Raw genomic sequence first — 91,083 nt, forward strand, 5'->3', positions numbered from 1 at the left:
CCCTCCGGGCCAATGCGCCATGGCACGCGCCAGCTATATGACAAGCGCGCGCGCAATGGCGCGTGGCGCCCCGCCACTGGCCTGGTTTTGCGCCGCCACGTGGCCGGATTTTACTCCGCCGTTGACAACCTGATCCGCAGCCTGACCGACACCCAAGGGCTGGGCGTCATCGTGATCTCGTCGGAACTGCCGGAGCTGCTTGGTCTCTCGGACCGGGTGCTTGTCATGGCCGAGGGCCGCATCCGCGCGGAATTCGACCGCGGCGCGGCAAATGAGGAAAACATCATGGCCGCGGCCATCCCCCAGGGCCGGAGCGCGGCCGGGGCAGACCTTGAAGGAGCGGCCCAATGACCGATCAAACCATCAACGCCCGAAGCGAGGGGTTCAGCATGCACCGTACCATCGAACGTATCGGCATCCACAACATCAGCCTGCTGGTGGCCCTCGTCGGGCTGCTGGTGATCTTCGGCGTGCTGCGGGGCGATGTCTTCTTCTCGACCCGCAACCTTTTGAACATCGGCATGGGGGTCGCGATCCTCGGCGTTCTGGCGATCTCGCAGACCGGGGTGATCGTCTCTGGCGGGCTCGACATTTCGGTCGGCTCCATCGTCGGGCTGACCACCGTCGCCACCGCAATGACGATCCAGGCCACCGACATGGCAGGGCTGGGGCTGCTGGCGGGCATCGCCGTCGGCGGTCTGGCCGGGCTGGTGAACGGGCTGCTGATCACCTATGGCCGGATCAACGCGGTGATCGTGACCCTGGGCACCATGGCGATCTTTCGCGGCGTCGCCTTCATCCTGTCGAACGGCCAGTCGATCTCGATCTTCAACGACAGCTTCCGTTGGATCGGCACCGGCCGCATCCTCGGCCTGCCGGCGCCGATCTGGATCCTGATCGCGGTGGCGATCGGCTTCTACATCTTCATGCACAAGAGCATCGTCGGCCGGAACTACTATGCCATCGGCGGCAACCCCATCGTGGCGCGGCTGTCGGGCCTGAAGATCCCGACCTACCGGGTGGCGATCTACGTGGTCTCTGGCGTCATGGCCGGCGTGGGCGGCATCCTGCTGGCGGCGCGCACCGGCTCGGGCCAACCGATCTCGGGTTCCGACGGGCTCGAGCTCGAGGCGATCACCGCGGCCTTCCTCGGCGGCTGCGCGATGCAGGGCGGGCGCGGCACTGTGGTCGGCGCACTCTTGGGGGTCGCGATCATCGGCGTGCTCAACAACGGCATGATCCTCACCGCGGTGCCGACCTTTTATCAGATGCTGGCCAAGGGGACCCTTCTTATCCTGGCGGTCTTTCTGGCAGAGTACCGTCTGAACAAGAGCTGAGGCAGTCATGGCAGAGGTCAAACAGAGAGGGCAGGGTGGCCCGCGCGAGATCGTCACCTCCACGCTGGCGCGGATGATCCTGTCGGGTGAGATCGCGCCGGGCGAGCGGCTTCCGACCGAGGATGCGCTGCGCCAGAAGATGGACGTCAGCCGCACCGCCCTGCGCGAGTCGGTGCGGATGCTGGCCGGCAAGGGGCTGATCGAGAGCCGGCCGCGGATCGGCACCGTCGTGCTGCCCGCGACGCGCTGGAACCATCTCGACGGTGACATCCTCGCCTGGCGCGAGACCCTGCCGCCCGACCTCGTCTTCATCCGCTCGCTGACCGAGGCGCGGCAGGTCATCGAGCCTGCCGCCGCCGAAATGGCGGCGCAGCGCGCCGACGGCTCCGACCTCGGCCGGATGCAGGAGGCCTACCAGCGGATGAGCGCGGCGCGCGATGATGACATCGATGCGATCGTCGCCGCCGACGAGGCCTTTCACTTCGCGATCCTGCTGGCCTCGAAGAACGAGATCTTCGCCAATTTCGGCACGGTGATCGGCGCGGCGCTGCGGATGTCTTTCCGGATGACCACGCAGGCCTCCGAGAACTTCGCGGACTCGCTTCACACCCACGGCGACGTGCTCGAGGCGATCCGGATGCGCGAGAGCGAGACCGCCCGCCGGCTGATGGCCGGGTTGATCGGTGTCGCGGCGCGCGACTTGGGCCGCGCGGCGAGCCAGCGGGGCCAGGACACGGCCGGGGCCCTATGACCTTGCTCTGCCGCTGAGCGATGATCACGCTGCAGAACGATCGGTTCCGGCTGTCGGTGGATCCGGCGATGGGCGCTTCGGTCGGCCGCTTCGAGGTCGCAACGGCAGAGGGCTGGGTGCCGGTGCTGGCGCCTAGAGCCGCGCCCGCCAGGACCGCCGGCGACACGGCAATGTTCCTCATGGCGCCCTTCGCCAACCGCGCGCGCGGCAACCGGCTGGCCCTGGGCACGCGGCGCATCGAACTTGCGCCCAACACCGACGAGCCGCTGGCGCTGCATGGCATCGCCTGGCAGCGGTCGTGGGAGGTGATCGAGACCACCGCCGGCCGGATCGCGCTCGGCCTTGATATCCGCGGAAACTATCCGCTCGACCTGCGGATGGGGTTCATGGCGGAGCTGCGCGCCACCGGTGTCAGGTTCGGCCTGAGCCTCCGCAACACCGGGGCGCGGGCGGTGCCCTGTGGGATCGGCTTCCACCCGTATTTCCCACGTCTGGCGGACACGCAGGTGGCCTTTGCCGCCCGCACGCTCTGGCCGGAGGGGCCGGGGCATCTGCCCCTCGGCAAGCGCCCGCTTCCGGCCTCGGAGGCCTATTCGACGCCGCGCGGGCTGCCGGAGGCCTGGCGCAACCAATGCTATTCCGGCTGGGACGGGCGTGCGCGGATCACTCAGCCATCGCTGGGTTACGGGCTCGAGATGCGGGGTCGGGGACTCCCGGCGTTGATGCTCTTTGCCGACCCCGGGATGGCACGGTTTGCGCTGGAACCGCAGAGCCATGTCAGCGGCGAGACCGGGACCGGGCCGCACGGGCTGACTGTGCTTCCGGCGGGCCAGTCGATTTCGGCCGAGCTGACCCTGAAGATCGCCGGGCTCTCGCTCCGTTGATGTTCAGGACAGCGTCGAGACCAAAGGAAACCCGGAGGCTCGCCCGCGGCGATGGTCTGCGTCCGATGGATATCGAGACCGTCTGGACCCCAGCGCAACTCAATGCCGGAAATTCGACGGCCGAGCACCGGGACCGGGGCGCTTCTTGTGTCTTCGTCAGGCTCTCGAAGCAGGCGCACGTGCAGCAGGCCGGTTACTCGACCCGGTGGCGCGCGGTTGCTCTGCTGGGTTGGCTCCAAGACATCCATAACGACCCACGCAACAAACCAAGCAACTACATCTACGCCGGAAATTGCCCGGGGATCCGCTACCAGCTCAATATCGGAACTCGAACTCCGGGTTCGGGGTGACCCAGACGGTGCTGCCCTGGGCGAAGCTGCGGCTGCCGTCGGTGCGCGCGATGACCGGCCCGAGGTCGGGGGCGTCCATGTGGACGATGGTGTCGGCGCCCAGCCGCTCGACGTGGCGCACGGTGCCGGGCCAGCGGCCTTCGGTCTCTGACAGGGCCAGGTGCTCGGGGCGGATGCCGTAGGTGCGGCAGCCCATCTCTTCGGCCACCTTGCCATTGTAGAGGTTCATCTTGGGCGAGCCGATGAAGCCCGCGACGAAGGGCGTGGCGGGGCGCTGGTAGAGCTCCATCGGCGGGCCGACCTGCTCGATCCTGCCGCCGTTGAGCACCACGATCTTGTCGGCCATGGTCATCGCCTCGACCTGGTCGTGGGTGACGTAGATCATCGTCGCGCCGAGCCGCTCGTGCAGCTCGGTCAGTTCGATCCGCATCTGGCTGCGCAGGGCGGCGTCGAGGTTCGACAGCGGCTCGTCGAACAGGAAGACCTGCGGGTCGCGCACGATGGCGCGGCCGATGGCGACGCGTTGGCGCTGGCCGCCAGACAGCGCCTTGGGCTTGCGGTCGAGATAGGCGCCAAGCTGCAGTGTCTCGGCCACCGCAGCGACCTTCTCGGCGATCTCGGACTTGGGACGACGCGCCAGCGACAGGCCGAAGCCGATGTTTTCGCGCACCGTGAGATGGGGGTAGAGCGCGTAGTTCTGGAACACCATGGCGATGCCGCGCTCGGAGGGTTCAGCACGCGAGACGTCGCGGCCGCCGATCTCGATCATTCCGGAGCTCTGTTCCTCGAGCCCGGAAATCATCCGCAGCAGGGTGGACTTGCCACAGCCCGAGGGGCCGACGAAGACGCAGAACTCGCCGTCCTCGATGGTCAGGTCGACGCCCTTGATCACCTCGACGGCGCCGAAGTTCTTGCGCAGGTCCTTGAGTTCGACACGGGCCATGGGGTTATCCTTTCACTGCGCCGGAGGTCATCCCGGCGACGATCTGGCGGTTGAAGAAGATGAAGACGATCAGCGGCGGAATGGTGATCAGCAGGATGTTCATGAACAGCAGGTTCATCTGGCTCGCGAACTGGCTCTGGAAGTTGTAGAGCGTCAGCTGCACGGTCACGTTGTCACGCCCCGGCAGGTAGTAGAGCGGATGGGTGAAGTCGTTGAAGATGCTGATCGACTGCACCACGATCACGGTCAGCGTCACCGGTTTCAGAAGCGGCAGCACGACCTTGAAGAACACCTGCCAGGGCTTGGCGCCGTCGATGATCGCCGCCTCGTCAAGCTCGCGCGGGATGGTGCCGATGAAGCTGCGATAGAGCAGCACGGTGAACCCGAGCCCGTAGGCGACCTGGATCAGGATCATGCCGTTGAGGGTCTTGAACAGGCCCACCGACTGCAGCAGCCAGATCGTCGGCACCACGGCGGGCGGGATCATCAGCCCCGACAGCGCCACCATGTAGACGATGCGGGTCACCGTCGAGGGCCGGCGCTGCACCACATAGCCCACCATCGCGCCGAAGATCACCAGCAGGGTGATCGCGCCCACGGTGATGACGGTGGAATTCCAGTAGGCCAGCAGCAGGGCATAGTCGCGGGTCTGCACCGTGGTGACGAAGTTTTCCCAGAACAGCCAGCGCTCTGGCAGCGCGAAATCCGGCTGGCTCGCCTCTTGCGGTGATTTCATCGCGTTGATCAGCACAAAGAGGAAGGGGATCACGAAGATGACGAGAGAGGCGGAGAGCGCAAGGCCTCCGTTGAGGATCTGACGCGGTTTCATGAGTCGATCGATCTCCGGTTGAGCCACCAGGCAAGCGGCGCGATGATCAGGGCGATCAGCAGGAACAGGATGACGTTGCCGGCGGTCGACAGGCCCCAGAACCCGGCCTGGTATTGCTTGTAGATGACGCTGGCCAGCACGTCGGATGAAAAGCCGGGGCCGCCGCGGGTCATCGCCCAGATCAGGTCGAACAGGCGCAGCCCGCCGATCAGCGACAGGATGATGACGGTGGTGGTGGCCGGCCGGATCAGCGGCACGGTCACCCGCCAGAACTGTTGCAGCCGGGTGGCGCCGTCGATGCGGGCGGCCTCGTAGTACTCGGGGCCAATGGTGGCGAGGCCCGCAATATAGATCAGCGTCGCCAGACCCACGCCGCGCCAGACATCGACCAGCGCCACAGAGAACAGCGCCAGCGACGGGTTGGTCAGCCAGCCGGGGCCGTCGATGCCCACCGCCGCCAGCGCGACGTTGATCGCGCCCTGGGTGGGGTGCATCAGTTCCTGGAACAGCAGGCCGACGCCGATGGTCGAGACCAGCACCGGAAAGAAGACGATCGAGCGCAAGAGCGACTGCCCCATCATCCCTGAGGTCAAGAGCACCGCCAGCAGCAAGCCGATCACCGTCTTCATCCCAGAGGTCAGGACGGCAAAGGCCAGCGTGTTGACCGTGCCGCGCAGCAGGTAGGGCTCGGAGAAGAATTGGACATAGTTGTCCCAGCCGGCAAAGCGCGCCTCGAACGGATCCCAGTAGGTGAGCGAGAAGTAGAAGGAGGCAACCGTGGGCACCAGGAAGAACACCACGAAGATCGCCGCCGCGGGCAGGAAAAACCAGTAGGGGTAGGGGGATATCCGGGATTTGGCGGGCATGTCAGGTCCTTGGATCAAGTAGGGCCCGCGCAGAACCGCGAGCCCCGTTTCGCAACCGGTCGGGAGGTTACCAGTTGGGAAGGCCGAGCTGACGGGCCTGCTTGGCCACGTCACGGTCATAGCGTTCCGCCGCCGACTTTGCATCGCGGATGCCGGACCCGACCTCGACGGTCAGCTGTTCGAGCGCCGGGCCCTTGATCGGCGACAGGAACTCGAGCGCCGGAGCGGTGCGGCCGTCTTGCTCGAAATAAGGCAGCATGTCGGCGATGGCGGTCGGCACGTCGTCCGGCAACTCGCAGCCGGGCACCAGCTGCGGGCCGATCGCGCCGTTGACCTCGACAATGGTCTCGCAGCCCTCGACCGAGGCGACGAAGTCGAGGAAATCCTTGGCGATGTCGATGTGCTCGCTCGACTTGGGAATATAGACCGCCGAGGGCAGCCAGATCGTCAGACCGTTCTTTTCGGCGTCGTCGCCGGGCTGGGCGAAGAAGCCGACATCGTCGATCAGCTCGGGGCTGTTCTGCCGGATCGCACCGATCGAGAAGGTCAGCATCGGGTAATGCACGCCGGTGCCGTTGGCCACCATGTGCAGCCCGTCGTCAAAGCTGGCCGCGCCGTAATCGGCATTCAGGTAGCCTGCCTCATGCACCGCCTGCAGCCGCTCGAAGCCCTTGAGCGCGGCCGGGGTGTCGGCGAACTTGACCGCGTTGGCGGTATAGGCCTCGGCAAAGCCCGGCTCTTCCGATTGGACGTTGTAGTAATCCGCCAGCACGAAGAGCTGGCTGGTCCAAGTGTTGCGATAGGTCTGGATCACCGGGGCCTTGTCGGTCTTTTCGGCGATCACCGCGTTGTTGGCCATGAACGCGTCCCAGGTCCTGGGCACTTCGAGACCGAGCTCCTGGTAGGTCGGCACGTGATAGAGGATGCCACCGCCCATCGCGCCCTCGGCGGGCACGCCGTAGACCCGGCCTTGGGCGTCCTGAACGGTGCGCTTGAACGAGTCGTTGAGCGGCGCCACGTTCTCGAGATCATTGAGCGGCACCAGCGTCCGTTCGGGCCGCAACGCCTGGAACAGCGAGCCGGAGTTGTACATGAAGAGATCGGTCATCTCGCCGGTGGCCAGTCGCGACTTGACGATATTGTCGCCTTCGCCGCCCGCCGGGCGTATCTCGATCGAGAAGGTCACATCGGGGTGCATCTCGGTATAGGCTGCGGTCAGCGCCTCGAAGGCGGCGATGGTCGAGGGGCCGTTGTCGATCAGCAGGCTCAGCTCTTCGGCCGAGGCGGCGCCCGCCGTCAGCGCAAGCGCCATGGCGGTGGTGGTCAGTGTCTTGGTCATGGTGTCCTCCCTTTGGGTGTGTCCGGGGCCTCCCGCGCCCCGGGGTTTCAGGCCTTGAGATCAAAGCTGATGTCATGGGTGCCGGGGCCGTAGCGCCCGCCACCGATCCTGTCGGCCGCGATCGCCTCGCAGCCCTGGGGCAGGGTGACCGTATAGATCACGCGGTGGCCCTCGATCCGCCAGCCTGCCTCGATCCGGCCATGGCGGCAGTCGTGCCACATCGAGACCTGTCCCAGTTCGGGCAGGATCCGTGGATCGAGCCGCACCCGGTCGAAGCCCGGTGCCTCGGCCAGCGGCTGCACCCCGGCGACGTTTTCGAACAGGAACTGGCAGACCGCTCCATAGGCGTAGTGGTTGTAGCTGTTCATTTCGGGGTCATAGATCGCCCCATCCTCGCCGATGGCATCCCAGCGCTCCCAGATCGTGGTGGCACCGCGCTCGACCTGGTAAAGCCAGCCGGGCACCCGCCGGTTGAGGAACACCTTGGCCACCAGATCGTCCATCCCCAGTTTCGACAGCGCCGGCAAGAGCGCCGGGGTGCCGATGAACCCGGTGCCGATCAGGTAGTCGGCGTCCTCGATCACCCGCCGGAAATACGCCTTGGCAGCGGCGTGATGTTCCGCCGGCACGAGGTCATAGAGGAAGGCCAGCGCATAGGAGGTCTGGTCGCCATGCGCCAGCCGCCCAGAGGCGCTGACATATTCACGGGCAAAGGCCGCGCGGATCTCCTCGGCGCGCGCCCTCAGCCGCTGGGCCTCGGCCGTCTCGCCGATGACGCCGGCAATCCTTGCCGCAAGGTCGGTCGAGATGAAATGATAGATCGTGGCGGCGCAATCGTCGCCGATGGTGGGCCGGGGCTTGCGGTTGTCGCCCACCGGCTGCAGCCAGTCGCCGAAGGTAAAGCCTTTCTGCCCCCAGGTGGAATGCGGGTGGATGATCGGACCGTCCGAGATGCTCCAGAGGTAGTCGAGCCATTTCAGCATCGCCGGGAAACACTCGCGCAGCACCGCATCGTCGCCGTAATGCAGGTAGAGCTGCCAGGGCATCACGGTGATCACGTCGCCCCAACCGGTGGAGCCTGCCCAGTCGCCGTCAAACTGGCTGTTCGGGCACAGCGTCGAGTCCGGCGAGAAATGCGGGATCGCGCCGTCCTCGCGCTGGTCATGCATCACGTCGCGCAGATACTTGCGCAGGAACCGCTCGCTGTCGGCCAGCCAGCAGGCGGTGCCGGCAAAGACCTGCGCGTCGCCGGTCCAGCCCAGACGCTCGTCGCGCTGCGGGCAGTCGGTGGGCACCTCGACGAAATTGCCGCGCTGCGACCAGATGGTGTTCCAGACCAGCCGGTTGACCGCCTCGACACCGCAGTCAAAACCGCCAGCGAGGTCCGGCACCGAGGTGATCGGGACCGAGGCGATCTCGGTCAGCCGCGCCGCGCCCTCGATCCGCACCCGGGCGTAGCGGAAGCCGGTGAAGGTGAACATCGGCGCCCACTGCTCGACCCCGTCGCCAGACAGCACGTAGCTCAGCGCGGCGCGGGCAGAACGGTAGTTGCGCTTGTCAAAAGCCCCGTCAGGCCCCAGCACCTCGGCGAAGTCGATATAGACCTCTGCCCCGGCCGCGCCCTCGACGGCGATGCGCGCGTATCCGGCAACGTTCTGGCCGAAATCGTGGATCGTGGTGTCCTGCGCCTCCCAGCTCTTTTGCGGCGCGATCTCGGGCAGTTCGCGCACCGTGCCGGCCTCTTGCGGGACAAAGAGCGCCCTGTCGGTCGGCAGCACCTCGACCCCGCCGGTCTCTTGCGGGGTGATCCGCGCATCGTGATCCTCGCCCCAGTAGATGCCCGACTTGGTGATCGGCAGCAGGCCGCTGTCCCAGCTGTCATCGGTGCGGCAGACGATCGTGCCGGCGCTTTCCACCTCGGCCAGCGCGGCGATGCGTTCGCCCCAGCCGTTGACCCCGCTCTTCATCAGCGGCGAGCGATACCAGCCGTCGCCCAGCCAGATCTCGATCCGGTTGTCGCCCTCGGTCAGCAGGCCGGTGATGTCATAGCTCTGAAAGGCGATGCGATCATCGTAGCAGGTCCAGCCCGGGGTCAGGCTATCGGACCCGACGCGCCGGCCGTTGACGAAGGCACGATACAGTCCGAAGGCCGAGACATGCAGCAGGTGCGGCTCGGTCCCGGTGCGGCGAAAGCGGGTGGCGACAAAGCTTGCCGCGGTGCCGACGCCCTGGTCGACACTGGGTGCGATCACCTCGGCCACCCAGTCGCGGGATGCAGGTCGTCGGGCCGTGCGCGCTGCGCCGGCAATATCCAGGCTCATGTAATTCCTCCACAATTCGGCCTCTGCGGCCTCCTCGCCACATTGTGTAGACCGTTCTACGTAAAACGATATACAACTTTCCTTCGCTTGCAAGTACTGTTTGAAAAATCATCGCATGGCGCGGCAACGGACCCGGGGGGATCAGCAGCATGACAGAGCCGAAGACAAGGCGCGGAAAGGTCACCATCCGGGACGTCGCGGCGGATGCCGGCGTCTCGACCGCCGCGGTATCGAAAGTGCTGCGCAACGCCTATGGCGTCAGCGACACGTTGCGTGGCAAGGTACTGAAATCCATCGAGAAACTGGGGTATCGTCCGAGCACCGCGGCACGCGGGATGCGCGGCCGGACCTACAGCGTCGGGATGCTGCTGGTCGAGATGCACAACCCCTTCGTGCCCTACATCGTGGGCGGCGCCAAGGAGGCGCTGCACAAGGCCGGCTACAAGGCGTTGATCGGGGTGGGCGAGGCCGAGGAAGCCATCGAGGGGTCACTGATCGATTCGATGATCGACCTGCAGATGGACGGTCTGCTGCTGGTCACGCCGCGACTGCCCAGCGAAGTGCTGAGCCGTTATGCGGCGCAGAGCCCCACCGTGGTGATCGGTCACCATGAGGATCGGATGGACGCCTTCGACACGGTCAATTCCGACGACAGGCTCGGCGCGCGCATGGCGGTCGAGGCACTGCTGGCGCGCGGCTGCCGAGATGTGCAGATGATCAGCCAGCCGACCGCAGGCTCCAGCCGCGAGGTCTTTGACGTGCGCGAGCGCGGCTATCTCGAGGTCATGGCCGAGGCCGGTCTGTCAGACCGCACCCGGATCTGGCGGGTGGGCGAGCGCCGCTATCGGCCCGGCCAGTCGGTCAATGCCTTCCTCGATCAGGCGCAGTTGCCGGACGGGCTGTTCTGCTGGAGCGACATCCACGCCATCGAGATCATGAACGCGGCGTTCGAGCGCGGCATTCCGATCCCCGAGCGCCTGCTCGTGGTGGGCTACGACAACAGCCCGGTGGCGGCGATGCCGATGATCGGCCTGTCGAGCATCGAGCAGCGTGGCACGACCCTCGGCGAACTGGCCGCCAAGGCGCTGCTGTCGCGCATTGGCGGGCGCACCGCGCCGGAGCACCTGCTGGTGAGACCGGAACTGGTCGTTCGCAGAAGCCTGGGCTGACCGCCAGACCGCGACGCGTCAGAGCGGCACCAAGGGCCGGTGAAGTCTGAGACAGACCTATCGCTGCGGCGCGCCCGACCGGATGCTCAAACAGGATTTGATCGAAAGTGTTGCGACAACCGGTTGATTCCGCCTTGGCTGCCGCGGTCGGTGTGGTGGATGCAGTCCCTGGTCGGCAGCCGCAGCGCGTCGGCCATCTGCAGCGTCCGGATGGCCAGGTCGCGTTTCATCCGGTTGCTGACCGCCCATCTATCACCCGGCAGTGGTTTGCTTTTGCAACATGAGGGGGTGTCTATCCCAAGACTGCCCGGCGCGAGCGCCCGCCGGACAGTGCTGAGACCCGCAAGGAGATGCACGGAATACCCAAACCCGACCTGCAGACTCTCGTTACGAGGGACCCGCTGGGGGCAGGTCAGTTTGGCCTGCTGCGGGCTGCAAGGTTGCCTTCGAATGAATACAGGACATCGCCGCGACAGGGCGGAACCGCACCGATACAGCAGCCGCGCCCTCGGCGTCAGCCTTTGCGGAAGACGTAATCGGCGAGGACGGGTTCGTTGCAACTGCCGCCGTCGGTGAACGTGATGCGCACCGTGACCCCGTCATAGCTGCCGCTTGGGCCAAGTTGCGCCGCGACATTCGCCGTTTTGCCCGTGGCCCCGCCGACGCTGGCTTGCTCAAACCCACGGAAATTCGTCACGCCGCCGTCAGGCAGGTGATAGGCACGCTGCGCCCAGATCCGCGGGATCCGCCCTGACCCGCGCAGGACGCTTCCCGTCATTTCGAAATAGATCACGCCGGCCTCAGCGATGTAGCGTGGCTTGGTCCAGTCGAGAATTGCCACGAACGACGAATCCCGGGTCTGGTACTTCACGACCCCGTCTTGACTGCCGCTGCGCGGTTGCCAGTCAAGAAACAACCCTCCGGCGGGCCAACAGTTAAGCGGACCCGCATTGTAATTCACGTCGCTGAGATACCAGCTTTGCGAGAGGGCGGCTGAGGCACCGGCGCACCAAAGCGCAACTGCCAATATTGCTTTTTTAAACATGTTCATGGCTCCCTTTTTTTCTTCAAGACCGGGCGTTCTGGAAATTTAACATACAATTGCACAAAACTGGTTCGTTCCTTGCAGCTGTCATTCTGTCCAGCGGGTGCCGATGCTTCCATCAAGAAGCCAAATCCCGATAAGCATGACCAATAGAAACAGACAGTAGCGACGGAACCAGCGCCTGCCGAAGCGAGCGCGGGTCAGCAGTCGCTGACCTTTTTCGTCGAAGGCTGATCTGCGTAGGGCTGCGGAATCTTGCCGGAATGATGGATGCGTGGAGACCGCCAGGCAACACTACGGATCGTCGCGTAGTGGTCGGACTGACTCACATGCGGGTCCACGAAACCCCGCTGTCGATCGGCGGACTGTCCCAAGTGAGCTGGAGTTATGCCCGGCTGGGCTGGACCTCTAAGGGTTGGGCAGCGGTCCGAAGTTCGAGGTTCTGGCGGGCAGCCTTTCGGGGCCATATGGCGTCGGTTCGGCCGCAAGCGGCTGAAGCGGGAAAAGCCGGACGAACTGGCCGGGCCGCCTTCGCTACATTCGATCCCCCGGTTCGATTGCTTTACGCTTCGGCCCTCGAATGAGGTTCTTCAAAGCATCGAAGAGGTCCAGCAGATTGCCACCGAGTGGCTCTGGTCCTACAGCCATGAACGCCCGAACATGGGCAGCGGCAGGATGACACCTGCACAGAAACAGAAGATGGCCGCGTAAATTCTACGACCAAGCCCCCGCAGAAACGGGGGATCATCGGACCATGTTTCGAAATCTGGCCCCCGCACGGGGTGTAATCTCGGCTTGGGCAAGAGACTTCAACACCGAACGCCCGCCACCGGCTTTGGGCTAGCAGACCCCCGCCGACGACGCTCTGACCTCGGCCACCGTGATCGCACGACCCGCTGCGCGGGTTGAAAGCTCCGTGCGTCGTGCGATTGCTCAACCCGCGCCAATCGGCGTACACAACTCTCGGCCTCCGGTCGCAGATGGATGAAAATGCAGTGGCTGGTCACGACGACTGGAATGAAAAACGCACTCGGGGCTGAAGATGCGCTCACCACGCGCGTTCATCGCAGCCCAAACCGCAACCGCCTGAGTGTCCAGTGTAACGGGGGCAAGATCGATCGGCCATCAAGCAGCCACCGTACCGGACTGGCGCCGTTCCACCATCCAGCCCTGCAACCCCGCGATCTCCGTCTCGCTCAGCCGCAGACCCAGCTTGTTGCGCCGCCAGACCACGTCTTCGGCGGTGCGGGCGTATTCTCGGTCCATCAGCCAGATCACCTCGGCCTCGGTCAGCGTGGCGCCGAAGTCGCGGCCGAGGTCGCGGGCCTCGGTGGCGCCGTCGAGGATGATCTCGGCTTCGGTGCCATAGGCGCGCACCAGCCGCCGGGCCCAGAACGGCGTCAGAAAGCCGTAACGCGCTTGCAGATCCGCGATCAGATGCGACACGCCGTCGACCGGAAAATCGCCGCCGGGCAGGGGCACGCCGGCGGTCCAGGGGCCCTTGCCGATGCCGAGGTGGCTGTCGATCTGCTCCAGCGCGCTTTCGGCCAGCCGGCGATAGGTGGTGATCTTGCCGCCAAAGACGTTGAGCACCGGCGCGCCGCCCGCGGCATCGACCTTCAGCGTGTAGTCCCGCGTCGCCGCTGTCGCGCTCGAGGCGCCGTCGTCATAGAGCGGGCGGACGCCGGAATAGGTCCAGACGATATCGTCGCGGCTTAGGTCCTGCGCGAAGTACTGGTTCGCGAAGTCGATCAGGTAACGCTGTTCTTCCTCGGTGCAGACCGGCTTTTGCGAGGGATCGGGATGGTCGGCGTCGGTGGTGCCGATCAGGGTGAAATCCCCCTCGTAGGGGATCGCAAAGATGATCCGCCCGTCGGTGCCCTGGAAGAAGTAGCACTTGTCGTGGTCATAGAGCTTGCGGGTCACGATATGGCTGCCGCGCACCAGGCGCACGCCGTCGCTGGAGGGGATCGAGACCTTGTTCCGGATGATGTCGCCAACCCAGGGGCCGCCGGCATTGACCAGCATGCGGGCGGAATGGGTGCGGGTCTTGCCGTTTTCGGTATCTTGCGTTTCGACGCGCCAGAGGTCGCCGTCACGGGTCGCCGAAAGCACCTTGGTGCGGGTCAGAATGCTGGCGCCGCGGGCCTCGGCATCGCGGGCGTTGAGCACCACCAGCCGCGAGTCCTCGACCCAGCAGTCGGAGTATTCATAGGCGGTCTCGAACCGGTCCTGCAGCGGTGCCCCCTCGGGGGTGTTCGGCAACGACAGGGTCTTGGTGGCGGGCAGGATCTTGCGGCCGCCCAGGTGGTCGTACATGAACAGCCCGAGCCGGATCAGCCAGGCGGGCCTGCGACCCTTCATCCAGGGCATGACGAGGCTCAGCAGTTTCGACGTCGGGGTTTCGGATTCGAAGCGCATATCCTTATGATACGGCAGGACAAAACGCATCGGCCAGCTGATGTGCGGCATCGCGCGGAGCAGGGTTTCCCGCTCGATCAGCGCCTCGCGCACCAAGCGGAATTCAAAGTACTCGAGATAGCGCAACCCGCCATGGAACAGCTTGGTCGAAGAGGAGGAGGTCGCCGAGGCGAGATCGTTCATCTCGGCCAGGGTGACGCTCAGCCCGCGGCCGGCAGCGTCGCGGGCAATGCCGCAGCCATTGATGCCGCCACCAATGACGAAAAGATCCACCGGGCTGTTGGGGTCGTGATGCGTCAAGGCGCGTCTCCTGAAATCTATACGGTCCTGCAGCATATCTGGCACAGGTGCGCGCGTTTTTCAATGGTTCAGTTTTCGTTAGTGTTCGTTTTGTCCCGGTCCGTTGACGTTACCGACGATTTCCGCAAATTGATAAAGCTGCAGGTGGTCGTGCTGGCTTTCGTGTTGTGGCCCTGCGGGCTCTGGCGCTAAGTTGGCCCGGATCGCACCGAAATGCAGCCGCGCCAAGGATCGAAAGGAAACGAAAAGACATGTCGCAGACCTTTCGGCATCCGGAGATCCTCGAAATTGCCCGCCGCGAGGGCAAGGTCACCGTCGAGGGGCTGGCCGAGCATTTCGGCGTCACCCTGCAGACCATCCGCCGCGACCTTTCGGATCTCGCCGATGCCGGCCGGCTCGAGCGGGTGCATGGCGGCGCGGTGCTGCCGTCGAGCACCACCAATATCCTCTACGAGGAGCGCCGCTCGCTCAACCCGGCGGCGAAACAGGCGATCGCGCGCAGCTGCGCGGCGCGGATCCCGAACGACATCTCGCTGTTTCTCAACATCGGCACCTCGACCGAGGCGGTGGCGCAGGAACTTCTGCATCACAGCAAGCTGATGGTGGTGACCAACAACATGAACGTCGCAAACATCCTCGCCGCCAACCCGGAGTGCGAGATCATCGTCACCGGCGGCCACCTGCGCCGCACCGATGGCGGGCTGGTCGGCAACCTGGCGGTCGATACCATCAGCCAGTTCAAGTTCGACCTTGCGGTCGTCGGCTGTTCGGCGCTGGACGGCGATGGCGACATGATGGATTTCGACATCCAGGAGGTCAACGTCAGCCGCACCATCCTGCGCCAGTCGCGCAAGACCTTTCTGGTGGCCGATCACACCAAGTTCGCCCGCACCGCCCCGGCGCGGATCGCCTCGCTCGGCGATGTCGACAGCGTCTTTACCGACAAGCCGTTGCCGCCGGACCTCGCCCACGCCTGCCGGGGGTGGGGCACAGAGGTGGTGGTCTCCGAGGTCTGAGCCGGCTCAGCCTGCGAACATGTCCTTGTAGTCCGCGCGCAACACGTTCTTCTGCACCTTGCCCATGGTGTTGCGCGGCAGCTCGGCCAGCGAGATCAACGCGCGGGGGTGCTTGAACCGCGCCAGCGACTGCTGCACCGCCTGCATGATCGCATCGGTATCGGGGGTGGCGCCCGGCGCGGGAACGATCACGCCCACCACCGTCTCGCCGAAATCGGGGTGCGGCACGCCGATCACCGCGCTTTCCAGTACGCCGGGCTGCTCGTCGAGCACCAGTTCGATTTCCTTGGGATAGATATTGTAGCCGCCCGAGATGATCAGGTCCTTGTTGCGACCGACGATATGGACATAGCCGTCCGCGTCGATCCGGCCGAGATCGCCGGTGATGAAGAAGCCGTCGGCGCGCAGCTCGGCCGCGGTCTTTTCGGGCATCTGCCAATAGCCCTTGAAGACATTCGGCCCGCGCACCTCGATCTGGCCGACCTCGCCGTCGGGCAGGGTGTCGCCGGTCACCGGGTCGGTGATCTTGAGCGCGACGCCGGGCAGGGGGAAGCCCACGGTGCCGGCGCGGCGCTCGCCGTCATAGGGGTTTGAGGTGTTCATGTTTGTCTCGGTCATGCCGTATCGCTCAAGGATGCGGTGGCCGGTGCGGTCCTCGAACTGCACATGGGTTTCCGCCAGGAGCGGCGCCGAGCCGGAGATGAAGAGCCGCATGTGGGAGGTGAGCTCGCGGGTGAACCGGTCGTCGCCCAGCAGCCGGGTATAGAAGGTCGGCACGCCCATCATCGTTGTCGCCTCGGGCATTCGCGCGATCATCTGGTCCAGATCGAGTTTCGGCAGGAAGATCATGCTGCCGCCCGAGGCCAGTATCACGTTGGTGGCGACGAAAAGACCGTGGGTGTGAAAGATCGGCAGCGCATGCAGCAGCACGTCGTCCGCAGTGAAACGCCATTCCTCGACCAGCGTCCGGGCGTTCGACAGCAGGTTGGTCTGGGTCAGCATCGCCCCCTTGGAACGGCCGGTGGTGCCGGAGGTATAGAGAAAGGCCGCGAGGTCCTCGCCGCTGCGGTCGACGGTGGCAAACTCCGCCTCGGCCTTGCGCGCCTGCGCCATCAGCGACCCGCTGCCATCGGCGTTCAGCGTTTCCACCTGCGCGCCGAGCGGTCCGGCAATCTGGCGCAGGCTGTCTTCGCTGCCAGCGTCGCAGACGATCAGCGCCGCGCCGGAGTTCTCGATGAAATAGCGCAATTCGTCGGCGGTATAGGCGGTGTTGAGCGGCAGAAAGACCAGCCCGGCCTGGGCGCAGGCGGCATAGAGCGCCAGCGCCTCGGGGGATTTGTCGACCTGCACCGCCACCCGGTCGCCGGGCTTCAGCCCGAGCCGGGCGGTGACGTTGGCAATCCGCGCGCCGATGGCGAGGAACTCGGCGTGGCTGATGACCGCGCCGGTCGCGAGATGCAGGAAGGGGGTGGATTGGCCGGCATGCACTCCGAAGAGGCCATCGTAGAGGGGGTTCGCCATGGGGTCAGCTTTCCTGAATGGGGGTGAGGTCGGCGGTCTCGGCCAGCGCCTTGACCTCCTTCGCAGCCACCACGTCGCGCGAGGTGGCAAAGACTTCGTGGTTCTGTTCGACGCGGGCGAGATCGTAGAGATAGTTCACCATCACGCCGCCCGACTGCGCCCGGCCCTTGTCGGAGGTGTCGGCCTCGGCATGCACCGCATGCACCAGCGCCCCATTGCCGAGGTGGAAGCGGGCCACCGGATCAAAGGGCACCCCGCCGCGCGACTTGGCCTTGAGCAGGTAATGCGCCGCGAGGGCCTTGATCCGTTCGGGGGGCGCGGCCGCGGCGTCGATGCCCTCCTGCGTCAGCCAGCGGGTCAGGCCCGGGATCGGCGACAGGGTGACAAAGGTCTTGAGCCCCGGCAGTTCCGCCGCCAGATCGGCCGCCACCTGCTTGATCAGCGAATTGCCGAACGAGATGCTGGCGAGCCCCTCCTGGCAGTTGGAGATCGAGTAGAACACCGCGGTGTCGGCGCCCTTGGCCGGCATCGGCGCGCGATCCTCGGCCAGAAGCGCCTGCACCGAACCGGGGGTGCCGGTGGTCAGCGCCACCTCGACAAAGATCAGTGGCTCGTCGGGCATCGCCGGGTGAAAGAAGGCGAAACAGCGCCGGTCGCTGGGTTCCAGCCGGCGGCGCAGCTCCGACCAGCTGTCGATCGCGTGCACCGCCTCATGGGCGATGATCTTTTCAAGGATATGCGCCGGGCTTTCCCAGCTGATCGGCCGCAAGACAAGGAAGCCGCGGTTGAACCAGGAGGCAAAGAGGTGGCGGAAATCGAGGTCGAGCGCCGCCAGTTCCGGCTCCGACACCCCGAGCCGCAGCAGGTCGGCGCGCATCTTGACCAGCTCGCCGGTGGCGCCCTGCACCCGGTTCAGCCGGCGGATCAGTTCTTGCCGGCGCGGCTCGGCGGCTTCGGCAAAGGCGCGGTAGCTGGCCTTGGTGGGGGTGCGCTCGTAATCCTCGAGCCGGCTGCGCACCGCTTCGGGATCGATGTTCATCCGCGTGGCGAGGAAGCGGAAGAAGTCGAGCTTCTGGTCGTCGGTCAGCCCGCCGTAGCGCGACAGGATCTCGCGGGCCAGCGCCAGCCCCGAGGTCTCGCTGGCCGATCCGACCAGCGCCATGGCGATCTCGCCCAGCGGCCGGCCGTCGCTGGCAGCCCCCGGCGCCTCGCGGCGGTAGCGGCGTTCAAAGACGGTGGACAGCAGGTCCGCTAGCAGGGTCATGTCGCAACTCTCCTGGAGTTCGGGTGGCGCATCGCGCGCCGAAGGAATCCGGTCCCTGAGGGGCCGGGACTGGGGGCACCCAACCACACGCTGTTTTCTCAGTCAAGCTTCTTGTATACAACAAAGGCAATATTGCATTACCGGAAGGGCCACAGTATCACCGAGGGCATGGAACGCCGCCGCTCAGATGCCATTGCCGAAGCGCTCGAGGAACGGATCTTCGACGGGACCCACGCCGATGGCGACCGTCTCGACGAGGTGCGTCTGGCCGAGCATTTCGGGGTGTCACGCACGCCCCTGCGCGAAGCCCTGCAGCGACTGGCGCGCTCCGGGCTGGTCGAGCTGGTGCCGCGCCGCGGCGCCTTTGTCCGCCAGCCCGGGCCGGTCGAACTGCTCGAGATGTTCGAGGCGATGGCCGAGATCGAGGCGGTCTGCGGCCGGCTGGCGGCGTTGCGGATCACAGATCCGGCGCTGGCAGAGCTGCATGACGCCAATGCGAAATGCCGCGCGGCGATCGAGCGTCAGGACCCGGATGGCTATTACAGTGAGAACGAGCGGTTTCACCGGGTGATCTACCAGCAGTCGGGCAATGGCTACCTCGCCGCCGAAGCGGGCGAATTGCACCGGCGGCTGAAGCCGTTCCGCCGCCAGCAGCTGCGGCTGCGCGGACGGATGGCGCAGTCTATGGCGGAACACGAAGCGATCGTCGCAGCGCTGCAGCAGGGCGACAGCCAGGCGGCGGCGGATGCGCTGCGCGGCCATGTGGCGATCCAGGGCGAGAAGTTCCACAGTCTGATGGCCAGCCTCAGGACCACCCCTGACTGAGCGCCTTTCAGGGGGCATCCGGCGATCATCAAATGCGCTTTGAAGCTCCTGCCGGTCCGATTTTCAACGGCTTGCGTTGCGGCAACCGGGGTTTTGCGCTAGGTCGAAACCATACTCAGGGGGAGGGCCGGGAGAGACATGTATCGCGTCTGGAATTTTCTGACCAACTATTCGCTGCTTCTGATCTTTGGCGCCTTGATCGCGCTGGTCTGGGCCAATCTGGACCTGATCGCCCCGGTGGCGGGCGATCCGCACTACTGGGCCGACGCCTATCACAGCTTCGTCGACTTCGTGATCTGGGATCACGCACCGATCGGCCATTGGCACGCCGCCCATATCGCCGCCACCGACCCGGCTTTTGCCGAGATGGTGGCCGCCGGTGCCGAGGTCCATACCGAGGCTGATGGCACAGAGTTCGTCTATGGTGAAGGCCACCGCACGCTGACGCTGCATTACCTGGTCAATGACCTGCTGATGGCCTTCTTCTTCGGCATCGCCGCCAAGGAGGTCTGGGAGGCGGTGATCCTCGAGAACGGCTCGCTCAGGGGCAAGAAGGCGGCGACGCCGCTGTTTGCCACCGCCGGCGGCATGTTCGGGCCGATCGCGGTCTATCTCGGGCTGGCGGCGGTGATGGGCTCCGAGACCTACTCGGCGGTGGCCAATGGCTGGGCCATCCCCACCGCCACCGACATCGCCTTTTCCTACCTGATCGGCCGGCTGGTCTTTGGGGCCGGCCACCCCGCGGTGCGCTTCCTGCTGCTCTTGGCGATTGCCGACGATGCGGCGGGGCTGATCATCCTCGCGGTCTTCTACCCCTCTGGCGAGCTGGCGCCGGTCTGGCTGCTGCTGTCGCTCGGCGCGGCGGTGGGGGTCTTCGTGCTGGCCAATTGGCTGCCGCGCAAGCTCGACCGCGGCAACCCCGACCGGCCGACCTCGACCTGGGTGCGCAAGTCCCTGTCGTTCTGGCCCTACCTGCTGGCCGGCGCGGCAAGCTGGTACGGCTTCATGATGTCCGGGCTGCACCCGGCGCTGGGGCTCTTGCCGATCGTGCCGACGATCCCCCATGCCGACCGCGCCTTCGGCATCTTCTCGGAGGCCGAGCAGTATCTCACCGACCTGCTGAACATGATCGAACATGCGCTCAAGCACCCGGTCGAGGTGATCTTGTTCTTCTTCGGCCTGCTCAATGCCGGGGTCGAGTTCTCGTCGATCGGGCCGGCGACCTGGCTGGTGCTTGCGGGGCTCCTGATCGGCAAGCCGGTGGGCATTCTGGCGTTCGGCTGGGTGGCGGCCAAGCCGCTCAAGCTGGGAATACCGCAGGGCATGCGAATCATCGACCTTGTGGTGATCGGCTTCGTCGCGGCCATCGGCTTTACCGTTTCGCTCTTTGTCGCGTCGGTGGCGTTTGACGCCGGGCCGGTGCAGGATTCGGCCAAGATGGGCGCGCTGTTCAGCTTTGCCGCGGCACTTGTGGCGATTGCATCGGGCAAGCTCTTTCGGGTGCAAAAGCAGAACTTCTGAGTCTCTGTGACTTCGACAAGCGAAACCGGCGCGGTGCTCCGCGCCGGTTTTTCGTTGTGGGCGGGCTGAGATTGCCCGCATGGCGGTCGTGGTGCGGGGCTGCCCCACGCAGGGCGCGCATTCCGGTCGCAAATGCGGCAAGGACGGGTCATTGCGGTGCTTTCGATTGAAACAATCGGCGCGTCCGGGTCATAATATGACCAGATTCAAGCTCTAAGACTGGTTTAATAAACCTCGAGTAACTTGAGGCGAGCAGACCCCGGGAGGGCCGTATCGCATGCTGGAATTCGACAACGTGAGCAAGTCCTTCTGGACCGGGACGCAGCGCAAGGTGATCCTTGACGGTGCCTCGTTTCGCGTTGACCTGGGCCAGTCGCTGGGCATCCTGGCGCCGAACGGCACCGGCAAGACCACGCTGATCAAGATGATGGCGGGGCTGGAAAAGCCCGACGAGGGCGAGATTCGCCGCGGCTGCCGCATCTCTTTTCCGCTGGGCTTCATGGGCGGTGTGGTGTCGAAACACTCGGCCCATGAAAACGCCCGTTACATTGCCCGTCTCTATGGCCTCGACCCCGATTACGTGGAAGCCTACTGTCGCTGGCTCTGCGGTCTGGGGGAGTATTTCGATCAGCCGCTGGGCACCTTTTCCAGCGGCATGAAGGCGCGGTTTACCTTCTCTTTGATGCTGGCGCTCGATTTCGACATGTATCTGATCGACGAAGGCATGCCCAACTCGACCGATGTGGAGTTCAACAAGAAGGCCGCCGCCATCCTGGCAGAGCGGCTTCGGACCACCACCATCATCATCGTCTCTCACCAGCCACGCGTGCTGGAGAAATTCGCCCGCAAGGCCGGTGTTTTGTTGAATGGCCAGTTGCACATGTTTGAAACCTTGGAGGAAGCGAAGCAACTCTATGACTACGAAACCCAAGGCTAAGAAGTTTCGCGTTCGCCGCAGCAACCCTGGCAATGCGCAGGACGTGGTCGGGCCCGAAGGCCCCGTGGCGCAGGCGCCGGCCAACAGCCGTGCCGCCGCGCCGAAGGCCACCCCCGAGTCTGACAACCTGATCGGCCAGATCCGCGCGTTGCGCCAGGAAACGTCGCAGGAAACCTCGACGCCGCAGGCCACAGCCGCGGCAGGCGCCGCCGCCGATCCCGCCACGGATCGCAAGGCCAAGACCGGCGCCACCATCGCCCGGATCGCCGCTGCGCCCCCGACCGCCGATGCGCCGGCCAAACCGCCGCGCGACGGCGAGGTCTCTTCCGCCGCACAGGTGGCCGGCGAGACCGATATGGAGGCTATTCGTCAGGAAGGCCTGACCGGCCGCCAGCTGCGCATGGCGCGGCGGATGGCGCAGAAGCACGGGCTGGCAGTGACCAGCGATTTCGACGCGGTGCGCCAGTTGCGCCAGCGCGGCATCGATCCGTTCCAGCGCGCCAACATGCTCGAGCTTGTGGTCTCGGCCCAGGAAGACGCGGATCTGCCGGCCAAGAAGGGCAAGGTCCAGCTGCCGCAGACGGTGCCGGCCCCGGGCAAGAACCTGCCCGCCACCGAAACCGCCAACCCGATGGAGCGCCGCATCCGCGAGATCGGCGACATCCAGCGCGACATCGCCAAGCGGCGGCGACGCAAGTCGATGCTGCTGCTCACCCGGCTGGCGTTTTTCGTCGGCCTGCCGACGCTGATCTGCGGCTGGTATTTCTACGCCGTGGCGACCCCGATGTATGCCACCAAGTCCGAGTTCCTGATCATTGCCAATGACGGTGCCGGATCCGCCGGCATGGGCGGTTTGCTTTCGGGCACGCAGTTCGCCACCAATCAGGATGCGATCGCGGTGCAGAGCTATCTGATGTCCAAGGACGCGATGCTGCGGCTTGACCAGGACGTGGGCTTTCGCAGCCATTTTACCCAGGACTGGATCGATCCGATCCAGCGGCTGGATGCGGATGCCTCGAACGAGGCCGCCTACAAGCTCTACAAGAAGAACATCGAGATCGGCTATGACCCGACCGAGGGCGTGATCCGGATGGAGATCGTCGCCGCCAACCCCGAGGTCAGCGCGCAATACACCAAGGCGTTGATAGATTACGCCGAGGACCGCGTCGACAGCCTGTCGCAGCGCAAGCGCGAGGATCAGCTTCAGGGCGCCAAGGAGGCGCTGGAAGAAGCCGAGGCGGCGCGCCGCGACGCCCAGCTGCGGCTGGTCGAGCTGCAACAGGTGTCGCAGGTGCTCGATCCCGAAGGCCGGATCGCCTCGCTGCGGCAGCAGATCAACAACGTCGAGGTGCAGGTTCAGGAGCGCGAGCTGCAACTGCAGGCGCTGCTCGACAACGCCCGCCCCAATCAGGCCAAGGTCGAAGGGGCGCGCGGTGACATCCGCCGGCTCAACGATCTCTTGGCACGGTTGCAGGCCGACATGACGCAGGCCTCTGAAGGCGAGAATTCGCTGGCTCAGCTGTCGTCGGAAATCCAGATGGCGCAGGCCGATCTGGCGACCCGCGACCTGATGCTGCAGGAGGCGCTGACCTCGCTCAGCCAGACCCGGCGCGAGGCCAATGCCCAGGTGCGCTATCTTCAGACCGCGGTGGCCCCGGTGGCCTCGCAGGACCCGAGCTATCCGCGCAGTTTCGAGAACACGATCCTGGCCTTCCTGATCTTTGGCGGGATTTACCTGCTGATCTCGCTGACCGCGTCGATCCTGAGGGAACAGGTGTCGAGCTGAGGCAGGCGCCCGGGGGGGCAGCCCCCCGGACCCCCCGAGGTATTTTCAAACAGAAGAAGCAGGGGCGGGGGCGCGTTGGCCAGCCCGGGGCGCATGAGCGGGCTCAGTAGCCCGCCGCGCGGTCCACCAGATGCAGAAGAGGCTGACCCGCATCGCCGCGCAGGATGTTCTCGGCAATTACCTCGGCCCCTTTGGTGGCCCGGGTCTCCGAGGCCACATGCGGCGTCACCGTCACCCGTGGATGGCCCCAGAAGGGGTGGTCCTGCGGCAAGGGCTCCTGCCGGAACACATCCAGCGTCGCATGGGCCACTTGCCCCGAGTCCAGCGCCGCCAGCAGCGCATCATCATCGATCAGCGGCCCGCGCCCCGGGTTGATCACGAAGGCACCCTCGGCGAGCAGCGCCAGCGCCTCTTTGTTCAGGATATTCCCGGTCGCCGGCGTGTCGGGCAACAGCAGCACGAGGATCTCGGCGCCGCGCAGGGCCTTGTCCAGCCCGTCGGCCCCGTTCAGCGTATGCACCCCGGCGATCTGTTTCGGCCGCCGGCTCCAGCCGGTCACCCGGAACCCCACATCCGCCAGTTTCCGCGCCACCTCGGCCCCCAGCGCGCCCAGCCCCAGCACCGTCACCCGGCGCTCAGAGGCCAGCGGCGGCGGGGCCCAGTGCCAGCGGTGCCCGGGGTTCACGATATGCGCATCCATCCCGAGGTGATGACGCAGCGCATGGCCGAGGACATATTCCACCATTCCTTCGGTCAGCCCGCCGCCGACCATGCGCGCCAGCGGCGGGGTCAGGGTCGGGTTGCCGACGATTGCCTCCACCCCGGCCCAGATGTTCAGCACTGCCTTGCAGCGGGTGAAGGGGGTGAAATCCTGCAACTCGGAATCCGGCGCGTAGACGATGTAATCGACCAGCTCCGGCGCCATCTCCCGCGACAGGGTGTGGTCCAGCCCGGCGCGGTCAAGCGCGGCGCGCAGCGGTGGCGCCCAGCTTTCCCAGCGGGACGGGCCGGCGGCGAACAGGATGTTGGTCATATCGCCCCGCGCGGTCTGTGGACATGCGCCGATTGCACCAGCCCGAAGCCGATCATCAGGATCAGCATCGCCGAGCCGCCGTAGCTCACGAGTGGCAGCGGCACGCCGACCACCGGCGCCAGCCCCATCACCATCGACATGTTGACGGCGAAAAACAGGAAGAAGGTGGTGGCGATGCCCAGCGTCAGCAGCGCCGCGAAGCGGTCGCGGTTCTGCAGCGCCGAGGCGATGCAGAAGGCGATGATCAACGCATAGAGCCCGAGCAGCGAGAACGCCCCGATGAAGCCGAACTCCTCGGCCAGCGTGGTGAAGATGAAATCGGTGTGTTTCTCTGGCAGGAAGTTCAGCCGCGACTGCGTGCCCTGCATGAAGCCGCGCCCGGTCCAGCCGCCAGAGCCCAGCGCGATCTTGGACTGGGTGATGTGATAGCCGGCGCCCAGCGGGTCGGAGGAGGGGTCGAGAAAGGTGTCGATGCGGCGGAACTGGTAGTCCTTGAGCAGCTGCCAGTCAGTGTTCCGGCTTTGGAACACCGCCGTCACCAGCCCACCCGCGGCGGCGATCACCGCGGCGAAATAGGCCCAGTGCACCCCCGCCATGAACATCACCAGCCCGCCGCCGGTCATCAGCAGGATGGCGGTGCCAAGGTCGGGCTGACGCAGTACGAGGAAGGTGGGAAACAGCACCAGAAGCACCGGCAGCAGCACCCAGAACGGCCGCGAGGTCTTCTTGATCGGCAGCCAGTCGTAATAGGCCGCCAGCAGCATCACCAGGGTGATCTTCATCAGTTCGGAGGGCTGCAGCCGCATGAAGCCGACGTCGATCCAGCGCTGCGCGCCCATGCCGGTGACGCCGACGAATTCGACCGCAAGAAGCAGCACCACCGACAGGCCATAGGCCAGCACTGCCATGTTGCGCCAGAACCAGATCGGCACCAGCGCCACCACCAGCATCAGCACGAAGCCCAGCGCAAAGCGTTTCATCTGCGGCTCGGCCCAGGGGTTGAACGAGCCGCCGGCCACTGAATAGAGCATCAGGAAGCCGATCGAGGCGACGGTGATCAGCAGCAGTGCCAGCGGCCAGTTGAGGTAGAGGATCTTGCGCGGCCCCGAGGGCACGTGTTTGACGTTATACTCGAGATAGGACATCAGGCCTCTTCCTGGCCCGGCGCACCCGGTGCGCTGCGCTCGCGGGCCAGCCGCTCCTGTTGCGACTTGATGCGGCCGCGGTCGGCGCTGGGATAGGCCTCGAGCGGTGGGTCATCGCCGTAAAGCGCCTGCAGCGTCACGTCGCGGGCGATCGGGGCGGCCGCGCCAGAGCCGCCGCCATGTTCCACCACCGTCGCCACCGCGATGCGCGGCGCCTCGGCCGGGGCGAAGTTGACAAAGAGACCGTGGTCGCGCCGTTCCCACGGCAGGTCCTCGTTGCGGGTCACCCCGCGGGCGCGTTCGGCGGCGGTGATGTTGCGGACCTGGGAGGTGCCGGTCTTGCCGGCGATCCGCGCCGTTTCGGCGACCGAGCGATAGCGATAGGCGGTGCCGCGGCGGTTGTTCGAGACCTCGAACATCGCCTTGCGGATCTGGCGCAGGTGGTTCTCGTTGAGCCCCAGGCTCTCGCCCCCGCGCGAGGGTTCCTCGACGCCGTCGATCCGCTTGATCAGCCGCGGCTCGACCTGCCGGCCGGTGGCCAGCCGCGCCGTCATCACCGCCAGCTGCAGCGGCGAGGTCAGCACGAACCCCTGGCCGATCGAGGCGTTGACGGTATCGCCAACCACCCAGTCGGCACCGCGGTTGATGAACTTCCAGTTCTTGTCGGGCACCAGCCCCTTGGTCACCGCAGACATCGGCACGTCATGCACCTCGCCCAGGCCCAGCCGGCGGGCCATGGCGGCGATATTCTCGATGCCCACCTTGATCGCGAGATCGTAGTAATAGACGTCGCAGCTCTCGCGCAGGCTCTTTTCAAGGTTCATGTGGCCGTGACCGGCGCGTTTCCAGCAGTGAAACCTGCGGCCCGAGACCTCGAGATGGCCGGGGCACCAGACCGTCTCGGTCGGCGTGATCAGCCCGGCATCCATCGCCGCCAGCGCGGTGACCATCTTGAAGGTCGAGCCCGGCGGATAGGCGTCCTGCACGATCTTCGAGGCCAGCGGCCGGCGGTCGTTCTCGCGCAGCACGCTGTAATCGCCGACCGAGATGCCGCGGACGAACTTGTTGGGATCATAGGAGGGCGAGGAGGCGGCGGCCAGGATGTCGCCATGCTCGAGATCGAGCACCACGACGCTGGCGCTTTCCTGACCCAGCCGGGCTGCGGTGTAGTTCTGCAGCTTGCTGTCGATGGTCAGCTGCACGGTCGCCCCAGAGGTGCCCTCGCGGCGGTCGAGCTCGCGCATCACCCGGCCGACGGCGTTGACCTCGACCCGCTTGGCGCCGGCCTCGCCGCGCAGCACCTCCTCGAGCTTGGTCTCGACGCCGACCTTGCCGATCTGGAACCGCGGAATGCGCAGCAGCGGCGGCGGGTCCTCGTAGCGCGACAGGTCGCGTTCGGACACCGGGCCGACATAGCCCACCACATGCGCCAGGTCGTGGCGCAGGGGATAGTGCCGCGACAGGCCGACCTCGGGGGTGACGCCGGGCAGGGCAGGGCCGTTGACGGCAACGCGGGAGATGTCCTCCCAGCTGACCCGGTCGGCGATGGTGACCGGCAGGAAGGGCGCCGAGCGCTTCATCTCGGCGCGGGCGCGTTCGACCTCTTCTGGATCGAGATCGACCAGCTGGCCCAGGCTTTCGAGCACAGCGTCGATATCGCCGGCATCCTCGCGCACCATGGTGATGCGGTAGGCCGGGGCATTGGCGGCGACGGCGATGCCGTTGCGATCAAAGATCTCGCCGCGCGCCGGCGGGATCAGCCGGATGTTGATGCGGTTTTCCTCGGCGAGAAAGCGGAACTGGTCGGCCTGGTCGACCTGCATGTGCCGCATCCGCCAGCCCAGCAGACCGACGAACCCGGCCTGCAAGCCGCCGACCACGAGGCCGCGGCGGCTGACCTTGCGGGCGCTTTCCAGCGTGTCCCTGGGCGGGCGTCTCATGTCATCCTCCCGGCGGCGAGTTCGGCATTGGTGCGGGCGCGCACCCCGAGCAGCCACTCGGAGGCCAGCGCCACCACAGGGTAGATGGCCACGGTAAAGAGCACCTGCAAGAGCGACATCCCCAGAAGCGGCCGCGGCAGCATGAAGACGGTCAGCGCCACCCGGTAGGCCAGCGCCACGGCCAGGATGGTGAGCGCGACGAGGATCAGCTCGGCCAGAAAGCCCGCATCGCGCAGCCCCGGCCCGCGCTTGCGCACCGCCTCGCAGGCCATCACGACCAGCGCCGCCATCAGCCCCGGCGGGCGCTGAAAGAAGAAATCGGTGAGCAGGATCGCCGCGGCGACGAACGTGACCGGTACGTAATCCGGCCGCCGCAGCGACCAGGCGAGGCAGAGCGCCAGCAGCACGTCGGGCGCCGGCCAGCGCACCGGCCCGGTGTCGAGCGGCAGCAGGCGGAAGAAGACGGTGGTGAGCGCCAGCGCCAGGAAGGTCAGGCGCATCAGCCAGAGCCGCGAGGCGGTGTTGTCAGCCATCGGCGGCCTCCTCTGGCGGCAGCGGCGCCTCTTCGGCCAGGTCGTCGGGGATCGCTGGCGGCACCACCAGATCGCCGGCGCCATCGACCGCCGGGGTGCCGTGATCGCGCAGCACGCGCAGGAACTCGAGCCGCTCGATATCGGCCGAGAGCCGCACCCTGAGCCGCCCTCCGGGATCCTTGGCGACCTGGCCGATCACCAGCCCCGGCGGCAGCACGCCGGCATCGCCGGAGGTGATCACCCGGTCGCCCGGGCGCACCTGGTCGGCATCCTCGAGAAAGTCGATCGGCGGCACCATGGAATTGTCGCCCACCACCAGCGCCTTTTGCCCCGAAGGCTGGATCAGCGCCGGCACCTTGGAGGAGGTGTCGGTGAGCATGATGACCCGGGCCGTGCGCTCGCCCACGCCGGAGATCCGACCGACGAGGCCCAGCCCGTCCATCGCCGCCCAGCCGTCCTGGATGCCGTCGCGGTGGCCGACGTTGAGCAGCAGCGACTGCCGGAAGGGCGAACCCGAGTCGGCCAGCACCACGCCGGTGACATAGGTCAGCTGCGGATCGAGGCGGACGTTGTTGAGATCGAGCAGCCGGGCGTTCTCCTGCTCGAGTTGCAGGGCGGCCTCCTTCCAGCTCTTCATCTGCTGCAGCTCGCGGCGCAGTTCCTGGTTCTGGGCATAGAGCGACTGGTAGGACTGGAAATCGCGCATCAGATTGACCGTGGCGGTGACCGGCGCCATCGCCCAGGAAAAGCCCGGCATAACCCGGTCGATCACCTGGGCGCGAAAACGTTCGACCCGCGGGCTGTCGATCCGCCAGAAGATGAACAGGCCAATCAGGCAGAGCAGCACCACGAAGGTCACCAGCCGCCGGAGCGGGGTCGCATAATCCTCGTGATGCGCGCGATCTCTGGCCAACGCGGCGTCTCCGGTCTCTGGGTCAGTCGGTCATATCACGGTCTGGCCGGCGCAATCCAGACGCCGCCGCATCACGTTTGGCTGTAGGGTGGGGGGTGCCCGCGCCGCCCGCTCAGCTGTCGTAGTCGATGGCGTGGCGCAGCTGTTTCTCGTATTCCAGCGCCTTGCCGGTGCCGAGCGCCACGCAATTCAGGCTCTCGTCGGCGATCGACACCGCCAGCCCGGTCTGCTCGCGCAGCGCCAGGTCGAGATCGCCCAGCAGTGCGCCGCCGCCGGTCAGCATCACGCCGCGGTCGACGATATCGGCGGCGAGATCCGGCGGCGTGGTCTCCAGCGCGGTCATCACCGCCTCGCAGATCGCCTGAACCGGTTCCGACAGCGCCTCGGCCACCTGGGCCTGGGTCACCTCGGTTTCCTTCGGCACGCCGTTCAGCAGATCGCGGCCCCGCACCCGCATGGTCGCGCCGCGGCCGTCGTCGGGCATCCGTGCGGTGCCGATCGAGGTCTTGATACGCTCGGCAGTGCTCTCGCCGACGAGGATGTTCTGCTGGCGGCGCAGGTAGTTCACGATCGCCTCGTCCATCCGGTCGCCACCGACACGGACCGAGCGGGCATAGACGATGTCGCCGAGGCTCAGCACCGCCACCTCGGTGGTGCCACCGCCAATATCGACCACCATGTTGCCGGTGGGATCGGTGATCGGCATGCCGGCACCGATGGCGGCGGCAATCGGCTCGGCGATCAGCCCGGCCTTGCGGGCGCCGGCCGAGAGCACCGACTGGCGAATGGCACGTTTTTCCACCGGGGTCGCGCCATGCGGCACGCAGACGATGATCTTGGGTTTGGAAAAGGTCGAGCGCTTATGCACCTTGCGGATGAAATGCTTGATCATCTCTTCGGCGGTGTCGAAATCGGCAATCACCCCTTCGCGCATCGGCCGGATCGCCTCGATGCTGCCGGGTGTGCGGCCGAGCATCAGCTTGGCGTCCTCGCCGACGGCGAGCACCTTCTTGACCCCGTCCTTGACGTGATAGGCCACCACGGAGGGTTCCGCCAGCACCACGCCCTTGCCCTTGACGTAGACCAGAGTATTGGCCGTGCCGAGGTCGATGGCCATGTCGGCGGAAAACATACCGGTCAAATCTGACAGTGAGAACATTTCGAGGTGCGCCTTTGCCTTGGTGCAGAAGATCGAGGATGTCACAAAACATGACGGCCGCGACTCTGCACCAGATCACGGCCAAATCGCTTATACGCAGGCGCTCTCACCTGCGAAAGGGCAAGCTGGCCCGGATCAGCGCCTTTCTGCCAGAACGCGACGTTTCGCGCGGACACCGGGCGTGGGGCGCTGGCCCAGGGAGCGGCGATAATGTTCGGTATCTGCAGGAAACGCCGGAATCCCTGATCCAAAAGCGGGCAAATTTGCCTGTTTTTGACAATGACGCCGCGGACTGTGACCCATTTTCACCCTGTGGATAAATATGGGGAGCACGGGGCGCAGGGCGGGCTCACGACCCCGGCGATGCGGTCCTTCAGACAAAGTTAACGCGCGGCAAATCAGCCGGGTGGCGCGCCGGTGAGTGTCGGGTGCGGGGGGCTGGTCTCGGCGCGTGGGCCGCAGGGACGGCCGGCGATATTTACAGAGCCGCCGGATTTGCCCGGTATCACCGTCAGGGTTTCAGCCAGTCCGAGCGTTGTCATGCCTGTCCTACCCAAGATGGCGTTTGCCGAGATCGCGCTCGCTGTCTGCCTCGTGTCCCGCAAGACCTGGAGGCGGCAGTTTTGCAGGCGGCCGAGAGCGCCTGGAACCGGTTCCTTGCCCAGCTGGGTTAGGGACAGGACACCGGCGAGGCGTCGCCCGAAGTAAAGGTCCCGCGTGGCGGCAAGGCCAGCCACTGTGCCGGGCTGGCCCGGGGCGGTGGCATGTCGACGCACTTCAGGTTCCAGCAGCGGTTGGGCGCGCCGCCGGGAGAATTGCGCACCGGAAACGCAGCGGACCGAAGGGCAGGGAGACGAATGTCGCTTTCCCGCCTTCACTGGTCGGGCTGGTTTTGCGGCGCGGCGCGCGGGGCGCTATCCACGGGGGCAGAGCCCTGCAGGAGTGAGCCCGCCATGAAGACCCATGTAAAAGCGCTTGTCGTCGGCGGCGGTGCCGTCGGCACCTCGATCGCCTATCACCTGGCCCGCGCCGGCTGGTCCGACGTGATGCTGCTGGAACGCGACGAGCTGACCTCCGGCAGCACCTGGCACGCCGCCGGGCTCTTGCCGCTGTTCAACATGGGCTATGCCACCAGCCACATCCACGACCACTCGGTGAAGTTCTACAAGACGCTGGAGGAGGAGACCGGGCTCAACGCCGGCTTCTACGTGGTGGGCAACCTGCGGATGGCGCAATCGGACGCGCGGATGGACGAATTCGCGCTCTATGCCTCGACGGCCGAGACCGTGGGCATTCCCTACGAGTGGATGACCCCCGACCAGATCCGGGAGCGCTGGCCGCTGGTGCGGACCGAGGACCTGAAGGGCGCGCTCTATCACCCGACCGACGGCTACATCAATCCGGCCGATGTGACACAGGCGATGGCCAAGGGCGCGCGGCAGCGCGGCGTCAGCATCGAGCGGCGCTGGCAGGTGGACGGCTACGCGTGGACCGGCGCGGAGTGGCGTGTCACGGTGACGAAGATGGTCGAGAAGGGCGGCAACCTTGTGACGTCCGACGAACAGCAGGTGATCACCGCCGAGCATGTGGTCACCGCCACCGGCAACCACGCGCAGCGTACCGCGCGGCTCTTGGGGCTGAAGATCCCTGCCATTCCGGTGGAGCACCAGTATATCGTCACCGAGCCCGACCCGGCGCTGGCCGAGTGGCGCGCCGCCAACCCCGAGCACCCGGTGCTGCGCGATGCCGACGCCAAGTGGTACGTCCGCGAGGAGCGCAAGGGCTGGATTCTCGGGCCCTATGAGCGCGGTGCGCCGGCGCGGTTCCTTTATGACGTGCCAGAGAGCTTTCGCGCCGACCTCTTTCCGCTCGATCTCGACCGGATCGAGGAGGAATACATGTCGATGATCCACCGCATTCCGTCCTCCGAGACGGTGGGGCTGAAGGACGATTTCAACGGCCCGATCTGCTACACCCCGGACGGCAACCCGCTGGTCGGCCCGGCGCCCGGCCTGCGCAACATGTGGCTGGCGGAAGGCTTCAGCTTCGGCATCACCGCGGCGGGGGGCACCGGGCACTACCTGGCGCAGATGATGGTGGACGGCGAGGCCGAGATCGACATGGCGAGCCTCGACCCCAAACGCTACGGGTCCTGGATGACCACCGAATATGCCGCGCGCAAGAACGAGGAGTGCTACGAGCACGTCTATATCCTGCACCACCCCGACGAAGAGCGCGAGGCCTGCCGGCCGCTGCGCACCGCGCCCTGCTATGACCGGATGAAGGCGCGGGGCGCGCAGTTCGGCTGTGTCAACGGTTTCGAGCGGCCCAATTACTTCGGGCCGCTGGATGCGCCAGAGAGTTTTGACCACGATGCGCGCAGCTTCCGCCGCGGCGGCTGGTGGCAATATGCGGTGGAGGAGGCGAAGGCGGTGCGCGAGGGCGTCGGGCTGATCGATGCCTCGGCCTTTACCAAGCACGCGGTCACCGGCGCGGGCGCGACCGGGTTCCTCGACTGGTTCACCACCAACAGGCTGCCCAAGGTCGGCCGCATCAACCTGACCTATGCGCTGACCGAGGCCGGTACGACGCGCACTGAATACACCATCGTGCGCCGCGGCGAGGACGACTACTACCTGGTCTCGGCGGGGGCGCTGACCGACTATGACGGCGATTACCTGCGCAAGTCGGCCGAGGCGTTCATGGCGCGGACCGGCCAGTTGGTGCTGGTGCAGGATGTCACCACGCAATGGGGGGTGTTTGCTGTCGCAGGGCCGAAATCACGGGCTCTGCTGCGGGACGTGATCAAGGACGCCGCGCCCGACACCGCGCTCGGCAACGCGCGGTTTCCCTGGCTGTCGATGCGCCGGATCGAGCTGGGGATGTGCCCGGTGATGGCGATCCGGGTGGCCTATACCGGCGAGCTGGGGTGGGAGCTGCACCATCCGATCGAGATGCAGAATTACCTCTTCGACCTGCTCGAGGCGGCAGGCACCAACCACGGGCTGAAACTGGTGGGCGCGCGGGCACAGAACTGGCTGCGGCAGGAAAAGTCATATCGCGCCTTCGGCACCGAGCTGGGCCGGGATGCGACGCCGTTGGAGGCCGATCTGCCGCGGTTCGTCGATCTCAGCAAGGATTTCCGCGGCAAGGCGGCGATGCAGGCGCTGGGCGTGCGGTCGAAATGCTGCACGCTGCTGATCGACGGGCCGGAGGATGCCGATCCCTGGGGCCGCGAGGCGCTCTATCTCGACGGTGAGAAGGTCGGGCGGCTGACCTCGGGGGGGTATTCGGTGGCCTTCGGCCAGTCGATCTGCATGGGCTATGTGCGACCCGAGCTGGCGGAGGAGGGGACCCGTCTGAAGGTGCGGATGCAGGGCCAGCTCTGGGAGGCCGTGGTGACCTGCGATGCGCCCTATGATCCGAAGAACGCGGCAATCCGCAAGGATGGGTGAGCGCCGGGTGTCCTGAGCGTCGTGCGCGCCGGACCTGATCCGGAGCCTCTCGGCCCGAAGTTGGGCGGAGAGGTCCCGGCGCGAGGGCCGGGACGGCGGCGGTGCTGAGTTCAGGACGGTGCCGTCCCGAGGTCTTACGGCTGCTTGGCTTGCGCCGGTCGCCGCGCTGCGGGGGGCCGACCTGGGTTGTTTGCTCCCGCAGGCGCAGGTGCCCTGCGCCGCGGGTGGCGGTGACGCCTGACCCACCGAGAGGCCCCGGGTCAGGCCCGGCGCGCGGTTCAGGACACCGCCCGTTCCGCGCCCTTGGCGATCGCCTCGCGCAGCTTGCGCTCCAGCGCCTTCTGTTTCGAAGGCGCGTGGAACTTCAGACCGAACATGTCCTTGACGTAGAAGCTGTCCACCACCTGCTCGCCATAGGTCGCGATCACCGCCGAGGAGATATAGACGTTGGTGTTGGCCAGCGTCCGCGTGAGGTCATAGAGCAGCCCGGGGCGGTCGCGGGTGTCGACCTCGATGATGGTGTAAATCTCCGAGCCGTCGTTGTCGAAGGTGATATGCGTCGGCACCCGGAAGGCGCGCTCGCGCTTCTTGATCTTGTCGCGCGACTTGATCGCCTCGCCGGTGACCACCTCGCCCATCAGCGTCTTGTGGATCATCGCCCGCATCCGCGGCAATTTGGCAGTCTCGTAGGGCGCACCCTCGGCGTCCTGGATCCAGAAGGCGGCGGTGGCGAAACCGTCCTTGGTGGTGAAGGTCCGCGCGTCCACCACATTGGCGCCAACCAGCGACAGCGCGCCGCACATCCGGCTGAAGATGCCGGGGTGATCGGCCATCGCAAAGCAGACCCGGGTGGCGTCGCGCTCCTCGTCGGGGTGGACGTCGATGGCGATCTCGTCATCGCCGAGCTCGCGCAGCAGGTTGGCAAAGACCACATGCGCGGTGACATGCAGACCCTGCCAATAGGGCGCGTAGTGCCGGCCCTTCTCGGCCTTGAGGTCCTTCGCCGGCCAGGCCTTGAGCGCCGCGTGCAGGGCCTTCTTGGCCTCGGTGCCGCGGTTCTCGCGGTTGAGCGCCTCCATGCCGTCCTCGAGTGCGCGGCGGGTCTGGCGATAAAGCGCGCGCAGGAGCGCCGCCTTCCAGTTGTTCCAGGTGCCGGGGCCGACCCCGCGGATGTCGCAGACCGTCAGCACGCAAAGCAGGTTGAGCCGGTCCACCGTCTTTACCGCCTTGGCAAAGTCGCGCACCGTGCGTGGATCGGCGATATCGCGTTTCTGCGCCATGTCGGACATCAGCAGGTGATAGCGCACCAGCCATTCGACCGTCTCGCTGTCCTTGCGGCTGAGCCCCAGCCGCGGCGCCACGATCCGCGAGATCCGGGCGCCGAGGATCGAATGGTCCTCGTCGCGCCCCTTGCCGATGTCATGCAGCAGCAGCGCCACGTAGAGCACCTTGCGATTGAGCCCGGTCTCGATAATCTCGGTCGAGACCGGCAGCTCCTCGCCCAGCTCGCCGCGCTCGATCTCGGCCAGGTGGTGGATCACCTGGATGGTGTGTTCGTCCACCGTGTAATGATGGTACATGTTGAACTGCATCATCGCCACGATCGGCGCGAATTCCGGGATGAAAGCCGCCAGCACGCCAAGCTCGTTCATCCGCCGCAGCGCCCGCTCGGGGTTGCCGTGCTTCAGCAGCAGGTCGAGAAACAGCTTGTTGGCCGCCGGGTCGCGGCGCATGCCGTCGTCGATCAGCTGCAGGTTGGATTTCACCAGCCGCATGGCGTGCGGGTGGATCAGCAGATCAGAGCGCAGCGCCTCCTCGAACAGCCGCAGCATGTTGAGCTTGTCCGACAGGAACGCCGCCTCGTCGGCGATGGCCAGCCGCCCGTGGGTGACCTTGTAGCCCTCCTTGACCTTGGTCTTGCGGCTGAAGATCCGCTCGAGCAGCGCCGGGCCCTTGGTGTGATCGGCCTCCAGCGCGGTCAGGAAGATGCGGGTCAGGTCGCCGACCTCGGTGGCGTGCAGGAAGAAGTCCTGCATGAAATGCTCGACCGCCCGGCGTCCGCCGGTGTCCTGATAGCCCATGGCGGCGGCGACCTCGACCTGCAGGTCGAAGGTCAGTTGCTCCTGCGGACGGCCGGCCACCAGGTGCAGGTGACAGCGGGTCGCCCAGAGAAAGGTCTCGGCGCGGGCAAAGCTCTGATATTCTTCGGGCTCGAACACGCCGAGGCGGACCAGATCGCTGGAATGGCCGACATGGTGGACGTATTTGGCAATCCAGTAGAGCGATTGCAGGTCGCGCAGCCCGCCCTTGCCCTCCTTGACGTTGGGCTCGACCATGTAGCGCTGGCCGCCCTGCTTTTCGTGCCGGGCGTCGCGTTCCTCGAGCTTGGCTTCGACGAACTCGCGCTCGGAGCCCATGAAGAGGTCCTTCTTCAGCCGCCGCGCCAGGTCGTCGGCCAGCCGCGCGTCGCCGGCCAGCAGCCGGTGTTCCAGAAGCGCGGTGCGGATGGTGAAATCCTCGGCCCCGAGGCGCAGGCAGTCACGGATGGTGCGCGAGGAATGGCCGACCTTGAGCCGCAGGTCCCAGAGGATGTAGAGCATCGATTCGATCACGCTCTCGGCCCAGGAGGTGATCTTGTAGGGGGTCAGGAACAGCAGGTCGACGTCGGAATAAGGCGCCATCTCGCCACGGCCATAGCCGCCGACGGCGATCAGCGCCAGGCGTTCGCCATCGGTCGGATTGGACAGCGGATGCAGCAGATCGGTCGCCGCACGCCAGGCGGTCAGCACCAGCTGGTCGGTCAGCCAGGTATAGCTGCGCTTGGCGGCCTCCGCCTCGAGCGGCCGGGCGCGCAGCGCCTCGGCAATTGTGGTCATGCCGGACTTGCGCATCTGCAGCAGCCGCCCGACCAGCGCCTTGCGGAACTCGGCCGGGGCGCCGTCGTAGCCGGTCATCAGATCCGCAACCGCGGCGGCATCGAAGATGCGCGCCGCGGGGCAGATCAGCATGGTTTCAAGTCGTGTCGTATCGACCGGCTCAGAAGCCGGCTCTGCCAAATCGATTGGGCGCTGGGTCAAGTATCACCACCTTGTTGCCGCGCACGGTGGCCACCGCCAATGCGCGTTCGTTTGTGCCATCGGGCAGCAGGCGGAAGACGCCGCCGGTGCCCTGGAAGCCCGAGGTCTGGGTCAGCGCGCGGGCGGTCAGCGCATCGGACTTGCCGGCACCGACCAGCGCGCCGATGGCGGCAATGCCGTCAAAGCCGAGTCCGGCCAGCGGGTGCGGCGCCGAGCCGTAGGCTGCCTGGTAGCGCGAGGTGAAGCTCGCGGTGCGCGACTGGTCTGGCAGGGCGAACCAGCCGCCCTGAACGCCGGGCAGCGCCAGGGTCTGCGCCGGCACGTCCCAGCGGCCGAGGCCGATGTATTGCGTGGTGTCCGGGCCGATGCCGTTCTCCGGCAGCAGCTGCACCAGCAGCGGCAGCGCGCCGGCGGCGTTCGAGGTCAGGAAGACCGCATCGGATTGCCGCGCCGCGGCGCTGATCCGCGGCATGGCGGCGATGACCCCCTGCTGCGAGAAGTCGAACCCTTCTGAGGCCACCACCTGAATGCCGCTGGTGCCGGCCGCAGCCTCGATCGCCGCCTTGCCGAACTGGCCTTCGACGTTGTTGGGGTAAACCACGGTGACCGTCTGCTTGCCCTGCTCGGCGGCAAAGCCCATCAGCCGGTTGGCGGTATTGCGAAAGGTCGCGCCGAGCACGAAGACATTGCCGCCGGCAATCGACGGGTTGTTGGAAAAGCTCAGCACGTTGACGTTGTCATCGGCCACCTGCACGCCGACCGCATTGGCGGCCTCGCCAAACAGCGGCCCGAGGATGATCTTGGCACCCGCATCCACCGCCTTTTGCGCCTGTGCGGCGGCGGTGGCGGCATTGCCGGCGGTGTCATAGACCCGCAGGTCGATCCGGACCGTGCCGAGATCGGCCACCGCCAGCCTGGCGGCGTTTTCCAGCGCCCGGGCCACGGCACCGGCGCCGGCATCGCTTTTCGGGATCAGCAGCGCCACCGGCACCGGCTGGCTGGTGTCGATGCGCTGGCCACCGCCGCCGCCGAGATCGCCAAGCTGGACCGGCTCACAGGCGGCGAGCGCGATCAGTCCGACACTGGCAGCCAGGCTGCGGGCAAAACGGGGCAGGCGCAGCCGCTTGCGGGCGGCAGACAAAACGGCAAACATGGTCTATCTCACTTCGCGGTTGGGTGGCGCGGCGGGGGCCGTGCGGTTCGCCGCGATAATAAACACAGAGCGAGGCGGGTCCAGTGGCGAATGTGACAGAGGGTCAGAAGTGGCAGAGAGACGCCCGTAAGCTGCCGGGCGGGCTCTATTTCGTGGCGGTGCCGATCGGCAATGCCCGCGACATCACCCTGCGGGCGCTGGATATCCTGGCCGGCGCCGATGTGCTGGCCGCCGAGGACACCCGGGCGCTGCGCCGTCTGCTGGAACTGCACGGTGTGGCGCTGGACGGCCGCCAGATCCGCGCCTACCACGAGCACAACGGCGACAAGGTGCGCCCCGGGCTGCTGGCGGCGCTGGCCGAGGGGCAGTCGGTGGCCTATGCCTCCGAGGCCGGCACGCCGCTGATCTCGGACCCGGGGTTCGACCTGGCCCGCGCCACGGCCGAGGCTGGCGCGCCGGTCTTGGCGGCACCTGGCGCTTCGGCGGTGCTCGCGGCGCTCAACGTGGCCGGGCTGCCGACCGACAGGTTCCTGTTCGCGGGCTTCCTGCCGTCCTCGGGCGCGGCGCGGCGTCGGGCGCTTGAGGAGGTGGCGGATGTGGCGGCGACGCTGGTGTTCTACGAATCGCCCCGCCGGGTGGCGGCGATGCTGGCCGATGCGCGCGACGTGCTGGGGGCCGACCGGCCCGCGGCGGCCTGTCGCGAGCTGACCAAGAAGTTCGAGGAGGTGGTGCGCGCGCCCTTGGGCGCGCTGGCGGAGCGGCTGGCCGAGACCGAGCCGCGCGGCGAATTCGTGGTGGTGATCGGCAAAGGCGTGACGCAGGCCGACAGCGCGGAAGACATCGAGACAGCCCTGCGCACGGCGCTCGAAACCATGTCGGTGCGCGATGCGGCGGATGTGGTGGCCAAGGGATTTGGTCAGAAGAAACGAATTGTTTACCAAATGGCCCTAGGCTTGACCAAAGAGTAAGGACCGGAGGGGCCGGGAATGCCACTTGATTTCGGATATGCCGACGCGGGCGCCACGCGCGCCCGGCGCAGCCAGCGCAACCATCTTGCCGGCACCAGCGCCGAGGCCTCGGTGGCGCGGCGCTATCTTGCGGCGGGCTATGTGCAGATCGCCTGCCGATGGCGCGGCAAGGGCGGCGAGATCGACCTGGTGTTTGCCGACCGCGGCGGCGGCTACGTCTTTGTCGAGGTCAAGACGGCACGCGATTTCGACAGCGCGCTGGCCCGCATCTCGCCCCGGCAGGTGACGCGCATCCATATGGCGGCGCAGGAATTCCTCGGCGATTGCCCTGCCGGGCTCGACAGCGAAACCCGGTTCGATGCCGCGCTGGTCGACGGACAGGGGCGGATCGAGATCCTGGAAGGCGCGCTTCTGGGCTATTGACCGGCGGCACCTGCGGCATTGAACCCGCTCCGGCCATGGGCCATGTAGGGGGCGGACATCAGCAGGGACAGCCCATGAAAATCGCCTTTCAGATGGACCCGATCGGGGCCGTGGATATCAACGCCGACAGCACGTTCCGCCTGGCCGAAGAGGCGCAGGCGCGGGGGCATGAGCTGTTCTACTACCTGCCCGACCAACTGGCCTATCAGGAGGGGCGGATCACCGCCCGCGGTCATGACCTCAAGGTGCGGCGGGTGCAGGGCGACCATGCCGAGCTCGGCCCCCTGCGCGAGGTCGACCTGGCAGACTTCGACGTCATCTGGCTGCGCCAGGACCCTCCGTTTGACATGCATTACATCACCCTGACCCATCTGCTCGATCGGCTGAAGGGCAAGGCGCTTGTGGTCAACGATCCCTTCTGGGTGCGCAATTACCCCGAGAAGCTTCTGGTGCTCGACTTCCCCGACCTGACACCGCCCACCGCCATCGCCCGCGATCTGCAGACCCTGCGCGATTTCCGCGAGCGGCACGGCGACATCATCCTCAAGCCCCTTTACGGCAATGGCGGCGCCGGGGTGTTCAAGCTGGCGCAGGCCGATGGCAACCTGGCCTCGCTGCACGAACTCTTTGCCAGCTTCTCGCGCGAGCCGCTGATCGTGCAGAAATACCTTCCGGATGTCACCAAGGGCGACAAGCGGGTGATCCTGGTCGACGGCGTGCCGGCGGGCGCGATCAACCGGGTGCCGGCCAAGGGCGAGACCCGGTCGAACATGCATGTCGGCGGACGTCCCGAGAAAGTCGGGCTGACCGAGCGCGACCGCGAGATCTGCGACCGGATCGGGCCGCTCTTGCGCGAGAAGGGCCAGGTCTTTGTCGGCATCGACGTGATCGGCGACTACCTGACCGAGATCAACGTCACCTCGCCCACCGGCATCCAGGAGCTCGAGCGTTTCGACGGCATCAACGTTGCCGAGAAAATCTGGCAGGCAATCGAGGCGAAGCTGGGGTGAGCCTGGCGCGCCGGCTCCTCAACCCCTGGCTGCGGGTGACGGAGCGGCGCCGGTTGGCCCGCGCCACCGACCCCGAGACCCTGCGCCGCGCCTTCGCGTGCAATGCGCGGCTGGTCTTCTGGCCGCCGCGCGGCGCGGTATTCGAGGCTTGTGAGGTCGCCGGACGCCCGGCCACCAGGGTCGATCCGGCGCGACCCGGGCCGCTGCTGCTCTACTTCCATGGCGGCGGATATGTCTTTGGCGCGCCGCGCACCCATCGTGCCATGCTGGCGCATCTGGCGCGGCTGGCCGAGTGCCCGGCGCTGCTGCCGGACTACCGGCTGGCCCCGGAGCACGCCTTTCCCGCGGCCTTCGACGATGCCCTCGCCAGCTACTGCGCGGTGATCGACCATCCTGGCGGCGTGGTGCTGGGCGGTGACAGTGCGGGTGGTGGTCTGGCACTGGCGGTGCTGGCGGAAATCCTTGCACAGGGCCTGCCCAAGCCTCTGGGGGCGTTTGCCTTTTCGCCGCTGACCGACATGACCTGCTCCGGTGCCAGCATCCGCACCAATGCACGCAGCGACGTGATCCTGCCGGCCGCGCGCTGCCACGAAGTTGCCGGGATGTACCTTCAGGGGGCCGACCCGCGCGACCGGCGGGCCTCGCCGCTGGCGGCCGATTTTACCGGCGCGCCGCCGGTCTGGCTGACCGCTTCCGAGGACGAGATTCTGCGCGATGACACCCTCAGGATGTCGGCCCGGCTGCGCGCCAAGGGGGGAGCGGTCACCGAGACCATCGCCACCGGCCTGCCGCATGTTTGGCCGCTCATGCACACCCTGCTGCCCGAAGGCCGCGCCAGCCTGCGCGCCCTGGCGCTGTGGATCAGGCGTCTTTCGCCCCGAGCAGCCGGTAGCTGAGCGCCTCGGCGACATGCGGGCGGTGGATGCCGTCCGAGCCGGCGAGATCGGCGATCGTCCGCGCCACCCGCAACACCCGGTGATAGCCGCGCGCCGAAAGGCCGAAGCGGTTGGCCGCGGTGAGCAGCAGCGCGCGGCCCTCGGAATCGGGCGTGGCAAAGGCCTCGAGCGCCTCGCCTTGGATGTCGGCATTGACGCGGGTGTCGTCGAGCGTGGCGTAGCGCGCCGTCTGCAGATCGCGCGCGGTGGCGACGCGGGCGGCGACCTCGGCCGAGCTGCAGCCGCTTTCTGGCAGGTCGAGGTCGGCGAACGACACTGGCGGCACGTCGACGCGCAGATCGAACCGGTCCATCAGCGGCCCCGAGATGCGGCCCATGTAGTCCTCGCCGCATTGCGGCACCCGGGCGCAGGCGCGCGCGGGGTCGGGCAGGTAGCCGCATTTGCAGGGGTTGGCGGCGGCCACCAGCATGAAGCGGCAGGGGTATTTCACATGCGCATTGGCGCGCGCCACCATGACCTCGCCGGTCTCGATCGGCTGGCGCAGGGTTTCCAGAACGGTGCGGGGAAATTCGGGGAATTCGTCCATGAAGAGCACGCCGTTGTGGGCCAGGCTGATCTCGCCCGGCCGGGCGCCGCGGCCGCCGCCGACGATGGCGGCCATCGAGGCGGTGTGATGCGGCTCGCGGAAGGGCCGCGCGCGCGAGATGCCGCCCTCGTCCAGCAGCCCGGCGAGGGAGTGGATCATCGAGGTCTCGAGCGCCTCGGCGGCGGAGAGGTCGGGCAGGATCGAGGGCAGGCGGGCGGCCAGCATCGACTTGCCGGACCCGGGCGTGCCGACCATCAGCAGGTGATGCCGCCCGGCGGCTGCGATCTCGAGGGCGCGCTTGGCGCGTTCCTGGCCGCGCACGTCACGCAGGTCGCGACCCTCGGGGCTGGCGTGCACCTCGCCGGGCTCGGCCGGCGGCAGCGGCGACTGACCGGTGAGATGGCGCACCACGCAGGCCAGGGTCGCGGCGCCGATCACCTCGGTGGCCCCGACCCAGGCGGCCTCGGGGCCGGAGGCGCGGGGGCAGAGCAGGGTGCGGCCCTCCTCGGCGGCGGCCATGGCGGCGGGCAGGGCGCCGATCACCGGCACCAACCCGCCGTCAAGCGACAGCTCGCCCAGGGCGACGATGCGGCCGACCTCTTCCTCGGGGATGATCTCGAGCGCGGCGAGCAGGCCGAGTGCAATCGGCAGGTCGAAATGCGAGCCTTCCTTGGGCAGGTCGGCGGGCGAGAGATTGACGGTGATCCGCTTGGAGGGCAGCGCAATCGACATCGACGACAGCGCCGTGCGCACCCGGTCGCGCGCCTCGGACACCGCCTTGTCGGGCAGGCCGACGATGGAGAAGGCGGGCAGCCCGGCGGTGATGGCGCATTGCACCTCGACCGGGCGGGCCGTGACCCCCTCGAAGGCCACCGTGTAGGCGCGCGCGACCATGTCCCCTCCTTGAGCTTGAACTCCGGGGGCCACGGTGCAGTGGCAAGGGTTGAGGAAGGGTTAACGCAGTCCGCAAATGGTTACTGCGCGGCCTCGACCATGGCGATGAACCGCGGCCAGGCAGTGGGATCGGCGACGGTCTTGTCGCGGCAAAAGGCATTGCAGACACCCCAGGTGCGACCGCGGAAGCGCAGGTAGTGGCGCACCGCTTGGCCGGAATAGGGGCAGCGGTCATTGACCGAGGGGCCGGCGGCGACGGGCTCTGCCGGTTCGGGCGGCGGGCCCGGCCAAGGCCGCGTCGCGTGGTCCTGAGCGTAGCGGTCGAGCGTGGCGCCGTGCACCAGCCCCATGGCGCGGAACCGGCGGAAGGCCGGGTCGGCGAGGTGGCGGGCAACATAGGCCGCTGAGGTCTCGCCCACCGGCAAATTGTAGCCGGCGATGCGGGCGGCGACCGGAGCATAGAAGGCGTCGGCGACGGAGTAGGCGCCGCAGAGCCAGGGGCCGCCGGAGCGGGCGAGGGCAAAGGCCCAGAGCTCCTCGATCCGGGCGAGATCGGCCGCCAGGGCCTCGGGCACCGGGACGCCGGAATAGGCCAGCCGCAGGTTCATCGGGCAGAGGCCGCGCAGGGTGGAAAAGCCGGAGTGCATCTCGGCAGCCAGGGACCGCGCGATGGCGCGCACATCTGGCTCCTGTGGCAAGAGACCGGCGTCGGGGTGGCGGCTGGCGAGTTCCTCGGCCAGCGCCAGCGAGTCCCACGCCAGGCCACCGGTTGCGAACGCGGCGCAGGGCACGGTCCGGGCCGGCGGCAAGGCCAGCTGCGCGGCGACGCTGTCGGTCTGGTTGAAGTCCACCACCGCGACCCGGCAGGGGATATCGAAACGGTGATACAGCAGCCAGCCGCGCAGCGACCAGCTGGAATAGGCGTAATCGCCGATATGGAGCTTGTCTGTCATGCAAGCGAGGCTACGGCGCGGGTTTTGCCTTGTCCAACAACCATTTGTGGGCTTTGGCATCACGGTCCGTGACATCCCGCACCTAGGGCGGCGCTGTGGAAAATCTAACTTTTTCGCAGGAATTTTGATCGCGAGCGGAACCGCATCCGTACCTGAGGTGTTCGAAACCAGACAACGACGGAAACGTGGGGATAGAAAATGGCACTCGACGCACTAGATGACAGAACACTGTCCCGCGCGGCCATGAAAGCCGAATTGCTGGACGCCGAGACCGAACTCAAGCTGGCCTACGCCTGGCGGGACGAGCGCGACGAGGTCGCCCTGCACCGGCTGATCACCGCCTATATGCGCCTCGCGATCTCGATGGCGTCTAAGTTCCGCCGCTATGGCGCGCCGATGAACGACCTGATCCAGGAAGCGGGCCTTGGCCTGATGAAGGCGGCCGACAAGTTCGACCCCGATCGCGGCGTGCGGTTTTCGACCTACGCGGTCTGGTGGATCAAGGCCTCGATCCAGGACTACGTGATGCGCAACTGGTCGATGGTGCGCACCGGCTCCACCTCGTCGCAGAAATCGCTGTTTTTCAACCTGCGTCGGGTGCAGGCGCGGATCGAGCGCGAGGCCGCGGCCGAGGGTGGCGATCTGGACCGCAATCAGATGCGCCACAAGATCGCCACCGAAATCGGCGTGCCGCTGGCAGATGTCGAGATGATGGAAGGCCGTCTGTCGGGCTCGGATTTCTCGCTCAACGCCACGCAATCGACCGAGGACGAGGGCCGCGAATGGATCGACACGCTTGAGGATGACTGCCCGCAGGCCGCCGAACGGGTCGAGCTGGAGCATGATCTCGAGCAGCTTCGGCAATGGCTGGTGGCGGCGATGGGCGATCTGAACGAGCGCGAACGCTTTATCGTCCGCGAGCGCAAGCTGCGCGAGAAGCCGCGGACGCTGGAGAGCCTCGGCACCGAGCTGAGCCTGTCGAAGGAGCGGGTGCGCCAGCTTGAGGCGGCGGCGTTTCAGAAGATGCGCAAGTCGCTGGAAGGCCAGAGCAAGGAAGTTCACGAATTCTTTGCATGAGGCGTCTTATCCTTGTCTTGTTGACGAGTTTGACCCCGGTTGCCTTGGCAGCCGGGGTTTTTGACGTCTTCGTGCTGGGCGAGGTACATGACAACCCGGCGCATCACGCGGAACAGGCCCGGCGGGTGGCCGAGATTGACCCGGCGGCGCTGGTGTTCGAGATGCTGACCGAGGCCCAGGCTGCTCGTGCCCTGCCGGCGCTGCGCGGCGATGCGGCGGCGCTGGGCGCGGCGCTGGACTGGGCGGCGAGCGGCTGGCCCGCATTTGCGATGTACGCGCCGATCTTTGCCGCGGCGCCCGAAGCACGGGTCTATGGCGCGGCGGTGCCTCGCACGGCGGCCCGGGCGGCCATGGAGAGGGGCGTGGCGGCGGTCTTTGGCAAAGACGCGGCGCGCTACGGCCTGACGTCTGACCTGCCGGAGGCGGAACAGGCGGCGCGAGAGGCGCTGCAGCAGGCGGCGCATTGCGGCACGTTGCCCCAGGAGATGTTGCCGGCGATGGTCAGGGTGCAGCGGCTGCGCGACGCCAGTCTGGCGCGCGCGGTGGTGCTGGCCTTGCAGGAGACCGGCGGGCCGGTGGCGGTGATCACCGGCAATGGCCACGCGCGGCGCGACTGGGGCCTGCCGCGGTTCCTGACGCGGGTGGCGCCCGACGCGCGGGTCTTCGTGCTCCTGCAGGGCGAGGACGGCGTGGTGCCGGAGGGCGGCCATGACGCGGTGGTCTTTGCCCCGTCGGTGCCGCGCGATGACCCCTGTGCGGCCTTCCGGTAGGGTGGCTCTTCCGCCCTTGCGGGCGTCCTCGCTCTCGCCGTAGGGTCGGGCGCGATGCAAGGGCGGGGGCCGGAGATGTTGGCTGGCAAGCGGATACTGATGATCATCGGCGGCGGGATCGCGGCCTACAAGGGGCTCGACCTGATCCGCCGGCTGCGCGAGCGCGGCGCTGCGGTGACCCCGGTGATGACCCGCGCGGCCGAGGAATTCGTCACCCCCCTGAGCGTCTCGGCGCTGGCTGGCGAGGCGGTGCACCGCGATCTCTTCGACCTGACGAAAGAGGCGGAGATGGGCCATATCCAGCTCTCCCGCGTGGCCGACCTGGTGCTGGTGGTGCCGGCCACCGCCGACCTGATGGCCAAGATGGCGGCGGGGCTGGCCGGTGACCTGGCGACGACCCTGCTGATGGCCACCGACACGCCGGTGATGATCGTGCCGGCGATGAACGTGCGGATGTGGCAGCACCCGGCAACGCAGCGCAACCTTGCCGTGCTGAAGGGCGATGGCGTGACCGTGGTCGGGCCGGACGCGGGCGACATGGCCTGTGGCGAGTTCGGACCGGGGCGGCTCTCTGAGGTGCCGGAGATCGTGGCGGCGGTGGAGCGGCATTTCGCGGCGGGTCCGCTGGCAGGCCGGCGGGTGCTGGTGACCTCGGGGCCGACCCATGAGCCGATCGACCCGGTGCGTTATATCGCCAACCGCTCGTCCGGCGCACAGGGCACGGCGATTGCCGCGGCCCTGATGCGGCTCGGCGCCGAGGTGGTCTTTGTCACCGGGCCGGCAGAGGTGGCGCCGCCAGAGGGCGTCGAGCTGCACCGGGTCGAGACCGCGCGCGAGATGCTGGCGGCGGTGCAGGCAGCACTGCCGGTGGAGGCGGCGGTGTTTGCCGCGGCGGTGGCGGATTGGCGGGTGCAGGGGGCCTCTGAGAGCAAGATCAAGAAGCAGGCGGGCCAGCTGCCCAGCCTGCAGTTCGACGAGAACCCCGATATCCTGGCCACTGTGGCGCAGATGCAGGCCGGGCGGCCCAAGCTGGTGGTGGGGTTCGCCGCCGAGACCGATGACGTGCTGGCCAATGCCACCGCGAAGCGGGCGCGCAAGGGCTGCGACTGGATCGTCGCCAATGATGTGCGGCCCGAGACCGGCATCATGGGCGGGGCGGAGAATGCCGTGACGCTGATCACCGCGGCAGGGGCCGAGGACTGGCCGCGGATGGGCAAGCGGGCGGTGGCCGACCGGCTCGCCGAAGAGCTGGCGGCGGCGCTGGGCTGAGGGGGCGGGCGCCTCCGGCGGGAGTTTGGCGGGCAAGATGAAGGAGCGGATGTGGTTTCTCTGAAGATCATGTGGGAGGCGGGCGCGGATCGGAGCCTCGGGCTGCCGCGCTACGAGACGGCCGGGGCGGCCGGGGCGGACCTGCGGGCGCAGTTGCCAGAGGGGCCGTTGCGACTGGCGCCGGGGGCCCGGGCGCTGGTGCCGACCGGGCTGCGGATCGCGGTGCCGGCGGGGTTTGAGGTGCAGGTGCGGCCGCGCTCGGGGCTGGCGTTTAAACATGGCATCACCCTGGTCAACAGCCCCGGCACCATCGACAGCGACTACCGCGGGCCGCTGGGGGTGATCGTGATGAACGCCGGGGCCGAGAGATTCGAGATCACCCATGGCATGCGGATCGCGCAGATGGTGGTGGCGCCGGTGGTGCAGGCCGGGTTCGATCTGGTCGAGACGCTGGACGAGACCGCGCGCGGGTCGGGGGGCTTTGGCTCCACCGGGGCCGGTTGATGCTCTTGGTGCTGGCTCTTGCGGCGGGGATCTGGTTTGGCGGCAGCGTCCTGGGCCTGCCGCGGGCGGCGCGCGGCCCGCTGGTCGGGCTGCTCTTCGTCGCCGTGCTGGGCATCCAGTTCCTGTTTCCGCCGGGCCACGGGCTGCGCGTGGCGACCGGCGGCGAGCCGGCGCTCTGGCTGCTGCTGGCGGGGTTTGTTGCGGTGATCCTTGCCTATCGCCATCTGCTGGGCCGGCTGAAGCGCCGGGTGCCGGTGCCGGAGGCCGCCGTCGCAACGCCGGTGAGCGACGGACCGATGAGCGAGGCCGAGGTCGAGCGCTATGCCCGCCATATCGTGCTGCGCGAGCTGGGCGGACCCGGGCAGCAACGGCTGCGGCGGGCGCGGGTGCTGGTGATCGGCGCTGGCGGGCTTGGTGCGCCGGCCCTGCAATACCTGGCGGCGGCCGGGGTCGGCACCCTCGGGGTGATTGATGACGATGTGGTCGAGAACGCCAACCTGCAGCGCCAGGTGATCCATCGCGACCAAGACATCGGCACGCCCAAGGTGTTCTCTGCCCAGGCCGCGATGATGGCGCAGAACCCCTACGTGCGGGTCTTGCCCTATCACCGGCGGCTGACCGGAGAGGTTGCTGCGGATCTGTTTGCCGAGTTCGACCTGGTGCTCGACGGCACCGACAATTTTGACACCCGCTACCTGGCCAATCGCACGGCCGTGGCGCTGGGCATCCCGCTGGTCTCCGGCGCGCTGTCGCAATGGGAGGGCCAGATCTCGGTGTTCGACCCGGCCCGTGGCACACCGTGCTATCAGTGCATCTTCCCCGAGGCGCCGGCCGCGGGTCTCGCACCTTCTTGCTCCGAGGCCGGGGTGCTCGGCCCCTTGCCCGGCGTGGTCGGCGCGATGATGGCGGTCGAGGCGATCAAGCTGCTGGCCGATGCCGGGGCGCCGCTTCGGGGCGAGATGCTGATCTATGACGCGCTGTGGTCCGAAACCCGCAAGATCGCGCTGAAACGCCGGGCCGACTGCCCGGTCTGCGGCGCCAGCAAAGGAACGAGATGATGACCAACCCCCTGCTGTCCGACTGGACCGGGCCTTTCGGCCTGCCGCCCTTCGATCTGATCGAGGACGCGCATTTCGGCCCGGCGCTGGACACCGCCCTGGCCGAGGATCTGGCCGAAGTCGCGGCGGTGGCCGAAAACCCCGAGCCTCCGACGTTCGCCAACACCATCGAGGGGCTGATGCGTTGTGGCGCGCGGCTCGACCGGGTCAGCGGCGTGTTCTTCAACCTTGCCGGCAGCGACAGCACGCCCGCGCGAGAGGCCCTGATGCGGGAGTTCTCGCCGAAACTGGCGGCGCATGCGGCGGCGATCTATGGCAACCAACCGCTGTTCGATCGCATCCGCGCGGTCTGGCAGGCGCGCGAGGCGCTGGAGCTGACCGCCGAGCAGGCGCGCGTGTTGATGCTGGTGCACCGCAATTTCATCCGCGCCGGTGCCGCGCTTGAGGGCGAGGCGGCCGAACGGATGAAGGAGATCAAGCAGCGGCTGGCGGTGCTGGGCACCAGCTTCACCCAGAACCTGCTGGCCGATGAGCGTGACTGGTCGATGCCGCTGGCTGAGGCGGATCTCGAGGGGCTGCCGGGCTTTGTGGTGGCCTCGGCCCGCGCGGCCGGAGAAGAGCGCGGCGCCGAGGGCCCGGTACTGACCCTGTCGCGCTCGCTGATCGTGCCCTTCCTGCAGTTCTCGCCGCGCCGCGACCTGCGCGAGATCGCCTATAAGGCCTGGGTCGCGCGCGGCGCCAATGGCGGCGAGACCGACAACCGCGAGATCGCCGCCGAGGTGCTGGCCCTGCGGCAGGAGCGCGCGCAGCTGCTGGGCTATGCGGATTTCGCCAGCTACAAGCTCGAGACCGAGATGGCCGGCAGCCCCGACAAGGTCCGCGAGCTGCTGGCGGCGGTCTGGGCGCCGGCCAAGGCACAGGCCGAGGCCGATGCACAGCTGCTGGAGGAGAGGATGCGCGCCGATGGGGTCAACGAGGCGCTGGCGCCCTGGGACTGGCGCTACTACGCCCAGAAGCGCCGCAAGGCCGAGCATGATCTCGACGAGGCGGCTCTGAAGCACTATCTGCAGCTCGACCGGATGATCGAGGCCGCGTTCGACTGCGCCCATCGGCTCTTCGGGCTGGAATTCCAGGCACTCGACGTGCCGCTCTATCACCCCGACGCGCGGGCCTGGGAGGTGACGCGGAACGGGCAGCACCTGGCGGTCTTCATCGGCGATTACTTCGCCCGCGGCTCGAAACGCTCCGGCGCCTGGTGTTCGGCGATGCGGATGCAGGCCAGGTTTCCCGAGGAGCAGCGGCCGATTGTGGTCAACGTCTGCAACTTCGCCAAGGCCGATCCGGCGCTGCTGTCCTACGACGACGCCCGCACGCTGTTTCACGAGTTCGGCCATGCGCTGCACCAGATGCTCTCGGATGTGACCTATGACATGGTCGCCGGCACCTCGGTGGCGCGGGATTTCGTCGAACTACCCAGCCAGCTCTTCGAACACTGGCTCGAGGTGCCAGAGGTGCTGCGCGTCTTTGCCACCCATGTCGAGACCGGCGCGGCGATGCCGCAGGAGATGCTCGACAAGGTGCTGAAAGCCGCCAATTTCGATCAGGGCTTCGCGACGGTGGAATATGTCGCCTCGGCGATGGTCGACCTGGCCTTTCACGAGGGGGCCGCGCCGGCCGATCCGATGGCGAAACAGGCCGAGGTGCTTGCAGGCCTCGGCATGCCCGCCGCCATCGGCATGCGCCACGCCACGCCGCATTTCGCCCATGTCTTTGCCGGCGACGGCTATTCCAGCGGCTATTACAGCTACATGTGGTCAGAGGTGATGGACGCCGATGCCTTCGCCGCCTTCGAGGAGGCCGGCGGCGCCTTTGATCCCGAGATGGCCAAAAAGCTCGAAACCCACATCCTCTCGGCCGGCGGCTCGCAGGAGGCCGAGGCGCTCTATCTCGCCTTCCGCGGCCGGATGCCGGGTGTCGAGGCGCTGCTCAAGGGGCGCGGCCTTGCCGCCTGATCCCCTGCTTCTTCTGTTCAAAAATACCCTCGGGGGAGTCCTGCAAGGACGGGGGCAGAGCCCCCAAACTCCCCCGGGGTCTCAGAATTCCAGCCGCTCGAGATCATAGCCACGCGCCTGCAGCTGGTTGAGCAATCCGCTCTCGCCCATCAGATGCGCCGCCCCCACCGCGACCATCAGCCGGTCTTCCGGCGCCGCCTCGATCACCTCGATCCAGGCCAGGTTGCGATCGGTCAGCAGCTTGGCTTCCATCTCGTCAAGCATCGCCTCGGTCTGCGCCTGAGGCAGGTCGAGATGGGCAAAGGTCATCTGCCGCGACAGCCGCCAGTTGTCGGAATGCGCCTCGTCGAAGTAGCTGTTGACCGTGGTCACCAGCAGATCGGCGCCGGTCGCCTCGGGAAAGACGCCGAGCCGCAGCATGTCGAGCTGGTCTTCCAGCGGTTCCTCGTTGAACACCCGGAACACCGTGTCATAGGCCTCGATCGAGCTGCGCGGCACCTCGGCCTCCGCGGCCACGGCCTCGATCCGCGCGTCAAGCCCGCCGCCGTCCTGCATCAGGTCCATGGCGCAGCCGGGCAACGCCAGCACCAGCGACAGGTACCAGGGCTGCATCTTGGCCGCCATCACCGCCGGGATGCCGCGGCTGCGGGCGGCCTCGGCCAGGGCCTGCCAGTCGCCTTCCTCCAGCAGTTCGGGCAGCGAGGTGTCCTGCAGCAGGAGCAGCGAGGTATCGGCGGCGAGGTTGCGCTGCAGCGCCTGGCGGTCTTCCTCGTTGGCCTCGAGAAACAGCCGCTCGGCGCGTTCGATGTCGGGCGTCAGCCGTGCCATCACCGGGTCGAGCCGCGGGTCGGGGATATGGATCGTGCCGACGACATCAATCACCCTGTCGCCGCGGACCGCGCGCCAGCGGTTCCCCTCCGGGAACGGCGTCGCCTCGGCCGCCGCCGTCAGGGCCGCCTGCTCGGCCGGGCTCAACCCGGCGCGCAGATCGGTGCCCTCGCAGCTGGCCGCAAGCGCCTGCGGCAGAAGGAGCGCGAACAGCGCGGACATCAGGTAACGCACGGCGGGCCTCCGGGGGCGGGGTCAGTGAACAGCGATGATCTCGTGGCGCGCGCCGTTGAAGTCGAAGCTGTCGCCGGCGCCCAGCCCCTCCATGGCACGAAAGATCGGCGCGGCGGGCGAGATGCCCATCACCGTCTGGCCGTCGACCTCGAATTCCGGCGTCGCCACGCAGACCACCAGCACCCGACCGTCCAGCTCGACGGCGGCGCCGGGGGTGATCTCGTCCTTGGCGCCGAAGTCGATCTCGTTGATCCGGCGCAGCCGGGCCTCGTCATCATGCATCGCCTCGTCCCAGGCGGCGGCCAGCTCGCCGTTCGACTCGGCGCGGCTCTGCTGGTCGTGTTCCAGCGGCTCGTTGCCGGGCACGCGGGCCTCGGCCACCAGGGTCTCGTATTTCTCGCGGGCCGCGTCATAGTCGTCGCGGGTCAGCTCGAGAAGGCGGGTCTTGATCGCGGATTTGTCCATGTCTGCTCCGTTTGCGTTGGGGGTGTCAGGTGCCGCAGAAGGTCTTGTAGGGGCCAAAGCTGCCGGGGGCCGGGCGGGCGTAGTCCTCGAGCCCGTCGCGCTCCTCGTAGGGCGCGCCCAGCACCTCGAGCAGCCGGGTGATCGGCCCCATGTCGCCCTCTGCCTCAGCAGCCCTCAGCGCCTCTTCGACCTTGTGGTTGCGCGGGATGTAGAGCGGGTTGACCGCATCCATTGCGGCTCTGAGAGTGGCCGGGTCGCGCCCCTCCGCCGCCAGACGGCTTCGCCAATGCGGCAGCCATTCGCGGATCGCCGTGGCGTCGTCGAAGAGTTCGATCACCGGGGCATCCTCGCCTTCGGCGGCCTGCGGCAGGGCGCGGAAGAACAGGGTGTGATCGACAGTCTGCCCCGCCATGGCGGCGTAGAGCGCGTTGACGAAGCCGATGTCGCTGTCGTCGCCCTCGGTCAGCCCGATCTTGGCGCGGGCGCCGGCGAGCCAGTGCGCGGAATAGACCTCGGGGAACTCCTCGAGCTCTTCGGTGGCCAGCCGGATCGCCTCCTTTTCATCGTCATGCAGCAGCGGCACAAGGGTTTCGGCCAGCCGGGCGAGGTTCCATTGCGCGATCACCGGCTGGTTGCCATAGGCATAGCGGCCGCCGTGGTCGATCGAGGAGAACACCGCCTTGGCGTCGAAGGTGTCGATGAAGGCGCAGGGGCCGTAGTCGATGGTCTCGCCCGAGATCGTCATGTTGTCGGTGTTCATAACCCCGTGGACAAAGCCCACGTGCATCCATTGGGCGATCAGCGCCGCCTGCCGGCGGATCACCGCGCGCAGAAAGGCGAGGTAGCGGTCGTCTCTGCCGGCAAGCTCGGGGTCGTGGCGGGCGATGGCGTATTCGGCCAGCTGGCGGACGCGGTCGCGCTCGCCGCGGGCGGCAAAATACTGGAAGGTGCCGACCCGCAGATGGCTGGCCGCGACCCGGGCCAGCACCGCGCCGGGCTTGGCGGTCTCGCGCCAGATGGTCTCGCCGGTGGTCACGGCCGAAAGCGCCCGGGTGGTCGGGATGCCCAGCGCATGCATCGCCTCGCCGATGACGAACTCGCGCAGCACCGGGCCAAGTACTGCCTTGCCGTCGCCCCCGCGCGAGAAGGGCGTGCGGCCCGAGCCCTTCAGATGCAGGTCGCGGCGGCGGCCCTGGCTGTCGATCAGCTCGCCCATCAGGATCGCGCGGCCATCGCCCAGTTGCGGGCTGAAGCCGCCGAACTGGTGGCCGGCATAGGCCTGCGCCAGGGTCTCGGCGCCCTCTGGCGCGCGGGCGCCGGCAAGGATCGCGGCGCCTTCGTCGCTGTCGAGCGCCTCGGGATCGAGGGCCAGCTCTTCGGCCAGCTCCGTATTGAGCAGCAGGATGCGCGGCTCCGGCACCTTGTCGCCCTCCCAAGGGACGTAGAAGCCGTCGAGCTCGCGGGCATAGCTGTTGTCAAAGGTGAAGCGCGGCGTGTGATGTGTCATGGAGTACAAGGTGTGTCGGTTGCGGGGGATTTCCAAGGGGTGATCGCGCTTTCGGGCGCGCGGGCTGTGCCACAACAGGACGGCCCTGGGCTTGGAGGAGTGCGCTGGCTGGTCAATTGTGGGCGATTATCCTGGCGAAGGGAGAGGCCCCGGATCAAGTCCGGGGCGCCGTTGGAGGGGGGCCGGTGCCACGGAAACCGCCGCCGTCCCGGGCCTGACCCGGGACCTCCCGGCCAACGACACTCTGCAACGTCGCAGTGCCGGGTGACGGGAGAGGCCCCGGATCAAGTCCGGGGCGCGGCTGGTTTGTGTGCCGGTACCACGAAGGCCACCGCTGTCCCGGGTTCGATCCGGGACCTCACTGTCAGAGCTACTCCGCCGCGTCGCGCCGGGGCAGCACCCAGTGCTTGCGCGGGAAGTGGCAGGTGTAGCCGCCGGGAAAGCGCTCGAGGTAGTCCTGATGCTCGGGCTCGGCTTCCCAGAAATCGCTCACCGGCTCGACCTCGGTCACCACCTTGCCGGGCCAGAGGCCCGAGGCATCGACATCGGCGATGGTGTCGAGCGCCACCGCCTTCTGATCCTCGTCGACGTAGTAGATCGCCGAGCGATAGCTCATCCCGCGGTCGTTGCCCTGCTGGTTGAGCGTGCTGGGATCGTGGATCTGGAAGAAGACCTCCAGCAGCCGGCGATAGGAGATCTGCTCGGGATCATAGGTGATCTCGATCGCCTCGGCATGGGTGCCGTGATTGCGATAGGTGGCATGCTCGACGTCGCCGCCGGTATAGCCCACCCGGGTTGCCTTCACCCCCGGCAGCTTGCGGATCAGGTCCTGCATGCCCCAGAAACATCCGCCGGCAAGGACGGCGCGCTGTGTGGTGTCGCTCATTGGGTCACCTCTTCGACCTGGTCGATGTACTCTCCATAGCCCTCGGCCTCCATATCATCGCGGTGGATGAAGCGCAGCGAGGCGGAGTTGATGCAATAGCGCAGCCCGCCGCGATCGCGCGGGCCGTCGGGAAAGACATGGCCGAGGTGGCTGTCGCCATGGGCCGAGCGGACCTCGGTGCGGATCATGCCGTGGCTGCTGTCGCGCAACTCGGTGACATGCGCCGGCGTGATCGGCTTGGTAAAGCTCGGCCAGCCGCAGCCGCTCTCGAACTTGTCGGAGGAGGCAAAGAGCGGCTCGCCGGAGACGACGTCGACGTAAATCCCCGGCTCCTTGGTGTCGTTATACTGGCCGGTGAACGGCCGTTCGGTGCCGTTTTCCTGGGTCACCCGGTATTGCTCGGGGGTGAGCCGGGCGATGGCCTCATCGGATTTCTTGTATGTCACGTGGAACCCCTCCAGATTTCTTGGTTGGTGCGAATGTGGGGGCGCCGTGGCGGTTTGTCCAATATCTGTCAATGCCGTCACGCCAGCGTGAGTTTCAGCGCGTCGTTGCACACCGGCCCGAACTCCGGTGCAGCAGATGGCGAATGCGGGTAAGTCACCGGCGCGCGCTCGTCTCCCCCGAAACGCCAGCCCAGACCCAAAGCAGCGGGCCTCTTCTGAAAGCGCCATATTTCACCCGCGACTGGACCGGTGCGGCCACCTCGCCCATTCTGGGAAGGAAAACAGACGCTAAGAGCTGATTCGCAGCGCAGTTCGGACTTAATAAATAAATTTTATTTATTAAGTCTCGCGTATACAGAGTGGGCAGGAGGAACGATAGATGACTCAGGACACCAGCCGTAGCTTCAGCAGCGGCGTGAACCAGAGCGGCGTGCGCGACTACAACGAGCGTTTGCTGCTATCGATGATTCAGCGTCATGGCCCGATGCCGGGCTCCGACATGGCGCGCCAGTCCAGCCTTTCGGCGCAGACGGTCTCGGTGATCCTGCGCTCGCTCGAGGCCGACGGCCTGCTGGTCAAGGGCGAGCCGCAACGCGGCCGCGTCGGCAAGCCGCGCATCCCGATGGCGCTCAATCCCGCCGGCAGCTTTGCTTTCGGGCTCAAGATCGGACGTCGCTCGGCCGACCTTGCGCTGATGGATCTGACCGGCGAGGTGCGGGCCCAGATGCAGATCCAGTATCACTTTCCCGACCCCGACAAGATGCTGACCTTTCTCGGCGAGGGCATCGAGAGCATGTCGACGGCGCTGGACCCCGAGCAGCGCAAGCTGATCTGCGGCATCGGCATCGCCGCCCCCTTCGAGATGTGGAAACGGCACGATATCATCGGCGCGGACGACCGCTCCTACGACAGCTGGCAGGGCCGCGATCTGGTGCGCGAGGCGACGGAGTTCACCGAACTGCCGATCACACTGGTCAATGATGCCACCTCGGCCTGCTATGCCGAGAACACCTTTGGCCAGGGCCGCAGGTTCCGCGATTACGCCTATTTCTTCATCGGCGCCTTCGCCGGCGGCGGCGTGGTGATGAACGGCGCGGTTTTCGAGGGTCCCCGCGACAATGCCGGCGCGCTGGGCTCGATCATCACCCGAGATGCCGAGGGACGGCCGGCGCAGCTGATGGACCGGGCGTCGATCTTCTGGCTCGAGACGGCGATCCGCGAGGCCGGCGGCGACCCGGCGCAGCTCTGGTCGCGCGGGGCCGACTGGGCCACCTTCGAGGACCAGCTCGGACCCTGGATCGAGATGGCGGCGCAGGAGCTGGCGATGGCGGCGCTGTCGTGCTGCGCGGTGATCGACTTCGAGGCGGTGCTGGTCGACGGCGCCTTTCCCGCCGCGGTCCGGTCGCGACTGGTGAGGCGGATGTCCGAACTGTCGCGCGACATCGAGACCATCGGCCTGTTTCGCCCCGAGTTCGCCGAGGGCAGCGTCGGCGCCAACGCCCGCGTGCTGGGCGCCGCCTACCGGCCGATCGCTTCGCAGTATTTCCTCGGCTCCGGCGGGCTGACCGCGGCGCGCTGACGCCGCTCAGCCGAGGATATGCGCCGCCGTGCGCATCGCCAGCGCCGCGATGGTCAGCGTCGGCGCATTGACCGGCATGGTCACATGCGCCGAGGATCCCATGACATAGAGGTTCGGGTGCTGATGGCTCTGCTGGTGGCTGTTGACCACCGAGGTCCTCGGATCATCGCCCATCCGCGCCGTGCCGCCGATGATGGCGTTCGAGAGGTAGACCGCGTTCGAGCTGACCTCGGTCGCGCCCAGCCGCTCGAGCACCTCGGTGTTGATCTTCCGGGAGATCTCCATTCCGGCGCGGGTATACTCGTCGAGACAGTAGGCGATGCGCGGTTTCGGCAGGCCGGCGCTGTCGGTCTCGGTCGAGAGGGTCAGGCGGTTGTCGGCATCCGGCAGGATCTCGGCGCTGGAATTCAGCCGCAGATGGCGCGAGACGATGCGGTTGAGCTCGCTGACCAGCGCCTGTCCCATCAGACCCTTGGCGATCAGCTGCCGCGCCACATCGGTGCCGTCGGAATTGCCCGAATGGCCCGAGTTCATGAAGCTGGTGCCGATGGCGGCATGTGACGCGCGAAAGGCGCCATCGCGCAGTTCGACCAGTCCCGAGGTCTGTTGCGGACCGCGATAGGGGTAGACCGGGTCGCGCGTCACCCCCTTGGTGTCCTGGTTGGCCTGGGTGATCAGGTAGCGGCCGACCGCGCCAGAGCCATTGGCGACCCCGTTCGGCGCGGCCTCCTGCGCCGACATCAGCAGCAGGCGGGGGTTCTCGATGGCATGACAGCACAGCGCATAGACGTTGGCGGTGACGCGGGTCTGGCTGCCGTCGGGGCGGCGCACGTCGACGCCGGTCACCCGGCCCTCGGCCCCGAGATTTATCCTCGTCACCACCGCCTCGGTGATGATCTGCGCGCCGGCGGCCTCGGCCTTGTCGGCGATCACCGAACCGTCGAGCTTGGCCCCGATGGGGCAGATCGGCACGCAGGTGTTGTTGCCGCAACAGGCCGGGCGGCCATCGAACTGCACCGAGTTGCGGGCATGGCTGAAGATGCCGGAGTGCAGGCCCATCTGTTTCAGCGCGATATCGACCCGGCTGTCGAGATAGGAGGCGGGGACCGGCGGCATCGGAAAGGGCTCTTTGCGCGGCGCGCCCCAGGTGTGCGCCATGCTGCCGGCCACGCCCCAGATGGTTTCGGCGCGGGCGTAGTGGTCTTCCAGCTCGCCATAGCTCACCGGCCAGTCGCGGGCGACGCCATAGCTGCTCTTCATGCGGAAATCGGCCGGCCGCAGCCGGTCGGCAAAACCCATCCAATGCCAGGTAGAGCCGCCGTAGATCCGCAGGTAGGCCCCGACGAACTCCATCGGCCCCGCCTGGTCGTAAAAGCTGGCATAGCCGCCATCCTGCGGATGCGGCGCCCAGGGGTTTGACGGATAGGGCGCCTGCGGGCCCTTGACCGGGTTGTTGGCAAAGACCGACATCCAGTCGTGCCGCGGCTTTCGCGGCCCGGCCTCGAGCACGGTCACCTGCCGCCCGGCCTGCGCCAGCTCCAGCGCCAGATGCGCCCCGGCCATGCCGGCACCCACCACCAGCACATCGACGGTCTGTGGCACCGGCGCCGTCATCGCTGCGGCTCCTGCCAATGCCCGAAGGGGCCGCCGCACAGCCCCGGCGCGGTGGCAAAGGTCAGCGCCTGCCAGCCAAGGCAATAGTCGTAGTATCGGACCTCGCCATCGACCTCACCGGTAAACAGGAAAGTGGCGATCCAACGCATCTGGTCACCGGCGCGGGTGCTGGCGTCCCGGCTCATCGACGCAAGCTCGGGGCGGCGACGGGCCAGCGCTACCAGCGCGAACATCGCCTCGGTGCCAAAGGCGCGGGCAAACTCGGTCTCGCAGGCCTCGAGCAATACCGGCGGAAGATAGGTCGTGCCGCCGATGGCGCGAATGATGTCGCGGAACATCGCCAGGTCATCCTCGACCCCGAGCCGCGCCGCCGCACCGGTGGGCGCCATCGCGATGGCCGCGGAAAGCAGTCGGATCACCTCGCGGCGGTCAAAGCCCGGCATCAGTACGTCCTCACCAGCGCCAGCCCGCGCGACCGGCCCGAGGCGCTGTCGGTATCCAGCATCGCCTCGTAGAGCAGCGCCATCGGGATCCAGGCCGGCGGATACTTGTAGCCCGCCACATCAAGCACCAGCACCGAGTCGCTCGGTGCGTGATAGGCGCCGATGGGCGAGACATGGCCAGAGCCGTCCTGGCCCACGATGCCGCGGTTGTAGTTCACGATCACCCGTGTGGCGGGGTCCGACAGCGCGTTGGTCAGGGCGCTGCGCATCTGGTCGAGATCGCTCTCATCGGCAAAGATCGTTGTCGGCTGCACGTCGAGGTGGGTCAGGAACTGGCCGATCTGGTCGAGGGTCAGCCCGTCGGTCACCACGCCTTCAAAGCTTTTCACCTGCTGGTTGGCCTCGGTAAAGAGGTTCTCTTGGGTGAAATAGGGGTAGGGATAGCGCATGGGGTCGATCGGCCGGGTCAGCCCGTCTTCAAAGGAATTGAGCACCGCAGCCATGCTGGCGATCGAGCAGAAGGTGAGGAATTTCTCGCTCTCGACATAGGGCGACACACGGAAATAATCGCCGTTGAACCGGCTCTCGACCACCCGCGCGCCGCCGTCCTGGCTGGTAAGATAGACGACGCGGGTGTCGGCGCCCTCGGCCGCAGCGGTGACCAGCGGCGCGAACGGGGCGGCCGAGACGACCGAGGCCTCGGTGCCGAAAAAGCCCGCCAGCCGGTCGATCTCGGGATCAGAGAGCTGTTGCGCCACCGCCTGCATCACATCCGCCGTGCCGCCGCTGCGCTGGCCGGACTTATAGGCGTGCAGCGCGTTGTGCAGATAGGTCTGCGACTGGCCATGGATGATCGGGATGTGATCGATATGGGCCACACCGTCGACCGAATGGCACGACAGGCAGGTCTCGGCCTCGACCGGCGGCGCGGCCAGGGCAGGCGAGGCGGCAAGGCAGAAGGCCAGCAGGGCCGGGCGCAGGGGGTTCATGGCAAAATCCTTACGTTCATCATCATGCCGGCGTCCTCATGCGGCAGGATGTGGCAATGGGTGACGAAATCGCCGTCGAAATCCTCGAACCGCGACCGTAGGGTCAGGGTGCCGGCCGCCGGCACCACGAAGGTGTCATGCCAGGGCCGCTCCGCCAGCGGCACGCCGCTCACGGCCACCACCTGAAACGGGTTGATGTGGATGTGCATCGGATGCGGATAGGCGGTGGTGTTGACGAAGGTCCATTCCTCGGCCGTGCCGAGCCTGGGGTCGAGATGCCAGTCGTCGGGGTCATAGGACTGCCCGTCGATGGTGAAGGCAAGGTCGAAGACCGCCCGAGGGTCCTTGCGCTCGCCCAGTACCACGGTGCGTCTGCGCACGATCTCGGCGTCGGTGATGTCTGGCGGCGGCGCGGCGCGGGCGGGCATCAGGCCCGAGGGCGCGCCGCCCGGCGCGATGTGCACCTGGCCCAGGGTCCGCGCCTTCAGATCGACCAGCCCGTGACGATAGGGCTGGCGCACCATGTCGTGCAGACCGGGCGCCAGCCCTTCGACCACCACGTCGACCCGGTTGCCCGGCGACAGGAGCAGGCTGTCAACCGGTTTCGGTTCGCGCAGCGGTGTGCCATCGCGGCCCACCAGGGTGGCCGCCAGTCCCATAGCCTTGAAATCCAGCGGACAAAACTGGAAATCATTGGCCAAAAGCAGTCGCCAGAACTGGCGCTCGCCCTGACGCAGGCGGATCGTCGGCCGGTATTGGCCATTGAGCGTGAAGATCCGCGGCGCGCGCAGCGACATGAACTGCCGCGGGTCGTCGAAATCCGCCGCGTCGCCGCCGATCACCGTCTGGATCACGATTTGCCGCTCCGGCAGGCCCTCTGGCACGTAACCCTCTGGCTCCACGAGAATCATTCCCGCCATGCCGCTGCCGATCTGTGCTGCAACCGAGCCGTGCCAATGCGGGTGGTACCAGAAGCTGCCGACCGGATGATTTTCGGGAATCTGCACGTGATAGTTGAACGCCTCTCCCGGCGCCACGGTCAGAAAGACATTGTCGCTGCGCCCCTTCGGGCTGACGTGCAAGCCGTGGAAATGCAGGTTGGTGGTGTTGAAATCATGCGGCGCCACATGGCTGCTGCCCACCGGCCCGCAAAGATCGGCGGCCTCGAAAAGCGCCGGGTCCGGCATGGGCAACGGGTTCGGCGGCAGGGCATTTTCCAGCCGCAGATCGATCGCATCGCCGGGGCGCAGCCGCAGGGTCGGGCCGGGTAAGCCCCCGTTATAGCGCCGCAAATTGCGCGGTTTGTCATCGACCAGCGCCATCGAAAGCTGCGGTCGCAGGGTGGCCTGCAGGCGGCCATCGCGGCTGCGGATCTCGGACGGATTGGCCAGGTCGCCGGGGCCGCCAAGGCCGAAGCCTGCCAAGCCGTCGGCCTCGGCCCGGCCGGACCAGCCCAGCCCCGCCGCCGCGCCAAGCGCCACGCCGCCGGCCCCAAGTGCCAAGATCTGCCTGCGATTGTGCATGGACTCCCTTCCCGGTTGCCGGCCATTAAGTCTCCGAATACTGAAAAAATTGACATACCTATATACCGTTCCTCAGCGTAACCCGCTATAACTGTGATGAATATCACTATAAAATACTTTGATTATTTCGTTCGCGCGCGGCAGGGGGACCGATTGCAGGTTGAAGATTGGCTTCGCAGCCACGGACTTGAAAAATTTGCCGCGCTTTTCGCGGAGCACGAGATCGGCCTCGATATCCTCGGGACGCTGACCGGGGCTGATCTGCGAGAACTGGGTCTGCCGCTGGGGGCGCGCAAGCGGATGCTGCGGGCCATCGCCGACTTCAACGAAACCGCCATGCCTGCCGCGCCGGTTGCCGCGACCGCGCCGGCGCCCAAGGCCGACGAGGGCGAGCGCCGCCAGATCACCGTGCTGTTCTGCGACCTGGTGGATTTCACCGGCCTGGCCACGGCGATGGACCCTGAGGACCTCGAGGCGCTGATCGCCCGCTTTGTCGAGACCTGCCGCGCCGAGGTGGCGCGCTGGGGCGGTCACGTGGGCAATTACCTGGGCGACGGGCTGCTGGTCTATTTCGGCTGGCCGCAGGCGTTTGAGGACGCGCCGCAGCGCGCTGCCCATGCCTCGCTCGCCCTGGTGCGCGCGGCGGGCCGTCTGCGGGCGCCCTCTGGCCGGCCGTTGCAGGTGCGTGTCGGCATGGCGACCGGACTGGTGCTGGCCGGGCGCAAGCTCGACTCGGGTTCAGGCCAGCTCGACACTGTCTTTGGCAAGACACCGAACCTCGCCGCCCGGCTCGAGGCGCTGGCCCAGCCCGGCGAGGTGCTGATCGACCGGGCGACGGCGGCGCTGCTGCCAGAGCCACGCTTTGCGATGACCGATCTTGGCGCGCATCTGGTCAAAGGGTTCACCACCGCGGTCGATGTGGTGCGGCTCGACGGCGCCTCGGTCCAGTCTTCGCCCAGCCGGGCCCGCAGCGCCCGCCTTGGCGAGGCGCCGATCGAGGGGCGTGACGGGCCGATGGCGCTGCTCGCCGGCTGGTGGCGGGAGGCGCAGAGCGGTCAGGGCCTGCGGATCGTCGCGCTCGAGGGTGAGGCCGGCATCGGCAAGAGCCACGTCAGCGCGCATTTCCTGCGCGCCTGCCGCAACGACGGCGGTCAGGGCCACGAGCTGCAATGCTGGCCCTACAACGACAACGCCACGCTCTACCCGATCGTGGCCTGGCTCTACGAACGCGCCGGGGTGATGCCGGACGCGCCGGTCGAGATGCGGCGCACCGCTTTTGCCGGGCTGGCGGCGCGGCAAGAGCTGCCGCGCGATGTCTACCTGAGCGGTCTGGGCGACCTGCTCGACCTTGATCCGGCGCTACTGGTGCAATCGTCGGAACTGCGCCGGGCGGCCTGGTTCGGGGCGATCGCGCGGATCCTGCGGGCCGATTGCGCCGTGGCACCGATGGCGCTGGTGCTCGAGGACATGCACTGGACCGATCCGCTGACCGATCACCTGCTGGCCGACCTTGCGGTCACGGCCGCCGATCTGCCGCTGATGATCCTCTCCACAGCGCGGCCGCAGGCGTCGCCCCGCTGGGCCGATCTGCCGCCGGTCCGCCGGATCGAGCTGACCCGTGTCGGCCGGCGCGCGGCCGAGCGGATGGTGACCCAGCTCTCGGTCGGGCTGACCGCCGAGGTGCGCGAGCGGATCGTCGAGGCCTCCGACGGGGTGCCGCTCTTCGTCTCGGAGCTGACCCGTGACATCATCAAGCGCGCCCGCGAGGGCAGCGGCGATGCCGCCGCGCTGACCATACCGGCGACGCTGCAGGGGGTTCTGGCTGCACGTCTTGAATCGGCGCGCGACGCGCGGCCGGTGGCGCAGGTGGCCAGCTGCATCGGCCGGGTCTTCGACCCCGGCGTGCTGGGGCGCGTGATGGGCCGCGACATGGCCGATCTGGCGCCGATGCTCGACACGCTCGAGACGCTGGCGCTGATCGAGCCGATCGAGGCCGAGGACCGCCGTTACATCTTTCGTCACGCGCTGATCCAGGAGGCGGCCTATCAGTCGCAGCCGAAATCGCGGCGCCGGGCGATTCACGGTGCGATTGCCGACGCGCTGGCGCTCAGCCCGACCGCCGACGACCGGGTGCTGGCCAACCACCTGACCGCCGCAGAGCGCTATTCCGAGGCGGTCGAGCGCTGGAAGGGCGCCGGGCTGCGCGCCGCCCGCCGCTCGGCCCAAGGCGAGGCGATCGAGCATTTCCGCCGCGGCCTCGGGCTGCTCGAGAAGCTGCCCGCCGGCCACGACCGCGATGCCCGGCGGCTGGCGATGCTGCTGGCGCTGGGGCCGGTGCTGTCCTCGCATGACGGCTATGGCGCCGAGACCGTCGGCGCGCTCTATGTCGAGGCCGCGGCGCTGGCCGACACCGCGGGCCAGCAGGCCGAGCGCTTCGCGGTGCGCCGCGGGCTCTGGATGTACCGCCAGATGAGCGCGCAGTACCCCGCCGCCGAACAGGTGGCGCAGGACATGCTGGCGCTGACCGGCGGTGCGGCGCCCAATGCCGCGCTCTCGCTCGAGGCGCACCGGGCGCTGGGCGCCACCGCCTTCATGCTGGGCAATCTGCGCGAGGCGCGCCGCTCGCTCGAAACCGCCATCGACGGCTATGCCAGGGGCGCCGGCGCCGGCAATATCGCGCTGTTCGGCGATGATCCGGGGCTTGGCTGCATGGCCTATCTCAGCAGCTGCCTGTGGTACCTCGGCGAACCCGAGGCCGCACTGCGCTGCTGCGACGAGATGCTGTCGATCGCGCGGCGGATCGAGCATCCGTTCTCTCTGGCGCGCTCGCTCACCTTTTCGGCCTACACCTATCACCTGATGCAGGATTTCGACCGGCTGCTGCCCACCGCCGAGGAGGCCGCGGTGCACGCCCAACGTTTTGAGTTTCCGTTTCACGAAGGGGTGGGGCGGATCCTCTGGGGCTGGGGGCTGTGCAAGCTTCGCGATCACGACCGCGGGCGTGGCCTGATCGACGCCGGTTTCGACCGCTACGACGCCTCCGGCAGCTTCATGCTGCGGCCGCTCTACCTGACCCTGAGGGCGGAGCTCGCGGCCGAGAGCGGCCGGCCGTCGGAGGCCTGGGCGCTGTCGCAACGCTCGCGCGACGGGCTGGAACGCAGCCAGGAGAACCTGGTGCGGTCAGAGGTGCTGCGGGTGCAGGGCGAGCTTCTGGCGCAGCGCGGCGAGACCGCTGAGGGGCTGCGCCACATCGATCAGGCCATCGCCGTGGCCGAGGCGCAGGCTTCGGTGTTCTGCGCCCTGCGCGCCCATGTCTCGGCCGTGCGCATCGACCCCGACCGCGCCCCCGCCCTGGCCCGGGCGCTGGCCGGCTTTCCCGCGGGCCTGGCCAGCCCCGACATTGCCGCCGCGCAACGGGCGCTGGCGGCCAGCCAGAGGCAGACCACATGACCAACCAGCCCGTCCACGAGATCTGGAACGGCCAGTCCGGCCTCGACTGGGCCCGTCACCAGCGCGACCTCGACCACTACCTGGCGGGATCGATGGACCGGCTCGCCGCGCTCGTGCGGCTGGCGCCGGGGCGCCGGGTGCTCGAGATCGGCAGCGGCGCCGGCAGCTTCAGCCTCGCCCTGTCGCAGGCGGTGGGGCCGGGCGGAGAGGTGCTGGGCCTCGACGTCTCGGAGCCCTTGCTGGCGCTGGCCCGGGCGCGGGCGGCCCATTGTGACAACCTCGCCTTCGAGCGGCTGGACATCCAGACCGAGGACCTTGATCGGCACGGTTTCGACATCTGCACCGCCCATGTGGGCATGATGTTCTTTTCCGACCCGGTGCTGGCACTGTCGCGCATCCGCAGCCGGCTGGCGCCCGGCGCGGTGATCGCCTTCAACGGCTGGTCGGCGCAGGACAACCCGTGGTTTTCGCTGCCGATCTCGGTGGCCGAGCGTCACCTTGGCGCGCTGCCGCCCGGCGCCACCGGCGAAACCCCGCCGCCGGGGCCGCTGGCCTTTGCCGATGTGACCCATGTAACAGGCCTGCTGCGGGCGGCAGGCTATGATCGCATCGAAGGGTGGCAGGAGGCGATCATGATCCGCCATCCCGAAGGACTGGACGCCCTGATGCAAACGCTCTCCTACGTCGGCCCGATCTCGACGCTCTATCGGATGAAACAGCCCGACGCCGCCCTGAAGGCCCGGATCGCCGCCGAGATCCGCGACGCTTATTCGGCCTACATCGACGCCGAGGGCGCAGTGGCGCTGCCGGGCTGCATGACCTTCTACCGCGCGGTCGCGCCGTGAGTGGCGAGGCGCAGTGGCTGCTGCTCCTGCTCCTCGGGTTCCAGGCCAAGCACCTGGCCGCCGACTACCTGCTGCAAACTCCCTTCATGCTGTCCGGCAAGGGCCGTTACGGCCATCCCGGCGGCCTGCTGCATGCCACCATCCACGGCGGGTTCAGCGCGGGGCTGCTGGCGCTGGCCGGGCTCGGCGCCGGGGCGATCACGGCGCTGGCGCTGGCCGAGACGGTGCTGCATTACCACCTCGACTGGGGCAAGGAGCGCTGGCTGCGCCGTCGCGGCCTGACCACCGCCGCGCCGCAGTTCTGGATGGCGCTGGGGGTCGACCAGTTCCTGCACCAGCTCACCTACCTGGCGCTGGCGGCGCTGGCGCTCGGGCTGTCGGCCTGAGGCGAAAAACGGCGCGCGGCGGGGTCTGATCCGAAAATCGGGCTACCAACCGGCGGCGACCAAGGGTAAGCCACCCGGATCACCCAGCAACAACCGAAATAGTCCCATGTCTGATGAATTCTACCGCCTGAGCCTTCTGCCGCCCTATGTCATCGCCGAGGTGAACGCGATGCGCGCGGCGGCGCGGCGCAAGGGCGAGGACGTGATCGATCTCGGCATGGGCAACCCCGACCTGCCGCCGCCGCAGCATGTCATCGACAAGCTGATCGAAGTGGCGCAGAAACCCGACGCCCACGGCTATTCGCAGTCCAAGGGCATCCCCGGTCTGCGCCGGGCGCAGGCCAATTACTATGGCAACCGCTTCGGGGTCACCCTCGACCCCGAGACCGAGGTGGTGGTGACCATGGGCTCGAAAGAGGGCCTTGCGTCGCTCGCCACCGCGATCACCGCGCCGGGCGACGTGGTGCTGGCGCCCGATCCGTCCTACCCGATCCACACCTTCGGCTTCATCATGGCCGGCGCCACGATCCACGCGGTGCCCACCACCCCCGACGCGTTCTATTTCGAGAGCCTCGAGAAGGCCGTCGCCGACTGCCGCCCCAAGCCAAAGGTGCTGGTGGTCAACTACCCGTCCAACCCCACCGCCGAGACCGTCGACCTCGCGTTCTACGAGCGGCTGGTGGCCTTTGCCAAGGAAAACAGCCTCTACGTCGTCTCGGACCTCGCCTATTCCGAGCTCTACTATGACGGCAAGCCGACCCGCTCGATCCTCGAGGTGCCGGGCGGCAAGGACGTGGCGGTGGAGTTCACCTCGCTGTCGAAGAGCTATTCCATGGCCGGCTGGCGGATGGGTTTTGCCGTTGGCAATCCGCGGCTGGTGGCGGCGATGACGCGGGTCAAATCCTACCTCGATTACGGCGCCTTCACGCCCATTCAGGCCGCCGCCTGCGCCGCGCTGAACGGCCCGCAGGACATCGTCGCCGAGAACCGCGCCCGCTATCAGAAACGCCGCGACGTGATGGTCGAGAGCTTTGCCCGCGCCGGCTGGGACATCCCGGCGCCTGCCGCCTCGATGTTCGCCTGGGCCAAGCTGCCGCCGGCGCTGGCGCATATGGGCTCGCTCGAGTTCTCCAAGGAACTGCTGACCAACGCCAATGTCGCCGTCGCGGCCGGTGTCGGCTATGGTCCGCGCGGCGAAGGCTATGTCCGCATCGCCATGGTCGAGAACGAGCAGCGCATCCGGCAGGCGGCGCGCAACATCCGGCGCTATTTCCAGAAGATGGGGATCAATACCCCCGCGCAGGGCGAGTAGGCCGGGCGGTTTCCGGGGGGCCGGCCCCCCGGACCCCCACGCCCGGGGGACCAGCCCCCCGGGACCCCCCGAGGTATTTTTGAACAGAAGAAGGCCCTTGGGGCAGTGCCCGATCAGCCCGGGGCGTGCATCACCAGCGCCGTGCCCAGCCCACCCGCCGCGGCAATGGCGGCGAGCCCGGTGCCGGGCGTGGCGCGCAGTTGGTGGAACAGGTCGACCGCGAGCACCGCGCCGCTGGCGCCGATCGGGTGGCCCCGCGCCAGCGCGCCGCCGTCGCGGTTGACGATCTCGCGCGGCAGCCCGGCGCCCTGCTGGCAGGCGATGGCCTGCACCGCGAAGGCCTCCATGATCTCGGCGCTGACCAGGCGCTTGCGGTCTTTGGCCGAGAGTACTGCCTCGATCGCCGCCACCGGCGCGAGGCCGGGCAACTCGGGCGTGTCGCCGAGGGTCTTGCCGGCCACGATCTCGGCCGTCGCGCGCCCGCGCGCAATCCGCTCTGAGACCACCACCACGCAGGCGGCGGCATCCGCCGCCACCGCCATGTTGGCGGCGGTGATCTCGCCATGAACCCGTGGCGCGCGGGCGCAGAGCCGCGGCGTCAGCGCGCGGGCAAAGGGATCGGTGGCCAGCCCGGCGATCTCGACAATCCCCGCCGGCCGCGCCTGCAGAGCTTTCGCGTGGCTCTCCATCGCCCAGAGGTCCTGCGCCGCGCGGCCGATGCCCAGCCTGCGTCCGAGCCGGTCGGCGGCCTCGGCCATGCCCGGGTCGCGCTCGGGCCAGGGGGTGAAGCGCGCCTGATCGTAGGGCTCCGGCGGCCGGCCGTCGGCAAAGCTGCGCAGCCGCTGGGGGCGGCGCGAATAGCTCTCGATGCCGCCGGCGATCACCACCTCGTGCAGCCCGCCGCGCACCATCGCCATGGCCAGCAAGAGCGCATCCAGCCCGCCGGCGCATTGCCGGTCCACCGTCAGCCCCGCCACCCGCAGGGGCAGCCCCGCGGCCAGCGCCGCCAGCCGCGCCGGATTGCCACCGGCGCCGAGCGCATTCGACAGGACCAGTTCGCCCACGTCTTCCGGCGCCAGCCCGGCATCGGCCAGCACCGCGCGGATCACCGGGGCGGCCAGGTCATGCGGCTCGAGCGCGGCGAACGCGCCGTGACGCGGGACCACGGCGCTGCGGCGGGCGGCGAGGATGTGGCTCATGTCTCCGCCCGCCGTGCCAAGGCCGCAATGTCGGGCTTGCCGGCGGGCAGCAGCGGCAGTTCCGTCAGCCTGACAAAGCGCTGCGGCACCGCCGGCAGGGGCAGGGCGGCGCGGCAGGCGGCGCGCAGGGCGGCCTCCTCGGCCGTGCCCTGGTGGAAGCAGACCATGCGATGCCCGCGGGCCGCATCCGGGCGTGGCACCACCGCGCAGGCGGCCACGCCCGGCAGTTGCGAGACCACCGTCTCGATCTCTTCGGGAAAGACGTTGTGGTCGGCGACGGTGACCATCCGGCTCTTGCGCCCGCGCAGAAAGAGTGACCCGGCCCTGAGATAGCCCATCTCGCCGATGCTCAGCCAAAGGCCGTCGCGCCGGGTGTCGGGCGCGCTGCCACTGGCGTAGCCCTCGAAGAGATAGGGGCTGGCGACCCAGATCTCGCCGGCCGCGCCTTCGGGGGCGTCAATCCGCAGCGTCACGCCGGGATAGGCGCGACCGACCGAGCCGGCGGGGGTGTCGCTGTCGCTCATGGTGATGAAACTGGTCTCGCTGGCGCCGAAAAAGCCGCGCAGATCGGCCTGGGCAAAGCGCGCCTGCACGGCGGCCTGAAGCGCGGCGTCGAGCGGCCCGCCGCCGCAGAAGATGCGGCGCAGCGCCGGGAACGCGGCGATCCCCGCCGCCTCGGCGCCGCGCAGGAGCAGGCGCAGCTGGGTCGGTGTGGCATAGATCACGCTGATCCCGGCGTCAGCAACGAACCGTGCCTGCGCCCGCGGCCCCATTCCGGCCAGCGCCGCCACGTCGGCGCCGATGTGAAACGCTTCGAGCAGGGCATAGAGGGTCAGCGAATGGCCAAGCGCACCGAAGGTCGCGTAGCGGTCGGTCGCGGTGACGCCGAAGACCTTGGCCGTCACCGCGAAGGAGCGCTGCCAGCTTTCGGGCCGTCGTCGGATCACCTTGGGTGCGCCCGAGGAGCCGGAGGTCGCGCAGGTGAGCATCGGCGGTCCGCCCGTCGCCACCGGCCCGGCCGGCGACAGGTGCAGCCCGCCGCCGCGCCGGACCGCGTCCAGCAGGGCGGCGAGGCCCGGAGCGTCGGGGGTCAGCAGGGCGCTCTCGGGGGATATGCAGAAGCTTTCGGCCATTGCCCCGTTCTGGCACATCGCTCAGACTGATGCGACGTCAGTAATCGCGCTCGTAGAAGATGCCGAGGCCGGTGTCGCCATCGCTGCCCAGCCGGCCGCGGACGGTGATGTCGTCGGTCAGGTCGAGGTTGAGGTTGATCTCGCTGGTGCCGTCGCTCGACACCGTGACATCGGTGTAGACCCGCTCGGAGATATACTTGCCGACGCTGGCCTCGGTGTTGCCCTCGGCATCGGTGGCGATATCAAGGTCGTCGACCCCCAGCCCCTCGCGCAGGGTGCCGGTGAGGCCAAGCCCGCCTTGCCCCGACAGCGTGCGGATGGCCGAGGCCAGCTGCACCGCCTGAAAGGCCGAGATCGAGGTCAGGTCGCGGCCGAAGAGCAGGAGCGACAGCGCCTCTTCCTCTGGCAGCTCGGGGTCCGAGGTTACCGTCAGGTCGGGCGCCGAAGCCAGCCCGTCGAGCCGCAGGGTCACATCGACCTCCTCGACCTGGGTGGTGGCGGCGAAGGCCACCACCGGATCGAAGGAGCCGCGGATCTGCACGTCGCCCTGGGTCAGGGTCAGCCGGTTGCCCAGCAGGTCGAGCCGGCCGCGGATCAGGGAGAAGCTGCCGATCGGCACGATGTCGCGCGTCGTGCCGGTAAGCCTCAGGCTGCCGCCCAGCTCGGCGTCGAGACCGCGGCCGCGCACGAAGACCTGGTTCGGCGCGCGCACCAGCAGGTCGAGCGGATAGCTTGGTCCGGTGCTGTCGACCGTGTCCACCGGCTCGAGCCCGGCAAAGCGCAGGGTCTGGCGCACATCGGCCGGCGGGTTGATGTGGCGCAGCCCGTCGAGCGCCGAATAGGACGGGCCGATATCGGGAATGCGCAGCTCGGCGCTGGCAACGTCGATCACGCCGCCGATCTGCGCGCCACCGGCCAGCGGGCCGGTCAGGGTCACGCGTCCGCCCAGCCGTGCCTCGTATAGCGCGTTGTCGGTGAGGACGACATCGACCAGCTCGGCCACCAGATCGGCGGTGAAAGGCGGCTCGAGCGCGATCGGGCCGGTGATCCGCAGTTGCCCGCCGGACGAGATGTCACCGGTGAGCGCCAGTTGCGCCCGTGCGCCGGCCAGGTCGGCCTGTCCAGTGATGCCGGTCAGCGCCAGCCCCTGCGCCGGCAGCGCCAGCCGCGCGTCGGCGACGGCGAGCCGGCCCGAGACCGAGCTCAGCGCCGGCGGACCGTTGACCGCGAGGTTGAAGCTGACGAAGCCGCTCAGCGCCTGACCCTGCAGCCGCCGGTTGGCCAGTGCCAGGGGCACCCGGCCCTCGGTCGAGACATCGAGCCGCGAGAAATCCTGCGCCACCCTGCCGCGCGCCGCCAGCTGGATGCCGCCGGGCCCGGTGCCCGAGGCGTCGATCTGCCAGCTGTCGCCTTGCTGGTCGGCGGTGCCGGCAAGCGTGGCGGGGCCGGGCAGGTCGGGCACCAGCAGGCCGAGGTCGGCGATCGCCACGCGGTAGGTCAGGCTGGAGCTGCCGCCGCCGAAACCGCCGTTCAGACGCAGGTCGAGCGCCGATCCGTCGAACACCAGGTTGCGGAAGGTGATCGCGCCTTGGGCGTCGCGGGCGGCGGAGACGTCGAAGCGCGAGGGGCCGCGCAGCAAGGGCTCGAGCGTCGGTACGCCGAACTCCGGGCTGGTGGTGGTGCCGCTGGCGTCGATGTCGAAACTGCCGGCCAGCGCGTCGACGGACCCCCGCGCCGTCACCGTGATCGCTCCGCCAAGCGGCCGTCCGGCCAGCGGAGAGAAGGCCGCGAGGCGGGAAACCCGCGCCTCGAGACGGCCCTCGGCGCGCAGCTCGGTCTGGCCGTCGCCGGTGATGGTGCCGTCAAAGCTGGCGCCGGTGTCGCCGGGCAGGTTGGCCTCGGCCGTCACCTGCCAGACCGCGGCGCGGCGCTGGGCGGTGCCGGTGACGCTGGCGGGGCCGGGCAGGTCGGGCAGGGCGACGCCGAGATTGACCACCGAGACGCGGTAGCTCAGGTCGCCGCTGTCGGGGCCGAAGGCACCGCTGACCGCGGCCTGCAGCTGGTCGCCATCGACGACGGCGCGGCGGATGGTGATCTCTTCGCCGACCTTGCCCACCGCCGAGAGGTCGAATTCGGTGCTGCCGCGCAGCAGCGCCTCGGCCACCGGCACGCCGAACCGCGGCGATTGCATCTGTCCGCTGGCCACCAGGTCAAAGCTCTGCTGCACGATGTCGGCGCTGCCGTCGAGCGTGACCGAGGCTGACCCGCCCAGATCGCGGCCGGCGATCTCGGAAAAGGCCGAGAGGTCGGCCACGGTGGCCTCGGCATGGCCGGTGATCCGCAGCGAGGTCTCGCCGTCGCCCGACACCGTGCCGGAATAGCTGGCGCCGGTGCCACCGGGCAGCCGCGCCTCGGTGTCGATCTGCCAGACCGCGTCGCGCCGCAGGGCGGTGCCGGTCAGCGTTGCCGGGCCAGACAGGTCGGGCAGGGCGCGGCCGAGGTCGTCGATCTCGAGGTCAAAGGCGAGGTCGCCGCTCTCCGGCCCGAAACCGCCGGTCACGGTGGCCTCGATCGCCTCGCCCTCGATGACGGCGGTGCGAATGGTGATCTCGCCGCCGATCACGCCCTCGGCCGAGAGGTCGAAGCGGGTCAGCCCGGGCAGCAGTGCCTCGGCCTGCGGCAGGCCGAACTGCGGATTGCGCAGCGAGCCTTCGGTGGCGATGTCGAACCGCTTGCCGAGGATGTCGGTCTCGCCCTGCAGCGAGAGATTGGCCGACCCAGAGAGCTCGCGCCCTGCCAGTGCCGAGAAGGCCGAGAGCCGTTGGACCACCGCTGCCGCTTCGCCGGAGACAACCAGCGTGGTCTCGCCATCGCCGGTGACCGCGCCACGATAGCTGGCGGTGGTGCCGCCCGGCAGCGCGGCGTCGGCTTGAATGCTCCAGGTCTCGCCGTCCTGTGCCAGGCTGGCGGTGACCTCGGCGCTGCCGTCAAAGCCGTCGACGACGCGCGACAGGTCCGGGACGCTGGCGGTAATCTCGGCCGAGGAGGTGCCGGTGCGCAGGTTGGCGGTGCCGGTGATGCTGGCGTGATCGGTGCGGATGGTCAGCGGATCGGCGCGCAGCCCGGTCTCGTCACGGGTCACGCCGAGGCGCAGGATGCCGATGCCCTCGAGCAGCGGATCGAGCTGGGCAATGCCGGTGCCGAGATCGGCGGTCTCGCCGTCGAGCACCAGGTCGACCACCCCGGTCAGCGGCTCGATCTGGCCGGTGATCGCCAGATCGGCAGCGCCGGTCAGCGCCACGCCGGCGAGATCGGCAAAGCGGGCAAGGTTTTCCGCCTTAAGTGCGAGGTCGGGGGCGATGGTGATCGGAGCCTCGCCCTGCAGCCCGCTGATTACGGTCGCGCCGGTCAGGCCGTAATCGGCACCGGTCAGCGCGATGTCGCGCAGCCGCAGCGGCGCCTCGGCAGCCCAGGCAAAGTTGAGCGCGCCACGCAGCTGGCTGCCCACCGCGCGGGCAAGGGCGGCGTCGGCGGGCGAGATGCCCTCGGCATTGACCGACAGGCCGCCGCTGACGCTCTGGTCGTCGCGGCTGAGGGTGCCGGTGCCGTCAAAGGCCAGCCGCTCGATGGTCAGGCTGGCCTGCTGGTAGCCGCGGGCCGCGCCGTTGAGCGACCAGACATCGCCGGCGGCCGCATCGAACGAGGCCTTGAGCGAGACACCGGCCACCGAGGTCAGGTCACCGGGCAGCGGCAGGATCACCGTGTCGCCCTGCGGCGGGGTGATCGCGGCGTCGAGGTTGAAGCTCTCGGGCCAGCCATCGGCGGCGATCCGGGCCTCGCCGGCGATGGTCATGGCGGCGGCCTCGATGCGCAGGGCGTCAAGGCTCATGGCGCCGTCCGCCTGGCGCTGGCCGCTGGCCTCGAGCGCCACATCGGGGCCGAGGAATTCGCGGAACTGCGGCGCAAAGACCGGCGCGATGTCGCCCGACAGATCGGCGGCAAAGCCGGCGGCGCCATCCTCGCTGCTCATCAGCCGCACCTGTCCGGTCAGCCGCTTCTCGCCGGCGGTGGCCAGCAGGATATCGGCGGTGAAATTGCTCAGCGGGTCATTGCCGGCGACGCTGAGCGCCACCGAGGGCCGATCGGGCAGACCCAGCAGGTTGGCGGCGATGCCGTTCTCGGGTTCGGTCAGATCGAGGTCGAGCGCCAGTACGCGGCTCTCGTTGTCGAACGCCGCCTCGACGGTGAAGGCGCCCTCGCGGTCGAGCCGCTGCACCTCGAGCCGGGTCTGGCCGGCGCCGTCGGCGAGCTGCGCGGTGCCGGCAAAGGACATTTCAGCCGCCTCGCCGAACAACGCCGCGCCAAGGATCGCGCGGTCGATCCGCATCTCGTCGATCTCGACCGAGACCGGCAGGTCCGGCAGCGCAAAGGCGCTGCCGCTGGCCTCGGGGCTGGGCAGCGCGCCCTCGCTTGGCACCGGGGTCCGGGGCAGGGCGATCTCCTCGACCGAGATCTCCTCGATCTCGACCCTGCCGCGCAGCAGCGCGCTGCGGTTCCATTGCAGGCCGATGCCCCTGGCGGTGAACCAGACGCCCTCGGGGTCGGTGACGGTGATCTCCTCGATCGTCGCGCGTGAGCTCAGCGCGCCGGAAAAGCCGGTGACCCGCACCTCGCGGCCCGGCGCCGAGAGCGCGTCCTCAAGGATCCCCTGGACAAAGCCCCGGTCGCTCTCACTGGTCTGAGCGGCGGCGGCGAAGGGGGAGAGAAGCAAAAGACAAAGCAGGAAAATCCGCATCAGAAGGCCTGACCAATCCCTATGTAAATCTGCACGCCCTCGCCGGTGTCTCCGGCGACAGGTCCGGCCACGTCGAGCCGAATCGGCCCGACCGGCGTGGTATAGCGCAGTCCGAGACCGGCACCGGCGTGCCAGTCCCCGTCTTCGAAGATCTCCGGCGCGACATAGCCGGCGTCGGCAAAGGCCACCACGCCGATCTTGTCGGTGACGCCGTAGCGCAGCTCGCCCGAGGTCGCGGCAAAGGAGCGGCCGCCCAGCGAGCTGCCGTTGTATTCGGCATCGAGCGAGCGGTAGGGCTGGCCGCGCACGGTCCCGCCACCGCCGGAATAGAACAGCATCCCCGGCGGCGCATCCTCGGCCTCGGGGCCGAGCAGCGCGCCCAGTTGCAGCCGGGTGGCGGTGACCAGCCGTTCGTCCTCGCCAAAGGCGCGGTAGGCGCGGCCGTCGAAGGTGAGATGCGCCCCCGGCTGGCCCTCGACGGTCTCGTAGAACGGTGTCGCGGTGCCGCGCAGGTAAAAGCCGCTGGTGGCGTCGAGCGCATCGTCGCGCTTGTCGAAGGTCAGCGCCACGGGCAGCGAGACCACCTGCAGCGTGCGGGTGGTCTCTGGCGTGGCAAAGCGGTCGGTGACCTCTGAATAGCTCAGCCCGAGGCCCAGCTCGCCGGTGAGATGCTCGTTGAACTGCTGCGAGACGCCGACGGTCAGCTCGGCGCGACGCTCGAGGTAATCCGGCTCGTCCTCGTAGGCGAGGCCGGCCTCGGCAAAGAACAGCGTGTCGGGGCCATAGACCGCCGGCCGCTCGAAGCGGAACGACAGCGCGTAGTCGATGCCCTCGGCCTGCAGCCCGATCTCGCTGACCTCACCCTCGATGCGGAACCGCTCGGCCCCGCCAAGGAAGTTGCGATGCAGCCAGAAGCCGGTGAGGTTGAGCCCGTCGAAGGTGGAATATTCGATGCCGGCGCCGATCCGGCGCGGCTTGCGGTCGATGACGGTGATCTCCATGTCGATGGTGCCGTCCTCGGCCACCGGGCCGGCCTGATCGATCTGCACCGACTGGAAGGTGCCGGTCTTGCGCAGGCGCGAGGCGGCGCGCTCAACCTCGCTGATGGCGTAGCGGTCGCCCTTGGGCAGCCCGGCGATCTGGCGCACCCGGCCCTCGCGCACCGCGGTCTTGCCGGCAATTTCGGTGTCGCCGAACAGTGCCCGGCGGCCCGGTGCGATCGCGACCGCGACATCGAGCTGCGCGCTGGGGTGGCGGGCGGCAATCGACTGGTCGGCGATCTCGGCCTTGGGAAACCCGCGCTCGCGCCAGTCGCGCACCGCGGTCTGCGCCGCATCGCGCACCACGGTCGCCAGCGCCGGCGCACCGCTGCGAAATTCCTCGACCGGCGGATTGTCGCCGGCCAGCGGCGCGATCTCGGCCTGGCCCAGCCGGAACCGCTGGCCGGGATCGACAAAGATCACCACCTCGCCGATCGCCGCCGGGGTCTGGAACGGGTCGATCAGCGCCGCCTCGCGGCCATCGATGCTGATGCGGACGACGGCGGAGTAATAGCCCTGGGCATAGAGCGTCTCGACCAGCCGGGTGTAGTCGGCGCGCGCCGCAGCGACCACGTCGCGCGGCAGGGTCTCGTCTGAAGTTTCCAGCGAATTCAGCACGGAAGAGGCCTGCAGGCTCTGACCCAGATTGGTCGTCTCTTCCGGCGTGGCGGCCCGCACGAGCCGCAGCTGCACCCGCTCCAGCGCCATGGCCTCGAGGGGCAGGCTGATCAGAGCCGCACCCACTGCCAAAAACCGGCCGATCTTGAACATGCTCTCTCCCTGCCCCGCCGTTTTGCCACAGCTTATGACAGCAAAGGATAAGTCGCCATGGTCAAAGGCAAGGAAAACGAGAGGTTTTACCGCGCTGTTGCGAGCAGGGCATCGACGTCGAGATGGGACTCGAGGTGATCGGCCAGCGCGTCGAGCGCGGCCTCGACCTGGCTGTCGTAACCGCCCTCGGAAACCGTGCCGAACTGCGCCAGAAAGCCGGCGCGAAAGGCGTCGTCGCAGAACATCCCGTGCAGATAGCTGCCCTGCACCCGGCCATCGGCCGAGACCGCGCCCTCCGGCGTGCCGGCGATGCTGGCAAAGGGACGTGCGCGGTCGGCGCCGTCGCTGGTGCCCATGTGGATCTCGTAGCCGGAAAAGCCTAGCCCGCTGGCAGTATGCACCGCGCGGGTTTCGCTCAGGCGCTTGTGCGGCTGCATCACCGTGTCGACCTGCAGCAGGCCGAGCCCCGGGTCGCGCCCCGGCGGACCCTCGACACCTTGAGGGTCGGCGATGCTCTGCCCCAGCATCTGGTAGCCGCCGCAGATACCCAGCACGTGGCCGTCGCGGCGGTGATGGGCGGCGATGTCGATGTCCCAACCCTGGGCGCGCAGGAAGGCCAGGTCGCCGCGGGTGGATTTCGTGCCGGGCACGATCACCAGGTCGGCATCGCCGGGAACGGGCTGGCCGGGTGCCAGCATCGTCAGCCTGACACCGGGCTCCTGCGCCAGCGGATCGAGATCGTCGAAGTTGGCAATCCGCGACAGCCGCAGGCAGACCACATGCAGGCCCTGCGTACGCCGCGGCGCCGCGACATCGAGCGCATCCTCGGCCGGCAGACGCCAGGCCTCGGGAAACCACGGCAGCACGCCGAACCCGGGCCAGCCGGTGCGCGCGGCGATCAAGCCATAGCCGTCGTCGAACAGGCTTGGGTCGCCGCGGAACTTGTTGATCATGAAGCCCGCCACCAGCGCCGCATCGCCGGGCTCCAGTACTGCTTGGGTGCCGATGATCTGGGCGATGACGCCGCCGCGGTCGATATCGCCGCATAGCACCACCGGCACCCCGGCGGCGCGGGCAAATCCCATGTTGGCAATGTCGCCGGGCCGCAGGTTGACCTCGGCCGGGCTGCCGGCGCCCTCGACGATCACCAGGTCATGGGCGGCGCGCAGCCGGTTGAAGCTCTCGAGCACCGCGCCCATCAGTTTCGGCTTCATCGCGGCATAGTCCCGCGCCCGCGCGGTGGCCCAGCGCTGACCCTGAACGACGACCTGCGCGCCGGTGTCGGTCTCGGGCTTGAGCAGTACCGGGTTCATGTCGACCACCGGCCGCAGCCCCGCGGCCCGCGCCTGCAGCGCCTGCGCCCGGCCGATCTCGCCGCCATCGGCGGTGACGGCGGCGTTGTTCGACATGTTCTGCGGCTTGAACGGGGCCACCGAAAGGCCACGGCGGCGCGCCGCCCGGGCCAGCCCGGCCACCACCATCGACTTGCCGACATTCGAGCCGGTGCCCTGGATCATCAAAGCGGTCATCGCGGGGGCCTTCTGCTGGGACGAACCTGCCCCTGCTAGCTGCGAATGCCGGGCTTTGCCAGTGGCAGGTGGTCAGCGGCGAGCCGGGGCGGCGCGGTCAAGGGCGGCGGCGACGTCGGAGCTGGCGACCTCGTGGCCGGCCTTGGCGAGACAGGCGGCGATCTTGCCGGCATCCGGCGGCGGTGGCCGGGTGCCGGGGGCCGGACGGTCGCCAAGACAACCGGCCAGCCTGTCCTGCGGCACCTTCAGCGCGTCGGCCATGGACGTGAGGTCCGGCGCCGGCGGGCGGGGTTGCTGCGCCACCGAGGCGCCGGCGAGCAGCGAGATGCAGCCGAGGAAACCCAGGGCGATATATCTGGAGGTGGGGGTCATGCGGGTCTTTCTCCTGTCCGGCCCGATCCCGCACCCTGCCGACCCGTGAGTGGTGGCACCCGCCGCTGGGGGGCGGCGGGCAAGGCAGGGCGCGGGGCCCGGGCGGTGTCTTGCCAGAGAACCGCTCTTGGGGGGCGGTTCAGGGCTTCAACGGCACATGCGCAGGGTTCCGTCGCAATTTTCGCCGAGAAGTTTCAGGTTTTGCCGAGCCGGGGCATCCGGGGGCGCGCCTCCGGCCCCTGAAACGCAAAAAACCGGGGCTGAGCCCGGTCTTTTTTGCCATCCGTCCCGAAGGAGGGATTTGGTGGAGCCTAGGGGAGTCGAACCCCTGACCTCTTGCATGCCATGCAAGCGCTCTCCCAACTGAGCTAAGGCCCCTTTCCGATGACGCGTCGTCCTCGTGAAGCGCGTCTTAAGGAAAGGCGCAGGGAGGTTCAAGCGAAAATCTCACCCCCCTGTGCGGTTTTTTCCGATCAGGAGTCGTCATCCTCGGAGGCGACATCGGCGATCTCTTCGAGCGGCACGTTGTCATCGTCATCCTCGTCCTCGAGAATGTCGTCGCCGAGATCGACATCGACCTCTGCATCATCGTCCTCGAGCACAACGTCGTCGTCGGTCTTGGCCTTCTTGGCCGTCGCGGCATCCTCGGCGTCGGCTTCGATCATGCGGTTCTTGGACCGGTCGAATTCCAGCACTTCGCCCGTATAGGGGCTGACGATCGGATTGGCGTTCAGGTCATAGAATCGCTTGCCGGTGGTCGGGCAAAGGCGTTTCGTTCCCCATTCTTCCTTGGGCATCTGGGTCCCTCTTACACTTTCAGTCTTGCGGGCAATTGCGGTCCCCTGCCATAAGACCAGTGCCCGTGTCAAAGCCTTTGGCAAAAGGCACCGGATCGGCAGTTCAAGGACCCCATATGGGCCAACATTCGCTCCCCGGCAACCCCCCGGTGCCGCTACAGTTGCGCACATCCGCACGCGCCCGGCGGATCTCGCTGCGAATCTCCTCTCTCGACGGCACCGTGACCCTGACCCGCCCGCGCGGCGTGTCGGAGCGCGCGGCGCTGGCCTTTGCCCGGGAAAAGGAAGCCTGGCTGCGCGGGCACCTCGCGCAGCAGGACGACGCGGTGGCGGTCGGTCTTGGCGCGGTGCTGCCGATCGAGGGCGTGGCACGGCAGGTGGTGGCCGGTGCGGGGCGCCGGGTGGTGCTGGGTCGGGACGAGGTGCTGGTGCCGGGGCCGGAGGATCGGGTGGCCTCCCGGTTGCTGGGGTTTCTCAAGACCCATGCCCGCAGCCGGCTGGCCGAGGCCTCCGATCGCTACGCGGCGCGGCTCGGGCGCGGTTATGCGCGGCTCACACTGCGCGACACCCGCTCGCGTTGGGGCAGTTGCACCGCCGATGGCGGGCTGATGTATTCCTGGCGGCTGATCCTCGCGCCGCCGGAGGTGCTCGACTATGTCGCCGCCCATGAGGTCGCGCACCTGCAGGAGATGAACCATTCGGCCGATTTCTGGGCGGTGGTGACGCGGCTCCACGGCCCCTACGAGGTGCAGCGCCGCTGGCTGCACCGCGAGGGCGCGGCGCTTCACCGCATCCGGTTTTCCTGAAGCCGGTTGCGGGCAGCGGATTTTGTGATCTCAGTTGGCCCATGTTGATTAATCCCAAGCCCGACAGCGCGGTTTCGACCCATGACAAGGTCTATCGCGGGCTGCGCTCGCAGATCATGTATGGCGAGATCGCCCCCGGCGCGGCGCTGACCCTGCGTGGCATTGGCGCCGAATACGGCGTCTCGATGACCCCCGCGCGAGAGGCGGTGCGGCGGCTGGTGGCCGAGGGCGCGCTGTCGCTGTCGTCGTCGGGGCGGGTGGCCACGCCGGAGCTGTCGAACGACCGGATCGAGGAACTGGCGGCGTTGCGGTCGCTGATCGAGGTGGAGCTTGCCAGCCGGGCGCTGCCGCGGGCGCATATCGCGCTGATCGAGCGGCTGCATTCGATCAACCTGACGATCGCCGACGTGATCTCGAACCGCGATGCGGTGGGCTATATCCGCGCCAACCTGGAGTTTCACCGCACGCTCTACCTGCGCGCCCAGGCGCCGGCGATGCTGGCCATGGCCGAGACGGTCTGGCTGCAACTCGGACCGACGATGCGGGCGCTTTATGGCCGGCTGCGCCGCACCGAGGCGCCGCATTTCCACCGTCTGATCATCGCCGCGCTCAAGGCCGGCGATGAGCCCGGCCTGCGGCTGGCGGTGCGCTCGGACGTGACCCAGGGGCTGCGGATGCTGGCGAACTGACGGGCGGCAGTGACGCCGGGCCGCGTTGCGGCGGGCTTGCAGCCCACTGTCAACGCGCGCGGGCGTCTGATGCGAAAGACAGGCGCAGCGACAGTCGGCGCACCCCAAGTGGTTCGAAAGCCCGTCCCGGATCAGGTCCGGGACGCGGCTGCGATGGACAGACAGGTCAGCATCAGGCCGCCAGCCCCTTGGAGCCGAGGTCGAGGAACTTCTTGCGCCGTTCCTTGCGCAGCGCGTCACCGTCCTTGGCCGAGAGGTCCGCGAGCATCTGTTCGATGGCGCGGCCGACGGTCTTGATCGTGCCGGAGCGGTCACGCTGGGCGCCGCCCATCGGCTCGGGAATGATCCGGTCGCAGACCCCCAGTTTGTAGAGGTCTTCCGCGGTCAGACGCAGCGCCTGTGCCGCCTCGCGCATCTTGTCGGAGTCCTTCCACAGGATCGAGGCGCAGCCCTCGGGCGAGATCACCGAATAGACCGAATGTTCCAGCATCGCCACGCGGTTGGCCGTGGCAAAGGCCACCGCCCCGCCAGAGCCGCCCTCGCCGATGATCACAGAGATCAGCGGCACGCGCACCGCGAGGCAGGCCTCGGTCGAGCGCGCAATCGCCTCGGACTGGCCGCGCTCTTCGGCGCCCTTGCCGGGATAGGCGCCGGCGGTGTCGACCAGCGAAATCACCGGCAGGCCGAACCGGTCAGCCATGTCCAGGAGCCGCGCCGCCTTGCGATAGCCTTCGGGGCGCGCCATGCCGAAGTTGCGGTCGAGCCGCGACTGGGTGTCATGACCCTTCTCGTGGCCGATCACCATCACCGGCGTGTCATCGAGCCGCGCCAGCCCGCCCATCACCGCGAGATCCTCGCCGAACTGGCGGTCGCCGGCCAGCGGCGTGAACTCGGTGAACAGCGCCTCGATGTAATCCTTGCAATGTGGTCGCTGCGGATGCCGCGCCACCTGGCATTTGCGCCAGGGCGTCAGCTCCCTGTAGAGGTCCTTGAGCATGGTCGCGGCCTTGCGGTCGAGCGCATTGGCCTCTTCCTCGACGTCCATCGGGTCGTCGCTCTGGCGGGCGATGGCCCGCAGCTCTTCTGCCTTGCCCTCGATCTCGGCCAGCGGTTTCTCAAAATCGAGATAATGCGCCATGCGACACCTCCTTTTCATCAAGGGGTATATGGCGCGATGCGGCGACGGATGCAATCTTTGGCGCGCCTCAGACCGACAGAAGCGCCGGCACCAGCGAGGCGAGCAGCAAGAGCGCCATCGCCCGGTTGAACAGCCGCAACTGCCGCGGCGACCGCAGGATGCGCCGCAGCTGCTGACCCAGCGTCGTCCAGACCGTGGTGCTGAGCACGCCGGCGGCGACATAGGCGCCCACCACCCAGAGCAGAGAGGCCAGGTCGCGGTCGGCGGCGTAAAGCGTGATCGCGCCAAGCGCCATGGTCCAGGCCTTGGGGTTGATCCACTGGAAGCCGGCCGATTGCAGGAAGGTCAGCGGCCGCGCCCGGGTCGGCGTTTCGGAGGGCGGGGCGGCATTGGCGATCTTCCAGGCGAGCCAAAGCATATAGACCACCGAACCGGCCAGCAGCACGTGATGCTGCACCGGCCAACGCTCAAAGGCGCTCAGCGCGCCGAGGCCGACGAGGAAGATCATGCCCGGAAACCCGAGGATGATCCCCAGCAGGTGCGGCAAGGACCGCTTCAGCCCGAAATTGGCGCCGGAGGCCAGCAGCATCAGGTTGTTGGGGCCGGGGGTGATGGCGCCGACAAGCGCAAAGACCGCCAGCGCGGAAAACAGGTCAAGAGTCATGACCTAAGGGTACCGCTGAATGAGGCCGAGCGATATCACAATCTGCGCGACCGTCGCGCCAGCCGGCACCTTGTCTTGCGTCCGCACGCGCCCCCTCGGACGGAGGTGTCCGATTGTGGCCGGGACCGATGCGGTCACACCGCCCCTCTGCCGCTGCGTCAGGTCGGTGTCGCGGCCCGCCGCGCCACATTTTCGCGCCAGGTCATGGCGCTATGGCCCGGCGGTGGTCCGTTTCCGTCAACCGTCGCATGAGGCCGATACTCCGAACGGTGCCGCAAAATGCTCCGCGCAGCCGGAGACCTTGACCGTACCCGTCATAACGGGCCCCCTAGCGCGCGGCGGGCGGGTGTCATGCCAGGCTCAGCGCGTGCCGCAAGGCCGGTTCCGGCGCGGCCAGAACCCGCGGCCCGACGCCATCGAGCAAGTGCACCGCCTCTGCCATCGAGGCCTGCGCCAGCACCACGGTGCGGAAATCCGGCCGGGCCTGCACCGCCTCGATCACCGCCGCGGCGATGGCGGCGCAGAAATTGGCGGTTTGCCCGGCCTCGAAGAGGGGCCAGAACTCCTCGAGCACCAGAACTGTCACAGGGGAGCCGGTCCCGGCCGTGTCGAGACAGGTCTGGAGCAGCGCCCGGCTGGGCGCGACAGAGGTCTTGAGCGCGCAGACCAGGAGGATGCGGCCGTCGGACTGCGCCGCAGCCGCCATCATCGGTTGATCGATGCGGATCGCGCCGGCCTCTGCCGCGGCCTCGCCCAGGGTGGTGCAGGTGCAAAGCACCGGGCCCGGCGCCGCCGTTACGGCCTTGCGGATCTCGGCCGCCAGTTGCCGCGTCATCCCCTCGTTCCGGGCCCGCGCCAGCCAGTCGCTGCGCACCTGGTGGTCGAGCCGCGCCATGGGCGCAATGGCATCGCGCAGCACATCGAAGGTCCGGCGATGGACCTCGGCAGAATGCAAGAGCGTGAGCGGTTGGGTCATGACAACTCCAGTACAAACCGGCCCCGTGAGGAGGGCTGTACCGTCATAGACCGAAACCGCTAAGGTTCAGTTACCGGCGATCATCTCTGATTGCCGCACGATCACCTCGGCCTGCTTGATCGAGGCGATATCGACCAGCCGGCCCTTGTAGACGGTCGCGCCCTCGCCCTTGGCCTTGGCCTCTTCCATCGCGGCGAGGATCTCGCGCGCCTCGGTCACCGCTTTGTCTGACGGGGTGAAGACCTCGTTGGCCAGCGCCACCTGTTTGGGGTGGATCGCCCATTTGCCGACCATCCCCAGCGTCGCCGAGCGCAGCGCCTGGGCGCGGTAGCCCTCATCATCCGAGAAATCGCCGAACGGCCCGTCGACCGGCAGCACACCGTGGGTGCGGCAGGCGGCGACGATGGCGGCCTGCGCCCAATGCCAGGGATCGGACCAGTGCTTCTGGCCCTCGTGGATCATGTAGTAGGTCTCCTGTGTGCCACCGATACCGGTGGTGGCCATGCCCATGGAGGCGGCGAAATCGGCCGCGCCGAGGCTCATCGCCTCGAGCCGCGGCGAGGCGGCGGCGATCTCCTCGACATGGGCGATGCCGGCGGCGCTTTCGATGATCACCTCGAAGGCGATCTTCGTGTTGCGGCCCTTGGCGGTCTCGACCGCGGTGACCAGCGCATCGACCGCGTAGAGATCGGCGGCGCAGCCGACCTTGGGGATCATGATCTGGTCGAGCCGCTCGCCGGCCTGTTCCAGCAGGTCGACCACGTCGCGGTACCACCACGGCGTGTCGAGCCCGTTGATCCGCACCGAGAGCGTCTTTTTCCCCCAATCGATGTCGCCGATTGCCTGGATGACATTTGCCCGGGCGCTGTCCTTGTCAGAGGGGGCGACCGAATCCTCGAGATCGAGGTTGATGACATCCGCCGCCGAACCGGCCATCTTTTCGAAGATCGCCGGCCGCGAGCCGGGGCCAAACAGCTGGCAGCGATTCGGACGGGCCGGGGCCTGGGGCTGGATGCGGAAGGACATGGGTGCGCCTCTCGGTAAGGAAATTGCTTTCGGATCGGCCCTAGCGATATTAAATTGCGCTGCGTCGCGCAAGTGGATTTTGCAGGTGCAGCATTATATCCTGTGCGGAACACCAGAGGCCGCGGGGCCAGACGGGGATTTTCCGCGCAGGGCGCGGCCGGGTTGCACGTTTCTTCGGCGCATGCGCAGGATGGCAGGAGGATGTTGCGGAATACCCTGAAACCGCGCGCGGATTCGGGAGTTCATCAACCGTGTGCCGCGCTATAGCTTGCGCCCGACACATCTATTCAGGAGGCGGCCTGCCGTGATCAAGACACCCTATCTGCTGTTTCTCGGCGATGCGCCCGATGCTCTGGCCGCCAAGGTGGCGCAGGGGATCAAGGACTGGCGGCCCGACAATGCGGTCGGCCAGTTCCGCATGGTGGGCTGCAAGGCCGACCTGGGCCTGCCCGACATGACGCTGGCCGAGGCCCGCGCGGCGGGCGCTGAGACCCTGGTGATCGGCGTCGCCAATCGCGGCGGGGTGATCAGCCGGGCCTGGAAAGAGGTGCTGGTGGCGGCGCTGGAGGCGGGCTTCGACTTGGCCTCGGGCCTGCACAACCTGCTGCGCGACGCGCCCGACCTGGTGGCGGCGGCCGAAAAACACGGCCGCACCCTGCACGACGTGCGGGTGCCGGCGGTGGAGTACCCGATCGCCAATGGCGTCAAACGCAGCGGCAAGCGGGTGTTGGCGGTGGGCACGGACTGCTCGGTGGGCAAGATGTATACCGGTCTGGCGCTCGACCGGGCGATGAAGGCGGCAGGGCTGAAGAGCACCTTCCGTCCGACCGGCCAGACCGGCATCCTGATCACCGGCGAGGGCATCCCGCTTGACGCCGTGGTGGCGGACTTCATGGCCGGCGCGGTGGAATGGCTGACGCCCGACAATGACGCCGATCACTGGGACATCATCGAGGGGCAGGGCAGCCTGTTCCACGTCTCGTTTTCCGGCGTGACCCTGGCGCTGATCCACGGCGGCCAGCCGGATGCGCTGATCCTCAGCCACGAGCCGACCCGCGGCCACATGCGCGGGCTGCCGGACTACCAGCTGCCCACGCTCGAGGCGCTGCGCGACATGGCGCTGCCACTGGCGCGGGTGGCCAACCCGGCCTGCCAGGTGGTGGGCATCTCGGTCAATACCGCGGCGATGGCGGAGGAGGAGGCCGAGCACTACCTCGCGGAGGTCGAGGCGCGCATGGGACTTCCTACGGTGGATCCGTTCCGGCAGGGGGCCGAACGGCTGGTCGCGGCGCTCGACGCGCTGTGACGGGCGGCGCTCTTCCGGCCCTTGCGGGCCGTCCTCGCGGGGCTCTTGCGCTCTGGTTGTGGGCGGCGGTGCGGGAGGAGGATGCGGGAGCCTCCGGCGGGAGTTTAGCAGGCAAGATGAAGCGGGGAGCGGCATGATCCGGACAGAGCGCGAGACATTCCAGCTGGCGGAGGTGTTCACCATCTCGCGCGGCAGCCGGACCGAGGCACAGGTGCTGACGGTGACGGTGGCGCGCGATGGGGTGCGCGGGCGCGGCGAATGCGTGCCCTATGCGCGCTATGGCGAGACCCTGGCCTCGGTCGAGGCGCAGGTGGCGGGGCTGCCCGAGGCGATCAGCCGGGCAGAGCTGCAGCAGGCGCTGCCGGCGGGGGCGGCGCGCAATGCGGTGGATTGCGCGCTCTGGGACATCGAGGCACGGCAGGCCGGGCGGCGGGTCTGGGAGATGGCCGGGCTGGCGCGGCCGGGGCCGGAGATCACCGCCTTTACCCTGTCTCTGGATACGCCGGAGAAGATGCGGGCGCAGGCGGAGAGGCACCGCCACCGGCCGCTTCTGAAGGTCAAGCTGGGCACGCCGGATGACATGGCGCGGCTCGAGGCGGTGCGCGCCGGCGCACCGGGGGCGCGGATCATCGTCGACGCCAACGAGGGCTGGAGCGCCGAGATCTATGCCGACCTCGCGCCGCATCTGCAGCGGCTGGGCGTGGCGCTGGTGGAGCAGCCGCTGCCCGCCGGTGAGGATGAGGCGCTGTGCGGACTGGCGCGGCCGGTGCCGGTCTGTGCCGACGAGAGCTGCCATGACCGCGCCTCGCTGGCCGGACTGGCGGGGAACTATGACATGGTCAACATCAAGCTCGACAAGACCGGCGGGCTCACCGAGGCACTGGCGCTGCGTGCTGCCGCGCGCGACGCCGGCTTCGACATCATGGTGGGTTGCATGGTCGGCTCGTCGCTGGCGATGGCGCCGGCCGTGCTGGTGGCGCAGGGCGCGGCGGTGACCGATCTTGACGGGCCGCTGCTTCTGGCCGAAGACCGCGCCGCGCCGCTGCAATTCGATGACCTGGGGGTGCACCCCTCTGACCCGGCCCTCTGGGGCTGACCGCTGACAGGAGAGAGCCGATGGCCCGCACCGTCTATCTGAACGGAGAGTATCTGCCCGAGGGCGAGGCGCGGGTCTCGATCTTCGATCGCGGCTTCCTGATGGCCGATGGCGTCTACGAGGTGACCTCGGTGCTGGGCGGCAAGCTGGTGGATTTCCCCGGCCACGCCCGGCGGCTGGAACGGTCGCTCGAGGCGCTGGGCATGGGCGTTCCGCTGGCCGAGGCGGCGCTGCTGGAGATCCACCGCGAGCTGGTGGCGCGCAACGGCATCGACGACGGGCTGGTCTATCTTCAGATCACCCGGGGCGCGCCCGGCGACCGGGACTTCATCTTTCCCGACCCCGAGACCACGCCGCAGACCGTGGTGCTCTTTACCCAGGCCAAGCCGAACCTGGCCGAGAGCACGGAGGCGGACCGCGGCCTCAAGGTGATCTCGATCGATGACATCCGCTGGGGCCGGCGCGACATCAAGACGGTGCAGTTGCTCTACCCGTCGATGGGCAAGATGATGGCCAAGGCCGCCGGCGCCGATGACGCCTGGATGGTCGAGGACGGCGCGGTCACCGAGGGCACCTCGAACAACGCCTATATCGTCAAGGGCGGCCGGATCATCACCCGCGCACTGTCGACCGACATCCTGCATGGCATCACCCGCGCCGCGGTGCTTCGCTTTGCCGAGGAGGCGCAGATGAAGGTCGAGGAGCGCAGCTTTACCATTGCCGAGGCGCAGGCCGCCGACGAGGCCTTCATCACCTCCGCCTCGAGTTTCGTCACCCCGGTGGTGCAGATCGACGGCGTGGCGCTGGGCGCAGGCGTGCCGGGACCTGTGGCAAAAAGGCTACGGCAAATCTACATTGATGAGAGTCGCAAGGTCGCGCTGTGAGCTGACCTGCGGCAGCTCTGCCACAGGTGGCAAGGATCGGCCGAGGCGGGACGCAAAAGCCACGCTTTCGGGCTGATATCTGCCGGCCCTGTGCTTGGGTCTTGAGGCGGCCGCGGCGCCGTGGTGTCTGTGGCTGAGCGAGACCGGTGCGATGCCTCCGGGCTGCATCAGGGGTGCCGCGTCCGGCTTGTGTCGGGGGGCGGGGCGGAATGGGCGGATGCCACCTGCGGGTGGACTCCGCCTCCTGCCGGAGGGTGTGCGACCGCCGCACCGGCAATGCCCCCTGACGATGTGCCCGAGCCGCCTGTTTTGCCGCGCAGCCGGTATATGACGTGAGGGGGGCAATTATGGTGGATGGTATGGTCGTGTTGACCGCGGTGCTCTGTGGAGCATTTGGCGGTATCGGTCTGGGCTGGAAGCTGCGCGCCTCGCGGATGGTGCGGCCGCCGCATATGGCCGAGATCGAGTCGCTGCGGTCGGAATTGCGCACTGCTGTCGGGCTTCAGGCCGACAAGGATGCACGGATCGCCACGCTGGAGGCCGATCTCGAGGCCGAGCGCACCGGCTATGTCCGCTTCGAGCAGGAGCGCCGGGGCAGCCAGCTGGCGCGGCGGCAGTTCGGCTGAAATCACGCCGCGGTGTCGAACGGCACTGAACGCGTCCTCCGGGACGCGTTTTTGTTTTGAAAGGGCGGCGTAGCGCAGGCGCACAACCGCGTGAGGCGATATAGACGACCGGTCTATTATTTCTTAGATCGGTTGGATGACAGAGCACAGCAAATCCGATCTCAAGCGCCTGCACATCCTGGAAACCGGCCGGGCGCTGGTGGTCCGGCACGGCTTTGGCGGCGTCGGGCTTGCCCGGTTGCTCAAGGAGTGCGGCATCCCAAAGGGTTCGTTCTACCACTACTTCTCGTCCAAGGAAGACTTTGGCAAGGCGCTGCTCGAGCACTATGTCGCGACCTACCTTGCGCGGTTCGATGCCTTGATCGCCGGGCCCGGCACGGCACGCGACAGGCTCGACCGGTTCTGGACCGCGTGGCTGGCGCAGGCGGGCGGCGCGGGGATCGCCAGCCAGTGTCTCGTGGTCAAGCTGGGGGCCGAGGTCGCCGACCTGTCAGATCCCATGCGGGCAGTGCTCAATGACGGCATCGCGGAGCTGGTGCAGCGGATTGCCCTGCTTTTGCGGGCCGGTGCCGAGGATGGCTCGCTCAGGCGCTTCGATGACCCCGAGGCCACCGCCCGGATGCTCTATGCCACGTGGCTCGGCGCGGCGATCCTCGCCAAGCTCGACCGATCTCAGGTGCCGCTGCAACAGGCGCTGGCAGAAACCAACAACCAACTCTCATCCACATCCTGAAGGACATTCGCCATGAAAGCTGCCACTCACGACACGTTCGGTGAGCCCGTCGAGGTGCTCGCCACCACCGAGGTCGACACACCCGCCCCCGAAGCCGGCGAGGTGCTGGTCAGGATGACCCTCTCGCCGATCCACAACCATGATCTCTGGACGGTGCATGGCTCCTATGGCTACAAGCCCGACCTGCCGGGCGCCATCGGCGGATCCGAGGCGCTGGGCACCGTGGCCGAGGTCGGCGCAGGTGTCGATGCGGCGCTGTTGGGCCAGCGGGTTGCGGTGGCCGGGGTGCATGGCGCCTGGGCCGAGTACTTCACAGCGCCGGCCGGTGGCCTGCTGCCGCTGCCAGAGGCGATCAGCGACGCCGACGGCGCACAGCTCATCGCCATGCCGTTCAGCGCCATCTCGCTGCTCGAGACGCTGAAGGCCGGTGAAGGCGACTGGATCATCCAGACCGCGGCCAATGGCGCGGTGGGCAAGATCATGGTGGCGCTGGCCCGGGCGCGCGGCATCCATCTGCTGAACCTGGTGCGCCGGCCCGAGGCGGCGGCTGAGCTCGCGGCGCTGGGGGCCGAGCACGTGCTCTCGACGTCCGACGCGGACTGGCAGGAAAGGGCGGCGGCGCTGGTGGGCGACGGTGCGGTTTCGGCCATCGATTCGGTGGGGGGCGACGTCTCGGCGGCGCTGGTCGATCTGCTGGCGTCCGATGGCGAACTGGTGGTCTTCGGCACTGCCACCGGCGCGCCGATGCCGCTGTCTTCCGGCGCGCTGATCATGAAGCAGATCACCGCGCGCGGCTTCTGGGGGTCGCGGGTCAGCGCCGAATTGGCGCCCGAGGACCGCAAGCGGCTGATCACGGAGCTGGTGACCCTGGCGGCGCAGGGCGCGCTGACGCTCGACACCGGCGGCACCTACGGGCTCGATCAGGTGACCGAGGCGGTCACGGCGGCGCGCACACCGGGGCGGGGCGGAAAGATCCTGCTGCGCGGCTGAGCCTCGCCCCCTCTCCCTCGCAGGCACCGGGGGAGGGGGTCAGTCCTTGGCGACGTTCTCGGCGAAGGCGGTCTTGAAGGCCTCTTGCTGGTCGTCGCCGGCCTCGGTCTGGTGCGCGGCCTTCCACTCGGAATAGGGCATGCCGTAGAAGATCTCTCGCGCCTCTTCCTTGTCCATCTCGATGCCGCGTTCGTTGGCGGCCTCCTGGTACCAGCGCGACAGGCAGTTGCGGCAGAACCCGGCCAGGTTCATCAGGTCGATGTTCTGCACGTCGGTGCGCTTTTCCATCAGGTGCTCTCGCAGGGTGCGGAAAGCCGCGGCCTCAAGCTCGATACGGGTCTGGTCGTCCATCGGTCGTCTCCCTCTGTCTCGGGATGAATATGGGGCGGCAGGGCGCGGCGAAAAGGTCAGCGCGCCTGGCGGCAGCGCGACAACTGGATCTGGTAGGTGATCGCCCGGGTGCCGACCTCGTCGGCGACGCGCAGAAGCCAGGCCTTGGAGTTGTAGGACTGGCGCGCAAAGCCGGTGTGGCCCTCGTGATAGGCGAGGTACTGGTTGCGGGCGTCGACCAGCGGGATGCCGTTGCGGGCGCGGGTCTTGTTCATGTACCAGCCCATGAAATCGGTGGCATCGGTGATCTGGTCGCGCTTGGCGCGGCGGTTGCCGGTCTCGTCGCGGTATTCGTCCCAGGTGGCGTCCAGCGCCTGGGCATAGCCGAAGGCCGAGCTCTGTCGGCCCATCGGGATCACCCCCAGGGTGTAGCGCAGCGGCGTGCGGGCATCGCCGATGAACTTGCTTTCCTGATAGATCGTCGCCATCTGGACGTGCACCGGCACGCCCCAGCGGCGCTCGGTGGCGCGGAAGGCGCGGATGTATTTCGGGCGCTGCTTGAGAATCGCACAGGCGTCATCAAGATTGCGCGGCGCGGAGTGGTTGCCACCGCCGCAGGATGCGACGGCCAGGACAATCACCATGGCGCGAAGGACTCTGCTCATTTGCCTCTCGCTCGTATTTTTTGGTCTTTTGTTTTGTCGCAGTGTAGCGAAAAGCGTCCGTCAGGGAAATCACGTTTTCCGGGGCCGGCGGGCAGCGGCGTGCCTCCGCCGGCGGACTGTCTGGTCTGGGCTCACAGTTTGTTTCCTTGATTTCCCGGCGGAAAATTGGACATTCCCCCCTTGATGACGCTAACCTGTGGCGATAGAGGCCCCGGAATGCACACAGCACGCGCAAAATATCATTTGGGACAGGTGGTCCGGCACAAGAAGCATCCGTTCCGCGGTGTTGTCTTTGATGTCGACCCCGAGTTCAACAACACCGAGGAATGGTACAACGCCATTCCCGAGGACAGCCGGCCGCGGCGGGAACAGCCGTTCTATCACCTGCTGGCCGAGAACGATCAGAGTTTCTACGTGGCCTATGTCTCGGAGCAGAACCTGGTGGCGGATTACTCCGGACGGCCGGTGGATCACCCCGATATCCCCGACCTCTTCGGCGAGTTCGAGGACGGATCCTATCCGCTGCACTTCCAGTTGAATTGACCGGACGGTGGGTTGCAAACCCACCCTACGCCCCAAGCACCCGTAGGGTGGGTTTGCAACCCACCCACCGCTGACGCTCGGTTCAATAACCGATCGCGCAACCATCCTTGCGCGGGTCCGATGCTCCTTCGAGCACGCCCTCATCCCGCATCGCGATGGCCTGGGCGCCGCCGATCGGCTCGTCCGGGGTGACCACGTCATGGCCCAGCGCGGCC

At 67.9% G+C, this 91,083-nt stretch carries 75 protein-coding genes, 1 tRNA gene and 4 pseudogenes; 37 read left to right on the top strand and 43 right to left on the bottom strand.

The features are described 5' to 3' along the window. The 4 genes and pseudogenes from VOI27_RS13965 to VOI27_RS13980 form a co-directional block, all read left to right on the top strand. Positions 1 to 351, top strand: a pseudogene (locus tag VOI27_RS13965) (hypothetical protein); the annotation flags it as partial. Continuing rightward, on the top strand, positions 348 to 1,337 hold the full coding sequence (locus tag VOI27_RS13970; RefSeq protein WP_323765974.1) for an ABC transporter permease: 990 nt from the start codon (positions 348 to 350) through the stop codon (positions 1,335 to 1,337). The pseudogene VOI27_RS13965 and the gene VOI27_RS13970, both read left to right, overlap by 4 nt. A gap of 7 nt (positions 1,338 to 1,344) precedes the next feature. Then, positions 1,345 to 2,088: a FadR/GntR family transcriptional regulator gene (locus tag VOI27_RS13975; protein ID WP_323765975.1), complete on the top strand. Its 744-nt coding sequence runs from the start codon at positions 1,345 to 1,347 to the stop codon at positions 2,086 to 2,088. Positions 2,089 to 2,108: 20 nt separating this feature from the next. Next, positions 2,109 to 2,972 carry a hypothetical protein gene (locus VOI27_RS13980; RefSeq protein ID WP_323765976.1) on the top strand — a complete coding sequence of 288 codons (864 nt, stop codon included), beginning with the start codon at positions 2,109 to 2,111 and terminating at the stop codon, positions 2,970 to 2,972. Positions 2,973 to 3,287: 315 nt separating this feature from the next. Here VOI27_RS13980 and VOI27_RS13985 read toward each other — a convergent pair whose 3' ends face one another. The 5 genes from VOI27_RS13985 to VOI27_RS14005 form a co-directional block, all read right to left on the bottom strand. Further along, positions 3,288 to 4,265: a sn-glycerol-3-phosphate ABC transporter ATP-binding protein UgpC gene (locus VOI27_RS13985; protein ID WP_323765977.1), complete on the bottom strand. Its 978-nt coding sequence runs from the start codon at positions 4,263 to 4,265 to the stop codon at positions 3,288 to 3,290. 4 nt (positions 4,266 to 4,269) lie between these two features. Continuing rightward, positions 4,270 to 5,094: a carbohydrate ABC transporter permease gene (locus VOI27_RS13990; protein WP_323765978.1), complete on the bottom strand. Its 825-nt coding sequence runs from the start codon at positions 5,092 to 5,094 to the stop codon at positions 4,270 to 4,272. Further along, the gene (locus VOI27_RS13995; protein WP_323765979.1) at positions 5,091 to 5,960 is read right to left on the bottom strand and encodes a sugar ABC transporter permease; all 870 of its coding nucleotides are present in this window, start codon (positions 5,958 to 5,960) and stop codon (positions 5,091 to 5,093) included. The genes VOI27_RS13990 and VOI27_RS13995 overlap by 4 nt, the downstream gene beginning before the upstream one ends. A 67-nt stretch (positions 5,961 to 6,027) precedes the next feature. Next, positions 6,028 to 7,299, bottom strand: coding sequence for an ABC transporter substrate-binding protein (locus tag VOI27_RS14000; protein ID WP_323765980.1), 1,272 nt, complete (start codon positions 7,297 to 7,299; stop codon positions 6,028 to 6,030). 47 nt (positions 7,300 to 7,346) lie between these two features. Continuing rightward, the gene (locus VOI27_RS14005; protein ID WP_323765981.1) at positions 7,347 to 9,620 is read right to left on the bottom strand and encodes a family 78 glycoside hydrolase catalytic domain; all 2,274 of its coding nucleotides are present in this window, start codon (positions 9,618 to 9,620) and stop codon (positions 7,347 to 7,349) included. A gap of 149 nt (positions 9,621 to 9,769) precedes the next feature. On the opposite strand from VOI27_RS14005, the gene VOI27_RS14010 reads away from it, so the two are divergent. Continuing rightward, positions 9,770 to 10,789, top strand: a complete 1,020-nt coding sequence (locus tag VOI27_RS14010; protein WP_323765982.1) for a LacI family DNA-binding transcriptional regulator — start codon at positions 9,770 to 9,772, stop codon at positions 10,787 to 10,789. A 134-nt stretch (positions 10,790 to 10,923) separates the two neighbouring features. Here VOI27_RS14010 and VOI27_RS14015 read toward each other — a convergent pair. Next, a pseudogene (locus VOI27_RS14015) lies at positions 10,924 to 11,037 on the bottom strand (IS3 family transposase); the annotation flags it as partial. A 266-nt stretch (positions 11,038 to 11,303) separates the two neighbouring features. Then, positions 11,304 to 11,840, bottom strand: a complete 537-nt coding sequence (locus tag VOI27_RS14020; RefSeq protein ID WP_323765983.1) for a hypothetical protein — start codon at positions 11,838 to 11,840, stop codon at positions 11,304 to 11,306. Between the two features lie 579 nt (positions 11,841 to 12,419). Between VOI27_RS14020 and VOI27_RS14025 the strand changes: the two are divergent. Continuing rightward, a pseudogene (locus VOI27_RS14025) lies at positions 12,420 to 12,545 on the top strand (IS3 family transposase); the annotation flags it as partial. A 34-nt stretch (positions 12,546 to 12,579) separates the two neighbouring features. Next, positions 12,580 to 12,822: pseudogene (locus VOI27_RS14030) on the top strand (integrase core domain-containing protein); the annotation flags it as partial. A 137-nt stretch (positions 12,823 to 12,959) separates the two neighbouring features. On the opposite strand, the gene glpD reads toward VOI27_RS14030, so the two are convergent. Beyond that, positions 12,960 to 14,591 (bottom strand): glycerol-3-phosphate dehydrogenase, encoded by a 1,632-nt coding sequence (gene glpD / locus VOI27_RS14035; protein WP_416374677.1) that lies wholly within the window; start codon positions 14,589 to 14,591, stop codon positions 12,960 to 12,962. Positions 14,592 to 14,806: 215 nt separating this feature from the next. On the opposite strand from glpD, the gene VOI27_RS14040 reads away from it, so the two are divergent. Further along, positions 14,807 to 15,571 carry a DeoR/GlpR family DNA-binding transcription regulator gene (locus VOI27_RS14040; protein WP_323765985.1) on the top strand — a complete coding sequence of 255 codons (765 nt, stop codon included), beginning with the start codon at positions 14,807 to 14,809 and terminating at the stop codon, positions 15,569 to 15,571. A gap of 6 nt (positions 15,572 to 15,577) precedes the next feature. Here VOI27_RS14040 and VOI27_RS14045 read toward each other — a convergent pair whose 3' ends face one another. Together VOI27_RS14045 and VOI27_RS14050 are read right to left on the bottom strand one after the other, a co-directional pair. After that, positions 15,578 to 17,092, bottom strand: coding sequence for a malonyl-CoA synthase (locus tag VOI27_RS14045; protein WP_323765986.1), 1,515 nt, complete (start codon positions 17,090 to 17,092; stop codon positions 15,578 to 15,580). A gap of 4 nt (positions 17,093 to 17,096) precedes the next feature. After that, a complete protein-coding gene (locus VOI27_RS14050) occupies positions 17,097 to 18,356 on the bottom strand; it encodes a malonyl-CoA decarboxylase (protein WP_323765987.1) in 1,260 nt (419 codons plus the stop codon). A gap of 168 nt (positions 18,357 to 18,524) precedes the next feature. Between VOI27_RS14050 and VOI27_RS14055 the strand changes: the two genes are divergently transcribed. The 4 genes from VOI27_RS14055 to VOI27_RS14070 all read left to right on the top strand — a co-directional run bounded on the left by VOI27_RS14055 (position 18,525) and on the right by VOI27_RS14070 (position 23,425). Next, positions 18,525 to 19,181, top strand: a complete 657-nt coding sequence (locus VOI27_RS14055) for a GntR family transcriptional regulator (RefSeq protein ID WP_323766045.1) — start codon at positions 18,525 to 18,527, stop codon at positions 19,179 to 19,181. A 138-nt stretch (positions 19,182 to 19,319) separates the two neighbouring features. Further along, the gene (locus VOI27_RS14060) at positions 19,320 to 20,702 is read left to right on the top strand and encodes a Na+/H+ antiporter NhaA (protein WP_323765988.1); all 1,383 of its coding nucleotides are present in this window, start codon (positions 19,320 to 19,322) and stop codon (positions 20,700 to 20,702) included. 277 nt (positions 20,703 to 20,979) lie between these two features. After that, a complete protein-coding gene (locus tag VOI27_RS14065) occupies positions 20,980 to 21,639 on the top strand; it encodes an ABC transporter ATP-binding protein (protein ID WP_323765989.1) in 660 nt (219 codons plus the stop codon). After that, positions 21,617 to 23,425 (top strand): capsule biosynthesis protein, encoded by a 1,809-nt coding sequence (locus tag VOI27_RS14070; RefSeq protein WP_323765990.1) that lies wholly within the window; start codon positions 21,617 to 21,619, stop codon positions 23,423 to 23,425. Before VOI27_RS14065 ends, VOI27_RS14070 begins: the two co-directional genes overlap by 23 nt. A 103-nt stretch (positions 23,426 to 23,528) precedes the next feature. Here the strand turns inward: VOI27_RS14070 and VOI27_RS14075 are convergent, their stop codons facing one another. The 6 genes from VOI27_RS14075 to VOI27_RS14100 form a co-directional block, all read right to left on the bottom strand. Beyond that, positions 23,529 to 24,458: a glyoxylate/hydroxypyruvate reductase A gene (locus VOI27_RS14075; RefSeq protein WP_323765991.1), complete on the bottom strand. Its 930-nt coding sequence runs from the start codon at positions 24,456 to 24,458 to the stop codon at positions 23,529 to 23,531. Further along, positions 24,455 to 25,603 (bottom strand): rod shape-determining protein RodA, encoded by a 1,149-nt coding sequence (gene rodA, locus VOI27_RS14080; protein WP_323765992.1) that lies wholly within the window; start codon positions 25,601 to 25,603, stop codon positions 24,455 to 24,457. The genes VOI27_RS14075 and rodA overlap by 4 nt, the downstream gene beginning before the upstream one ends. After that, positions 25,603 to 27,543, bottom strand: a complete 1,941-nt coding sequence (gene mrdA, locus VOI27_RS14085; protein WP_323765993.1) for a penicillin-binding protein 2 — start codon at positions 27,541 to 27,543, stop codon at positions 25,603 to 25,605. The genes rodA and mrdA overlap by 1 nt, the downstream gene beginning before the upstream one ends. Next, on the bottom strand, positions 27,540 to 28,076 hold the full coding sequence (locus VOI27_RS14090) for a rod shape-determining protein MreD (protein ID WP_323765994.1): 537 nt from the start codon (positions 28,074 to 28,076) through the stop codon (positions 27,540 to 27,542). Before VOI27_RS14090 ends, mrdA begins: the two co-directional genes overlap by 4 nt. After that, positions 28,069 to 28,989 (bottom strand): rod shape-determining protein MreC, encoded by a 921-nt coding sequence (gene mreC, locus VOI27_RS14095; protein ID WP_323765995.1) that lies wholly within the window; start codon positions 28,987 to 28,989, stop codon positions 28,069 to 28,071. The genes VOI27_RS14090 and mreC overlap by 8 nt, the downstream gene beginning before the upstream one ends. 112 nt (positions 28,990 to 29,101) lie before the next feature. After that, on the bottom strand, positions 29,102 to 30,148 hold the full coding sequence (locus VOI27_RS14100) for a rod shape-determining protein (RefSeq protein ID WP_323765996.1): 1,047 nt from the start codon (positions 30,146 to 30,148) through the stop codon (positions 29,102 to 29,104). A gap of 953 nt (positions 30,149 to 31,101) precedes the next feature. On the opposite strand from VOI27_RS14100, the gene VOI27_RS14105 reads away from it, so the two are divergent. Further along, complete coding sequence (locus tag VOI27_RS14105; protein WP_323765997.1) at positions 31,102 to 33,603, top strand: FAD-dependent oxidoreductase; 2,502 nt, start codon at positions 31,102 to 31,104, stop codon at positions 33,601 to 33,603. 278 nt (positions 33,604 to 33,881) lie between these two features. Here VOI27_RS14105 and VOI27_RS14110 read toward each other — a convergent pair whose 3' ends face one another. Both VOI27_RS14110 and VOI27_RS14115 read right to left on the bottom strand, forming a co-directional pair. Continuing rightward, positions 33,882 to 36,611, bottom strand: coding sequence for a [protein-PII] uridylyltransferase (locus tag VOI27_RS14110; RefSeq protein ID WP_323766046.1), 2,730 nt, complete (start codon positions 36,609 to 36,611; stop codon positions 33,882 to 33,884). A 28-nt stretch (positions 36,612 to 36,639) separates the two neighbouring features. After that, positions 36,640 to 37,833, bottom strand: coding sequence for a penicillin-binding protein activator (locus VOI27_RS14115; RefSeq protein ID WP_323765998.1), 1,194 nt, complete (start codon positions 37,831 to 37,833; stop codon positions 36,640 to 36,642). A 92-nt stretch (positions 37,834 to 37,925) separates the two neighbouring features. Here VOI27_RS14115 and rsmI point away from each other — a divergent pair, with 92 nt between their 5' ends. The 4 genes from rsmI to VOI27_RS14135 all read left to right on the top strand — a co-directional run bounded on the left by rsmI (position 37,926) and on the right by VOI27_RS14135 (position 41,130). Continuing rightward, positions 37,926 to 38,801 carry a 16S rRNA (cytidine(1402)-2'-O)-methyltransferase gene (gene rsmI / locus VOI27_RS14120; protein ID WP_323766047.1) on the top strand — a complete coding sequence of 292 codons (876 nt, stop codon included), beginning with the start codon at positions 37,926 to 37,928 and terminating at the stop codon, positions 38,799 to 38,801. Positions 38,802 to 38,819: 18 nt separating this feature from the next. Continuing rightward, positions 38,820 to 39,224 (top strand): YraN family protein, encoded by a 405-nt coding sequence (locus VOI27_RS14125; protein ID WP_323765999.1) that lies wholly within the window; start codon positions 38,820 to 38,822, stop codon positions 39,222 to 39,224. A 74-nt stretch (positions 39,225 to 39,298) separates the two neighbouring features. Then, entirely contained in the window at positions 39,299 to 40,234 is a 936-nt protein-coding gene (gshB, locus tag VOI27_RS14130; protein WP_323766000.1) for a glutathione synthase, read from the top strand. Continuing rightward, positions 40,231 to 41,130: an alpha/beta hydrolase gene (locus VOI27_RS14135; protein WP_323766001.1), complete on the top strand. Its 900-nt coding sequence runs from the start codon at positions 40,231 to 40,233 to the stop codon at positions 41,128 to 41,130. Before gshB ends, VOI27_RS14135 begins: the two co-directional genes overlap by 4 nt. On the opposite strand, the gene VOI27_RS14140 is transcribed toward VOI27_RS14135, so the two are convergent. Next, entirely contained in the window at positions 41,096 to 42,610 is a 1,515-nt protein-coding gene (locus VOI27_RS14140; RefSeq protein ID WP_323766002.1) for a YifB family Mg chelatase-like AAA ATPase, read from the bottom strand. The genes VOI27_RS14135 and VOI27_RS14140 overlap by 35 nt on opposite strands. 80 nt (positions 42,611 to 42,690) lie before the next feature. After that, positions 42,691 to 43,563 carry a glutathione S-transferase gene (locus tag VOI27_RS14145; RefSeq protein ID WP_323766003.1) on the bottom strand — a complete coding sequence of 291 codons (873 nt, stop codon included), beginning with the start codon at positions 43,561 to 43,563 and terminating at the stop codon, positions 42,691 to 42,693. 198 nt (positions 43,564 to 43,761) lie between these two features. Here VOI27_RS14145 and VOI27_RS14150 point away from each other — a divergent pair, with 198 nt between their 5' ends. The 6 genes from VOI27_RS14150 (at position 43,762) to VOI27_RS14175 (ending at position 50,253) form a co-directional block, all read left to right on the top strand. Then, the gene (locus tag VOI27_RS14150; RefSeq protein ID WP_323766004.1) at positions 43,762 to 44,640 is read left to right on the top strand and encodes an RNA polymerase factor sigma-32; all 879 of its coding nucleotides are present in this window, start codon (positions 43,762 to 43,764) and stop codon (positions 44,638 to 44,640) included. 44 nt (positions 44,641 to 44,684) lie between these two features. Beyond that, positions 44,685 to 45,410 (top strand): ChaN family lipoprotein, encoded by a 726-nt coding sequence (locus VOI27_RS14155; RefSeq protein ID WP_323766005.1) that lies wholly within the window; start codon positions 44,685 to 44,687, stop codon positions 45,408 to 45,410. A gap of 75 nt (positions 45,411 to 45,485) precedes the next feature. Continuing rightward, positions 45,486 to 46,679: a bifunctional phosphopantothenoylcysteine decarboxylase/phosphopantothenate--cysteine ligase CoaBC gene (gene coaBC / locus VOI27_RS14160; protein WP_323766006.1), complete on the top strand. Its 1,194-nt coding sequence runs from the start codon at positions 45,486 to 45,488 to the stop codon at positions 46,677 to 46,679. Positions 46,680 to 46,748: 69 nt separating this feature from the next. Then, positions 46,749 to 47,183 (top strand): dUTP diphosphatase, encoded by a 435-nt coding sequence (gene dut / locus VOI27_RS14165; RefSeq protein ID WP_416374678.1) that lies wholly within the window; start codon positions 46,749 to 46,751, stop codon positions 47,181 to 47,183. Beyond that, positions 47,183 to 48,241 carry a molybdopterin-synthase adenylyltransferase MoeB gene (locus tag VOI27_RS14170; RefSeq protein ID WP_323766008.1) on the top strand — a complete coding sequence of 353 codons (1,059 nt, stop codon included), beginning with the start codon at positions 47,183 to 47,185 and terminating at the stop codon, positions 48,239 to 48,241. Before dut ends, VOI27_RS14170 begins: the two co-directional genes overlap by 1 nt. After that, complete coding sequence (locus VOI27_RS14175) at positions 48,241 to 50,253, top strand: M3 family metallopeptidase (RefSeq protein ID WP_323766009.1); 2,013 nt, start codon at positions 48,241 to 48,243, stop codon at positions 50,251 to 50,253. The genes VOI27_RS14170 and VOI27_RS14175 overlap by 1 nt, the downstream gene beginning before the upstream one ends. Before the next feature lie 81 nt (positions 50,254 to 50,334). Here the strand turns inward: VOI27_RS14175 and VOI27_RS14180 are convergent, their stop codons facing one another. From VOI27_RS14180 to msrB, 5 genes are all read right to left on the bottom strand, one after another. Further along, positions 50,335 to 51,315, bottom strand: a complete 981-nt coding sequence (locus tag VOI27_RS14180) for a TraB/GumN family protein (protein ID WP_323766010.1) — start codon at positions 51,313 to 51,315, stop codon at positions 50,335 to 50,337. 21 nt (positions 51,316 to 51,336) lie between these two features. Continuing rightward, positions 51,337 to 51,780, bottom strand: coding sequence for a hypothetical protein (locus VOI27_RS14185; RefSeq protein WP_323766011.1), 444 nt, complete (start codon positions 51,778 to 51,780; stop codon positions 51,337 to 51,339). 25 nt (positions 51,781 to 51,805) lie between these two features. Next, on the bottom strand, positions 51,806 to 53,287 hold the full coding sequence (locus tag VOI27_RS14190; RefSeq protein WP_323766012.1) for a protein adenylyltransferase SelO: 1,482 nt from the start codon (positions 53,285 to 53,287) through the stop codon (positions 51,806 to 51,808). A gap of 370 nt (positions 53,288 to 53,657) precedes the next feature. Continuing rightward, a complete protein-coding gene (gene msrA / locus VOI27_RS14195) occupies positions 53,658 to 54,173 on the bottom strand; it encodes a peptide-methionine (S)-S-oxide reductase MsrA (protein ID WP_323766013.1) in 516 nt (171 codons plus the stop codon). Then, on the bottom strand, positions 54,170 to 54,619 hold the full coding sequence (msrB, locus tag VOI27_RS14200; RefSeq protein WP_323766014.1) for a peptide-methionine (R)-S-oxide reductase MsrB: 450 nt from the start codon (positions 54,617 to 54,619) through the stop codon (positions 54,170 to 54,172). Before msrB ends, msrA begins: the two co-directional genes overlap by 4 nt. A gap of 379 nt (positions 54,620 to 54,998) precedes the next feature. Between msrB and VOI27_RS14205 the strand changes: the two genes are divergently transcribed. After that, a complete protein-coding gene (locus VOI27_RS14205) occupies positions 54,999 to 56,198 on the top strand; it encodes an ROK family transcriptional regulator (RefSeq protein WP_323766015.1) in 1,200 nt (399 codons plus the stop codon). Positions 56,199 to 56,204: 6 nt separating this feature from the next. Here the strand turns inward: VOI27_RS14205 and VOI27_RS14210 are convergent, their stop codons facing one another. Genes VOI27_RS14210 through VOI27_RS14225 form a run of 4 tightly spaced genes read right to left on the bottom strand, consistent with a single transcriptional unit; the run spans position 56,205 to position 60,767 of the window. Continuing rightward, positions 56,205 to 57,812 (bottom strand): GMC family oxidoreductase, encoded by a 1,608-nt coding sequence (locus VOI27_RS14210; protein WP_323766016.1) that lies wholly within the window; start codon positions 57,810 to 57,812, stop codon positions 56,205 to 56,207. Continuing rightward, complete coding sequence (locus VOI27_RS14215) at positions 57,809 to 58,255, bottom strand: hypothetical protein (protein WP_323766017.1); 447 nt, start codon at positions 58,253 to 58,255, stop codon at positions 57,809 to 57,811. The genes VOI27_RS14210 and VOI27_RS14215 overlap by 4 nt, the downstream gene beginning before the upstream one ends. Then, positions 58,255 to 59,244, bottom strand: a complete 990-nt coding sequence (locus VOI27_RS14220; protein ID WP_323766018.1) for a phytochelatin synthase family protein — start codon at positions 59,242 to 59,244, stop codon at positions 58,255 to 58,257. The genes VOI27_RS14215 and VOI27_RS14220 overlap by 1 nt, the downstream gene beginning before the upstream one ends. Beyond that, entirely contained in the window at positions 59,241 to 60,767 is a 1,527-nt protein-coding gene (locus tag VOI27_RS14225) for a multicopper oxidase family protein (protein WP_323766019.1), read from the bottom strand. The genes VOI27_RS14220 and VOI27_RS14225 overlap by 4 nt, the downstream gene beginning before the upstream one ends. A 153-nt stretch (positions 60,768 to 60,920) precedes the next feature. Between VOI27_RS14225 and VOI27_RS14230 the strand changes: the two genes are divergently transcribed. The 4 genes from VOI27_RS14230 (at position 60,921) to VOI27_RS14245 (ending at position 66,760) form a co-directional block, all read left to right on the top strand. Further along, entirely contained in the window at positions 60,921 to 64,217 is a 3,297-nt protein-coding gene (locus VOI27_RS14230) for an adenylate/guanylate cyclase domain-containing protein (protein ID WP_323766020.1), read from the top strand. Next, positions 64,214 to 65,062 carry a class I SAM-dependent methyltransferase gene (locus tag VOI27_RS14235; protein ID WP_323766021.1) on the top strand — a complete coding sequence of 283 codons (849 nt, stop codon included), beginning with the start codon at positions 64,214 to 64,216 and terminating at the stop codon, positions 65,060 to 65,062. The genes VOI27_RS14230 and VOI27_RS14235 overlap by 4 nt, the downstream gene beginning before the upstream one ends. Continuing rightward, on the top strand, positions 65,059 to 65,448 hold the full coding sequence (locus tag VOI27_RS14240) for a DUF3307 domain-containing protein (RefSeq protein WP_323766022.1): 390 nt from the start codon (positions 65,059 to 65,061) through the stop codon (positions 65,446 to 65,448). Before VOI27_RS14235 ends, VOI27_RS14240 begins: the two co-directional genes overlap by 4 nt. 106 nt (positions 65,449 to 65,554) lie before the next feature. After that, positions 65,555 to 66,760 (top strand): LL-diaminopimelate aminotransferase, encoded by a 1,206-nt coding sequence (locus tag VOI27_RS14245; RefSeq protein ID WP_323766023.1) that lies wholly within the window; start codon positions 65,555 to 65,557, stop codon positions 66,758 to 66,760. Positions 66,761 to 66,873: 113 nt separating this feature from the next. Here the strand turns inward: VOI27_RS14245 and VOI27_RS14250 are convergent, their stop codons facing one another. The 8 genes from VOI27_RS14250 to VOI27_RS14285 form a co-directional block, all read right to left on the bottom strand. Beyond that, positions 66,874 to 67,959: a thiolase family protein gene (locus VOI27_RS14250; protein WP_323766024.1), complete on the bottom strand. Its 1,086-nt coding sequence runs from the start codon at positions 67,957 to 67,959 to the stop codon at positions 66,874 to 66,876. After that, the gene (locus VOI27_RS14255; RefSeq protein WP_323766025.1) at positions 67,956 to 69,092 is read right to left on the bottom strand and encodes an AMP-binding protein; all 1,137 of its coding nucleotides are present in this window, start codon (positions 69,090 to 69,092) and stop codon (positions 67,956 to 67,958) included. Before VOI27_RS14255 ends, VOI27_RS14250 begins: the two co-directional genes overlap by 4 nt. Before the next feature lie 37 nt (positions 69,093 to 69,129). Then, complete coding sequence (locus VOI27_RS14260; RefSeq protein ID WP_323766026.1) at positions 69,130 to 73,887, bottom strand: translocation/assembly module TamB domain-containing protein; 4,758 nt, start codon at positions 73,885 to 73,887, stop codon at positions 69,130 to 69,132. Continuing rightward, entirely contained in the window at positions 73,887 to 75,698 is a 1,812-nt protein-coding gene (locus VOI27_RS14265; protein WP_323766027.1) for an autotransporter assembly complex family protein, read from the bottom strand. Before VOI27_RS14265 ends, VOI27_RS14260 begins: the two co-directional genes overlap by 1 nt. A gap of 86 nt (positions 75,699 to 75,784) precedes the next feature. Next, positions 75,785 to 77,227: a cobyric acid synthase gene (locus tag VOI27_RS14270; RefSeq protein ID WP_323766028.1), complete on the bottom strand. Its 1,443-nt coding sequence runs from the start codon at positions 77,225 to 77,227 to the stop codon at positions 75,785 to 75,787. A gap of 72 nt (positions 77,228 to 77,299) precedes the next feature. Further along, positions 77,300 to 77,599, bottom strand: coding sequence for a hypothetical protein (locus VOI27_RS14275; protein WP_323766029.1), 300 nt, complete (start codon positions 77,597 to 77,599; stop codon positions 77,300 to 77,302). A 302-nt stretch (positions 77,600 to 77,901) separates the two neighbouring features. After that, positions 77,902 to 77,977, bottom strand: a tRNA-Ala gene (locus tag VOI27_RS14280). Positions 77,978 to 78,072: 95 nt separating this feature from the next. Next, the gene (locus VOI27_RS14285) at positions 78,073 to 78,396 is read right to left on the bottom strand and encodes a TIGR02300 family protein (protein ID WP_323766030.1); all 324 of its coding nucleotides are present in this window, start codon (positions 78,394 to 78,396) and stop codon (positions 78,073 to 78,075) included. Positions 78,397 to 78,512: 116 nt separating this feature from the next. Here VOI27_RS14285 and VOI27_RS14290 point away from each other — a divergent pair, with 116 nt between their 5' ends. Next, the gene (locus VOI27_RS14290) at positions 78,513 to 79,202 is read left to right on the top strand and encodes a SprT family zinc-dependent metalloprotease (RefSeq protein WP_323766031.1); all 690 of its coding nucleotides are present in this window, start codon (positions 78,513 to 78,515) and stop codon (positions 79,200 to 79,202) included. A 41-nt stretch (positions 79,203 to 79,243) separates the two neighbouring features. Next, positions 79,244 to 79,891, top strand: a complete 648-nt coding sequence (locus VOI27_RS14295; protein ID WP_048533000.1) for a GntR family transcriptional regulator — start codon at positions 79,244 to 79,246, stop codon at positions 79,889 to 79,891. 172 nt (positions 79,892 to 80,063) lie between these two features. On the opposite strand, the gene VOI27_RS14300 is transcribed toward VOI27_RS14295, so the two are convergent. The 4 genes from VOI27_RS14300 to VOI27_RS14315 form a co-directional block, all read right to left on the bottom strand. Further along, on the bottom strand, positions 80,064 to 81,029 hold the full coding sequence (locus VOI27_RS14300; RefSeq protein WP_323766032.1) for an acetyl-CoA carboxylase carboxyltransferase subunit alpha: 966 nt from the start codon (positions 81,027 to 81,029) through the stop codon (positions 80,064 to 80,066). A 67-nt stretch (positions 81,030 to 81,096) separates the two neighbouring features. Further along, positions 81,097 to 81,693 (bottom strand): LysE family translocator, encoded by a 597-nt coding sequence (locus VOI27_RS14305; protein ID WP_323766033.1) that lies wholly within the window; start codon positions 81,691 to 81,693, stop codon positions 81,097 to 81,099. Positions 81,694 to 82,042: 349 nt separating this feature from the next. Next, positions 82,043 to 82,669, bottom strand: a complete 627-nt coding sequence (locus VOI27_RS14310; RefSeq protein ID WP_323766034.1) for a hypothetical protein — start codon at positions 82,667 to 82,669, stop codon at positions 82,043 to 82,045. 66 nt (positions 82,670 to 82,735) lie between these two features. After that, positions 82,736 to 83,695 carry an L-malyl-CoA/beta-methylmalyl-CoA lyase gene (locus VOI27_RS14315; protein WP_323766035.1) on the bottom strand — a complete coding sequence of 320 codons (960 nt, stop codon included), beginning with the start codon at positions 83,693 to 83,695 and terminating at the stop codon, positions 82,736 to 82,738. Positions 83,696 to 83,999: 304 nt separating this feature from the next. Here VOI27_RS14315 and dgcN point away from each other — a divergent pair, with 304 nt between their 5' ends. The 6 genes from dgcN (at position 84,000) to VOI27_RS14345 (ending at position 89,330) form a co-directional block, all read left to right on the top strand. Continuing rightward, complete coding sequence (gene dgcN / locus VOI27_RS14320) at positions 84,000 to 85,001, top strand: N-acetyltransferase DgcN (protein WP_323766036.1); 1,002 nt, start codon at positions 84,000 to 84,002, stop codon at positions 84,999 to 85,001. 133 nt (positions 85,002 to 85,134) lie between these two features. Further along, positions 85,135 to 86,097 (top strand): N-acetyl-D-Glu racemase DgcA, encoded by a 963-nt coding sequence (dgcA, locus tag VOI27_RS14325; RefSeq protein WP_323766037.1) that lies wholly within the window; start codon positions 85,135 to 85,137, stop codon positions 86,095 to 86,097. Between the two features lie 20 nt (positions 86,098 to 86,117). Further along, on the top strand, positions 86,118 to 86,981 hold the full coding sequence (locus VOI27_RS14330) for a D-amino-acid transaminase (RefSeq protein ID WP_323766038.1): 864 nt from the start codon (positions 86,118 to 86,120) through the stop codon (positions 86,979 to 86,981). Between the two features lie 359 nt (positions 86,982 to 87,340). After that, on the top strand, positions 87,341 to 87,607 hold the full coding sequence (locus VOI27_RS14335) for a hypothetical protein (RefSeq protein WP_323766039.1): 267 nt from the start codon (positions 87,341 to 87,343) through the stop codon (positions 87,605 to 87,607). A gap of 136 nt (positions 87,608 to 87,743) precedes the next feature. Beyond that, a complete protein-coding gene (locus VOI27_RS14340) occupies positions 87,744 to 88,340 on the top strand; it encodes a TetR/AcrR family transcriptional regulator (protein WP_323766040.1) in 597 nt (198 codons plus the stop codon). A gap of 12 nt (positions 88,341 to 88,352) precedes the next feature. Beyond that, positions 88,353 to 89,330 carry a zinc-binding dehydrogenase gene (locus tag VOI27_RS14345; protein WP_323766041.1) on the top strand — a complete coding sequence of 326 codons (978 nt, stop codon included), beginning with the start codon at positions 88,353 to 88,355 and terminating at the stop codon, positions 89,328 to 89,330. Positions 89,331 to 89,369: 39 nt separating this feature from the next. Here VOI27_RS14345 and VOI27_RS14350 read toward each other — a convergent pair whose 3' ends face one another. Both VOI27_RS14350 and VOI27_RS14355 read right to left on the bottom strand, forming a co-directional pair. Then, positions 89,370 to 89,681: a DUF1244 domain-containing protein gene (locus tag VOI27_RS14350; protein WP_323766042.1), complete on the bottom strand. Its 312-nt coding sequence runs from the start codon at positions 89,679 to 89,681 to the stop codon at positions 89,370 to 89,372. A 56-nt stretch (positions 89,682 to 89,737) separates the two neighbouring features. After that, the gene (locus VOI27_RS14355; protein ID WP_323766043.1) at positions 89,738 to 90,325 is read right to left on the bottom strand and encodes a lytic transglycosylase; all 588 of its coding nucleotides are present in this window, start codon (positions 90,323 to 90,325) and stop codon (positions 89,738 to 89,740) included. 216 nt (positions 90,326 to 90,541) lie between these two features. Here VOI27_RS14355 and hspQ point away from each other — a divergent pair, with 216 nt between their 5' ends. After that, entirely contained in the window at positions 90,542 to 90,868 is a 327-nt protein-coding gene (hspQ, locus tag VOI27_RS14360) for a heat shock protein HspQ (protein WP_323766044.1), read from the top strand. Positions 90,869 to 91,083: the final 215 nt, after the last annotated feature.

The sequence above is a fragment of the Marinovum sp. genome, from assembly GCF_034669705.1.
Classification (GTDB): Bacteria; Pseudomonadota; Alphaproteobacteria; order Rhodobacterales; family Rhodobacteraceae; genus Marinovum.

Excerpts from the sequence above, each read along its gene's own strand:
- VOI27_RS14330 (WP_323766038.1), top strand. The coding sequence starts at position 86,118 with ATGGCCCGCACCGTCTATCTGAACGGAGAGTATCTGCCCGAGGGCGAG.
- VOI27_RS14245 (WP_323766023.1), top strand. The coding sequence starts at position 65,555 with ATGTCTGATGAATTCTACCGCCTGAGCCTTCTGCCGCCCTATGTCATC.
- VOI27_RS14125 (WP_323765999.1), top strand. The coding sequence starts at position 38,820 with ATGCCACTTGATTTCGGATATGCCGACGCGGGCGCCACGCGCGCCCGG.
- VOI27_RS14255 (WP_323766025.1), bottom strand. The coding sequence starts at position 69,092 with ATGGCCGAAAGCTTCTGCATATCCCCCGAGAGCGCCCTGCTGACCCCC.
- VOI27_RS13970 (WP_323765974.1), top strand. The coding sequence starts at position 348 with ATGACCGATCAAACCATCAACGCCCGAAGCGAGGGGTTCAGCATGCAC.
- VOI27_RS14335 (WP_323766039.1), top strand. The coding sequence starts at position 87,341 with ATGGTCGTGTTGACCGCGGTGCTCTGTGGAGCATTTGGCGGTATCGGT.
- VOI27_RS14205 (WP_323766015.1), top strand. The coding sequence starts at position 54,999 with ATGACTCAGGACACCAGCCGTAGCTTCAGCAGCGGCGTGAACCAGAGC.
- VOI27_RS13990 (WP_323765978.1), bottom strand. The coding sequence starts at position 5,094 with ATGAAACCGCGTCAGATCCTCAACGGAGGCCTTGCGCTCTCCGCCTCT.
- coaBC (WP_323766006.1), top strand. The coding sequence starts at position 45,486 with ATGTTGGCTGGCAAGCGGATACTGATGATCATCGGCGGCGGGATCGCG.
- VOI27_RS14310 (WP_323766034.1), bottom strand. The coding sequence starts at position 82,669 with ATGACCCAACCGCTCACGCTCTTGCATTCTGCCGAGGTCCATCGCCGG.
- VOI27_RS14270 (WP_323766028.1), bottom strand. The coding sequence starts at position 77,227 with ATGACCGCTTTGATGATCCAGGGCACCGGCTCGAATGTCGGCAAGTCG.
- VOI27_RS14070 (WP_323765990.1), top strand. The coding sequence starts at position 21,617 with ATGACTACGAAACCCAAGGCTAAGAAGTTTCGCGTTCGCCGCAGCAAC.
- VOI27_RS14215 (WP_323766017.1), bottom strand. The coding sequence starts at position 58,255 with ATGCCGGGCTTTGACCGCCGCGAGGTGATCCGACTGCTTTCCGCGGCC.
- VOI27_RS14050 (WP_323765987.1), bottom strand. The coding sequence starts at position 18,356 with ATGACCCTGCTAGCGGACCTGCTGTCCACCGTCTTTGAACGCCGCTAC.
- VOI27_RS14305 (WP_323766033.1), bottom strand. The coding sequence starts at position 81,693 with ATGACTCTTGACCTGTTTTCCGCGCTGGCGGTCTTTGCGCTTGTCGGC.
- VOI27_RS14010 (WP_323765982.1), top strand. The coding sequence starts at position 9,770 with ATGACAGAGCCGAAGACAAGGCGCGGAAAGGTCACCATCCGGGACGTC.
- VOI27_RS14075 (WP_323765991.1), bottom strand. The coding sequence starts at position 24,458 with ATGACCAACATCCTGTTCGCCGCCGGCCCGTCCCGCTGGGAAAGCTGG.
- VOI27_RS14175 (WP_323766009.1), top strand. The coding sequence starts at position 48,241 with ATGACCAACCCCCTGCTGTCCGACTGGACCGGGCCTTTCGGCCTGCCG.
- VOI27_RS14020 (WP_323765983.1), bottom strand. The coding sequence starts at position 11,840 with ATGAACATGTTTAAAAAAGCAATATTGGCAGTTGCGCTTTGGTGCGCC.
- VOI27_RS14115 (WP_323765998.1), bottom strand. The coding sequence starts at position 37,833 with ATGTTTGCCGTTTTGTCTGCCGCCCGCAAGCGGCTGCGCCTGCCCCGT.
- VOI27_RS14145 (WP_323766003.1), bottom strand. The coding sequence starts at position 43,563 with ATGACAGACAAGCTCCATATCGGCGATTACGCCTATTCCAGCTGGTCG.
- VOI27_RS14005 (WP_323765981.1), bottom strand. The coding sequence starts at position 9,620 with ATGAGCCTGGATATTGCCGGCGCAGCGCGCACGGCCCGACGACCTGCA.
- VOI27_RS14355 (WP_323766043.1), bottom strand. The coding sequence starts at position 90,325 with ATGAGCAGAGTCCTTCGCGCCATGGTGATTGTCCTGGCCGTCGCATCC.
- VOI27_RS14090 (WP_323765994.1), bottom strand. The coding sequence starts at position 28,076 with ATGGCTGACAACACCGCCTCGCGGCTCTGGCTGATGCGCCTGACCTTC.
- VOI27_RS14225 (WP_323766019.1), bottom strand. The coding sequence starts at position 60,767 with ATGCACAATCGCAGGCAGATCTTGGCACTTGGGGCCGGCGGCGTGGCG.
- VOI27_RS14295 (WP_048533000.1), top strand. The coding sequence starts at position 79,244 with ATGTTGATTAATCCCAAGCCCGACAGCGCGGTTTCGACCCATGACAAG.
- VOI27_RS14170 (WP_323766008.1), top strand. The coding sequence starts at position 47,183 with ATGCTCTTGGTGCTGGCTCTTGCGGCGGGGATCTGGTTTGGCGGCAGC.
- VOI27_RS14210 (WP_323766016.1), bottom strand. The coding sequence starts at position 57,812 with ATGACGGCGCCGGTGCCACAGACCGTCGATGTGCTGGTGGTGGGTGCC.
- VOI27_RS13995 (WP_323765979.1), bottom strand. The coding sequence starts at position 5,960 with ATGCCCGCCAAATCCCGGATATCCCCCTACCCCTACTGGTTTTTCCTG.
- hspQ (WP_323766044.1), top strand. The coding sequence starts at position 90,542 with ATGCACACAGCACGCGCAAAATATCATTTGGGACAGGTGGTCCGGCAC.
- dgcA (WP_323766037.1), top strand. The coding sequence starts at position 85,135 with ATGATCCGGACAGAGCGCGAGACATTCCAGCTGGCGGAGGTGTTCACC.
- dut (WP_416374678.1), top strand. The coding sequence starts at position 46,749 with ATGTGGGAGGCGGGCGCGGATCGGAGCCTCGGGCTGCCGCGCTACGAG.
- rodA (WP_323765992.1), bottom strand. The coding sequence starts at position 25,603 with ATGTCCTATCTCGAGTATAACGTCAAACACGTGCCCTCGGGGCCGCGC.
- VOI27_RS14100 (WP_323765996.1), bottom strand. The coding sequence starts at position 30,148 with ATGTTCTCACTGTCAGATTTGACCGGTATGTTTTCCGCCGACATGGCC.
- VOI27_RS14150 (WP_323766004.1), top strand. The coding sequence starts at position 43,762 with ATGGCACTCGACGCACTAGATGACAGAACACTGTCCCGCGCGGCCATG.
- VOI27_RS14105 (WP_323765997.1), top strand. The coding sequence starts at position 31,102 with ATGAAGACCCATGTAAAAGCGCTTGTCGTCGGCGGCGGTGCCGTCGGC.
- msrA (WP_323766013.1), bottom strand. The coding sequence starts at position 54,173 with ATGAGCGACACCACACAGCGCGCCGTCCTTGCCGGCGGATGTTTCTGG.
- VOI27_RS14250 (WP_323766024.1), bottom strand. The coding sequence starts at position 67,959 with ATGAGCCACATCCTCGCCGCCCGCCGCAGCGCCGTGGTCCCGCGTCAC.
- VOI27_RS14285 (WP_323766030.1), bottom strand. The coding sequence starts at position 78,396 with ATGCCCAAGGAAGAATGGGGAACGAAACGCCTTTGCCCGACCACCGGC.
- VOI27_RS14045 (WP_323765986.1), bottom strand. The coding sequence starts at position 17,092 with ATGGCGAACCCCCTCTACGATGGCCTCTTCGGAGTGCATGCCGGCCAA.
- VOI27_RS14315 (WP_323766035.1), bottom strand. The coding sequence starts at position 83,695 with ATGTCCTTCCGCATCCAGCCCCAGGCCCCGGCCCGTCCGAATCGCTGC.
- VOI27_RS14110 (WP_323766046.1), bottom strand. The coding sequence starts at position 36,611 with ATGCTGATCTGCCCCGCGGCGCGCATCTTCGATGCCGCCGCGGTTGCG.
- VOI27_RS14060 (WP_323765988.1), top strand. The coding sequence starts at position 19,320 with ATGTATCGCGTCTGGAATTTTCTGACCAACTATTCGCTGCTTCTGATC.
- glpD (WP_416374677.1), bottom strand. The coding sequence starts at position 14,591 with ATGCTGCAGGACCGTATAGATTTCAGGAGACGCGCCTTGACGCATCAC.
- VOI27_RS14140 (WP_323766002.1), bottom strand. The coding sequence starts at position 42,610 with ATGGTCGCGCGCGCCTACACGGTGGCCTTCGAGGGGGTCACGGCCCGC.
- mrdA (WP_323765993.1), bottom strand. The coding sequence starts at position 27,543 with ATGAGACGCCCGCCCAGGGACACGCTGGAAAGCGCCCGCAAGGTCAGC.
- VOI27_RS14220 (WP_323766018.1), bottom strand. The coding sequence starts at position 59,244 with ATGAACCCCCTGCGCCCGGCCCTGCTGGCCTTCTGCCTTGCCGCCTCG.
- VOI27_RS14300 (WP_323766032.1), bottom strand. The coding sequence starts at position 81,029 with ATGGCGCATTATCTCGATTTTGAGAAACCGCTGGCCGAGATCGAGGGC.
- VOI27_RS14235 (WP_323766021.1), top strand. The coding sequence starts at position 64,214 with ATGACCAACCAGCCCGTCCACGAGATCTGGAACGGCCAGTCCGGCCTC.
- VOI27_RS14185 (WP_323766011.1), bottom strand. The coding sequence starts at position 51,780 with ATGGACAAATCCGCGATCAAGACCCGCCTTCTCGAGCTGACCCGCGAC.
- VOI27_RS14345 (WP_323766041.1), top strand. The coding sequence starts at position 88,353 with ATGAAAGCTGCCACTCACGACACGTTCGGTGAGCCCGTCGAGGTGCTC.
- VOI27_RS14260 (WP_323766026.1), bottom strand. The coding sequence starts at position 73,887 with ATGCGGATTTTCCTGCTTTGTCTTTTGCTTCTCTCCCCCTTCGCCGCC.
- VOI27_RS13975 (WP_323765975.1), top strand. The coding sequence starts at position 1,345 with ATGGCAGAGGTCAAACAGAGAGGGCAGGGTGGCCCGCGCGAGATCGTC.
- VOI27_RS14290 (WP_323766031.1), top strand. The coding sequence starts at position 78,513 with ATGGGCCAACATTCGCTCCCCGGCAACCCCCCGGTGCCGCTACAGTTG.
- VOI27_RS14055 (WP_323766045.1), top strand. The coding sequence starts at position 18,525 with ATGGAACGCCGCCGCTCAGATGCCATTGCCGAAGCGCTCGAGGAACGG.
- VOI27_RS14040 (WP_323765985.1), top strand. The coding sequence starts at position 14,807 with ATGTCGCAGACCTTTCGGCATCCGGAGATCCTCGAAATTGCCCGCCGC.
- VOI27_RS14065 (WP_323765989.1), top strand. The coding sequence starts at position 20,980 with ATGCTGGAATTCGACAACGTGAGCAAGTCCTTCTGGACCGGGACGCAG.
- VOI27_RS13980 (WP_323765976.1), top strand. The coding sequence starts at position 2,109 with ATGATCACGCTGCAGAACGATCGGTTCCGGCTGTCGGTGGATCCGGCG.
- VOI27_RS14350 (WP_323766042.1), bottom strand. The coding sequence starts at position 89,681 with ATGGACGACCAGACCCGTATCGAGCTTGAGGCCGCGGCTTTCCGCACC.
- VOI27_RS14275 (WP_323766029.1), bottom strand. The coding sequence starts at position 77,599 with ATGACCCCCACCTCCAGATATATCGCCCTGGGTTTCCTCGGCTGCATC.
- VOI27_RS14340 (WP_323766040.1), top strand. The coding sequence starts at position 87,744 with ATGACAGAGCACAGCAAATCCGATCTCAAGCGCCTGCACATCCTGGAA.
- VOI27_RS14265 (WP_323766027.1), bottom strand. The coding sequence starts at position 75,698 with ATGTTCAAGATCGGCCGGTTTTTGGCAGTGGGTGCGGCTCTGATCAGC.
- VOI27_RS14190 (WP_323766012.1), bottom strand. The coding sequence starts at position 53,287 with ATGACACATCACACGCCGCGCTTCACCTTTGACAACAGCTATGCCCGC.
- VOI27_RS14000 (WP_323765980.1), bottom strand. The coding sequence starts at position 7,299 with ATGACCAAGACACTGACCACCACCGCCATGGCGCTTGCGCTGACGGCG.
- VOI27_RS13985 (WP_323765977.1), bottom strand. The coding sequence starts at position 4,265 with ATGGCCCGTGTCGAACTCAAGGACCTGCGCAAGAACTTCGGCGCCGTC.
- gshB (WP_323766000.1), top strand. The coding sequence starts at position 39,299 with ATGAAAATCGCCTTTCAGATGGACCCGATCGGGGCCGTGGATATCAAC.